Source organism: Bacillus cereus group sp. MYBK245-2, from assembly GCF_051916145.1.
GTDB lineage: Bacteria > Bacillota > Bacilli > Bacillales > Bacillaceae_G > Bacillus_A > Bacillus_A pacificus.
This window is the reverse complement of record NZ_JBQAGB010000016.1, coordinates 1-109,764: the sequence shown is the minus strand read 5'-3', so window position 1 is coordinate 109,764 and position 109,764 is coordinate 1. Positions and strand designations below refer to the sequence as shown.

Below are 109,764 nucleotides of genomic sequence, written 5' to 3'. Positions count from 1 at the left end.
TTAAATAATGTTCAACGGCATTTCTTTTTAATTCGAATTTATATTTTCTAGACATAATAAAACCGCACCTCCAATTGTTAGTTATTTGTCTAACAAATTGGGTGCGGTTCACAGACGCTTGCTGGCATTGAGGGTGGTTCTTTTCGTCTTTCGTCGCTTTTTTTGTATTTGCTTCCAAGACGTTGATAGGGATTTCCCTATACGTTTTGCCACAAACACAGCGACTTCTCTAGCAATAACTTTTACAATTTCAATTGCTATCGTGAAAAGAATGTCCATAGTGTCACCTCCTTTCTCCATAAAATAAAAGAGAAAGGAAAGCAACCGACCACCCTGAAATATTCAGTTACGTTATATTAATTATACCATATTTACGGTTGGGTTAATAGCTTAAAAGCCTTGATATGACAACGTTTTTAAGGGTTTTTAAGTTTTGGAATCAGAGATTTGAAATGGTAAAAATAATATTTTTTTTAGAAATGATTGACATAAAACTCTATATATCATAATATTGAAATTGTAATATTAAAGAAATCAAATCCAACATTTTCATATAGACTTTAGATTAGCTAAAAGGACACACCTAAGGCGCATTATGCCATAGGTGTGTCCTTTTTTTGCGTTTAAAGGCTACATAAGGAGGAATACAAACATTGAAGCCATCTAAGTTTCAAAAGAAGCAGATTGTTGCGGTAGGTCTAGCCGCTGCAACAGTAGCGGGTATCTATGGATACAATCATTTCGCAGTAGAAAATGCTGTAAAACCAACAAAAATTGTTGTAGCCGCAAAGGATATACCTGCACATACAGAAATTAAAGAAGACATGCTAGTGGAACGAACTTTACCTGGTGATGCGATTCCCCCAAATGCATTACGTGTAAATAAAAAAGAGGTTGTAGGTAAGTGGACAAATGATGGGCAACCCATTACAGAAAATAGCTATCTCTTTAAAAACAAAGTAGTAAAGAAAGAGGAGTTACCGGACTCTGCTATTTTAAATTTGAAAGATGGAGAAGTTGCTTTCCCGTTACTCGTTGATTTGGAAACAAGTTCAGGGAATAGTATTATCCCAAACACGTATGTGGACTTGTATTTCAAACAAGTTGTGAAAGAAGGAGACAATGAGAAGGTTGTCTTTGGTGGTCTGTTCCAACGTGTACGTGTGACGGCTGCAAAAGATAGCAATACAGAAGATGCATTTGTGCTAGAAAAGAAAGAATCAAAAGAGGAACAAGAAGGAAAACAAAAGCCTAAAGTAACGCGATTATACACACTGGCTGTTTCCCCTGAACAACTTCAATACTTAAATCGTGCAAAAACACTTGGAGATGTCATTCCTGTTGCAGTTGGACAAAAGGTGGAGCAAACAGGGAAAGAATTAGAACCAGCTGAAGGATTCTCACAAATATCTGATCAAAAGAACATTTTAGACTATGTAGAGAAGCATTCGACTAATCCAATTTCTAAAAATGTAAAAGAGTATGTAGCACAGTATCTGAATGAATCTAAGTAAGAAAGGGGTTATTAAGATGGAGCGGCAAGCAAGAATCATTGCCTTTTATGCAACAAACGAAAATGTAGGGAAAAGCACATTAAGTATTGCGATGGCAAATGAATTAGCTCATTTAGGGAAAAAGGTGCTTTATGTTGAAGCAGACCAAGTAAGACCTAGCTTTGCAGTTGGAACTGGTCTTAGCCACGATAGTAAAAACATCTTAGAACTTGTAAGAAAAGAAAATGAATCCAATCTCTCGCAGTATATTTGTACCAAGCAAGATTTATTAGAGAGAAAAGTGAATCCAAGGTTGATGCAAAAATTGCACGATAAGATGGGTTTTCTGGTGTTTCCATCAGGTTATAACTTAGCTCAATTCCCAGAGATTCAAAACAAAGAACTGTTTGTAACGACATTTATAGAATCACTTGTAGATACAGAATACGATTTTATCATTCTATCAGTACCAACTGAATTATCTGAGGTTCTGAGTTATCCAATCCTATACCAATCAGACCTTGTTGTTCATGTATTAAACGGCAACCCTCGTGGTGCAATAGCAATTAAAAGAGAATTACAACTACTAGAAGAAGCAAAGCTAACATTGCCTCGTATGATTCATGTTTTAAATATGGGAGATGAGGATTATGTAGAAGATATTGAAAAGCTTTCTTCCCAAAAAATTGCGGTGACAATTCCGTATGACAGGGATCGTACGAGTTATGAATGGGGGATGCAGTTTGGTTCCCCGCAAATTAATACAAAGGTCCATCACATTATGGAAGCAGCTGGTCTTGATATTCCAACCCAGCATACATCCTCTATGAAAAAGGGTCTCTTTGGTTTACGAAATTAAAAGGGAGGCAGTAGTATGTGGGGCTATTTACAGGGAAAACAAGTCGCCTTAAAGAGAAATCGAGTTGATTTATATCATTTTGGTTATATGATTCGTTCTAAATCAGCTCGAAAGTTAGGAACAACTACAGCTCAACAAATTAAAGATATAACAGATGAAATTCGTGCGTTTTTAGTTAAAGAACATCGTGATATCTTAAGTGAATCTTTTATGAATAAGGAAAAAAAAGCAGCTGTAGAGCAAATCATCAAAAGTTTCTTATTAAGTAATCAAGTCGTCATTTCAGAGGTACCTTCTGAACAGTTACTGAACATGGTGTGTGACGATATTGTGGGATTTGGAATTATTCAACCTCTGATTGATGATAAAGATGTAACAGATATTTATATCAATGGCATAAAAGAGATTATATACGAAAAAATTGGTGAGGGAGAATGCAAATACAAGTATCGATATGAAGCTGAAGAAGATGTAAAAGCCTTAGCTTATAAGATGGTAAACAGTACGTCAGAATCACTTAATACAGCAAAGCCATCTGTCGACTGCGTGTTCCCTTATATTCGTATCAATATCGCCTTAGATGAGATTGCTGGACTTGGTACAACAATTACTATTCGTAAGAATGCAGATCATCTTCGTGCCTCAGAAGAACGTATGTTATCCACAAATCAAGCATCGAAAGAGATGTTGGACTTTTTGGCGGCAGCTGTGAAAGCCAAAATGAATATTTTAATTGCTGGAGCAACAGGAACAGGGAAAACGGAGTTTATGAAGTACCTCGCTTCTCATATACCAAAGAATGAACGTACTCTTGTAGTGGAAGATAATCCTGAACTCTATTTACATCGCATATTTCCAGAGCATCATTTTGTTCCGATGCAATGTAGAGCATCCGAAGTTGAAGAAAATGCAATTGATTTTGATAGATTGTTAACGAATGCTTTACGTCAAGGACTAAAGAGATTACTTGTAGGGGAATCAAGGGGGGGAGAAGCCCTGAAAATGATTAACTTCTTCCAAACGGGACACTCGGGTTCTACCTCTGTCCATGCAAGAAGTGCAAAAGAAGCAGTAAGACGTTTAATGCTTATGTGTCTACAAAGTGGTGCGAATATTGGTGCTCAATATTTATATGAATTAATTTCACAGACATTTGATGTGATTGTCTTTTTCGAAAAGAAAGATGATGGGAATCGTTATATTACAGAGATGATTGAATTATTGGATTATCAAGGTGATATACAATTTAATCAACTTTCTCAGTTTATTCCGACATACGAGGAACATGATGAAATGAATGAAAGAGTAGGAAAGATTCATGGCCAGCATAAAATTACAGCAAGAATGTCAGCCGAAATGGAGAGGAAATTCCGTTCTTCTTCTGTAAACCCGGCTCTTTATGCACCATTCCTTTCACAACAGGAGGTGCAGTATGCATAGTTTGTTCGCCTATGGATGTATATTATTAATCTTTATTAGTATAGTATTACTTGTTTTACTTTTTGCAAAATCTAAAGGTTCTGCACTTTCCCAATTTGTACAAGAAAATGAGAAAGAAGAAAGGCGCTTAGAATTAAGGAATATTAAAGGCATACGAATGTATCTGCCACAATCTGTTATCCAAGAAGCCCAAAAGTACGAGTGGAAATTGACGAAAAGTATGTACTGGGTATATACGATTCTTTCGGGAATGAGTATAGCAGCAATATTCTACTTCTCCTTTGGAAGAGATCCTTTTACACTGATTTCTGCTTTATGTGGATTTTTAGTACCGAGATTTCTTCTCTATCGAAGAAAAAAACGTTACTACTTGGTTGTTATTGACCGTCTTTCTATTTATATGAAGGCAGTAGCGAATGCTCTTCAAATTAGTAATAACGCTAAACGCGTGTTAGTACAAGTAAAGCCAATGATGCATGAGAGCATTCAAGAAGAAATAGAAAAAGTTTCTCTTTTATTAGAAGGTGGAACTACAATGCACCGTGCATTTAAAGGATTCAATGAAACTTTTAATTTTAGAGAATTGGTTTTCTTCCATGAAATGTTGGAAGTATGTAGTCGAGAAGGCGGGGCGAATTCAGTACAAGTCTTATTAGATATTGCAGAAGATTTCGAAAAACAAAAGCTATATCTGGCAAGATTACGTTCTAGTTTGTCACAAGCACAACGTGCGTTTGTACAGAACTGCTTAATCGTGATTGCCATGCCGATTGTGATTATGTTGATGTCAAAAGAAGCATATGGATTTTTAGCAGGTTCTATGATGGGGAAAATTGCATTAGCGGTAAATATGTTCATTGTATTTTTCTTAGCAACCCGTGTAGAAAAGATTGCAAATTATAATCCAACAGAAAGAGGGGAATAAAGTGGCTACGATTTTAGCTTTAGTGGTATTCGTTGTCATGTACTGGGTATTCTCTACCTTTCTACAAAGTAAAAAAGATAGCGGTAGCCTACTTACAAACTATGTAGAAAATGCAAAACGAATTGAAAAAAAGAATTTAAATCAAATGATGCTCGCTCCCTTCCAGTCGTTATCACATAAGTATCTGACAGAAGAAAAGAAAGAGCTGATCCAGAAAAAATTAGAAGAAGCTGGTTTGGATACGAAACCAGAAGAATATTTGAAAATGAAGGTTGCGTATCCCATCATTTTCACTTCTGTTTTCTTGATATGTACAGTGTTTCATGATTACTACTTATTTAAAGTAGGCGTTTTGATTTCACCACTGCTTTATTTCTATCCTGATTATCTATTAAAGAGAAGAATCAAGCAGGCGATAGAAGCAAGGAAGTTCGAATTACCGGAGTATTTAATTCCTATGCTGCAGTTGTTAAAAACACATACAACATTAGAAGCAGTAAAAAAGGCGCAGATATATGCTGGAAGACATCTTCGACCGTATGTATCTACACTTACAGCGGAATTAGAAATGTATGCGGGTTCGGATCAACCATTTAGAAACTTTGCTGCAGCCTTAAATAGTCCAGAAGTAAATACCTTTACGATTGCATTGCAACAAGCACAAAAAACGGACAAGGTACAGAGTCTTCGTATTATGGATGCACAGATTAAAATGATGCGTGAGTTAAAACATGAGAACTATAACCGTCTCATTCAAAATAAGCCAATGGAAATGAATAAATTTAACGTAGCTGTTATTGGATGTATTGTAATTTATCCAATGGTTATTGTTATTCAATCCTTAATGCAAGGATTTGCAAGTATATAGAAAAACATTATTCAAAATGGAATAGGTAAAGGAGCAAAATATATGTTAACGAAAATGAAGAATTGGTTAAAAAATGAAGACTCACAATTATCGTCAGAAAACGGTATGTTAATCGCTTTGGCGGTAATTATCGTATTAGTAATTGGCCCGTTTGTATGGAAAGCAATCCAAGGTGGTTATGATACGATCCTGGCACGATTCACAAAAGCATCAAGCAATGCAGATGTGAATTCTTGGAACAAATAATAGAAGTTTTAAATCAAGGATGTTTATTACGTATAGCTCAAATAAATGGATAAGGGAGATTCAATCATGTTAGGAAAAGTGAAGAATTGGTTAAAAAATGAGGATTCACAGTTGTCATCAGAAAACGGAATGTTAATCGCTTTAGCGGTAATTATTGTATTAGTAATTGGACCGTTTGTATGGAAAGCAATCCAAGGTGGTTATGATACAATTCTAGCTCGATTCACAAAAGCATCAAGCAATGCAGATGTAGATTCTTGGAACAAAAAATAAGTTTTAGATTGAAAATAAGAGGGGGCGTGTTTCATATAGCTCCCTCCTTTTAAAACATAAGGAAGTAGGTAAAAGATCTGTTAATTCAATTCGGGTATGAATTAATCGAAAACCTATGTGATAGATATGGAACGACTATTGAGGTCATTGACCATACCGAAAAGACCGAGGAACAAGAATTAGTAGAAAGTTTAATTCAGATTGCCACTGTTCTCAGCAGTAGACTGCAAGGTAAAAGAGCCAATAAAGCCAAGAAGATGATTAAGGAGTTGATGGAAAATGATACTTGCAAGGAAAATAAGAATAAGACCGAATAAAGAACAAGAACATCAACTTTGGAAATCTGTCGGAACAGCCCGATGGGCTTATAACTGGACATTAGGTAAACAGGAAGAAAATCATAAGCACGGTGGTAAATTTTTATCTGACGGCATCCTTCGTAAAGAATTAACAGTTTTGAAGCAAACAGAAGAATATGCATGGCTATATGAGGTATCCAATAACATTACAAAGCAAGCGATTAAAGATGCTTGTCAAGCATATAAGCGATTCTTCAAGGGACTGACTGATAAACCACGTTTCAAAAGTAGAAGAAAATCAAAGCCGTCTTTTTATAATGATAATGTGAAATTGAAAGTCCGAAATAACGAGGTGTTGATTGAAAAAGTTGGATGGATGAAAATCTCAGAATCATTACCAATCGATGTGAAGTATACGAATCCACGTATTCATTTCGATGGGAAGTATTGGTATTTGTCCGTAGGTATTGAAGAAGAGAAAATGCAGCAAAAACTAACAATTGAGAGTTTAGGGATAGATGTAGGCATTAAAGAACTTGCAGTGTGTTCGAATGGAATGAAATTCAAAAACATTAATAAAACAAAGGTAGTTAAGCAGGCGGAGAAACGCCTTCGTAGGTTGCAACGTCAAGTTTCTCGTAAATATGAAATGAATAAGGAGGGGAGCCGTTTCGTCAAAACCATCAACATTATAAAACTTGAAAAGAAGATACAACTCTTACATAGGCGCTTGAAAAATGTCCGAGATAATCATATTCACCAAGTAACTACTGCAATCGTGAAAACCAAACCTTGCAGAGTTGTGATGGAAATGTTGAATATCAAAGGAATGATGAAGAATAAACACTTATCAAAAGCTATTGCACAACAAAATTTATATGATTTCAAAATGAAAATACAGTATAAGTGTGAGAAATATGGGATTGAGTATATGGAAGCTGATAAGTGGTTTCCTTCGTCTAAAATGTGTTCGACTTGCGGTGAAATCAAAAAAACTTTGCGTTTATCCGAAAGGATATACACCTGTGACTGTGGACATGAAATAGACAGAGATTTCAACGCATCTATTAATTTGTCGCGTTATCAATTAGCAACTTAACACATGAACGTTATTGCTAATATGTAGGATTCGTTGTATCCGAATTCACGCCCTCGGAGTGTTATATCAAACGAAAGTAGCTTCGGCAAAATCGGACACGTAGAACAGGGAAATAAACAAACTTTATATAGTTTTATAAGGTTTTTGCAACGGGAATCGAGTCTTATATCCTTATACAGTAATGGAGAGTTCAATTGCTGTTTTTAAGCGATTAAACGTACCTAATAATGCTTATATTTCAGCAATATGTGAGGCGAAATCACAAGGATTAGGAGAATTAGTTTCTATGATGATGGAAGCTGGGAAACAAGGAGAGAATTTGATTATTATGCGCTACTGTTTTAAAAGATGCTCCAAGCTGTTCAAAAGAATTAGAAATTAGTAATATCTCTTTGTTTCCAGAAAGAGAACCCGGTACCAATATACCGAGGGATAGAAGACATATAACTTCGGATATAAACAAAGATGTATATCAAGATTCACCCACGATTGATAAGGTAATACCTTACCAGGGTAGTTCTGGAAAGGGCAAGTTAATATCAAATAGTACTATTGTGACTCCAATGAAACAAGGGGATCGCCTAAAAATAAGAAAATGGGCTACACCGATCCAATTACCAAATAACCGTACAGTCACAAAGAATGATACGAACAAAGAAATAAATGGATGGTCTACATTTAGTATGAATACTCAAGTTGCAAATAATCCGTTTTATATTACCGAGCAACGAGGCGTAACTTTTTATATGCTTGCCTATTCTGAAGGAATTACATATGTAGATGAGTTGAAAGTGGGATACGCATCGGAAGCAGAAGTATACCAAGGGAATCAGCAAATATATAATGGTAGACTCTCTGACCATGTAGATAAAGAAGAAAAAGATCAGGCAGTGCCCACAACACCAGGAGGCCTCCAAATTGAAAATAGAGAACTGAAAAAAAATAAAGTAACGTTTGCCCCTGCGAAAGATGATGGGAGTACCTATCATTATAAAATCCGTGGAATTGGTAGGAATGACGTTTCGGACTTTTCTAAGGAAGTTCCTGCAACTGTAACAAGTGGCGTAAAAGGATATGAATATGTAGTGAATGATAAATCCGACACATCAATTGATAAAGTAAGTGGTGTTCAGTTTACAAATCAGACTAGCATTCAGTTTCCGACTGATTATGCGAAACCACAATATGTACATATCCGAACAGTAGATAAAGCTGGGAATAAAAGTGCGACGAAGCATATTTCTACCACACAAAAAGGACGAGTAGATATGCTTACTGTTCCTAAAAGTGTAGAGTTTACCCCAATTCAACTAAATGGAGAAAAGCAAAATTCATTTGGTACATTAGGTAAACTCATGATACATGATAGTCGAAATCAAGCGGATGGATGGAGATTGAATATGACAATTTCTCCATTTACAGAGTCGAACATTGCAAAACAATTGCCAAAGGGTTCTCTATCCATAAAGAATCAAGTGAGTGTAACAAAAGTAAAGGGTCCAGAGACAGGGAAACCTATTATACAGATTCCAAATACACCTATTGATAATGGGGCAGCACACACTATTATCCGGGCTTCGAAAGATGTAGCAATTGGAGAATATCAACTCGATTTTGGACAAAATGGATTACAACTGCAGATAGATCCAGGGACAACTTATGTAGGGAAGAATCGGCAAGTTACTTATACTTCTACGGTCACTTGGTCTCTAGTGAGTGGACCGTAATAATCCATCTAAACAGGAAAAAATAAGGAGGGAAAATTATGAATATATATGTAATAGGAATACTACTAGGATATATGACCCTGAATATATTTACTGACTTGAAATATAGAAAAACGAAAAATATATGGCATTTGCTATTCTTAATTGTAGGTATAGGAATCACGTATTTTGCTGGAATAAGAACAGGTAAAGAGATTGTGATTGTACTAGCCATGGCCTTAGCATGTGGTTTGTTGTTAGAGACATTTAAATTTTCTTCACCAGGTGATACAAAAATGCTTGTTGTGGTAGCTGTATATGTTAGTAATGTAGTAGAAGAAACAGCTATCCTTACCGCTATTACATTAACAGCTTTCCATTTACTATTCTTTTGGGTCGCTAGTGTGTATCGATTAATTAAAATTTTAGGGTTTGTAGGAGCGATTAAAGACCAATTGGAGCATGCTGCTTCTATATTTGGGGCAAAACTACCAAAGAAAGAAATACAGCTGATACAGAGCTTTCCGGGGGCTTGTTCTATTTTATTAGGAGCAATTGTGTATGTTGCTTTCACAATTTATCAAAACGGAGGTGTTTTAGCTTGAATAGTAGAATCATTCATCAAAGAGAAACGTATATTTATTTCACGATATTCGCATTAGTAGGGGTACTTATTACAAATATGTTTATTAATATGGTGTTTATACTAGCGTATCCGTTACTTATCGGATTAATTGTACAGGTTGTCCTGCTTCAGAGGATAAAAAAACCGTTTTATAGGAGTGGAAAAGAATTAACGGAACAGTTAAAACTAAAAAATATATTCTTAGTAGAATCAAATATTTTAGGAGATGAAGAAGGAACTGTCTATGAGGTGCATCAAAAGCCTTTTACATTCTCAAATGGACTAATTAATAAAGAGAAGAGTTATAAGGTAATAAAACAAGATTATAAAAAAAAAGTAAAAGAAGATTTAACGAAAATTGCAAAATGGCAAGTTACAACAAAAGCTAGACTTGTTACAACAACACATTTTCGTTTATATACAATTTGGCAGAAAAATAGTACAGGCTATCAGCTAAAAAAAATAGAGGATTGTATTGATCCATATGCCAAGATGAATCTTATACAATGGGTGATTGCTTCATTCTGTACAACTGGTCGTATTAAGTATGATAAGAAGCCGAAAGAGTGGGCAAGTTATGAATGGATTGCGTTAAGGTAAATAAAAAGATAGGGAAAAAAACCAAGTAGTTCAGTTACTGTAGGGAAACTTATTAGTATGCTGTTTGTATTTAGCCTATCTATTATTGATTTAAGGGGATTAATTATGCAGGATTTTTTGCTACAGAAGATAAAAAATCCATTTTATGAATTTAATAATATCGTGTTTATTGGCGATATTCTGCCTAAATAATAATATGAGTGCACTAAGCGATAAGTTTAAAATTCAACATCTATGCAGTTTAAACGTATTAAAAAAGCTTGTTACAAACCTATGTAATAGTTTAAAGAAATCTGAAATGGTTAGTGCTACAGGTCATAAAGGACAATTAATTTGGCTGATAGCAGATGATGCAGGTAAAGAGAAAAAAATACAATGGAATTACATCTGAATTTGAATAATTAAAAGAAAAAATGGTCTAGATTTAGACCATTTTTTTGTAGATGATTTTTATAGAAACGATATCAAAAATTGCCTTCTTCCGACTAGGAATACTTTAATTTTAATAATATGTATTGGACGCCAATCTAAATGTTATTTCATTTTGCTTTTAAGCTTTTTTCATACGCTTTAACTTCGTCAATAGTTTTAAATACTTTTAAATCAAATATCTTTTCTCCATCAATACATACAACTAATACTCCATCTTGAGCTTGAAGAACACTACCTACATTACCTTTTCCAAGTGAAATACTGAAGGGATTCTCTACATTTAATGTTTTCTTTTTAGCAAGATAATCTTTAAATGACATACCAATGGATAGCTCGTCTTTTAAGCCTTTAATAGTGTTACCAGAAGTAATTGTTGATCGATCCTTTTTCGTAGCCTCTTCTTGTTTGCGTTGTTCTTCAGCCTTTTTCTGTTCTTCTATTTTCTTTTGTTCATTTTCCTGTTTTTGCTCATCTAACTTCTTTTGTTCATCTTCTTTTTTAGTTTCTTGTTTTGGTTCTTCTGATGTACTTGCTTTATCATTTGAACCACAAGCAGCTAATCCCATAAGTAATGCGCTACAAGTTAGTGCTGTAAGTAATTTGCGTTTCATATATTTGTCCTCCACACATTCAATTTGTAAGATTTCTGAAACAAGCATAACAAATTCAGTCATAACTATTTTGTCATATTATGTCGAATGGGAATAAAAAAAGAGAGCCGAAGCTCTCTTTTTCAATTAATAGCAACTAAGGATGCCTCAATGATATATCGTTCCGGTGCATCTCCAATATAGTTAAATGGATAACATGTAGTTAATGTTAAAGTTGATTTATCTTTTGCGACAATTACAGTACGATCATTTGCATCTGTAATCCAATGTTTTTGAATTTGATAAATGTATACTCTTTTATCATACTCAACTAAAATATAGTCATTTTCTTGTAGATCTCCCAAATTAGTAAATACCGTATCACGATGTCCGCTTAAAACTGTATGTCCATTACCTGAAGGAGTAGTCGTAATATCGCTAACAAACATTCCTACTCCTTTTTTTAAAGTTTTAGCATCAGCACCCCAGTAAACTTGATATTTTTGTTTAATTTTGGGTATAACCATATAGGCGATTTTTTCTCCCATTTGATGCTGAGCTTGAGAAGCTGGAATCTGTTTTGGTGATCCTGGTAATGGTTCATTAGTGTTTGTAAGGTTAGTTTCTTGATTTGGTAGAGTATAACGGGATTGTTCTTTGTTTGATTCATCACTTGCATCTTTTCCATCATTAGTGGCAGATTGTATATTTTGATATTGTTGAATTTCATTACTTGTTAAGGCTTCAACAGTTTTTCTTGCATCATACCAATCTATAAAGTAATAAACAAAAGCAAAAGAGCCTATAGTAATTAATAAAACTCCCAACCAATCAAGTTTTTTCAAGTTTATCACTCCACATTAAAAACGACAGGAATATTCCTGCCGTCTTTAGGTATTAGTTTATGCATTCGTTTTTTTACGACGGAATATAAGAATTGAACCGGCTAATACTAAGCCAGCACTTGCAAGCATCATTGTAACACCGTTTGATGCTGTATTAGGCAACTTTTCACCTTGTTTTTTTGTTTCAGCCTTTACAGCTGTTTGCTTAGTTTGCTCTTGCTTATTGGTTGTTGCTTGGTTGTTTTGTTGTGTATTTTCTTGTTTTACAGGTTCTTGTTTAGTATTTTCCTGTTTAACTTGCTCTTGTGGTTTGTTTTCATCTTTTTTAGTAGGCTGTTTACTAGCTAAAAATTGATCGTAATCCCCTTTTTTTACTTCACAAGGTAAACCATCATTGTCACGATCTAAATCATGAGGATCGTTAGTCGCACTGTATCCATTGCTGTGCCAGAATTCCATAACCTCCTGTTTGTTTTTAAAGTGACTGCAATTCTTGTCATTTGGATTTTTTTCTGCAAATGCAGCAGAGCTGTATCCTACTGTTAATAGTGTGAACGCTGTTGCTGAAGCTAATAGTTTTTTCATGAATTTCTCCATCTCCCTAAATGGTATGTATTTACATAGAAATATTTTACATTCTAAAAATTAAAAATACAATAATAATTTGTTGATAAATGTAAGATTTCCACACAATGATAGCAAATCATTAATTCTTATATTGTTATATTTGTCGAACGAAAATAAAAAAGAGAGCCGCGGCGGCAACACCAAGCGATATAATCAAAAAGTTGAATACGACTATGGATTCTGAAGTTTGTGATACACATGGCATGAATAAGATGAAGTTCGGTGGGCAAGTTGTGTTTGCCCGCGTTACTTCCTTGAAAACGATAGTAAGAAGCCTCAGCAACAGGAGCAAGCGAAATACGATGCTGATAAAGCTCATGAGAAGAAATTGATGTTTTATCAACAAAGCATGATTACACATAGCAACATTAAGAAAGCAAACTTTGACAATTATGAACTCGCAAAGGTCATTGCGACGGATTATTGCAATAGAAATGTATTTAACACGATTAAGGCCGGGAATTGTGGGGCAGGGAAACACATTTCGCTTATGCTATCGTGGATCAGCTTGCAGGAGCAGGGAAATCAGTTGTCTTCATTACAGGCGGTGAATTGCTATGAAAGATAAAAAGTAAATTCAGTAAAGATTCTACATTAACTGAGGATGCTATTATTCGGAGCTTAGTAAAAGCAGAAGTATTGATAATCGATAATTTAGAAGCAGAATTAGGCGCGTTAGATGTCAATGCCAAAGCGAAAAACCTCATTAATAGGGTGTTATTCGATGTTTTCGATAGTAGGCAAGGTAAATTATCTTCAAGACAAACCTCACAGGAAAGCGTTTAGATGAGGCATACGATGAACGGATTGTATCGTGGATTCTAAATAACTTCAGAACGATCACTTTTAAAGAAAGGCATTGCCATTTTAAAAGGGGAATAACCGATGTGTGTATGTGAGAACGGGAGTAATTAAGAACAACATGGGGAATGGCTGCTATCAATTTGCACTGTGTATTTGCGAAGTAGGGAATCTCAGTCCTGAAGAAATGGGTAGAAGACGTTATGCTGTTATGGCGGAGTTAAAAGAAATTCATTAATTACAACTGGAGGGAGAATGGGATGTCATGACTTGGAACGGATTTGAAAAAGGAGAATTACACAATGGTGTTGCAGCAGTGAAAGTACATGAAGAAATCGCGTGGTAATTTATATATACCTTTATAAGAGTTGGGCTTAGTGTTTAATAAAAGTGAAGCGGTTCAATTACGAGAAATGTGGGATGAGGATAAAGATATTCTTGAAATAGCAAAAGAGTTAGGAAGACATCAACTAAAAATTGTCGTATTAATCATGGCTCAAGCGGATAAGAACAAAATTAAATCTCGCTCAATGGGGTAAGGGGCATGAAACAATTAACACTGGAGGATGTAGTCGGAAGTTTTGATTATACCGCAACAAGTACCGTAGACAAATTCTTGAAGTGTAATAGCGTTATGACGTACTCAGTAGAGTTTTACGATAAAGATGAGAAGTGGAAGCTTCGTTGGTTTGAGGCAAAGTCTGAAGGCAAAGCGATAGAAATGGCTAAAAAGAAATACGGAAAGATAAGAGGCCATCAAAAAGTGTTGTATTTGAAACACGTGACGTTTCATAAAGGGATTATAAAATTATTTATATATTACGTATAAATAATTTTCGGACGGAATGAATAAAAATATACAAAATCCTTATTTAAATATAGAAGCCCTAGGATTAGGGGGCTAGGGCTTCTAGTCATGGTATATCTCACACGACATTATAAAAAGAAAAGAACATACTGAAGATAACACATGAATGTTTCATAAATGTATCAAAAAAGTGAACAAAAAGTGATTTTGTAAATCAAGGTAGTCAGCACAATTAACTAACGTCTTGTTGAAAAAAGAAGCCCCGCAGAAAATGTTACAGGGCTTCATAAGATTGAGTTATGTCGTACTCACAAGAGATTTTAACATGGATTTAGCGGTGAATAAATTGGTAAATGTGTCCAACCAATCTAAAACTATTATCTTAAACAAAAACGTTAGTTTAACACAAAGGGAAATTGAAATTTATCAAGCTATACTTAAATAAGTCAAAGCAGTAAATCCGTAAACCAATAAGGTACAAGTAGCAAGGAATTTTATAATTTCATTTGTAGAAATAATAGTTACAAACAGTGCTACAGATGCTCCTATAAAGAATTGGTACTTCGTATGTATATTTGTAAGATTGATTATTACAAGTACAGTGAAGAAAAGTGAAACGAAGTTAAAATATCTCCTTATTGTCATATTTCCTTTCAATGTTTGATCTATATTTATCATACCGAATTGTACCAGTTATAACATACTTTGTAATGAATCTTTAAAAAATTCATTTGGTCATAAATAAAAAGGCGATCGTTTCCGCAACCACCTTTTTATAAAACAGAGCAACTTTTTCAGAAATAAAGTATGAATAATTTCTGAAAAGGTCATAGGATATAATCCCATTTTTATAACCTAAGTGACGAGCTTAATTTATAAGAAAGGAATGACTACATTATATGAAAACTTGTCTAATGAGGTTACATATAAAAGAACAGCTAGCAAAAGCTAACTGCTCAATACAAGGAGATACAGAGAAAACTAAATGGATTTTGGCATACAGCCTATCAACATTATGGACATAATATTGAGTTTTATTCGAAGGAATTCATGTTTTACAAATTAGATTATGATAGTTGATATTTTCCATATTGACCAAAAAAGAACCAAAAATTCTAGTGAAATTCCAAGTGTTCTTTTCCTAGTTTTTTGAAGTTCTTTTACTAAATAGCCAACAGCACTAATTGCTATAAGAATGAAAAGAATAAGTTCTAGTGTAACTGGCATTTGATTTGCTCCTAATCTCGTAATTTAATTTAGTATATAACGATTATAAGATGTTTTTGTGGTTAGTGGTGAAAAATTAAACAAAACAATCTCTATATGAAAAAAGGTCCTGTTGTCTCCAACAGAACCCCTTCTAAAATGGCAAAGAGTAACTCTTACCTTACTCTTTGTTTATATACTACAGGACTATTAATGGAAATCCAAGGCTCCTTATATTGAGAAATAAAGAAGAATCATTATAAAGAATTTTATCATTGTTATAAATAAAGGAGCAGTTAGCAAAAACTAACTGCTCCTCTCCAAGGGGGAACAAGGAGAAAAATCTAATGTCATCTATATTATTGACGGAATATTGAGTTTTATTCAAAGAGGCTGTACTAATTATGTAGGTTACATGAGAAGTCCTATTAACATCCAGGCTGCTCCGAGCAGAATTAAAGCTTCGAATGTAATCCAAAACTTTCTTTTTTCTGGTTTTTGAAATTCTTTAATTACGGAAAATACGGCACTTATTCCTACAAGAGTAAAAAGAGCAATTCGGATTGTATCAGTCATTTGCATCACCACCTAAGATTTGAATAGTTTAATTATATATTAATTACCATTTTATAGAAACTAAATGAAGTAATCCTTTTAATAGAAAGTGAGGAATAACAATGGGGCTAGGAAACCACGGAATGACATTTGAAATGCTTACCAATCTAGTAAATGAAATGTATCAACGAGGCGGAGTGGCGCTAATAAACAAGTGTCAGACTCCTGTAAAGGTGTCCGTATGCTGAGTGGGTTCTATGAAGCTTAAAAGTACAGTAGACTATGACGGCGTGTATAAGGGACGAGCTATAGAATTTGAAGCAAAGTCTACAGGGAATGTTACACGATTTTCCATTATTTAACCTCCCTTAGATATGATGTTGATTTATTTATAAATTCTACTGAGAAATTTAAGGGATTACAAATCTATGAATATACTTAATCTATTTGAAATTATTAAAAATATCGATAAATAGCTGATAAAATGATGAGGATAACTAGATGTTTAAATTGCCGTATCATTATCTTACAAGTTCATTAAATAGTCGAAGTATTGAGATGGTTTTACGGAGTATAAACGAGAAGGCTGAGATTAATCTTGAAATTGGAAGAGGAACTTCTTCCTTTTTTTATTTTTCTCTATTAGATAGGTTAACTGTGGGGGATTTTATAAAACATATTTTTTGAATTATTTAATACTAAAATATATAATTAAACGGATTTTAATATATTAACTAGTTAAAAATGGGGAAAGAAAAGTGAAGATTATATTTGATGTGGTTAAAGATGAAAATTTTGATTTTACTTTATTAGAAACAAAATTGCTAAAAACTTTTAAAGAAGTAGATAATGTAGCTATAGTTGAAAAGGTTGAAGATAAAATTTTTGAAAAACATGATGTGCCAACCCATTTAGCGGAGATTACTATTAATGTTACAGGAAAGAATATCGGATATAGATCAGTTTCAGCTAGTATATTTATTGTTCTAGAAAGTCTATCAATGAAGCTATTCAATATTAATATTAGTATACATTAAGCATCCAATACGGGTGCTTTTCCCTTGTTATATAAAAATTACATATTAAACATATATTTATACGATTTGTTCCTACACGTTAAGGAGTTAGTAATAAGTAATAAAAGATGATACCGATGAAACCGTATAAAAACCAAAAGAACCCTAATATGGGTAATGTTTTGAAAATTAAGCGTGGTAAACCTCCTTGGGTATATAGAAGATTTTAATATATTGTTGGTCTATTTAGAAGGAAAAACATAGATTGGTATATATTAAACGAGAATAAGAATAAAATAGACATTTTGTTTAAATGAGTATATAAATAGGGAGAATCTAATTATTTGATTCACATTTAAACCAAGGGGTACAAATTCGATGCGACGTGAAAAGGATTTGTTGAAACAATGGAAGGCGGATTTGCAAGCTATTCAGGAAGAGAAAAGGCTGAAGAAGAAGGCTAAGAAAAAGAATAAGAAATTTAGCATTCCGGGTAATACAGCTGACTTCATGAACGGCAAGAATACTTATCATAAAGAGAATGGGGTATGGAAGCAAAGAAATAAATAATGTGAGGGTAAATAAGTTTGATTAAGTTTATAGCAGTTATTGTAGGCGCTGCGCGATCTGGGCGGCGCCTTGTTTGTTGTTAAGGAGAGATAAGAGGGAGATAAAAAAAGAGAGCTAATGCCCTCTTTTTTGGATGTGGTAATTAATCACAGATTGGTATTCCAAGCACTCTTAGAGCTAAAGCTACTTGAAGAGAAATCTCTAATCTAGCAATTTCAATACCAGCTACTGAGAGAACTAAAAAAGGTTGTCCATTTACAAACACAACGCAACTATCCATGGTTACACCACCTTTCTAGCAATCTACTATAGTATATGTATAAAACACTAATGTGTAATATTTAAGTTAATGGATTTAATAAAATTAATAGATTAGCCCATTTAAACAAAACAAAAGAACACAACGATTGAAAATACAGAAGTGAGATAGGTTTACAAATTGAAATATTATTAGCCTAAAATACAAAATATAGACTAGCAAACAAACTATTTCTACCTTTTAATCATAGAATATGATGAATTCTATTTTTAGAGGAGGGAATCATATCTATGGGATGGAATAATAATTTTGGACATTCTCGAGATTGTAATAGCTTTTGGGATGATTTAGTATTTTGCGGATGCGGTCGTAGACGTAGAAGAAACGATTTTAACGAATGTCATTGTAGACGCGACTGTGATTGTGATGAGTGTCGTCGTAGACGTAATCATGACCGTGATCATAATCATGATGATCGTCGAGATTGGTAAAGTCTTTTGAAAGAGTGCATATCTTAATCGCACTCTTTTTTATTAGTACTTATTAACCCGAAGGATACAGTTTCAATTTCATTGAACATCTAATAAAACAAGTGAACAAAACGAACGAAAAGGGAATTATGTAGATTTTAAGGTAGCGAATCCGCTGCTTTTTTATTTTATAAAGAAGCATTTTAAACATTTCTTATAGCGTTGAATACTTATGTAAATATGGAAAATAGATTTGGCTCTTGGAATGAGGGATTGATGTGGATATAACACATATTATGGCGAGGATAGTGGTTAATGGGAAAGATCTTCCGTTTACTTCAGTTAGGACAACTGCATGGATTAATGGACCTGCGAATGATTTAATTGTTACGACTAAGCAAAGGGTGGGTGAGCTTTATCGGTTTATGTGGTCACGGGTGCCAGTTATGCTAACAATGTATTTCCTTCAGGGTGCTGACTTGATGAGATTTGCTAGAGTTGCAGGAATTGATGAAAGTATAACGGGAGAATATATATATCATTTTATTTGGTGATAAGACGAACTTTAAGTAGCCTAACAGCTGCTTTTTTATTTTATAAAGAAAAACCTCTGCCTAGGGGCTAGATGATTTTCTTCATGCCACAATGACGGCATTCTCTTAAAAAGATGAAATTTTTAATGGAACTTTTGAATGCAGAATTACCGCAATTGTCACAGCGACCACTGATCTTATCTGGATGTTCTTCGTATGTGTATATTTTGTTTAAATCGTATTTTGGTTCTTGTTCTTTATTTTCCATTCGTTTCACCTACATATCAATCTGATTTTAAATAACTGAATCACAATATCATGAAGTGATCACGTAGTGGATGCTTTTTATTTTGCAAAAAAGAACCTGCAAATCTGCAGATTCTCTTGATAATGATTTATGAAGTAAGACCCGAAAATATAATACAATAATTCGAAAATGAGTTCAAGAGTGTTTGGTGATTTAAGCCACTCTATAATCTTTGTTTTTAAGCTTTTTTTGAATATCCATAAATCCTATAATCATTATCGCCATGCATATTAATTTAAGCCAACGAATCTCCTGGTGGTACATTAGCCCAGAAAAGAATTCATAGGCATATAACAAACTGACAATTGGAAATAGCCCATCGCTATCAAGCTAAGCTCATAAAACGTCAATTATAGTAGAGAGTGTTTCTTTTTTCTAAAGGTTATGTGTAAGGAATTTAAAGATTTGCATACGAAATAAACCCTAACGGGTTTCATTTTTTTGAATTAAGCCGCTTGATTATCAGACATGGTACAATTGTAAACGACACCTAATATATCAAAGACTGTTTTCTTCTCATATCGATGAGATTTTCTCCCGTTTTGCTGTAGGAGGTTGAACAGGCGAAGTAGAACCTTTGATAGCTCTTGGGTGTCTTTCTGTATAGCTTGGAAAAGAAGAAGAAAGTAATCTTTAATGATATATATGGCCTTATACTCACTCAGTTCTCGTTGCTTTTTCATAAGAAGTAGTTGCCGCATTTGAAACATAGTAGAAGAACAGAGTAAAATGGCAATCAGTTGCCCATACAAATGGCATTCCAATTGTTCTCGTTTTATATTTTTACAATGATGAATATGAAAGAATGATTTCCAGGTTTTAAATAAAATCTCGATTTGCCAACGTAAAGAATACCAATCATGCACTTGTCCCATTGGGACAATATCTGTAGGTGTAGCTGTCATATATACGTTGATACCGCTAAGTCGTTTACTACGAGCAGAATACTTCATTCCTTTCTTCTTTTCTCTTACAGTTTGATCTTGCAATCGTTTTTGTTGCTGTTCTTTTGTTAGTCGATGAACAATCACACGAGTTGGGACTTTATCTGTCATTCCTACATAAGCGTTGGATATTTCACATGTTTGTCCTGGTTGAAGAGAGTTCATTAAATCCTCCATATCTATCTGGATATACTCTGTACCTTTCTTGATTCTGCCGTCTTGAAAATAATCAGGGTTAGGATTTTTTTGATAAATACGTGTATTTGATTTGATACGTGAAATATAATAAGCCTTTTTATCTTGTATATGTTGAAGATCTTTCAAATGAAAATAACCTAAATCTCGGATACATAAATCATTCGCTGTTATAGTTGGGACACACAGGGAACCATAGGTTCGATCATGTTGTTTCCCTGGACCTGTATGAATATGAAGGAACTGTCCACTTAATAAATCATACTCAAGCTGAATTTTCATTCCCGCGGTATGGCTGCATCCTCCTGCACCTGGATAAACGAATGAAAAAGGATCTGGAAGTTGAAATGACGTTGAATCTAGGATACGAATACGCTTGAAAATAGAAGTGTATGGAGAATAGAGCAGCTTAGTTGAAGATAACTTTTGGTTGAGAAGTTCGGCTAACACTTGTTGTAGAAATTGCACGGCTGTGGCATTAAATCGTTGATTCAGTCCTTCAGGACTGATAAGTACTTCTGTTGATACCTCTAAACAGCTACATAACTGAGTTAAAGGGGTTTCAGCAACATTTTGACTCATCCATACACATAAAGCGACTAAATCTTTTGGTTGGTATTTACTGGTTCGTTGTCCAAAACCAACATCTCTAGCAAGATCTCGTAAGATATTCGGAGATAAGAAGCTTTGAATTTCTCAAGCAAATAGGTTTAATTCATCAGATACAGAAATAGACATACAAAAACGCCATCCTTTCCTATAATGATACAGCAAGGATAACGCCTTTTTTTTATGGATAGTAAAAAAATTAGATTTAAACATCATAAATCTTTTTTTACAGCATATGTGATTGCATTTGTTTTTAATAAAACAGACTTTGCATTTTGAATAATTTTATATTCGAGAGGTTTTACTATGATACTCAATACTTCCTAACCTTATATTAATTTATTGTGATATAATAACAAATGTAAAATTGGTCTTTGAAATACATATCATAAATCTATTAGTTAGTAAAAAAGACTAAATCTTTCTACCTCATTTTCATTATATAAAAGACAGTACATATCTGCTTTTAAAAATGGTCTAAGCATAAAGAACTACCATAATAGGAAAAAAGATGGAAATTAATAAAATTGGTAAACAGCCTGTAGAAAGTAAATGGGAAGCTGAAGGACAACTAGAGAGACTTTAACACAAGGAGCGGAGCAAACAGAGATGAGTAAGCAGACATTAAAAGAATTCATAATCTTATTAGGGATTATAGTTGTTGTTTTAGGTGTCATCATCTACAACGGAATAAGAGAAGAAGAGCGCCATCCATATAAACCATTGCACCAGGAGCAAACAGAGCAGAATCAAACAGAGAAGGACAACCCTTATTTGAACGATAAGAAGCGCCAACAGATTAACGAATTGTACAATTCTAGGGATGAGATTGAAAGTAGAATGAAATAGTATAATTCGGTTATAAGGCTCTCACATCAATTGTGAGAGCTTTTTCTATTATAGGGGTACGGAAACGATTATCGGTATGAGGGGCCACTCTGGGATTTAATTACAAATCAAAAAAGAACTTTATTCAAGTTCTTTTAATCTATGATACAGAGCGTCCTGACTCACACCAGTAATTTGGCATATTTCTTTAACAGTTTTATTGGTATGCTTGCGCAATTCAATCGCATGATTTATACCTAGGTGCTTATCCGTATATTTCTTCAACCTTCCTCTATACAATCCTTTTTGTTTCGCTAACTTTATTTCCGTACGTTGCTTTTCTTTAATCATTTCTCGATCAAGTTCACTAAAGGCAGCCATGACAGTTAAAAAGAATTTTCCTGTTGGCGTTCTCGTATCTATTCCCAAATTTAAAATCGCAAAGTGAACATCCTTTTCCCGAAGTTGTTCTACTAATTGTAAAAGCTGAATGGTATTTCGACCTAAACAATCCATTCTAGTTACGACTAAAGTATTCCCAGTAGTTAGTTTTAAAAGTATAGAGTCTAACTCTGGCTTTTGTTTGGTTACTCCACTTATTTTTTCTTTAATAATTTCATCTATTCCATATTTCATGAGCTGTTCAATCTGTGTATCTAGATTTTGATCTTGTGCACTGACACGAGCATATCCATATATCATTTTTTCACCTTTATTCTCTTTAATTTTGATAAGTGCTATTGATAGTCTGCGAACCCTTTATTATCAAGGAGACAAGTTATTATCAATAGGGTACACTCTATCGAGAGGGAAAATATGCAATTATGCATATTTATATTTTTTTATTTTAATAGCAATGAAACTTAATATATAATTGAAAGGTTTTTTACGAATTGATAAGGAGATACGAGTATGAAGAAAATCATAGGACTTATATTATCATTATTTTAACTATTTTCTACCTATGCACCAATGTTTACAGAGGAAGTCGAAGTTTTAATTCAAATAGGTCGCGTCAAAAAGAAAGGAGACTGGTATTATTATGGATATTGTCAACATAATGCGAATTTTACAATAAGGGATTTTCAAATTGAAAAACTTGGTTTTACTGTATATTAAGAAGGTTCTATAAACGGACTACTAGATTTAAAAAATGAAACATCTTATGAATTAATTATTGTTTAGACAGAATGACTTAGGTTGTCCTTATGCGAAATATCAGTATGAATAGAAATTTGATAATTATATAAAATGCCGTAAATGAAGGATAAAATAAGTGCTGATTTTGCAATTATATTTTTAACAATTGAATAGGAGCTATTATGAATACAATTAAGAAATTATTTTTAAGTTTTATCGTATGTATTTTGTTATTCAGTACAGTAGGAACAGCGTATGCAGAACAAAATGGTCAAGTGAATTCATCATCTTTTATTGACGTTCCTAAAACTCACTGGGCGTATAAAGAAATGATGTATATGGTGGAGAATAAGATTATAACAGGATACGGAAATGGGTATTTCGGTGCAGCCGATCCTATTACTCGCGAACATCTCGCTGCTTTCTTGTATCGATATTTAAAACCGCAAGATAGTACAAATAATCCATTTGTTGATATTGGCGACAGCAATTTCAAAAAGGAAATTTTGGCACTAACAGCACGTGGCATTTTCAGTGTAAATGCTGAAAAAAAATTCAATCCAAAAAATAATATGACACGTGCCGAAATGGCAACTGTGCTTGTCAAAACATTTGATTTAAAACCGCAAGGAAATGTTGAATTTACGGATATGAAAGGTCACTGGGCCAACGAATATGTCAAAATATTAGCCGGTAACAACATAACAAGTGGTACAGGTGACGGGAATTTTAATCCAAATGGCATTGTTACTAGAGAGCAATTTTCTATGTTCTTATATAGGACGATTATGAAAGTAACAAATATGCAAAATGATGAATCAGTTGGCTGGGTGAAGGAGAACGAGAATTGGTACTATTACAACAAAGATGGTAGTAAGCAAAGGGATAACATTACGTTAGATGGAATAGAGTACGCCTTTTTTAAAGATGGAAGGCTATTCCAAGGGAGTAAGCAGGTAGGGAAAGATACTTTATATTATAGTGAACCTGGTAAACTAAAGACTGGATGGAGTTTCTCTGCAACTTCATGGAGCTATTTAAAAGATGGGAAGTATGTGACAGGAACATTTACTTATCAAGGAAAACCATTTGAAATTAATAAGTACGGGGATATGGAAAAGGGATGGATTACTCTACGTTCTGCTGTTAAAAGAATCTATCCAAAGCCCGAAACAAAGTTTCTATCGAAATCTAAGCCTGTAAAGGATGGAGATGTTTTAGAAGTCATATCCAAGCAAGGTTTATGGTATCAGGTAAAATACCAAGGAGAAATTGGATATGTCCGAGTACTAGAGTCTGTTGTAATTGGTGAATCACCAGTTCGTTCATGGGATGTAGCAAAAGAAGCAACGAATTTGTCTCATTTCATGATAACTGAGTATCATAAAGATCCCGAAAAATATTTTCCACCAAATATTCAAAAGAAATTTGATAAACAACTTGATAGTGATCTAAATGTTCTCGCGAATGGATTACAATGGATTGATCAATTAAAAGAAGTACTCTATTTAGATAATAAACAAGGGTGGGTACAAGAAGAAGGAAAATGGACGTATTATAAAAAAGATGGGCAAAGAGTAACAGGTTTCCAATCAATTGATGGGAAACGATATTATTTTGGTACCGATGGTTTTATGCAAACGGGCTGGTTACATACAGGTGGATATGATTATTATCTAGGAACCGATGGCGTGGTACAAACTGGAATCCAACATATCGATGGGAAAATCTATTACTTTGGTCCGTTGGGTCCTGTGCAATCGGGATTTACAAATGTTGATGGGAAACCGTATTATTTTGATGCTTCTCATGAATCAAGAAATGGTTGGATGAAGCAAGAGTTTAGTTGGTATTTACTACAGCCTTCAGGTGCATTACAAACAGGAGATTTTACATATAAAGACAAGAAGTTCTCCTTTAATCAAGACGGAGAAATGATTAAAGGGTGGGTTACATTAGAATCCCTTGTTAAAAAAGTATATCCTGAGCCAGATTTGAAAAAAGCATTACGTGCAAAAAGTGTGAACAAGGGTGAAGTGATAGAAGTAGTGGGGAAAGTCGGTTCTTGGTATGAGGTTAATTACCAAGGTGAAAAGGGATATGTACGCATTCATGATGCTATTATTTTTGATCAGGAGGCTAAAAGTCCACTTACTTTGCTTGATGGAAAAATAAAGATATTTGAAGGTGTATTAGATTACTTAAAAAGTGACGAAACATACATAAATAACACGATCAAAATTTTAGAAGAAGAAGAACAACGTTGGGTAGATGATGTAGAAAACTTAGAGAATCTTTCCAGAGACATTAATGATGCAAAGCAAGATGTACAGTATAAAAGGCAAGTCATCATAGAAGCACATGATAAGTTAGAAGAATTAGTAAATGCTATGAAAGGTGATATAAGAAATTTAACAGTTACCCAAAGGAAAGAACTTGCAAAATTGCTTGGAGCCGATGGAAAAGAGTTACTAGATTTTAGTGTGGAAACATATACTTTTATACTTCAACAATATGTATCCATGGCTCAAGCATATGGTGAAACTTACAAGGTATTAAGTATATATGCAGATAAAACAAGTGAATTTCTAGAAGATGTTAGCAAAGATATTCATCAAATCACATTGAATATGCAAGAGTTATCGAAGGGATTTTCTGGTGTAGTTAAAGATTTAGGTCCAGTTGTAAATAGTTCCATTCGTTTGAAGCATTCTATAGATGAAGCAAAACCTGGTATGGAGGAACTTGTACAGGTAACAAGAAAAAACGTTCCAGTCATTGCGCAAGATTTACAAGCGTTAGATGCGAAAGTACCAGGATTCTTCACAGATTTCAATATGGGAATAGATCTTGCAAATACATTTATGGACTCCGCTAATAAAATAGCAAGTCATAAGATTAATATTCCAGCTGCTACCATCAATGTGGGGAATATTGACTTGAGTAATGCACTACGTGATTTAGGTGGTGATCCATCTAGAGTATATGATCGTAAGAATGATGGAGATGTATCATTCATATTGGGTATTACACCTATAATTGGTACAGGAAAAGAAATTGGACAGCTTATCAAAGGTGAAGACTTAGTAACAGGTCAAAAATACGGTCCAGATGATTATGCATGGGGTACATTGGCTGTCGTATCTGGTGGCACAACACGGGTTATCGGTAAAGTTGTAGGGAAGGTTGGAGACCTTGAGAAGAAAGGTAAGGCTTTAGAAGCGGCAGCCAAAAATACAAAATTCACGAAATATCCTACAGGTTTTGATGAAGTCGCTCAGTATATAAAACAAAATAAGAAATTACCGGATAATTTCATCACAAAGCAACAAGCTGAAGCTTTAGGATGGGATAGAAAGAAAGGAAATCTCCACGAAGTAGCTCCAGGAAAAAGTATTGGTGGAAATGTTTACTATAATAATGAAAGGCTATTACCAAGTGCTCCAAATAGGACTTGGTATGAAGCGGATATTAATTATTCATCAGGGTATCGAGGTAATGATAGAATTCTTTATTCTAATGATGGATTAGTGTATAAAACTTCTGATCATTATAAAACGTTTACCGAAGTAAAATAGGGAATAGAGGGATTAAATTTATGGATATAATAAAATTAGATGGAAGAACATTTACTAGTAAAGAAGTATTGCACCAAATATTAAAAAAACAATTAGATTTCCCTAGTTTTTATGGGGAAAATGCAGATGCTTTGTGGGACTGTTTAACTGGATTTATAAGTCTTCCTATAACAATAGAATGGGAATTTTTCGAGAGTACTCAAAAAATGTTAGGACCTTATGCGGATTTAATTTTAAAAATATTTCAAGATGCACAAAATGAAATGCCAGGTAAGTTCTATATTGTTGTAAAATAATTAAAAGGATCTTAGGTAAAAATAAAAACCGTGGAAATATTTAATTTCTACGGTTTTTATTGTATCAATTAGGTTTTCTTTCATAGTGGCCCCTCATACCTCGAATCGTTTCCGTACCCCTTATAGATATAAACATACATTAGTAGAGTTATAGAAATGCTTATACTCATCAGGTATTTGCAATTTGGAGTATCGCCACATCACTATTTGGCTAAAATTTTATAGAATTTAAAACAGAAAAATTGTAGATTTTCAACTGTAGATGTTAATTTTCTGGTTTTGGGGTATTTGTTTTTATTAGCTTGATGAATGTGTGGAAATAGCCAAGTCATAAATTTCAAATCTTTTAGATGAAACTTATAATTATTAATCTTTTGCCACATATGTATCAACTCCTATTGTTATGAGGTTCTGTAGTTTTTCTTTTTGAAATCTCGCATGTTGAGGATAAGGAATAGAAGGAAGATAACAGCCCCGATGCCATTAATCCAGTAGTATGTGCGCCCTGTTGTGAATCCGTTATAGAATTCATAGGCATTCCAAATTACAAGAAGTACTGAACAGACAGTAGAGATTATTAATGAGCCAAAACTTCTCATGATTTTCACCTCAATTCACAATATTAGAACTTAATTATAATTTTACATTTAGATAAATAGATTTACAAGAAGAGGAATAAAAAAAGAACCCGTTGGAGTTCAGGTTCTTTCAGAAGTGATGATGTATTCTCGGCTAGGGAACTGAGAAAAACACAAAAATATAATACATCGAGATTTAGAGAATTTCAATCCTAAATTAAATATTATCGTGGAGGGAGTTATATCATTTGATGAAGAAACCAAGGTAGTGTTAAAACATATGAATTTAAAAAAATGAGCGGGACATCTTAAGGACAAATAAAATTATTGAAATTTTTGTATGAATTCATTAATATGGAATTATATTTATTGTTTAATTGATTCCGTTTATTCCCACACCTTATTGTGTTGTGGTTGAGTTGTAGAAGCAAGTTGCGTCTTGTTTCATTTATGAAAGGGCTTCTTTGAGCCGATTAGTGTATATAGCTTATTTTGCTATGCACATTTTTAATCGACTTGAAGAAGCCCTTTTTGTGTTGTTTTCAAGTCTGTTTGATTAGTAGAATCCATTATTACACTGGGCAAAAATTATTATTTAGGGGGATTTATTTATGCATATCAGTTATGAAGTATCTTTATTTTGTTCTGCACATCCAGATGAACTTATTCCAAGTTTACGTGCATTACGAATGAGAGTTACAAAAGAAGGAGCATTTTGGGAACGAGATTGTTATCAGTTTGCCATTAAACCATCAAACTTGTCACAGCGAGCAGCAAAACAAGCAGGGGAAATCTATTTGTATCATGTTCATTTTAATGGATGTGTACGGGATTTCCTTTTTTTATTGGAAAGATGTTTTAGAGGAACGAGTTTTCGCTTTACTGCTATACGTGGTTTTTTAGATGTAGAAGGTTATTCACTTAAGAAATGGAAACCAATTCTACGTAACCACCACATAAACTCTGCAGATGTAGATTGTATTTTCAAGAAAGATGATCTTGTAATGATTGTGCATCACCATGGAGGTTTAGAGGTGGTTAAGCGTGCGGAAAAAGGCGAACAATTAAAAAAAGTAAACTTCTTAGAGGTAGATAGCTGGTTACAAGCACTAAATCCGACAAAAGAGGATCTATTCTCTTTAACAGGTGTGAGTGTATCGTAATGAGTAATTTACATAACTATATGGAAGTGTACAGACAGAGGGAATGATAGAAATCCGTAGTGCAAAATGACTATGAATTTCTGTCTTTTATTTTATTCAGGAGGATTTTAGTATGAATTTATTTGAACTGTTTGGTTTAGAGGTTGGAGAAGACGTAATGGTACAAGATGTGAGAACAGATAAACAAGTTCGCAATCGATACAGTTATGATGTAGGTGAGAAATTAGTGGGAGCAAAGAAAGAGATACGAGCATTAAAAGAATCATTTTTAGTATCATTTTCTTTAGAAATTTTAGCTGAAATTGAAAAAGAATCTCCAGTAGAGGCGCTAAATGCATTGGATCGAAATACATTGATTCCATTCTCTTTTGAACATGAAAAAGAAAATGATGTCCCACCACATGTTGCAAAGTTAAAGCAGTTGCTAGTGGGCAGAATAAATAAGAAGCCAATTGTAGATACACCGACTGCAAGGAAACTATATGTTCAAGCATGTAGAAGAATATGGCATGATATACAGTCGGTACATACCTCAGAACAATGGGTAGATCTTGTGGTCTCTTATGGAATGGAAATGAACAATGGTTGGTCTACATTTAGAAAAAATAAGAATGTAACATTCACATTTAAAAGAATGGTAGAGGAATATTTTGATGAGTTTGTTGATGCAGATGGTATGGAGTTATTAATATTAGGAAAGAAATTCATATCACTTTGCACAAATTCTAAAAGTATTAATTCTACGTATCTTCGTGTATCACATGAACTAACATGGAATGATTTACTTACGAAAAAGGTTACGACTCGTAAGAAATCCGCAGCTGCTTGGAGTAGGAAACTGCCAGATACTCTGCAAAGAAAAGGACCAGGAGTAGAAATTGCTACCAAACCTGAAGACGTAGTGGCTATGTTTGGGTTGAAGGGGATGCAATTTGGTCATTATTGCACCGAACAATATGCAAAAGAACATATCGGGCATGTATCCGAAGCATTGCATGATTTAGCTCGTATATTAGGGATTTCACCTGAGTATATAGGGTTAGGAGGACGCTTAGGACTTGCGATTGGTGCGAGAGGAAGCGGCAATGCATTAGCACATTATGAACCTTCTACCAAAGTCATTAATTTAACTCGTGATAATGGAGTCGGGGCATTGTGTCATGAATGGGGACATGCATTGGATCATTTCTTATATGATTGTAGTCATGATTTTCAAAATGGTAGTCTTGCTTTCTTATCAAGCGGGAAGAGTATTGGGAATATCTTGCCTGCTATTATCAAGGAAAAGATGCAAGCTGTGTTAGATGCTTGTAAACAAGGAAAAGTGGCCAGAGTAATCAACGTGGAAAATGCCTACAGTAGAAAGTGGTATTTCTATGGTGGTGTTATCGATAGTTATGATGTGTTTAAAGGAAATCTTTCAAATATTTTAGAATCACATCATGCTAGTTTGTGTAGGAAGCTTGATACTTTATCAGGAGCAACAAAGACGCGTATGGAGCGTAAAATTGAAAAAGAATTTGAGAAAACCGCACAAATGTTAGCTGCATATCATTATAAAAAAACAGGCGAAAAACTTAGTGAAATACCCTATCAAGTGAAAGGGTCCATATATTTTGATACAGCCATTAAGTTAGATAAGAAGAGAACTAAAAAGTATTGGTCTACAAATCATGAGATGTTTGCTAGAGCATTTGAAGCATATGTAGAATCAGCTTTGCTAGATCAAGAACATAGAAACGATTATTTAGTATGTGATACATATTCTTTTGTATATCCGTTAGGAGAACAAAGAGAACATCTAAATAGAAGTATAAAGAGTTTAATGGAAGTAGCTATTCCATATATAATAAATAGTATACAAGGAGTGGGAAATGATGAATTATAACATACAAAAAGGACAATTTCGTTTAACAACTGCACATCCAAGAGGAAGTTGGTGGGAATTTTATCGTGTTCCATGCCCAATCTGTAATGCTATTGGAAACTGTATGCTGCATGTTTCACAAGAGAAAGTAGCATGTACCCGTGTGGAAAGTAAGTGGGTATACGGTAAAAATTCAAGTAATCCAAGTTATATCCATTATCTAAATGGTAAGAAGCAATACCAATTACCAGAGGTAGATGTAGTAAAGGGGCATAGTAAGCGAAGTAAGGAAGAATTAGATGTATTTAATCGTAATTTAATCGGATTTTTGCCGTTAGAGGAGAAGCATCATATACATTTACTGCAAGATAGAAAAATGACTGAAGAAGAAGTACAGGTACGTCAATATCGTTCGTTTTTAAAGCAACAAATTGTGTTGGAAGATGATAATACGTACACAACTATTTGGGAAAAGTTATTTAAACAAATTGGCAAAAAAGATTGTTGGAAGGGAATACCTGGATTTTATGAAATGAAGAAAGGACAAACTTCTCTTCGTTTAATGGCAGGTTTTCCAGGAATTATGATTCCATTCCGAAACCAATATAATCAAATTGTTGGTTGGCAAGTACGTGTAGATGAAGTAAAGAACTCTGTTCATGTGAAATCTGGACCTACAGGTATACAAGCCGAACTAGTCCAACAGCCTAATGTAGTGAAAATAACGAAAAACGAGGATTGTATCTATGAAGGAAAACTAGAAATAGGGAAAAATAAAGAATTATTAATCGACGGGGAAAAGGTTGTTGTAAAGATACATAAAGGTCAAAAATACTTATGGATCTCTTCAGCAAATAAAGATGAAGGAACCGGTGCGGGAGGTAGTGAAAATCCACTTCCTGTACATGTAGCGGTACCAAGCTCACATTTGAAACATTGGAAGTCTGGTATGCTGCACAAAACAAAATCAGTAATGATTACAGAAGGGCCGATGAAGGCGGATTTGATTGCCGATTTACTTCCTCAAAGACTAAATAAAGAAGAAATAGCTAAAGTAGGGACAACAGTTCTTGCGATTCCAGGTGTAAATGCATGGAGAATCGTTATGCCAGTATTAAAAGATATGGGAGTAGAAAATGTATACTTAGCATTTGATGCTGACTTAGTAGAGAATGAAAAAGTAAGAGCTGCCGTAATTGCTTTTGCGACAGAGTTAAAGAAAGAGGGCTATAACGTAATTATTGCGGCATGGAACCCAGCACAAGGGAAAGGTCTGGATGATGCAATGCAAGCTGCTTTCAAACCAGTTTTTCGCACAATATAAAAAATCATAATTGTGAAGTTAAAACAAAATTGTACACGTTAAAAGAAAGTCGTACATTTTACAACAAAGTAGAAGTATTAGTGTAAAACTTTCTTTTAACAAAACACTTAACAGTTTAGCTAGGGGACTTTATATAAAAGAAAGGTGTGTATTAAGTATTATGGATATTATGCAACAATTAATGGACGTAGATAAAAAAGCTAGGGAACAAGAAAGAATGGAACTCATTCAACGATTTTATAATGAGGGAGTTTCTATCACGACAATTGCAAATGCGACAAATATGTGTGAAGAGGATATTTCTTATATAGTAAGTAACTAGTAGCCATATTTGATGAGATGAATAGAGGAGAAAAAGATAGAATATAATTCTATCTTTTTTTATGCTCTTAAATACAATTTTAAAACGAGAAAGGTAGAGGGAAAACATGAGTGTATATGTAAAAAAGAATCTAGTAAATTTACGAGTTGATTATGCTTTTAAGCGTTTGTTTGGAGTAGAAGGAAATGAAGATATATTAATTGGGTTTCTTAACGCGGTACTACAATCATCTATTGATGAAGAAATTACATCTTTGCACTTAGATGATCCGCATCTTCCAAGAGAGCAGAAGGATGATAAATTGTCTATTTTAGATTTGCGAGCTACGCTAAATAGTGGTATAAAAATTAATATAGAGATTCAAGTTCGAGACAAAAAAGATATGATAGAACGTTCTTTGTTCTATTGGTCAGGTATGTATTATTCTCAAATGACTCAAGGGATGAAATATACAGAATTAAGACCAACCATTTGTATTAATATAGTGGATTTCATTCTATTTCCAGAAGAGCAGGAGTTTCATAGTATTAATACAGTGATGAACAAAAAATCTAAACGTATCATTACCGAAAATATGCAGTTGCATTTTCTTGAAATTCCAAAAGTGATTCAAGAATGGCAAGGAAAACGAATGGATCCGTGGGAAGATTCTTTAGCGCGTTGGTTACTATTATTTCCTGCGCATGAGGATGAGAGATTAACAACAATCCTGGAGGCGATAGCAATGGAAAAAGATCCAGTTTTGAAAAAAGCAATAGAGGATTGGGAGCGTTTAAGTAGCGATAAGGATTTTTTACGCTTATATGAGGCTAGAGAAAAAGCAATAAAAGATAGAATATCAGAAATAGAGACAGCAGAAGAAAGAGCTGCGAAAAAAGCTGCAGAAATAGCTACAGAAGAAACTAAAATTGCAACTAAGATAGAGATGATTGAAAATATGTTTAAAATAGGATTACCTATAGAAAAAATTGCAAAAGTTGCAGAATTAAGTGTTGAAGAGGTTAATGAAATTATAAGAAATAAAAGGTAGATATAAATGATAAAAAAACAGGTAATTGTGGGTACACACGATTACCTGTTTTTTTGATTTAATGAAAGTAAGTGAATAGATGTGAAGGAAGGGGGAATAGTTATGAAAGTAACAAGAGGAAATGCTATTTGAAGTGTGTAATTTTTACATACTCAATTATTCTGTTATTAAAAAAATATAAAGAATATAAGGGGAAGTTATTTGTATTATGAAAAAGAAAAAAGAAGCATATTATGTACATGTGTATACGCTTAGAGACAAAAGTATAAAATCTATAAAAATAGAACCATGGCGCTCATTGAAAGAGGAAATGAATGTTTTGGGTCTTAAGGACAGTGATATTTTTCAAATTCAAATGGTATGGTACGATCCAAACAAAGAGGATAAAAAGAAATGAAATAAAACGGAACACGAAAAGTCCAATTTTACTTTTTAGGCGTAAATAAGGCTTGTTTTTTTAAAATCGTATTGCTATAATATAAACGTAATAAGATTTAACAATAAAATAAAAAATTAATCAGTTCGCATATAAGAGAAGACCTCAATATGCGCCATGTCCTTAGGGGACGTGTGCGTGTATTGGGGTCTTTTTGCGTTTTGCGAGCAAAAACACCCGGAGGTGCAGGAATTATGTTGAATTGGTTGTCTGCAAAACTTATGACAACATCAGTAGGAGATTTTCTACTGGCAAAAAAAAGTTTTGAGGGGGGGCTTACTGGGCACACCAGTGGTGCAGATGCTACCACTGTACAAAAAAGCATGAATACCCTTGTAACAACACTAATTGGTTTTGGTGGTATTTGGGTAGCAGCTTGCGTTGTATTTGCAGCTATTAAACTATCTGGTGCACAAGGTAAAAACCCTGAAAACCGTACACAAGCCATGATTGGTTTAGCGTGTGCAGCAATTGGAGGCTTTGTCATGATCAAAGCATACGACATCGCTTCTTGGGTTACAAAAATTTAACATAAGAGTTTGTAAAAGCTCTCCTCTATTTGGGGAGAGCTTCTCTTATATAAGGGAGGAAACAAAATGAGAAAAGTAACCGTTCCTGTTGATATGACTTCGGAACAAAAAACACTGTTAGGTGTGCTGAGCAAACGCCAATTGATTTATCTATTGGGTGGCGGAGCATCCCTTTATTTATATGTGCCATTCTTATGGCGGTTATTTGCACCTTTTAATGCGGCGGTAGCATTTTTTATTTGCTTAATTTTAGCAATACCAACAGTAGTAGTTGTAATAACGTTTGCTTTTATTTATAAAGAAAAACAACACATGTATCTAGATAAATATTTACTTATCAAAATGCGTAGCCGTTCTGAAAAAGGCAAGTGGAGAAAAGGATACGAGCCAATTACATGGGTAAAGGAGAATTTATAGATGTTAGAAATGATATATTTTGCGTTGGTAGCCATTGTAGGGTTTTTCTTTTATCGGAAAATGAATGGAAAACCGATGTTTGGTTCTAAGAAAAAGGGGAAAAGCCAGGGCGGGTTAGAGAAACGTACTGCTGAAAAAAATGGAAAGAAAAATAAAAAGAATACGCCTGCTGAATCGGAAATTGATGAGGATAATGTTGATTTCTTTCGTGCTTTTATAGAAGACATTAAGGAAGTTGAAAATCATATGATTCGTTATCATGATGACACGTTTATCCTAATCGCGGAGGCACACCCAGTAAACTATTATTTACTTTCCAATGCGGAACAAGAAGCGATTGATATCAAAATTGAATCATGGTTAACCACATTAGAGTTTAATACGAAGGTATATATCCAAAGTAAGTTTGTAGATTTAACAGATCCTGTACGAAAAATGACAGAAACAATGAAAGGTGCGAAGGACCTTACACCAGAGACAGTACTTTATGGGCAAGAAGTTATCGACAACTTAGAGTACTGGCAACGTTCGCAGCCTCGATATGAACAAAAGCGATATTTAATTTATCCATACAAAGTGGATATTAGTACGATTACAGCTGATACAGAGGATGAATTGGAAGAAAAGATTGTAGATAAAGCGTTTAACGAATTATATCGTCGCTATAATGCTTCCCGAAATCTACTATCGAAAGCAAAAATTAGTGTAGAAATGTTAACAAAAGATAAATTAATAGAACTCCAATATGTAGCGTTTAACCGTCGTAAAGCGGTGAAAGCACGTTTCCAAGATTTAATTGAAAATGAGAACTTCTCTCTCTATTCAACCGGTGAAACAAATGAGAGAAAACTAGAGTTAATGAAGAAAGTGCTAGCGGAAGAAAAAGCTGAAAAATCAAATAATGGGGTGGCATAAGTATGAAATTGTTTGGAAAGAAGAAAAAAGAAAAAAAGAAGTTAGAAGCTGAAAAGAATGACGAATTGGAACTAGAGGAGGAAGCGTACGAACAAGAAGAAGTTCCGCCTCAATTAGAAAATCAAACAACTGTGTTTGATGTCATTGCCCCAGAAGGAATGAAAATTGATTCAGAAGACTATGGGGTAATTAAGCAGTCTTTGGGAAGTAATACTTTCTTCCGTCCATTTTATATTCCACGTGATGGATATCCTCGTATGATGCAGACCAATTGGCTGAACATGTTAACTTCAGCTGGAGAGGTTGATGTCATGATTGATATTCATAAAGAGCCAAAAGCAAAAGCGATGCGTTCGTTAGATATGCAGCTGACGATGTTACGTTCGAACCTTTCTTTCCAACGTACACGTGGAAATATTGACCAAGAAAAAGATTTAGATGCAAAAATTCAGGATACAAACAATTTAATGGATGAAATTCAATTTAATGAGAATGACTCTTATATGGTAAGTACCATGGCGGTTGCGTATGCTGACTCAAAGAAAGAATTAGATGTTTTATGTGAGTATATCGAAGATGAAATGCAAGCATCTCACTTTAAAATAGCGAGTACTTGGAATCGTGTGAAGAGTGGCTTGAAAGCAGTTATGCCACTAGGTGCACCAAATACTCTGCAAGATACATATCGCAATATCGATAGACGTGCTCTATGTACATTTGCTCCCTTTGTATCAGGTTCCGGAAGATTTAACGGTGGTATACCAATAGGAAAGAACAAAATTACTGGCCAAGTAGAATTTTTAAATTCATTTGGTAACGCAGATTATCGTCCACCAAACTATAACATTGGTGTGACAGGGATTTCAGGTTCCGGTAAAAGTTTACTCTTAAAAATGAAGCTAGCTCGTGAAACATCACTTGCAGATACACATGCGATGATAATAGATCCCGAGGGTGGTGCGACACGTTCCTAAGTGAAAAGCTTAGGCATTGTCGAACTTACAGTTCAACAGTGAACTGTCATTCCAAGAAGTCAAATGATAGGGTAACGCCTTGAAGGGCTTCCTTTAATACTCCGACATGCAGTGAAGTTAGCAAGAACTGAACTGTATGAAGCTCGGTGAAGTCGGTTGAGAGTTACCGTAATCCTATAGGATACGAAAGTCACTCAGAGGTGGGTGGTGTAACCTATAAACCGGAAGTCTATAAATTACCTATGGTTAGTATGCACTATGAACCAATAGAGTATGGTATGTGCGGACGAATCTCTGATGGTACGGGTCTATATCGGAAGTAAGTCGAAAGGCTTACTGACACAATTAGTGTCGCTACTGTGGATGAGTAAAACTCGCCTTTATGAAAGTCCATATATTGTTACAGGCAATATCAAGGTAGCAGGCTCATAGGAGAAACCTAACGGTATATGCACAGATAGGAATGACGGAACGTGGTAAGCTGTCAACACTGAGGGCTTGCTTCCGATGAAGTGGTTCTAGGGAAAACAATTGTAAATTGTATAACCTAGGTTTATGACAGTGAAAGTGGTGGCACAGTACCTATGAAACGTGTAATGAACGTGGAGGGATAGCCACTAGTCGATTGAAAACTGACTGTTACTTATGGTTGACATGGTTTCGAGTAAGACTAAAGAGATGTAAACCTCCAGTAAATAAGGGGAGGTTACAGCCCATGTTAAAGAAAACTAAACTAAGGCACAGTGAATATTACGACATGCAAAGAAAGTATGATGAGTTATATTCTAATAGCCTTAATGGTAACAATTTCTATAAATTAATTGATATTATCGGTTCGGAAGAAAATATTAGATTAGCATACCGCAACATCAAAACTAATAAGGGGAGTAACACGGCTGGAGTTGACAATTTAACCATTAAAGATATTTGGCACCTAAACGATACAAAGATTATTCATGAAGTTAGGAAACGATTAAATAACTATCAACCACAAGCAGTTAAAAGAGTCCTTATCCCAAAAGAGGGCAGTGATAAGAAGCGACCCCTGGGGATTCCAACAATTTGGGACAGATTAGTACAACAATCTATCCTCCAAGTATTGGAACCTATTTGTGAAGCTAAGTTTCATAACCATAGTTATGGATTTAGACCGAACAGAAGTACACACCATGCACTAAGTAGAGTTGTAAGTCTTATTAACATAGGTCACCAACACTACTGTGTTGATATTGACATTAAGGGGTTCTTTGATAATGTATGCCACAAAAAGCTATTAAGGCAAATGTGGACTCTGGGAATAAGAGACAAATCACTTCTATGTGTTATTTCAAAAATCCTTAAATCTGAGATAGAAGGAGAGGGTATTCCCAATAAGGGTACTCCGCAAGGAGGAATTATTTCTCCTTTACTTTCCAACATTGTTCTAAATGAACTTGATTGGTGGATAAGTAGCCAATGGGAAACCTACAAACCTCACAGAATCTCTACTCGGCATTTAGGGTTTCGACAATATGCTAGGAAGTACACGAATCTAAAATGTGGTTATGTAGTGAGATACGCGGATGACTTCAAAATAATGTGTCGGACTTATGATGAAGCACAACGCTTTTATCATGCGACAGTTGATTTTCTCAAATCCCGCTTGGGATTAGAAATTAACCCCAAAAAGTCCAAAGTGGTTAATCTCAAGAAAAACTCGTCAGTTTTCCTTGGATTCAAAATCAAAGTGGTTAAACAAGGTAAAGCTAAATTTGGATATATTGCAAAAACCAGTATGTCCGACAAAGCTATTACAAAAGCTAAAAGACAACTAAAAGAACGAATCAAAGGAATTCAAAAGGAGCCCACTTCAGAGAAAGTTACTCAATTTAATTCAACCCTTCTTGGTATACAAAATTACTTTAAATATGCGGTTACAATTTACATGGATTTAACGGAGGTAAATTACTCTCTGCGAAGAGTCATAAGAACCAGACTTAGAAACAATATGAAGCACATGAAGTTCTGTGAAACATCTGTGAATTTTAAAAGGAAGACCAAAGGAATACAACCTAACACTAAGATTTACGTTGTACAGAACACTCCACTCTTACCAGTTACAGGAATACATCATAAAAACCCGTGGAATTTTTCGCAGGTTATCTGTAACTATACGGAAACGGGGCGTAATAAAGTACATAGTAATCTTAAGGCAATACCTAAGGATGTTCTCAACCAAGTTATGAGGACTTATTCGAAGAATAAAAGTATTGAGTACAACGATAATAGGATATCAAAATACGTTGCTCAATATGGTAAGTGTTATGTAACTGGTGAGGAAATTGGTATTGAACGTGTTCATTGTCATCACATTGTTCCCATTAAACAAGGTGGGGATGACAAGTACAACAACTTGGTAATTGTAGATTGGTTTATACACAAACTGATTCACATGACGAATCTTAATAAGATTACACATTACCTTCGGTCTTTTAAACTTAACAAGAAACAAATGGATAAACTGAATGTGCTAAGAACTAAAGCTGGAAATGAACCGATAGTAACATAATTTGATTTTAAAGTCAGTTGGAAACGATGGAACGCCGTATGCTAGGAAACTAGCACGTACGGTGTGAGGTGGGGGAAAAGGTGGAGATTACATCAAAGCCTTACCTATCATCATAATTCGTAAAAATCACCAAACGATTAGGTGGTATTAACTTAAATATTTCACCAGAAAGTAATATCATTATTAATCCTTGTGCAATTGCAGTAACAGAACTTCAGATTACGGATAAAGATGAAGAGCTAGAAGCGCTTGAACAATATGACAAGAAAGAACTCGTAGAGCGTGATGGCGTGAAGTATGTAAGATTTGTGCCTATTTTAGAGAAAATCAATGAAATACTAGGATTCTTTGACATTATTATTCGCGGACAAGATTTTGATCAACCAGGATTAAATGTATTCCAGCGCACAATGTTAGAAGATGCAATTCGTGAAGTATTCGATAAACATGGTATTACTTCTCATCCCTCATCTTTATATACAGATGAAGTGAAGAAGGTGGATGGACAATTAATTCAGTCTCAAGTGAGAAAGCCGGAGCCAGAGTTAAAAGAAATTTATGATGTAATAGTAGAAAACCATGGAGACGATGTGAAAGCAGAAGAGTTAATTGCTGCGATTCGTCCGTTTTTACGTGATGGCTCAAAACCATTATTTGATGGACAAAGTAATTTTGGACGCGGTGTAGAAACACAGTTAAATGAATCACGTGTTGTTAACTTTAATATTAGTCATTTAGAAGAGGGTTTCTTAAAACCGATCGCCTTCCACGTTATCTTGAACTATATTTGGGAGCATTGGATTAAGAGTCCAGAACACGCTATCAAACGAAAAGTGTTATATGTGGATGAGATGTGGCAGTTTATCGATTATGAACAAACTGTTAACTTCTTAGAAAAAGTAGCACGTCGTTCACGTAAAAGAAATGCCGGTATGTGTTGGGCAAGTCAGGACTTTGTTCGTATTTTGGAAAATGTGAAAGCGCGTGGTATCTTGCAATCTACTTTCTCTTATTTCTTCTTAGAGCAAAATAAGATTGATAAGAAAAAAATCCAAGAGAACTTTAACTTAACTGCTGGGGAGCTCGACATTATTCTCAACAATCCAGGGAAAGGTGAAGGGATTTTCCGTATAGGAGATAGCTCGGTTTGGATTCAAACAGATCCATCAGATAAAGAAATGATGTTCATTGAATCTAATGAAGCGGTACTACAAGAGCTTTTAAATAACATGAAGAAAGTACAAGGGTACGCAGGATAATAGCGTACCTTTGAAAAGGAAGGTGAAATTATGCTTGATAAGATAATAGGATGGGTTGGCGGCTTAATTGTTTCTATGGTCAAGACCTTTCTTTCTCCAATCTATAAATTAATTGATACTATCCCCGATTTAATTTTTGGTGGGGATAGTGCAAAACTAAACTTTTTATTTAAAGACGACACAGCTGGGAATGTTTTAAATACGGGATTACCAGTCATGTTTAAATTTGCAGCCTTTTTAGTCTTAGTCAGTGCTGTAATTGCTGGTGCAAAGTATTCAGCTGCTGCCATTAATCCAACAAATCGAACATATATCATTGAATATGCGAAGGATTTAATGATCGTTTCTATTTGTATATGGCATTTAGATTTCTTCTATAACATAATATTTGATATTAATACTTGGGTAGCATCGGAGTTTAAAAGAGCAATAGGAGAACAATCGCTAGATGTTTTTAAACCAGGTCAGACAATTGCCGAATTGTCTATGGATAAAAATAAGGATGATTATTTATTTCAAATTTTTGCGATGTTGATTGAAGTTGGATTGTCACTTTGGGCAAACTTCTTCTATTTAATGCGAGCGGTATCTCTATATATTTTGATGTTAATGGGACCGATTATGGTTGGTATGTGGTTATTTCCTCAAAAGAAACAACAAACTCTATATTGGATGCGTGAATTTGTTGGTACAGTACTCATCCAAGGTATCCATGCGATTACTATATGGTTGATTTTTGTACTAGTAGGCAAATCAGATAATACCATTATTAAATTAATCTTATTTGCTATGTTTATTCCTATAGGTGAAATTGTAAAAGGGTTCATTGGTTTAAGTACAAATACGGCGGGAGCGGTAAATAGAGCAGGTACGATGCTTGGAATGGGAGCCTTAGCAAGTATGGCAGGTATCGTTAAAGGGATACGTGATGACCATCGTAGTAATAAAGAGAAGACAAAAGCTAGAAAAGAAGGCGAGGAAGATAAAAAAGAAGATGCTGATAACCCTAAAAACGCGTTGGGAGCCAATTTAGGGACAGATGTAGGTACAACATCTCGTGCAGCTCGTATGTTAAAAGCAGGTCAAATTGGAAGCATGGTTGGAAAAGCAACGGGCGGACTCGCGGGGTTAGCAATGGGTGCAGGACTTGGACCAGAAGGAATGGCAGTAGGAACATTTGCTGGAAGTAAAGCAGGTGGAGTTCCTGGTGCAGTAACAGGAAGAACATTGGCAGCTGGACTTGAAGGAGTTACTAGTGCTGGGAAGCATATTGGTTCTAGTGTGAAGAAAGGTCTAGATACGTATAAAGGGTTAAATGGAGAACAATATCCAGAGTTAACAGATGAAGATATTGCACAAGACTTAGCTACGAAAGATTTTGAAAATTGGAAAGCGGATAATCCTGATTCTGCAGTTGCGAGCCGTTTAAAACAAGCATTCCCTGGTGCATCTGATGCAGAGATTGCAAAAAAAGTAGCAAAAACAAATAGTGATCAAATGTCTCATTTCAAAAATCAGCGAAAACAAGATTTACAAAATATGAAGAAAAATGCTACACCATATGGAAATGCTAGAGATTTAGTTAACGCTGCAACTAACGCATTCCAAAAAGGATATGAGGCAGACCATAAAGATGCGTTTATGAGTCAATTACCAGAAAACATGTCAGCGGAAGAGAAAGAGAAAAAATGGAATGACCATCTAAACTCAAAAGTTCAAGGATTTAGAAATCATGCAGAACAAGCGGCAATAAAAGCTGGAGCAATGCCAGTTGATGCGAAAGATAAGCAAGGCAACAACCTGTTTGATAAGTCTTATGTAAATAAAGATGTCTTTGCTTCTCAACTTGCACTTGGAAAAGTTGGGAAAGCGGTTGAAGGAGTAAAGGGAGAAACACTAGAGAGTGGCCATCAAAATATGGGACAAGTAGACTCACTTGTGGGTGCGTCCACTGCTGCATTTAAAAAGGCATATACAGCAGATCATAAGGCTGGATTCATGAAGCAATTCCCTGCAGATGTACCACAACAAGAAAAAGAGGCTGCATGGAACAAACACTTGAGTCAAAAAGTGCAAGGATTTAAAAATCATGCACAGAAAGCTGCAGAACAAGCAGGGATTGTGCAACAAAAAGATGGGACTAGCTATGCTAATAAGGAAGCTTTTGCTTCTCAGCTATCGCAACAATTACAAAACAATCCAAATATAAATGCAATGGGTGTATCTAGTGTATCTGGCATTCAAAAAGCGGTAAATGGTGTAAAAACACATAGTTTAGCAAATGGATATGGAAACCAGAAACAAAAAGGTGTAAGTAATGTTGGGAATTTAGTACAAGCATCTACAGAATCCTTTAAACAAGGATATGCAGCAGAGAACAAAGCAAACTTTATGAAAAACTTGTCTCCAACTATGTCTCAAGCGCAAAAAGTAGAAGCTTGGCAGTCTCACTTGAATGATAAAGGGAATGAATTTAAAGCAGTCGCTCAGCAAGCAGCGGTACAAGCGGGTGCGATGCCCGTACAGGCAAAAGATACGAGTGGTAAGAGTCTACATAATCAATCATATATTAATAAAGATGCCTTTGCTTCGCAATTGACGAAAGGTTTACAAAGTCATGCTAGTCTTGGAACAGTGAGTCAACAAGTAGGTTCTGGAATTACTAGTGCGATTCAAAGTGTTCGTTCACACGGTGTTGCGACAGGTGGTGCAATCAATAAAGCTGTGTTTGCAGCTACGCAAACGCAAGCGAGTATGGCACGTGCTGGAAATCTGTCTGTTTCTGAAATTGAGCGCTCGTATGCGGATGCATCAGCTAGTGTAGCAAATATTTCGCAAAGTGCTGGGAAAATGACGATTCCAACTTCAGCAGTGGGACGTATGACACAGCAAAGTAAGATGATTGGTGTAAGTATGATGGAAGGTGCCAAACATCTCGTGCATACAAAAGGTATGGAAAATGTATCACAAGCATACTTTAATGCATCTAGTGCTGTTCAGCAGGCTGGTGGAAATGCAGTACAAAGAGTGATGAGTGGAACTGCAGCTGCCGTTCATACTTCATTAGGAGGTAATGCAGCAGAACGCCATTACAATGTGACAAAAGGATTAAGCTATGCAGCAGGTGTAATTGGTGGTGCAGGTGCTTACCAAGCTACTGCACGTATGGTAAGTAAACATAATCCTTATAATAAAGCAGTTCAAACAGAAGCAAAAGAAATTCAAGAGATTAAGGGAATGGTACCAACAATAACAGATGCGACTGGAAGACAATCAGTTGCTCAAGGTGCAGTACGTCTTGTTACGACAAATAATAAATCATGGATTGAAGCGAAAGATTCCAGTGGAATGACACAAGTTGTATCTCGTTATGGTAGTGGTGATAGTAGCATTCGTTCGGGACAAGTTGTATATCAAGACTTAAATATTTCGGATGGACAATTAACGCAGTACCGTAATGGTATGAAAGCAACACCAGCATATATTCAAGATTCTAGTGGTGGGAAAATTAGTATCAATCGTTCTATCAATATTAATCCAAACCAATTAATAGGAAATCAAAATCAAAGACCTTTACAACAGAAACCAGTATTTAGTGAACCGCCACTTACGGTAAGTCATAAGGTAGACAATGGTCACTTCTATATGTCTGATTTAGACCAGGGGGGATACCAGAATGTGCAAATGGTGGTAGAAAGAGATCGTAGTTATATGGTTGCGACAACTACAGACGGTACAGTGTCACGTATTTCTCCGTTCGGAAAAGGAGATACACGATTACAAGCAAACCAAAGAATTGAAAGGGTTTGTGAAGTGAAAGATAGCAGTATTAAACCGAGAGAAGAAATCCTAGTAACTCATACACAGGACGAAGTTGTACGTACAGAGACACATTTGAATTTATCAGAACATGACCCACAAAACCTGATTCCATTTGCGCCAAACCCTCGCTTAGCACAGCGAAGAAGTAGAAATAATGAAAATGGAAAGTATGGAGTGACAAGTCTATGAGTCAAAATCCTAACGATCCAAATAACCAGAAGAAAAGTAACCCTTTAAAAGATGCGACATCTCACTTTATTAAGAAAAAAGGGATGCAGGCAAGCGGGAAAATGGCAAAAATGGCAGGAAAAGCAGGAAGAGCGGCAGCGAAAGCTGCTGCCAAACTGCTAAGAGCTGGTATAGTGAAAATTGTCGGAGCTATCGTGGGAGCAGTAGGATTGCCTGTTGCTCTCATTATGGCTCTTATTATTACTGTATGTGTGATTCTAGCATCTTTTGTACCATTTACCGATGATGAGAGTAAAACAGAAGAGCAAGTCAAAAAGTATATGGAAATTTCAATGGCACTAAACGTAGACTGGAAAGAGGTCGTCGCTTTTGACATGGCTCGGTATGATAATGATTTGACTGGAAAAGATCCGCATGATGCTATATCATATTTCTTGGATATCCAATATGAAGAATATACGGAAAAAGAGGTATGTGAGGCAGGACCGAATGGTCCTTGTGAAAAAAAGAAAAAGGAGATGCAAAAAACCAAATCTGAAAGTTATTCCGGACCAGATGTAAAAAAGATATTGGGAGATACAGATTTTAAGAAAAAAATAGATGAAATTAATGCAAGTGGTAGTAAAAAAGTAACAGTTTCTTCTCATGGATTAGAAAAAGCGATGGAGCTTGCAAAGTTTAGTGAGAGTCAAAAAGATCGTGCGCGTGAGATACTAGCAGCAGGAATGTTAGAAGGAATGTATGGACATCTGGCACCTTCTAGTAATTTTGTTGGTGGTATGTGTGTAGGTAATGTGAGCCCTGGCGGAGAACCTGTTAACCTTAATGCCAAAGTTACAGGATACCTTCCTAAAATTAAAGAAATGGCAGAAAAACATGGTGTAGCTCAATATGTTGGTGTTTTGGCTGCCCAAATGATGCAGGAATCACAAGGAGAGGGAAGTGACCCGATGCAAGCTGCAGAAGGGTATTATGGAGACTTAAGTTCATATTGTATAGGTCTAAAAGGAAGTGCTCGTATAGGGTGTATTAAAGACCCCAATATTTCTATTGAAGCAGGCGTACAAGAATTTAAAGATGTTTTAGCAAAGGCAAATGGAGATATAGCACTTGCCTTACAGAGTTATAATTACGGTCCTGGATTCATTAGTTATGCATTAGCAAAAGGTGGATATTCAGAAGAAACAGCCATTGCGTTTTCTAGGGAGCATGCTGGTGAAAATCCAGCAGGTTGTTCTGATCCTAATAACTTCCGAACCAAAGTTGGAGCGTGTTATGGAGATTACACTTACGTTTCCAAAGTTTTGAAATATTATAAAGATTTAGGTTGTGTAGAATCTGGAGATGGAGAATGGATTTCCGATAAAGGTTGGAAATGGCCAACGAAATCAGGGCGTATTACAGATACATTTGATGCAGTTCGTGGTGGAAAGCAACATAATGCTGTAGATATTGGAGCTATGACCGCTGGAAAAGCTGGAGACCCCGTGTGGTCAATGGAAGCAGGTATTGTAGTCCAAGCAGGTAATGTAAATGGTGGAGGTCTAGGTGTTTATGTAGACCATGGAAATGGTATTGTATCTCGTTACTTACATTTGAGTAAAATATCAATTGCACAAGGAACCATGGTGACGAAAGGACAAATTATTGGAGAGATGGGTGGTTCTAACTATGATAAAAACACTGGTTTCCTTAATATGAATGGCTACGCTGTTCATTTAGATTTCCAAATTCGTATTAACGACCAACCAACGGATCCAATGAAATTCTTTAAGAAAAATGATGATCCAGGACTATCATCTGGTGGTTCTCCTATTATGACGAATGACAAACGACAAAAAGTATTAGCAGAAGCGAAAAAATGGCTTGGTCAAGGAAAAGTGAGATATGTCTTAGGGGATCGTAATCCGCCAGGAGGTACTTCAGATTGCTCAGGATTTACTCAGTATGTATTTAGAACAAGTATAGGTGTCCAACTTGGAGATTGGACTGGTGCTCAAGTCGGACAAGGAAAACAAGTGCCAGACATCAATCATGCGCAACCAGGGGATCTAATTTTCTATGAAAATCCAGGGCATGTTGCGATTTATATGGGGAATCAAAAAATGATTCATATTGGTGATAATAAGGGTGTACAAATTACAGGTCTAAACTATACGGCAAGAGGACAACATATGACACAAATCCGTAATGTTATAGACTGATAAGGGATGAGAGTAGATGCAGAAAATAATCAACATTTTATCTAATATGCCTCGTAAATACTTGGTCATATTGGGGATTATCGTACTAGTGGCAGGTGTTGCCACCTATAATACCATTCATGATTATATGCTGAAATCACAAGTGCAAGAGGAAGAGCAAGTAAATCAAGATGAAATCGAGATGCTTGGAGATAAACCAAAGAGATTTGATACAAAAGAAGAAGAATATATTGCAAAAACAAAAACAGTAGAGGATTTACTACGAAAAATTTCTAATAGTAGTTATGATGTTCCATATTTGTTTACAAAGGCTGGATTTGGTATTGAACCAATGAAAATGACAAGTAATGAACGTATGCTTGCTACAGAAGCTGTTCAAAGATATTTCCTAAATGGAGATAAGTTTTACAATGCACGTATTACCAAAATTGACCGCGGGAAAAAAGTAGATACATTTCATATAGAGGTTTTAATACAACAGGTAAACTTCTTGGAACCACGACAATTTAAAATTCAGGTAAATCAATATGCGCAAATTGTAACACCAATTGAACAAATACCGCATGGACAAGAAGAAGTTCCTGTGGATTAACTGAAAGATAAGGGTTGTGAATAAAAATCACAGCCCTTATTAAAAAATATAAAGAGTACCTAAAAATATTTATTGAATATTCTTAATTTTCTGATATAATAAAGTTATGGTTAAATGGAATTTGTATATATTAGTGAAATGATATAGATGTGGAGGTAAAAAGAATGAGATTATTATTTGGAACCGCAGCAAACTATTTTGCAGGATATTCTTCTGGAAGAGGCTCGGGACTTTTAGGGACAATATTTGGGTGGGCTTTATTAGTAGGTAGTGGATACCTGTTGATAACAAATTGGGATAGTATCACAGTTTGGATGCACAGTTTAGATATTGTAACAGGATTAGATGGTTATGAAGACATGAGCAATGGATTTATATTCATATGCTTGCTTGTAAGTGGTTTTATTTTCATGCTATTGTTACCAGTCTTTGCAATTGTATTAATAGTGGGTGTGGTATTCCTGAATATTGTCATTTGTACAATTGTATTATTAGTATCACCAAGTACATATAAAAAAAATAAAGATGTGGAGAGTGAATGGAAATGAGTACAATTCTAGTTTTAGGTGGTTCAAATGGTAGAACATTAGAGAAGTTAGCGAAAAAAAGAGATTGTCAGGTGATTTTTCACGACGGAAAAAATCATGGTGGTGTAAAGAAAACATTTCGTAGTGTTATAAAAAAATGTGATGTTATTGTAGTGCAGAAAGGTGCATGTGGTCATGTGTCTATTGATGTAGCAAAAGAGTACGCAAAGAAGTATGATGTCCCGCTTTTATTTAATCAGGGTTTTGGAGGAACAGGCGCGTTAGAGATTGGGTTAAAGCATTTGCAAGTAGCATAAGTTTAAGTGGTATAGGGATTTATTTAGATTGTATAATCATATAATCCTTATATAAAATTATAAAGTTAATATTGGAGGAATCGAAATGCTATCAATACCAGAACAAAGTGTTAAATGCTTTTTGAATGCTGATTTAAATGGACAATTAGAATTAGATACGAAAGAACCCCAAAGAGGAAATGGTTGCTAAATAATTTAATACAGATAACAAACATTTTTGAATGACTGCTGTAACAGGAGATCTGCTGAATCGAAATTACTGGATAACTAAAGAGTTAGTATCAGAAATAAAAACAGGTGGGAAGAATACCCAATCTACTTTGAAACAAAAAAAGTTAGCAATAGTGAAGGGGATCTTGTTAAGCATAAACCTACACGTATATATAAAATTCTTAAAGAAGAGTAGATAATACTATTTGGATTTGAAATTTAGATAATATATGGATGTAAATGAAAGGTGAATATAATAAAATGAATCATAGTAATATACATAAATCAGGTTATGTTATACTCATATATTTTATAATGACTCAATTTGTTGGGATTATAGGTGTACAATTGCTAGCAAAGACAGGTTGGTATGATATTAAGGGAAATCAACAGCAAGCAATTCAGCAACTACTTGTTCATTGGGAACTAATAGGTTTTTTGCTCATATTGACATTCGTTTTTCTTATATATAAGAAAGAAGCGATGCGCGATTCGAAGTTATCAATTAAATTTTCAAGAGTATCATTCGGTTGGATTTTAGTAGGAATAGTTGCAGTATTCTTGGCACAGACAATTGGTAGTATATTGGATAAAAGTATATTTCACTTAACTACACAATCAGTTAATACATCAAGTAATATTGAATCTGTAGCCATTTCTCCTCTTGCTCTTATATCAATTGTAATTCTTGCTCCGCTAGTTGAGGAGCTTGTATTTCGTTACGCGGCCATAAATATATTAAGCCGTAAATTTAATAAAAGTGGGTGTATATTAGTTAGTTCATTGTTTTTCTCTATTATGCATTTTGATTTTCCTTTTGTATTTGGATATTTTCTAATTGGACTTGTACTTGCGGCAATATATGTACGTACTAATAGGTTAATAGTATCGTTTGTCGTTCATGCTAGTATGAACTTAATTGTTGTTATGTTTCAGATTTCTTGATGAAATAATTCAATTTGCAAAGAACGAAAAAACTTTCCTTTTAATTTTGGATAAAGCACAAAGTATGACTACCACAGTGTAGATAAGACAAATAGCCAGGGCTAATAAGTAAATAAAGCTCAAATGAATAAAATTATTAAGCAAAAGTGGAATATAAAAACAACTTGGAGGAAATACATATGTCAGCATTTTTAAATTTAATTGCTTTAATATCATTAATTACTTCAATCGTATTTTTCGTGAAAGGGTTCAAGAATAAACCGAAATTCAAGAAAGCCACTTTATTCTTTTGTGCAACATGGGCTTTATGGTTCGTATCAGCTATGATTGACCCGGAACCAACAAAGGTAAATGGAAAGCAACAAAATAAACAGGAAGAAGCAGAAGAAAAGAAGAAACAGGAAGAAGCTAAGAAACAACAAGAAGTAGAGGAAAAGAAGAAACAGGAAGAAGCTAAGAAACAACAAGAAGTAGAGGAAAAGAAGAAACAGGAAGAAGCTAAGAAACAACAAGAAGTAGAAGAAAAAGAGAAAGAAGAAGAGACCAAGAAACAGCAAGAAGCAGAACAAGCGAAAGATAGCGGGTTAAATGAAGTGCAAGCACAAGAAAAAGCAGAACAATTGAAGCTGGCGCAAGGTCAGGGGGCGCGTAATAAAGATGTCAAGTTATCACAATTAGGAGTTCAAACAATAAAAGATGGAATCCAATATACGACACCAGTGCAAGATATCCACATTGAAGCGAAAGATAGTTTAACAAGAATTGTTGCCATTATGCCAGCCGGAACAACGAAAGAACAAGCAAAAGAAGTAGGCGATTCATTAGCACGACAAGTAGCAAGTTTTGGAACGATGGGATTATATGTTGATTTACACTCACCTAGCAAAGACTATTTAGGAGAATATTGGGAGAATTTTAGTGGTGATATTGGTATCTTTGACAGTAATGAAAAAAAGTTAGCACGTGGATACATTGATAAATTGAATCCAACTAAAATAAAATGGTAACTTTGACAGAAAATGAGTTATTTTTGAGGATGATTAGTTGCTGTTGTAGTTTGATGGCGATACTCCAAATTACAAATATCTTATGAGTATAAGCGTTTCTATAACTCTACTAGTGTAAGTTTGTACCTAATAATAGAAAAAGCTCTCACAATTGATGTGAGAGCCTTATAACTAAATTATACTATTTCATTCTGGGCTCCCATCACATCGCCATCAACTAAAAAAATGTTTGTTCCCCAAAAAACGAAACTCAGGAAGAAGCAAAAGAAGTTGTAAACGACATTACCTGGAAATCCAAACATACGGAACGATCATTCTTTCCCATGATGTTGGGGTATGGATAACTGGTAGCATTTTCGAGAAGCTAAATGTGTTTATAATAAAACTGATGAATCGGATAATATGTAGTCCATAAAAAATCCTGGCCATTTCCATAGGATGGCTAGGATTTTTTATATACAAAGGAAAAGACACCTTAAGGTGTCTTCCTCTGACTTGAACCACTTTAATTTTAATAACATCATTTTACAATCACAAATATATCTTTAATCTTTCATATAATATTTTATCATTTTTTTCGGTTAATTGCATGAAACTGGTGAAAAATAGGTTATTTTTTGTAAATTCCTTTTCTCCATATCCATTCAATGGGACCATAGCGGAAATATTTACTCCAAATTTTGCTGAATATAATTTGCGCAAAGATAATTAAAATCCCGAAGATACATAGTTGCCAGTAATATACCTGTGAGACATCTTTAAAGTACAACGAAAGAATGACAAGAGTTAGTATACTTTGGCTAATGTAATTCGTTAAAGCATACTTGCCTATGTTCATAAAGGGTTGCAGCCACTCTATATATTTTTTATTCTCACACACTCTAAGTAGGGTACAAATATAGAATATAGCTAGCGTTTTCCCTCCAAATAAAATCCATATTTGTATATCCTTAGAGTAATAGACATCCATTTTTATAAAATAGTAGATAATAGGACAAGAGAGAAGACATGAAATGCATAACGAACTCCACTGTAAAAATTTAATTTTCTTTATTACCCCCGGTATCCTTTTAAAAATATCTTTCTTACCAGCCCATAAGCCGATTAAAAATAAGCCTATATATTCAGGAATTCCTATTAGTAGTTGTTGGGGTTCCTCTATCATCAGAAAAAACAAACGTGCTTTTACTTGATATAAATAATGTGTAAATAGATTTACCGTGTGGTTGGTAGTGTTGCCTGTAAACATATATTGATAGTAAGTTGGCACTTCAAGAATAGAAGAACTTGCTTGTAAAAATACAATAATATGTAATACATAACTAACCGTTAGGAAACTACAACCAGCTATAAAAATAAGCTTAGTAGAGCGCTTATAAAAGAACAATAGAATAACTCCTGCTATAGCATACGCATGTAGAATATCTCCATACCATAGAAAGGTGAAGTGAAGTAAACCGAAGGCTAATAAAATACACAGTCTGCGAATAAACAACTTATACATGGGGTATCCTTTTGCTTCTGTATTTTTCATAAAGATATAAAACCCTACGCCAAATAAGAATGCGAAAATAGTATAGAACTTTGCTTGTATAAACAAATCTACTAAAAAACGAATCGCTTTATCTGTGCCGGAGTAACCTGCCTGATTAAAGGGATCTAGTCCCGTCATAGTAGGTAGATTCGCAAAAAGGATACAAAGTATGGCGATACCTCTTATTATGTCTAAAGATTGAATACGGGCGTTTTGTTGCACATTAATTCTCCTTTCGTACAAAGAAAAACGAGCACTATACTAGCTAGCACTCGAATTACGTCTTGCAAAGAATCCATCATAGGTAGCAGCTGACACAGCTCCTTCTAAACGTTCAACTTCTTCACCTCTGTTATAAGCTACAATAACTGGAGTACCTGGAATGTCGAACTCTTGAAAGGCACTTTGATTTTCTGGGGTAGAGATATCAATACGATAGATAGTTCTATCATGCTTTTTTGACATACGATTGATATCTGGTGCAGCCTTTTTACAATAATGACAGGTTGGTTGATAGTAATACGCAATGAACTCTTTATGGGATTGTATTTTTTGCTTTAATTCTTCTTTTGAAATATCTTTTATATTTTCAGGTGATCCTTTTACATCTGCAGCAGATACAATTGTTTTTTCAGGTGTTACTATTTCTGTTTTGACTGATTCATTTTTAGTTAAAGTAAAGATCGTGATACCAATAACACATAAAGTTGTTATAACTGCTCCGATTTTGTAGATTTTTTTCATAGTAAATTCCTCCTTAAAGTAAAAAAAGGACAAACCTCGCCCGAGTTAACAGGGCGTAAGGTTTGTCCTTCACGCTACGTACAATAGAGTATAAACATTGGAAACAAATTTTCTATCTTTATAATAACATAAGATTCATATAGAATGCTATAAGAATTTCAAAAGAAAAACTAAAGGATAACTTAATTGTAAAATTTCATGTACCAGATTATATATCAAAAACAATAAACACTACAACAAAGGTGGCTCTGTGGTGTATCCAACTGATTGGGACACTATCCTCCTCCAATAAGCATAAAATCATTCAACAAACACATCTCAAAAAGTGTATGTACTTATGCAGTGTGTCTTAAGTATATTTTGATACCTTTTGAAGTAGTTTAAGCTGCAAAGAATATACTATATCTAAAGGTGTACCTTTTGAAGTGTTTTTTTAAGATGTTCATATGTAAAAAGTAAAACTAAGTTTAGGTATTTATATAATTTGTAAAACACGCCGTTGAATATCCAAATAAAAGCGCAGTAATATCATGTATAGGTACCGATATTACTGGGCTTTATGAGTTTAACATTTTGTATGTTTTGTAAAACTCATTTTTTCTTTGTAATCTTTAAATGTGGATGTATTCTTGTAAGTAATTTTAAAATAGTTCTTTTTAAAATATTCTACCTTCTTCAATATTATTGCTAGAGTGCAAATAATTAGGGAAATACCTCTAATGTGTGATATTAGCTATATTTAAGGAACTACACAACTAGATTGAAATAATAAGATTAGAGGATAATCTCAGGTAACTAGTAGTTGCACAGGTTATATATGGTAAAATATATATGACGAATTATAGGAGGGGATTATATGAAAGAGGAGTTAGAAAGGTTTCTAAAGGATCAACAGACTAATTCTGGGGAAAATGAGACAACTAATTCAGGTGATGATACTGAAGAAATATTAGGCGATGAGGAAGTTTTAGTAGATGAAAATAAATCCTTATTGTATAAAAGCAGAATAAGAGAATTAATAAGGGATGTTGCTTTCTCAGATGGATTGGATTTACGAATATCTAAGGAAGGATTTCAAAGATATCATGATTCAGTAAAGTTTCTTTCTGTGATTTTGATGTATGAAATAAATAGTATCTTAAAAGAACAAAAGAAAAAAACTTTGAATGTAGCACACGTAGATGAGGCAATATCAAAAATGCTAGGTAGAGCTGATGCTTTAAATATTTCAATTCAGGAAATTGAAAAAGTGCTAGAAGTGCTTCAGAGTAAAAGTCATACTACGTCTATTACTAGAGCAATGGATTATTTAATTATGGAAAATGAAGGAACAGAATCTGAAGATGAAGGTAGTCTAGAAAAATGAATATAAGAGAACAAAAACTTTTCTTCACTCGAGATGGATTTAGTATTTGGGAGAAAATATGTGAACTATCTACAGAAATCACTTATGAAATTATTAATTGGTGCCTTAGTGAAAGATTAATAACTACATTACCCGCTAGCAAAGATGAATATGACTGGTTTTTATATAAAACATATCTTGACTTAAAAGAAGAGGAAAAAGAACAGGAGCTAGTAGCTAAGATTAGTCAATATTTCGAAATTATTTCTGTTCCCAAAAGTGACTTCAATGGACTACTTTATTATTTTCCAATAAATAAGATTGAAATTAATAATATATACAATTTATTAAAGGATTTAGATTTTGAAGGTATAGATCATGTTAATGTGAACCTATTTTCGCTCCTAACGACAAAAGAAGATATTATTAATATAAGATTGACTACTGATAAAATTACAACTTACATGAATCACAAAATATCACAAAAAACACATACTGAATTAAGAATTTACCCTCAAAGAGATATAATTCTGCAGACAAATTTCTCAGGATATACTCATACTGATGGTGAAAAAAATGAATTTATTGCAGAAATTCACAGAAGAATTGCAGCTAGCCAACAGGGGAGTCCAATTAAACCTTATAATTTTAGTGATCATACTTTAAGGCGATTACTAGTTATTAATAATGAAAGTATGCCTTCACGCTATAGATTTGATAATGGAATAATGAAGTTTAGTGTTGATGTTAAGCACCCAATGAGTTTCTTGGATGCTCTATGTCATGATGATATAAAGTATTTGTATGATAATTATCCCATTTCTGTGGTTAAACTAAATAGGGGTGAAGAGATTAGTTTAATTTTAGATGGATCTGAAGGTAAGATAATGTCTCGATTAAAAAACCTTCAAGTTATAGATATAGATAAATTTATAAGTGAAATCTCTGTATTACTCCGATACGATTATCTAAATCACACTTATGAAGAAGAAATGAAAAATCTTGCTCGAAGACGATTATCAGTTGGAACGATTCCTCAACGGGAAGCTGTAATTGCAACAGCAAAAAAAGAAATCGGAGAAGTGTTTGAAACAGCATTTAAAGATGAAACTCAAGTTATAGTAAAACTGTTACAAAATACTTTTTTTTACTGCTTACTTGAGAAGAAAATTATTCCTTTTGATGAAAATACTTATAAGTTAGATGAAAAAATCTTAGTTTATCTTAGCAAAATAAGTAGTCTTGCAAAGGAAGAAATAACTCAGATTTTAAATTTTCTTATTAAATTAGGTGCTGATAATGGGAATAATATTGAAAGTTTATTGGAAAGATTAGATACAGCAATACCAACAACGCAGGTGATTAATTATGCTAGTGGGCTATGAATACGAAATTCTTTCTCGTATAGCTTCTTCTTATAAGTTACAGAAAAATAGTAATAATATTGTTTTTTCTTTAACAGACTATAAATTGAAATTTCAGCAAGATGACAAAAATATCCAATATTTAGAAAAACTTGAATTACAAGGATTTATAACAATTAGAAATGAAATAGTAATCCTTAATATAACGAAATGGTGTAATTTCTTTGTAGAAATATTAAGTAGAAGGTTAGTGAGTCAAGGGTATAAATATGATATCTTATATGATGAGAAAAAGAACTTAATTATGGTATCTCAAGATGATGAAATAAACACTGAGTTACAGGTTAACTTTGATCCTAATTCTACTTTAGATAATGATGTTCAAACGATTCATTTTTGCTATCTTCCTACTTTAGAGTACTATTTACATTGGTTTATTTTAATTAACGATGATAATGCTTTAAATATTTTTTCATTTGTTATCTCCAATAAATTAAAAAAATTAAATATTGAGCGTCAAATAAGCTTTAACTTTTTTAGCGGTTTAGACCCTGAAGATATTAATCAGATATACTACGTTACCATAAAGGAATATTTTAAAGAGTTAAATCTAGACATACTAGAACATGTTTCAGATACTCAAATTCTTTATGAAACCGTTAAAACAGAAGAATTTGATGTGTATTTTGTAAAAAAAGGGCAATTTAGGATTGCTGTAATAAAGATAGAAAATAAAATAAAGTTTATAACATATGACCAAGAGAATATTTTGGTACATAACACTGATGTTGAGAATATCATCATTACTTTAAAGGAGAAGCTAATAGAAAAGGTTAATGAGTTTAATAATATACGTAATATTAATAAACTAAAGGTTATCGATAATTCTAGAAAAGTGGCACAATTACTTTCAATAATCTTGGTTCCAATCAATGGTTTAATCTTCTTGGCAAATTCTTTGAATATATCTTTCATTAAACAAATTACAGAAAATAAATTAGTTTTTTGGGGATTGGCCTTACTATATATAATCACCTTCATTTTAACTATTACTACTGTTGTAGTGCCTAGCGTAAGGATTAATACATTTAGTTGGAGCTTCTATAAAAAAACATTACTTAAGAAAATGTTTAATATCTAATTGGTATCCCGTAAAACAACACCGAATGCTAAATGTTTATTTTTTGTTTTGTTTTGTTTTGTTAGCTTGATAGCGATATCCCTATAAAAAAGAGTAGATGCTAGATATCTGCTCTTTTTATTCTAAGCACAGGGTTTTACAGAAACTTTTATTGCTACAGTAAAACTAATGATAGAATGTTATTAAAAGATAGAGATATATTGTAAAGTTGCTATTGGGTATTAGAAGTGTTTAAAAGAATTAGTTAGATAGGGTGTGTATTGGTGAGAAAGAGAATAAAAAGAAAAAATTATCAAATGGAAAAAGAAGATACGCAAATACAAAAGGATAGATCATCTTATTTACAAGATACTGCGTGGATTATCACAATTCTTACAGGAGCCATCTACTTTTTCTCTTATTCTTTTCAAAAGGGGATTAGAGATTACTATGGTATAGATGATATTAGTTTAAGTGATCTAGATGTATCTTTAATTGTTAGTTCTGTATATGATGTTTCTTCTTTGATACTCAGGATATGTATTTTATATTTTATTTCAAGAGTATTAATTTGGTGCGCAAGTTTTATAATAAACATACTGGATGCAAGGCAAAGCACTCCTAAAAAAGAAACTTTTATAAGAGTAAAATTAGAAAAATTTTATTCGAAAATAGGTGAGTTTTCAAGTTCAATTATTGAAACAGATTTAAATAAAGTTGGTAGTTTTAAGGAAGTGATAGGAACTATCTATGATAGGAAAGAGTTTGCTCCTATAAATGCAATTACAAATGGAATTTTTCTTATGCTAGTCCTTAGCTATCTACCATTTTTAGTATTAAAGGATTCATATAATTTTAATGTAGCTAATCTATTAAGTACTAGAGTATGGGCACTTTTTATCATTTTACTTGTAATGTTACTATTTTTATTTATTGTACTTTCCCTAAAAAAATTGAAGTCAGGAATAATTAAGAATGGACTTTTAAAGCTATGTTTAAGAGGGATTGTTGCTATTTATAGAAGAAACCCATTAGCTTATATTTGGAAGCAATGTAACTGGGGAATAAAAGGGATTATAATCATTATAATTGGTATAGGTTCATCATGGATTTTCTTTCAATATGGATATACAAAGGCTGAGAAAAAAGAAGATTATACAATTGTACAATATCACGGGAAAGAGTTTGTTATGTTAGATAAAGATAAAAATAGAATGCTCGCATCCCCTCTTACAATAAATAATAATCACTATATGATGTCAAAAAATGAATATCAATTAATTGAATTGAAACAAGGAAAAACAGATACTATTATATTTAAAGGGAAAAGTTTAGTTGGTGGTTTGCAGGTATCTCCTAATGAGAGGAAGGAAAGCTTGAAGGAACTAGATAAAACTATCCAGAGTATCCCTGTTTTAAGAAATTTGTTCCCAATTAATTTGTTAATTGATAAATAGCATGTGTTTAGAAAATCAACTAGTAGGATTAATAGATGTTTTTTCTAGTTAAGGGCCAAATGAGGGGACCTATCTTGGATTTTCATTGATTTGAATTTAAAAATAAAAAAAGGACTTGTAGAAATCACTACAAGTTCTTTTTGCTTTAAAGCGAATACACGGGACACATAAATTATCTCATTATTCATAACGGGGAAACCATATTGATTACAGCTTGATTCCATTATATAACAAATATTAACATCCTGGGTTTTAATGTTTGAAAATTATGTGAATTAATAAGTAAAGGTCCGCCCTTCCTCTAAAAATCTCATTTATTGATTTTATATAAACAGTTTTAAATCAAAGTTGATATTATAATAAATCAACAAAAGTGTATACATATGTAAATAGAGAAGAATGTAGGATTCTTATAGAAAAACATATAATAATATTCAAGAGTAATTAACTATAAGAAAATGAGTTCTATGTTATAACTAACTATAATTCTTGAATAGATGTAAATGTCTTATCTTTTTTCATTTATGCGATAATGAAATTAGGTATAGGGAAATTATACAAACGTTTGTTTTAAATATTTTAGCTTTGAATATGATAGTTACAGTATTCAATTGTGTGCTTAGTTAATTTCTCATTTATTATATAAATTTTATATAGCAAAGAAAGAAAGCATCCTCTATGGATGCTACAGTTTAATTAATCAACTCTAAATCAATACCTTTTTCGAGTAATACGTTTTTGTTTTTTTACTTTTTGTTATTGTGTGAGAAATTATTTTCCTTTTCGTACATTAGTTTAAATATAAATAATTTTTTTGTTACTTTAGTTATTCTCCTTTGGGTTGTCTTCTAGCAATTTTAGTAATTCAATGTTGATTTCGTGGCGTTTTTCCTCATCTTTTATATATGGTAAGAGTTCAAATATACATATGTTTGTCATTTTATCGTTAATGTATTCTGGTTTTTCATGTCCTCTTAAATAGATAAAGACTAACTTTTCGCAATGGTCTTTGTATTTGTTATGTGTGTTTGATGTAAAACATGTCCAATAGGATAATTTTGAATCTATCCATAATTTTTGATTAGGTGATGACTTAAATAAGTTGTGTAAGTTCATGTCCATTTTGGTTATTTTAAAGTCTGGTATAATCCAAACATCATCACTTATATGTGTTCTTTCTTGTGTTATATAGGTAACTGATAAACAATCAAAAACTTTTTCTATAATCTTTTCTAGTATTAGACCTTTGCTTCTTTCAAGTGGGTTGTCCATAATGATTGATGTATAATCTATACCAAATTCATTTAAAGCGTTATAGTATGAACCAAAATAATTCACACAAGATTTATATACTTCACTATGATTGTTAATTAAATACATAGGCGTTAAACTGATTCCTTCATTATGAAGGTCTAATAATTTATTTTTCACTTTTTCTTTAGACCATACTTTTCTTTTTGTAATATTGTAGTAGTCAATTCCAGCCTGTTTAACCGCTTCTTCATAAGAATTAAAATACCATTTACATGCGTGATGTAATTCATTGTATTTTTCGGAAACGTATTTGGAGGTTAAATCTTCACCTTTATCGTTTAGTGATTTAATTTCATTTAAAATTTTTTCTTTTGACCATGTTTTTGTTTTTCTAATATCATCATAGTTTAAATTTATTGATTCGATAGCAATTTTATAAGAACCAAAAACGCGTTGGCAACTTGCATGCAAATTTCTATATTTTTGTTGCATGTTTTGAGATGATATATCTTCACCCTTTTCGTATAGATTTCTTAACTCGTTTTGTATGTCTACGGGAGTGAGTTTTTTAACTTGTGATATATAGTTATAATTAATACCCAAATATTCAATTGTATTTTTATATGAACCGAAAATATTTACACATGCATGATACAAACTACTGTTTTTATTTATTATATTTGTAGAATTTAATTTTTCACCACTATCAATGAATTTTTTCATTTCTGTAATAACTTCTTCTTTAGTCCATTTTCTTTTTGTTCTTTTAATTCCTTCCCTTTTCACTACTGTTTTTATCCCTAATTGTTTTAATGTTTCTGTTAAGCCGTCCATGTTATTTCTAATGTGGCCATATTGTGTTTTGTAATTTTTAATTAGATAACGAGAAGTTATGTTTATTCCTTCTGAGTCTAATTTTTTTAATAGTGTATAAATTTCATTATCATTGTGTAATTTAGTTGATTTTTTCACATATCCAATTTCTTTTTTTACTTTTGTTAAACCTCCCATATATCTTGAAATGTAGTTCAAATAACTATGATATCCATTTTCTTGTAAGTATCTTTGAGTTATTTGTATATCTTTATCCATTAAATCTTTAAGGAATTTAATTGTTTCTTCATGTGTTAATTTTGTTCTAACTTCTGAATTTGTCATTATTTGTGCAGTCCCTTTACGATTTTTTATTGTGAACGTGATTTCGACGCTAATCTTTGTCCCTATTGACAAGAGATCAGTGATAGTTGAGTATCTTACATCTTCCAGGGCATTTAAGGGTAAGATGATTCTTTGTTATTGATTAATGATCCAAACGTGAGTGTAGTAATTGATTCTATTTTACATCTATTATATTAGAAAATTGCAGGTTTATCTTGTTATAAAAAGCATCTGTACATGTGATAGCGCTATGTTGCTGGTCGATACCAACAACATTCATATAGCTAGAGAGTAAATAACCATCTTCATAATATGTAATTAGTATTTCTTCTTCAGATAATAAGGAACATAATAATATGTTCTCGATCAGTTCTTTTTCTTCAGCGGTTAAGATCGGCCGAGTCACTTTGTTTTTCTCTTTAATGATTTCACGGATACCAGCAAATTGTTCAGGCATTGCTGCGAACGGAGACCATTTGACCATACCTCTTCCTTTTGGCATATTAGCGTTATTCACGATCTATGTCCCCCTATTAATGTGTTTCTATGTCTAGCTGTAGCGCTATGCGTGTAGGAAATCCCTCGTAAAATACTGTTCTTCCCAAATCTTGTGCGTATTTCATCCATTACTTTTGTTAACCTCACTTCTTGTTCTCTCTTTGGTACGTTATCGAAAAGAGAAATTTGTTCTTCTCCTTCTTGAAGTAAGTTTGTTAAGGATACGTTTATGCTGCGAATAGGTTCGCCAGTATATTGTTGATGCAAAAAGTATGTACAGATATTATAAATATCCATTGTTAGATTTGTTGGGCGGTTTAAAGTATGCGTTTTTCTAATGCCACCGGTATAACTTTTGCTATAACCGACAGAAAAATGAACGGTTTTAGCAAGCTTATTTTGTCTTCTAAGCCGATAACAAACTTCTTCTATATGTTCCAGTAGAATAATCGGAAATTCTTCTATTGTGTAGTCACGCATTAAAATTTGGCTTTTCCCAATAGAAGTTGTGGCAGGAACATATTTTTCTGAAATGCGACTAAAGTCGATTCCGTGGCTATGTAAGTGTAATTCTTCTCCAATCTTGCCGAAACTTTGTTTTAAGTATTTAAGGGGATAATTGGCTAAATCTCCAATAGAGTATATTCCCTTTCTATTTAACTTTTCTTCTGTTTTATATGATATGCCCCAAAATTTATTAAGGGGTCGTATGCTCCATAGTTTGGTAGGTATATCCTCGTACTGCCAAAAAGCAATTCCATCTTTGTTCTTCTTAGCTTCAATGTCTAGGGCAACCTTACTCATGAGTGGGTTAGGAGCAATTCCGATGGTGCATTCAATTCGTGTATGATCGTATATTTCACGCTTAAATTTCATTGCGAATTCATAAGGATTTTGGGCAAATAAATGAATACTGTCCGTAATATCCATGAAGAATTCATCAATGGAATATTGGTGGAAATCCTCAATAGGAACGTATTGCAAAGCTAATTTTGTTATGTAATTGGAGCATTTAATGTAAGTACTCATAATTGGATTTACAACAAGAATATCTTTTCTGCGAGGAATCTCGTATAATCTTGCCATCTTCTTTACACCTAATGCTTTTAATGGTGGGGTTGCAGCTAGAACGATTGAACCATTTCTATTCACATCACCTACTACAGCCAATTTTGTATGCATAGGATCTAATCCCATTTTGATGCAACTAACTGAAGCGTAAAAACTCCGTAGATCCACACATAAGATGATTCTATTCGGTAGGATTGAATAGTCATACACTGTGATTCCCCCCTCTTCATAAAAGAACGTCTGTTCTTATTATACACGAACCTACGTTCTTTTATGAAGAGGGATTTAAAATATAATAGAAAAGTTTATAATATAGAAAGGAATTTCACGATTAATTAATGGCTGTAACAAATTGCTAAACAAGGTATTGTATCCTGGGGAAATATCGAATCTTTAAGTTGAATTAACGTCATCTTGAAAGGTAATTTATATATGTTACCTATATACTTAACATATATAGTTTGTATTTGGTATGATGAAAACATATAATGTGATACTTAAATGAAATGAAAGGGGATTAGGAAGTAATGACAGTAATAATCGGAGGGATTTTTGAAAACTATGTGCAAATTTCTGCTGATCGTAGGAGAAGTATATTTAATGGAAAAGAATTTTCACATTCTATAGAGGAGTGGGCAAATAAAATCATTCAGCTTTCTGATCATATTGTTTTAGCTGCATTAGGTGATGTTGAAGCAACTGTGAAATCTAAAAAGAGACTGATGCAGGTGTTTCAACAAAATCCAAATATAAGTTTAGGAGAGTTGGTTGAAGAATCGCAGTCTATTTTCCGAGAAGAGCTTATGAACAGAAAAAAAGAATATGCGGAAGAACTTCACAAAAAGAAATCTTTCATTTGCAGGGTCTTTTCTAAAAAGAAACCATTAGAAGAAATTAAGGTAAATGCTGCATATTTAATTGGGGGCTTTGATCACGATAAAAATGAACCTTTTCTTTATGTATTTGGAAATATTAATAATTATAAATTAAAGGACTTGAAAGCTCCACATTTTGTCCCTTTAGGTGAGTGTATGGATGAAATAAGAAACCGATTAGAAGAAAGATTACATGTTAATATTTCATTAGGTATGTGTATGAAAGAATTTGGAGAAGAAATAAAATTTGCTGCTAGTAAGAAACAATCCGTTAATGAAAATGTATACCATTGTACAATCACTAAAAAAGGGATTACTTTCAGGGAAACTCCACCTAAGCCCGCAATATAGATGGTTATGAGCAAACTTCTTTCTAAAGTAGTGTATGACTATTAAAGGGAGTGGAAGATAAGTGGATAGTGAGTTTTTAATTAAGATACCTGGTAAGGGGCTTTCGTTGGAGGAGATAGCATCTTCATACCTAGAATTGATAGAAGATGATTTTAATATAACAATTGAAGAAATGGCTGATTATCTTAGTTGTAGTTATGACTATGTACAAAGGAACATAGCGCCATGCATCTATCATGTATATATTAACTCTGTAGCAAATAAGGCTTTATTTACACATTGTGAGGGTAGTAAATATGTGGAGCTGTTCACGAAACGTAAATTATTTTCGCGAAGTGAGTTTCAACAATTCTTGTTGAAAGAGTCAGTTTTGCTTGTTGATCGGCAACGGTATTACTTGGACGAGTTAAGCATCGCATCCAGGGAGAAAATGATGAGATTAGCTAAAAAACAAGAACAAAAAACTACTACTACAAAGATGTTTGAAACTATAGCGCTACAGCAGACAAGTCTTCTATATTCGAAAACAGATTTAATGAATAAAGTTGTTGAAGAGTTTCCGGTTAGCGAATTACCTATGGGATTATATAGTCTCAAAGACTTATTAGATGGTATAGATGATCTGAATTTAAAGTTTCGATATAAAGTATCGGTGTATCGATACCTGGAGAAACAAGGGATTCCAAAGGTGAAGATACAATCATTAATACGATATAGAAGAGAAGATTTAGAAAATACTGCTGTGTATTCGCTGCCTTTAATAGTAGATAAAAAAGAAATACTAGCAAGTATTGAAAAAATGCTAGGGACGGATGTGTAATTCACTGAGTTCTTAATACATGAGAATTGTATATTCAATGAAAGATAAAAAGTACGTGAGAAGAAATGAAAAAGAAATGAAAAAGAAATGAAAAAGAATAATTTATAAAAAGGACTCTTGTGTGTATTAGGAGTTCTTTTTATAAATCTTTTTATATATTACTGATAAAGGTAACATATAATATAATCTATTAATTTCCATTCTGACAAAATACAGCAAAGACCGTGCGAGCTTCGTCGATGGATTTTAAAAGGGATTATTCCTTCAATATGGAATTCCCCTTATAGGCCTCACGACACCATTTCGGGAAAATTGTACGCTAAGGACTACAGACCTTTGTCATTACAGTGTTTCTTTTAGATGAGTATATGTTCATAAAGATAAAATACAAAGTTTAATTGAACACTGATTTATATACACACTTTATGAACGCGATTATAGCTAGAAAGCATTGATATTATTGAGTTTTATCGTCTGTCCATAAACATAAGGTTTTCTGGACAGATGTCTCTTAACGTACAGGAAACGCTTAAAATGTGTCCAAATTGTGTTTAAACGTACAATTTTCCCGAAATGGTATGGTGAGGCCTATATGATAATCAAAAATTTTAGAGATATTAACGAATAAAATATGACTGATTTTAAATAATAAACTTTATAATAGATTAAAGAAACTCTTCTTAGTAATTTCCATAGGTGAGGTTGTGAACTATGTAATGGGAACAGATAAATTTAATAACATAAAAATTGATAAATATGAAAATTTAATCAATGTTTTAAAAACAGGAGATATTTTTTTATGTTCAGGTAACTATTTGGTGAGTAAATTAATTAAAAAGGTTTCTGAATCAATGTTTAGTCATACGGGGATTATTGTAAAATGGGGAGAACATACGCTTATTATGGAAAGTGTTGAGGACGATGGAGTCAGGATAGTCCCGCTAGAGCATTATATAAAAAACTATGAGAACTCTAACAACAGATATAATGGTTCATTATTTATTGCTCGTCATGAATTATTGCAAAATGTTAACGATGATAGTGAAATGATTAGAAACCTTATTAAAGTTGGCTTTAGTTTATTAAACAGTGGATACGATAAAAATGAAATTGCTCAAATTGTTGCTCGGATAGGGTTAGGAATAGGGAGACACGAAGACAATAATGAATATATATGTTCCGAGTTTGTAAATGAGTGTTTTAAAAAAATAGGTGTAGAGTTTCTTACTGACTCAGAGGGATTTATCTTCCCTGAGCATATTGCTGCTGATCATCATGTTCTTCCTATTGCGCAGATAGAATAACAAAAAAGACACTTACTTTATGGGAAGTAAGTGTCTTTTTTGTTATATTGGGTTATTAGAAAAAGCCCTAGCATGAGCTAGGGGACAATTTCCGTGTGGTAGTAAGAAAGAAAACAATGTTCATTGTACTTTATATTGCGATATCTATATTAAATGATTAAAGGTACCTATTTAGATGTTCTACTTGTTTCTATATATTCTAAAATGAAAAATATCAATCTAATTCATTTCATCTTAGAAGGATATTTCCAATCTTTTTCTTTTCGAGTATTTAGAGCAAGTTTAAATGAATTTGTAGAAAGTGTTTGTTTTTCTATTTTCTCTAATCTCTCATCTAATTTTTCAATAGCTTCTTTTGTTTCCTTCAGCTCTAATTTAATTTCTGTCAGCAAACGGAGTATTGAATCTCCTTTTGTCATTTTCAACAGTAATCGCTCCCTTACTTATATTAAAAGTGTTACTTTATATAGTTGAAATTTCAATTAAAATGGAAGTAGCTACATATAGTCATATTGAACATCCTTTTACTTATTTATAGATATATAATAGCAATACTATTGAATTTCTAGCCATTTAACTAAATAACAATAAACTTCATGAAGTTTATTGTTGTTCGTCTTTAACTCTAATTATATAATCAATATATAAGGTTATTTGTTGTTAGTGAAACATAAGTAAACAAGGGGCGCAAACACTAGCAATATCAAAGGAATAGTCCCTTTGGCTTCACTATTATTTCTATTTAGTGTTAAAAGGGGATAGTATAAAAAATAACCACCTGGTCCTATTTAAAAGGAGATAATTTATACATGTTAGAGACTATTGAAATGAGAAAAAAACAACACGAAATAAAAATACATAAATACAAAAATATACAAAAATACTATAATTCATTTTTGTTTGCAATCTCAATTATTTATTTTCTCTATTTCATTATTATTGATCATTCTCTTTCAGCACATCCATTACAATCTTTCATTATTGGTTTTACTCTTTGGAGTATAGGCCTAGCTATACATCTAAAACTTTTATATGAGAAAAAGGGAAAACGAAAAGTCATGAATATAGAAACAATAAACGAAATGAAAAAAAATAAATATATGAGTCCTGGAAGAAAAGAACGTTATATTAAAGATTATAATGCTTCCAAAAATGAACTAGAAAAAATAATGACTTACGCTAAATTTAGCTTAGAAGCTAAAGAAAGGGAAAATGAGATAAAAGGCGACAAAGGAATTTAGATATATAATTGTAGTATTACATGCAGATAGTAGCTAGAAATATAAAAAATAAAGGGGGGATTTAAACATGAAATCAACAGGTGTTACAAGAAAAGTAGATAAATTAGGGCGAATTGTTCTTCCGAAAGAGTTAAGAAAAACATTAGGAATTGCAGAAAAAGATCCTATAGAAATATTTGTAGAAGATGAAAAGATTATTTTACAAAAATATAAATCTTATGATGCTTGTGCAATAACTGGTGATATTTCAGAAAAAAATATATCATTAGCAAATAATAAAATTGTTCTTAGTCCAGAAGGGGCGGAACTTTTAATTAAGGAAATCCAACAGCAATTGGTTAAATAACAACATTCTTCTTAGTACATTACAAAGAAAAAGACATCTCTATAGATGTCTTTTTCTTTGTCTTAAACCAACATGATTCTAAAAACACTACTTTTATAATGGCAAATATATTAGCAATATTTCATATCACATTCATTTTAGCATAAATAATCACACATTCTATATATATGAATATAAATTCAAGAAAAATACATAATTTCTTTTAGAAAACGAACGTATTCTCATGAAACGACTTGATTATTTAAGTTAAGTGGGAATATAATAAGAACAAACGTTCTTGTTTTAGGGTTAATGCAGTGTATGGCTGTTTATTTTTCCGAGCAATACAAAATTAATTGTTAATATGAGCTATGCAGACAAAAGAAGAAATAGATCTTTGGCATTATAAATATGTAATTATACTATACAGGTTTGTTAGAATAATTAGTTTGATGCATTAAATAAGATATTAGTTGCTACTGATGGATTTCATTTTAATAATTCAGATTATTTAGATCGTTATGTAGAGTTTATCATTCACAAATATCAAAAAGGTATGGATAGATGATCCAAACACATACCTTTTCATGAATTTCAAACTTATTTTTTACCTTATGATAGAAAGTGCTTCTTAATGAAATATGTATAATTAATAAGAACATCCAGCGCTTCTTGTTGCTTTTCAGCAGGTATATCTGCTAACGCTACTTTAATAGATTCTAATTTACTTTCTAGAGGATTATTTCTTCCGAACAATTCATCTATGAAGATATTGTGTAGCTCTGCAATCCGCATTATCGAATCTGCATCAGGATCAGCTTTTCCATATTCCCAATTTGCATAAGTAGTACGGGCGATGTTTAGGCGATGTGATATATCGGCTTGCGTATATCCTCGTTTTTTTCGCAATTCAGCAAGTCGTTTGCTTAAATGGGACATATCTTTACCTATTCCTTTCTGATTTATAACGTTAGTGTAAATGTTATGATGAAAGAGAGATATTTAGAGTTCTATGAGCAGAAAAATAGGAAGAAAACGATACATCAATCGAGTTTCTTCCTATTATATATATACTTACTAAAATAACGAATTTCCGATATCTATTGTGGCCAAGTTTTGACGTCTTGTACGTTCTCTTAAATAACGTTCCGTCGTCATAATAGACTCATGTCCTAAATAGTCACGTATTTTCTTAAGTTCGACTCCTTTTCCCATTAAATGATTGGCGAAGAAGTGTCTACAGGTATGAGGAGTTATTCTATCTTTTCGGTAACGCAGAAATGGTAAATTAGTTTCTTCAATTTTTTCTGCTACATATTTTGATAAGTAGTCGGCCCTATAATGAGAACCATCCGCTTTAGGTAGAAAGGCAGATGAACTAGAGGCATCTAATTCACTCGTTTGTTTTCGTAATTGACGAAGACGACAGAGATCGTTAAGTACATCTTCAAAGATACGAACTTCTCTCGTTTTATTTCCTTTACCAACTACACGTAGGAGATAAACATTTAAAGAAGGGTGGAATGCAAGGTCAGCCCACTTTGCATTTGCAACTTCCTCAATCCGGAGTCCAGTAGTTGTAAGAAGGAAAAACAAGGAATACATAAAGAAATTCGTTTTCTTCAATGTATCTAGAATTTCGTTCACTTCTTCTGGAAAGAGATCACGATTGACTAGCTCTTCTTTTTTTACAGATACTTTTTTGAGACGACTACTAAAGTTGTCAGAGAGTCCATTGTTATCATACACATATTTTAAAAACTGCTGAACCACTGTTTTCTTTCGACGTAATGTGGTGGCCGCGTACTTCTTACTTAGTTGATAGAAGTAGATTTCCATATCATTATGGGATAGCTCCTGGATGGTTCCAATGGTTTCTTTTATGTAACGAAGAAAATGAGAAAGATCGTGCAGATACTGTTGTTTAGTTCGCTCACTTCTTTTTTTCGTTAAAGAAGGCTCATCATGTAAAAATAAATAAACTAATGATTCTTCACTTAATTGGGAGTAGTCAATATTACGGATACCCAAACCCATAATTTTTTCGAAATGACTGCTATCAAAAAAATCCGATTTAGATTTTACAAGTTGATTATTATGTTCGTAATTTATAATATTCAAATTTACACACACCTTTTAATAGAATGAAAAGATACACATATATTTTTATAAAATTTTATGATTCTAATTATACCACAATAAATACATAATTTATTGTGGTATAGAATGAAATGTTTAAATATATTTTTTACCTTATTATTTAACGTTTCTGTTTAGATAATGTATAATGGAAATATTTAATTGATTTTTTTGTACATTTCAATCCAAATGCGGTAGGAGGAGATTTTTTTGACTAGTCTTCGTCTGAAAATTTTACAAGAAATCCATAATTTAGAAGATACCCATTGTTCAATTTGCCCTCTGAACAACCTATCAGTGAATTGTACAGATGAGCAAGAACAGGCAAAACAGAGAAACTACAAACATTGTAAAGGTTGTCCATTTTCGATTCCATCCGAGAGAAAGGAGAGCAATTGAATTCTTTATCGAAAAAGAGTACATTTAATAAGGTACGAGAACGTTATATGGAGAATCCATTTAAGTATCTGCAGTATAAGGAGTACTCAATTACAGATGTAGTAAAAGAAACAGGTTTAACAAAGTATCAACTAAGAAAATTTAAACAACAGCTAGAATGAAAGTTTCGGACGAGGTGAGAAATGGACTATTTATCTTTAGAAGAGGTATGCGATAGGGTAGGTTTAACAAAAAATCAATTAGGCTATTTAATTAAGTATAAACAGATCGAACCTATCAATCTGGCTACCTGGAAAGCAGATGGCGGATATCGCTTTGAACAAGAAGATGTAAAAAAGTTAGAGGAATTATACAAAGACTCTTTAACATTAAAAGAAGCAGCTGAATTTCTAAATAAGTCTAAGACTTACGTTCATAATGCCGCTAAAGACGGGATATTGCCCTTTAAAGAGATTGCTAAAGGGAAATCTACTGAACGATTGTACTTAAAAAAGGATTTGGAAGTTTTCAAAGAAAAAATTGAAAACCGTTCAAAAGAGGAATCGAAAGAAAAAAAGCAGCATTTAAGTCTCTATCTTGATGAAAAAGTAGTAGAAGCAATAAAGAAAAAGGCTGCAAAGAAGGGGTATAATGGCTACAAGAAGTTTGCTGAAGACATTTTATCTGCAGAAGTAAAAGAAGAAATAGAAGAATAGAATCCCAGAAAGAATAGATCCCTAAAAAACGAAAAACGTTATAAGGGGTCTATTTTTGTTTTTAAGAAACTTTACAACTATCGAATCTTATTGTATTGCTGATATAACCAACGCTCTTTATAAACGAATTTGAGAGCCCCTTTTTTGAGTGTGCTCCAAAAAAATTCTCTTAAAATACAAAAAAAGTAACATATATACTATATATAGAGAATTTTGGAATTGGTGATGAGAAATTTAAGACGATTTTATTCAAGGTAAAAAAAGCACTCGAATTGAGTGCTTTTTTTATCATTTATCTGGTACATAACATGTGTTGTTATCCATATGGCATTTTTCTATCTTTGTTTTAGTATTTCCTTTTTTATCTCTGTAAAAAATTTTAACTGTCCCCTTGGCGCCATTATAATCAAATTCATATGCATTAGGGTATTTGTCTCTAACCCATATTAATCCTGAACCAGCACTTGCCGGCATTGCAGAAATAAGTAATGAAGATGTTAAACTTAGCGCCCCAACTATCTTTTTAATTTTTGACTTTGACATAAATAATCCCCCTTATTATTTTATTAACTTATTAGAATAATGTAACTAATAGGTTAATAAAATGGTAACATATACCACAGGTGTTTAAAATCTTTAAAACTTGATAAATAAATATTATAAAATTCAAAAAAATTACTATTTCTAATAAAATTTATGGTTAAGTGTGAAAACCTTCGAGTAAACATATTTTAATTATAGTAAACTAGATTATTCAAAAATGAATGTATCATTGTGGATTCTCTATTTAAATGAATAGGAATATGATAAAATAGGAGTATAACTGTATATCGTGTGAAGGTGGGCTTGTTATTATCCCTTCTTTCCATTTGGAAGGAAAGGGGGTGATATAACATGGAATTTTTGTTTGAACTTTTAAAAGAAATTGCAAGAGCAGTTGTGCGTGAGGTTTCAGCATACGCACTGAAAAAGCAATTCGAAAAAAAAGACAACAAAAAACCCGCGCTTCACCGACCAAAGTACAAGCGTGGGTCTAAAAGAAAAAGATAATGCATAATAACAGCCACCTTGACAGTAGCAGTTATGGGACGGGATGTTGACGCATCTCGTCTTTTTTAGTTTATGCAATTCAGTTAAGTACTATACTTAATATATATTGGATATGCATTCAATATATATCTAATCTACAGTAAACATACCATATTTTTATTTTTTGGTCAATAAATGAAGAAAATAGAACTAATAGAGGAATGAGAGGTTTCTATATTCTTTCATTAAGTGCATGTTATTTTTAAATTTAATGGGGGACTACATGATGAGCGAATTAGTACAGTTCGTAATGATTAATCTAAAGAATTCAGAATCAGATTTTGATTTCGAAAGTTATACGAAAAAACTTCTGGAGAACATCAAAAAAGATTTGAGGACAAATGATTTTAATTTTTTTTCGGCCAATACTAAAACTAGAAAATGCGCAATTGTGATAGATAATATAAATGAATTTATTATCTCATTTACCTATATCAGGTCAAATACAATTTCACAATTAAAAGTAGAAATATCTGGAGATTATTGGACGCATCTAGATCCGAATCTACATAATTTAAAAACCAAGTTAAAAGATTTAATGCTAGTTGAATGGGAAGAATGTCTGTGGCTACAAGATATACAAGCTGAAAGGTTTTCAGATATATTATACGGCGAGGTTCATAAAGTAGAGAACGCATTAAGAAGATTAATTAATACAATTCTATTCTATAATTTAGGTGGAAATTGGTGGGAAACATATATGCCTACCAAGCTCGTTCAAGGATATAAAGAAAGAGATGAACAATTTAAAGGGCGTTCACATAGTTTTAAAAATATACATACAAGTTTAATGTCTATAGATACCGGAGATTTAATAAGTATTTTGACCTTTAAAACACATAAAGTAAAAGAAGTTAACTTATTCGCTTCTCCAAATACAGACAATCCGGACATTCGAAAATTCCAATATATTATGACTGATTTATTAAATGGACAAAAATTAGATATGCATAAAAAAAAATTAACAGGTATTTTAGAGGATACATTGGAAGTAGATAAGGACTTTGGTAAAGAATTCTTTGAGCCATGGTTTTCTTGTGATTTAGATAGATTTATAGGCAAGTGGAAAGGCTTTTGTGAGGATAGAAATCACGTAGCCCATAACAAATTAATAGATATAAAGCTGTTTAAAAAATACAAAAAAATCATGGAAGAGTTATTAGGAATAATTACAGAAGCCGAAAAAAAATTCAATAATCATTTAGATTCGGAAATGGAAAAATATCTTGAAAAACTAGAAGAACAAGAAGTTATGCAAATGATGGGCGATAATGAAGCAGAACTTCATTATCGTAGAAGAATACGTGAAGAAGCAGCAGTAGAAATTCTAGATGAAGATGAAATCCTAGAAAAGTTTAAAGCGATAGTCTCTGAAGCGTTTGGTAATTTACAAGAAATGTTATATTATCGTAGTGACATCGAGTTAGAATTTGAAGAACAAAATTTATTAAATAATGAAAAAGCGTTCGAAATCACCCATAATTACTTTGATTGTACATTACACATGGCAACAGAAGTAGCACTTGATAGTTCTGAATGTGGTGAAAGTACAGTGAACTTTATATTATTTTATAACAACACTCCGCAAACTACCTTTAAAATCACGTTTACAAACGGGAGTTCATACTTTGATGATGATCAAGGAACATATATGCCAGACAATGAGGCAGAGCTTGATATTGACGACCTCGAAATAATTGAAACTGAAATTTCCTATTTTATGAAGAATTATATGCCTGAAATAGAAGAAGATGACATAGCATCCTTTCCTTGTGAACAATGTAATAAATATAGCATCAACTTATCAGAAGATAACGGATTTGAAATAGGTACTTGCCTATATTGCGAGCATCCTAATCATGTAGGGAAATGTATGAAATGTGGAAAAACATTGAATTCCCCTACGGATAAAGTATGTGATGAGTGTTGGGAAGAAATCAAGGAAGATTAATATTTCAGATAAAAGTTGCAACTATTGTTGTAACTTTTATCTTTTTTAGGAACGGATATTTTCAAATGATAACCATTAATGAAATAATGATATGTTATAATTTTCATAATATATATGCAAAGAAGGGATGGAATGAGCACACAAATTAAGGTAACACCGGAACAATTAGAACAAGCTGCTAAAACCGTAAGAAATACGAGGTCGTCATTAGAATATATACATAAAGATTTATACTCTCAAACTGAATATATAGCTTCTCAGTGGAGCGGAGCAAGCAGTGATCGTTTCTATCAGATGTTTAATGAAGCAAAGCCAATGATGTTTAACATCTTGCAAGAATTAGATAAAATCGCAGTAGAATTAGAACGTGCAGCTGTTAAATTCCGAGAAGCGGATGAATTGTATGGCGGAAATTTAGTTGACTCTGATATTCAAGAAGGAGCCATGTGCGGAAAACTCCCTCCAAAATCAGAAGAGTCTTTTTTCAATAAAAAAGATTTAAATGCTGCGTGGACTGGTATTTCTAATGGGTTTGTAGATGGTGCAGTGGATGCGTGGGAAGGACTGATATCCTTAGGTGATAAAGAAACCTGGCTTAATATGCGAGATGCGATTGTAAACTATAGGGAGACTATTCCTGCTGCATGGAATACTGTATCAGATACATTTATGAATAAATTTTGGAATGGGGATCTGGAAAGTAGAGAGCATTATGTAGCTTATGGTATAGCAACGTTAGGACTCGGGCTTCTGGGTGATAAAGGTCTTAGTAAAGCAGGACAAGTTGGAAAGGTAGCTGCTATTACAGGTTTTACTAAAGGAAAATCACTTGTAATTAATTCTCCGGCATATAGAAATGCACTACATATATTAAACAACTATGAATTCAAGGTTGGAAACCACCTTTCATATGCGGGAGTCGGTAGTATTAAACAGTACTTACAGAAAGCAGCTCCATATACTTATGAGGGTCCAAATGGTCCGAAAACAATAAGATTAAGATTGGGTGAGCTAGCGGGGGATAAACATCCAGTTACAGGCATTCCGTATGATTTAGATGGTTTTCCTATCTTTAAACCCGTTTCTGAAGTTAAATTAAAAGAAGCTGATTTTAAAAAGTCTAGACCAACACATGATAGAATATGTAGTAAAGCATTATACGAACAAATAATGAAAGACCCTAAATTAGCTGCAAAATTCACAGAAGAAGAAATAGAGTTATTTAAACTAGGTGAGGTACCAGAAAATTATACATGGCATCATCATCAAGAAGCAGGACGAATGCAACTTGTTGATTATGAAACACATAGGAAAACAGGCCACACTGGTGGATATAAAATTTGGGGAAAAGACAGCGATAAGTAAGGAGGATTATATATGAGCAACGTTACTTGGATTGGAGTAAATAAAAAAGAAATTACAGATGAAAACATCCAGAAAGTAGAACAATATTTTAACATAAAATTCCCTATGGATTTTGTGGAATGTGTAAAAAAATATGATAGTGGTTATCCAAGACCAAAAATATTTGATGTACCTGGACAGGATGAGAATGTATTTAGTAAGCTTTTAACTTTTGATTTAGAAAGTAGAAATTCAATCATTCAAGTTTATAATGATATAAAAGATAGATTAGCAAATAAAGTATATCCTTTTGGCAAGGATTCATTTGGGAATCATCTATGTTTTGATTACCGTAACAGTCCTGAATCACCAACAGTAGTATTTTGGGAGCATGAGGAGGATAACATAGAAGAAGCAATATATCCTGTTTGCTCAACATTCACAGAATTACTTGCTAGTCTACGTGATTTTGAAGAAGATTGAGGAAGTAAAAAAAACGGCCTAGAATTCTAGACCGTTTTTTTATGATTTACTAATTTTCCAACCATCATCCGTTTTCTCTAGTTCAATTACGATTACCTTTTTAGGATTATCTTTATATACAGCATCAACAGTTACTGTAGCAATTTCATTTTTCTCTTCGACTTTTCGAATTTTATAGCTTTTAAGATCCTTGCTAACTGATTTCATTAGGTCTGCATTTCCGCCCACAAAAGCAACGATTTTCTTCGCTTCAGGAGTGAATAACTCGCCAAAATCTTTAACATTTCCTTCTTTTGCATCTTCGAAATACGCTGTAGCAACTTCTTCAGGGTTACGATTATTTCCACATGCTGCAAGTGCTGAAATTGATACTATCATTACCAGCGTTAACATGATCATACGCACAAATTTGTTTTTCATTCAAACCACTCCTTATATATAACGTAATTTCAACTCTTATAAAGAGCTAAATCACTTGTATAAGTATATAATAATTAAAACCGTAAAACTATATATGTTTAAATATAATTTTTATGATGTTATTATTAAAAAGATGAGCAGCAGGGGAATCTACCTATTACTATAATATTGATTTCCGTTATATACATTAGTATAATAATGAAGTCAGCGTTATAGGGGTATAACAGACGACATTCATTTTTAAAATCATAAAATCGGATTCACTTATATGAAAGATAAAAGCTCTCCCATTCACAGGAGGGCTTTTATCTTTTTTGAACTATAAGCATATTCATAAAAATTAGAGTTAAGGCTTTCTTTATATAGATTACTTTTGTGAAAACTTCCCAAAAAATTTACAGTAACTCCATACAAAACACATATATCGTATATATAATATATTTGTAGATACTAACATTAAGAAAAAACGTTAAATGCAATTTTAGAGTGTACTATTTATCCATTTACAATGTAGTAAAAATTAAATGACTTAAGTAGAAGAGAGGATGATTAACAATGGGACAAGTGTTTATTGATGAAAAAGGACCACAAGAAACAATCAGAATTCCAAATACATACCGTGACGATAGAAGAATAAATCTAGGTGATGATTTAATGCGTTCTTATGTAGCCGATGTACTTTATATTCCAGAAGATTCCCTAGAAAATGTTAACAAAAAATACCTGGAACTGGTTGAAAACTATAGAAGCGGACAAAAAAATAAAGTTGAGAAAGAGCTAAAAGGAATTGATATTCTAAAAGGCAATTTCAATTTCGGCGTTGCAAGTATGAAAGAAGTAAATAGTAGTTTTTATTTAAATTTATTTAACATGCTACTAGATGCAAATGTCTCTAACTTACTATTTTCAGTAAATAAAATGTCGATGGTTATTGATGCTAGACTTACACAGTGGATTCTCCAACTGGAAGCAAAAAGATTTATCGACTCTGCTATTTTGTTTAAATACAGTCTCACAAAATATTGTGAATTAGAAGCATCTGAAGAGGTTATTAGAAATCTTTTTGATCCAGAAAAAACAATCAATGAAATACTATACTCTATTCAAAAAGATTTGAAAGAATTTGTGGCAAAACATAAGAATATTGCTAGAATGAGGAACCAAATAGCATATTACAAAAAAATGATAAAGGACATTGGGAATGGGAAGAAATTAGCTAATGATGTGGTATTTGAAAAAGTATCATTTGACTGGGAAAAGGTAAGCTCTGATGTTGATTTATGGTTAAGTGAGAATAAGTTACACGGTATATGGGAACCTGAGCAATCTACACTAATTCTTGATCAGGGAATACCTTCTAAGCCATTTGAGAATATTGGGTTTGGCAATATAATGGAAGAGAAGGATTCTAAAGAATTTGTTGGATTACAATTAGCAGATATGCTAGTGGTGATAACAGGAAGCTACATTTCTAAACTTGCATCTGCAGTTCGTTATGATAAATCAGAACCAGAAAAAACTAAGCACCTTGGTGCAGAATGGTTTGTACTAAAGGAGCATCAATTTGACCTAATATCGAAAATGACAGAGTTCCTTTTTGGAAATGATCATGTTTACAGTGTCATAGGAGATACTTATTTTGATGAAACTCACTTGTTTGAGATGTATTGTAGGTATATAAGTTCCTTTAGTAATTATGACAATTATGATAAAAAGAAGACTGAATTACATGTTAAAGATATGTTTATTTATCTTGCAGCTGCTACAAACGAAAAATGGGAATTAGGAGTACAAAACGAGCTTTTCGCAAGGAATATGTATGGAGATTATATGACTGGAATTAATGAGGGAGTAATACGGAAATTGTAAACTCTCGTAAAATGGATAATAAACCTGCCAGTAACTTAATGTTTCAATAGCAAAAAAGAACTTATAACCTTTATGTATTATGGTTTCTAAGTTCTTTTTTTGTTCTAAGGTAATTAAAATTCATTAGTATCCATTCTTATATAAAAGGTTCTTAATAGAATCTCAATACAAAAAAAGCTAGAATATAACAACCAGTCACACATGATTGACTAAAGACTTTTGTTTTACATAATAACCAATCTTTTTTTATGGCCATATAACGTCTAATTACCAATGCAAGCTGAAAAATAGAAGCAAGGCAACACATAAATAACAAAAACTCGATTAAAACTCTCATCATTGCACTCCTCCTTAGTAACTAAAAAAAGCAGGGTAGCTATGATTCCTGCAATATAAATAATAACACATATCCTTAAACTTTTTAATATATAAACATTAAAATAGTTAAATATAGATTCGGAAATTTATAATATCTACGTAATTCTAAAATTAGTAATAAACGGAAAACAACATAAAGTTTGCAATAAGCAAAGGAGCTTGGCAACTTAATTAGTTATGGTTTATGTAAAGTATTAATTCAAGTCTAATCTAATCTTACCTGTATACTTAATGACTTAAATATTATTACCTAATAATACTTTATTATTTTGTCCCGTCTAATAAATAGGCTACATTCAGACCATTACAAATTAAAACTTCATACAAACCACACATTAACTACACTACTAACACAAATTGATATTGTATAATTTAGTTATTATAATTCACAAAGAACATTCAAATATAATGATATTAGGTATTACAGAAGTTATATGACATTAGAAGAGAAGAGAACAAATAAGGGGAGAAGATACTATGACAAGTTTTGCGAATCAACACGTAGAAAATACGATTTTAGAAGAGGATGTAGAGCTTTTAAAGGTTATGGCACACCCAATGCGCTTAAAACTGATCAGTGAGCTTTCTAAACATAAAACACTAAATGTAACCCAAATGACCGAAATTTTAAACATTCCACAATCAACAGTTTCCCAACATTTATCTAAAATGAAAGGGAAGGTTATAAGAGGTAATCGTCAAGGATTAGAAATTTACTATAGCATTGAAAACCAAAAAGCCAAAGAAATTATGGGGTTATTAGGACCGTTACAATAAAATATTAGGACTACAATTTAAAAGTAAATTATTTAGAAAGCAAAACCCTCCTGATAATGGAGGGTTTTTATTTGTTAATTCATTAAAAAATAATCTCTTTATTCTAATGATATCAATAACTAAAATATGTCATAATGAACCTGTAAAAGAAAATGCCCCATCAACACTAATACGCCGCTGGAAGGGATATAGATGATAAAAAAAGTTATGATGATACAGCAAATAAAGTATACACATTGGGCTTATTTAAAAGAGGCACTAACGAATTTTTGGAATTACCGTTAATATACAAAAATGAAGAAAATTACAAATCGTTTCACTTACCATTAGCAGATCTGAATAAGATTTTATACAAAAAACTTTGTGAGTTCCTGGAAATTGATTATAATAAAAACGGTCCTTTTAAACCACTATATTTTTTCAAGGCTCTACATAACGCTATTCCAACAAAAGCTAATATTCTGCTTAAGGATAGATTGGCTTGTTCATATTCATATCCTACCAGTAAAGATAATGAACAAGACAAAATATATTTTCGCAGTTTCCTTAATAATGATTTAAATGGAAAAAAACGGAGTTTAGAAAATAAAGCGAAAACGGAAAAACTTTTACCCGATGCTCATAAGCTTATTGGTACAAGGAATATTTCCGTATGCTTCACGCGTACACCAAAAGATGAGCGAAAAGAAAAAGAAGAAATAAAGACTAAATTTAACAAACTCTAATCTCAAATATAACCCAAAAGAGCCTGGCACAAATGTCGGGTTCTTTATATATACCTACTACACACCCAATCACTAGTAGCTATAGACTAGCATATCTATCTTGTTTATTTTTTATATACTATATATTTAAACTTGTTACAGAGTAGAAAAGTAACCTACATTTAAACCTACACGTACCCATAAGATCACATGGATTTGCTTCTGTAATGTACAAAGACATGAATCTCTAAACTAAAATCTCATGAACAATCGTTGGAAAATAGTCCTTATCATAAACTTTGTAGGTACTTTCTTGTCTTAATAACGGGACATGAAAGTCTAAACTTTTTGTACTTAGGACAAGAAACTCTAAACTACTTAGCCAGCAATAATGCAATAAGAAGAAAGTTAATTTTCTCCTTATTGCATTATTACTATTAAAAAAGAACTTATAGGGGTCCCGTCAGGAAAATGCGGATTTACAACGCTAAGCCTATTTTCCTGACGATTCCCCCATTTTTACAACGTTAAGAAAGTTTTAATGGTCTTAAAGAATCTAACGAGACCACTTTCTCCGAATTAAAATGATATTCTCCTAGTAGATTAATATGTTCCCAACCTAGGGGTACGGCAACGATTCCTTCTTTTTGGAGCCACTCGCAAACGTAAAGCAAGAGGGGAAGTTATATAAATTGTCCCCGCTCTTGCTTAGATTAACCAGTTCCTTCAATTGGAATCGGTGATACAGGTATATCAAATTCAATATTTGGAGGGCGCCGATTAGAATCTAGTCGGTATTTCCCAAAGCGGTTTACATGAAATGTTAAATACGGACTCAGATCAGACAATACTTCCGCATCAATTTTATTTCCCTCTTGTATATATTCATGAAGAATCCGTGTAAGGTGAAATACATTGTAAAAAATTAAGCAATTAGCGATTAGATGATTGTATTTAATGATTTTTCTTTGACGCTCTCGATTATTTTCTGCAATGATTCCTTCACCACCAAAGAATAGCCATTTTGAAAACCCATTAAAAGATTCACTTTTATTTGTGGCTGCTTGAATTGTACTTCTCAATTTTTCATCTGATAGATACTTTAACAAAAATAAAGTGCGAATGGCACTACCTAACTCTCGAAAAGCTTGATATAACTTGTTCTTTTTACTATATGTATTTAACTTATTTAAAATCGTGGAAGGATGAATTCGTCCCATTTTAATCGACATTACTACACGTAACATATCTTTATAATGATTTCCAATCAAATTCCAATCAATTGAGTGTGAGAACAATCCATCAATATGTTGATAGGTAGACTCTTTACTTGGTCGCAAGAACTTTAAATCTTTCCAATTACGAATACGTGGCATAAGTTGAATCCCCAGTAAATAAGCTAACCCAAAAACAGGTGCATTTTGTCCTTGGGTATCAGCATGGAGAGTATCAGGTTGAATATCAGATTTATTTTTCATGAGAAGATCCAAAATATAAACACCTTCCCAGACACCACAAGGAATGAAGTGGCTAAATAAAGCGATATAAGTGTCGGAGACATGGTAATAACCAATTCCACCATATCCTCCATATCGAATATGATTTTCTGATAATAAATTTTTTTCATATAAATCCCACATTGTGCCATCAGCCGAAGCACTAGTTCCATTTCCCCAATATTTAGGTAATTTAAATCGATTATAGGCATTAATAATCCACTCAATGGCTTTTTGAATGTTTTCTTCTGTAATATGTCTTTCATTTATCCAAGATATATGTTTTCGATCTACACTTCCTAGAGAGCGTGCTGTTTGGGTGGGACCTAAATTACATCCATAACAAAAAGCAGTTGTCAAATAGCGTTCAGGTGGCTTTTCTAACTTTGCATCATGACCAGAAATCGGGCCGAAAAAACGAGTCCAGTTTAACCAATATTCTGTGTCTCCTAATAAATCTAATACATTAATGGGAACCAATTTTTCATCAATACGTTTTCGTACGGCTTTTAACAAAGGAGATACTCTTTTCTTTTTAGGTTTTGTGATAACTGGCTCACCATTACGTAGTGTGACAGCTTTGTTTTTTGGGAAAGAAACGTCTACACTTCTAGCCCTTTTTTCTAGTTTGTTGTAAACTTGCATTTTAAACTCTTGAGCAGTCGTAGGAAGTCCTGCTTGATTGCAAAAAGTAGCGACATTTTCTTGATATTCATCCCAAGAAATTAATTGTTTTCGATAATCTGCATATTTATCGCTTCCTTCTATATATAAGTCTCCAGACTTTAATTCCAACCAAATCTGAGAAAAAACACAGGCTTCAAAATGGCGCCGATGAATCTTTTCAGGAGGAGCGTTCCTTCTCTGATGTGGACGAATCCATCGCCACCATTTTTCAGGTATCCAGGAAAGGTCAACCACAGACGTTGTATGTGAATCAGCTTCATTATTTTTTTGATTAGTTAAGTCCATAATAGGAATCCATTCAGATTTCTTCATTTTATTTTTCACTAAAAATAAAATGGATTGTTCTAACCCTTTATTTTGGTTTGTTGATTTAAATTCTAACGTTTCTAATATTTTCATTAACTCTGCTCTACTGCTTTTTAAATGCTTCCATATAAATGAAAAGTAATTGTTTCCAGCATAAGCTAAATGATTTTCACAATCATCTAATACACGTTGACCAGAGGTTCCGCCAATTATATTTTCTAATTCTTGCACCTTTTCCTCTATCGATCCTTCGGACTGAAATGCAAGTACCGTATTATGTAGAATCGCAATTAAGTTATCAGTTTGTTTTTCTTTCTTTTTTTTCAATTCTTGAAGGGAACCTTCAGACTTTTTATGCGAACTAGCAATCCTCTTTATATACATTTCTCCAATATCATCAATAGTACTTGCAAATTGGACAGATAATAGTGAGACAGCTAATGTATATCTTTTATGCGCCTCCAATTCTTTCATTCGAGATGCATCTAATGTTTTAGCCTCAGCTGCTAATCTTTCAATTTTTGCAGGCGGAATGTGGAGACGTTGAAAAAAATCAGAACCTACATACCGTTCGTTGAGCCAGTTTTTTCGATGTATCCAGCGTCTTAATTGATATAAAGTGGGACGTCCAGGATCTTGTTTCACTACATTCCAATCAGAATAAGTAGAACCTTCCCTACTCTGAAACAATTGATCTATCTTTTGTTTTTCTTCAATTGTTAATGCATCTGAAATGGATTGATATAAAGTACGATATGCTTCAGCATGTACATGGTCTACAGCTTTTGTAAGTGTACTAAAAGCAGGAAGCTCATAGCTGTGTTTGACTAGCTCATCAATTGCAATATTAATGATATCGCTTTTTTCGTCCTTTTCCAATACAGATGTTTTCATAATATTAAACATGACTTGACGAGCTTGGTCATTAAACATTTTAGCTCGACGATATTCACGAATCATAGCGATTTGACGGATTCCTGTACCAGAACGATGATAAGAACTCCATTCTTCTCGCTCTGGTAGATTAAGCTTTGCTTTTCTCGCAATATGTTCAATAATAACTGGTGGAGTATCTCTGATTGGAAGAAAATAATTTAGACATTGGAATGTTTTTAGCATTGTTAATAGACCTAATTGCGAAAACGAGTTACGTGCTTTCTGTTTTGCCCATGAAATTTCACTTGAGCTGGGTGAAAAAAGTTTTTCTAATTCTGTAAAACTTGGACAACTCTTTAATCGGGGATAAGCTGTTTCTTGCATACTAACCATAACATATCTCCTTTATTAACTAGATGACATCTTATCAGCATACTGACAGGATAGCTGCTCTAGTCCGTAATGTTTTCCTGTTAAAAATATAATTTAATTTAAGTATCTTGCTCTTTTTTCAATTGTCGCTTAGCTCTTGTAAGTGTACTTTTCGAAATACCAGTCTTTTCTTCTACTTCTTTATAAGAATGATGATTGAGAAGAGATAAGGCGTGTTCGATTTGTTTTTTTTGATATTTTTTAGGTCGCCCTTCCCTAAAGTCCGCCCGTAATTTAGCAAGTGCTTTTCCCTCTTGCGTTCTTTCGACAATCATATCACGTTCAAATTCTGCAAATGCACTCATAATGTTAAAAATAAGTCTTCCAGTTGGAGTATTTTCAACTAAGCCCATATTTAAAATATGCACCTTTACTCCTTTTTCAAATAGATTCTTAATTGTATGAATCCCGTCTACTGTCGATCGTGCAAAACGATCCAATTTCGTAACAATTAAAGTATCTCCCTCTTTTAAGTTGGCCAATAACTTTTGAAATTCTGGCCGATCTGTTTTTGTTCCAGTATATTTTTCAGAATAAATAAAATCACAATTTTCTTTCTCTAATGTTGCTATTTGGTTTTCTAAATCTTGATTCAAAGTAGATACTCTTGCATAACCATACTTCACGAAAATGCACCTCTTTTTCATTTCACTTATGACTATAAGTTATGATACTAGTCAACACCCTTATTTTACTGATGTCAATTTAGGAGTTATTTTGCACCTATTTTAAGCGCTATTTTGCACTATGAGTAAATATAAAAAGCCCAATTTCTCATTAAAATTGAGAAATTAGGCTTTTTTCGTTGCTCCATTAAAGCGCCCTTTTCTGGAACAACAACATTTTCATTTAATGCTTTTTCATCCACTCTGATTTATTCAATATATAGTGATTATATAATTCATTTTCTATCGTTTGTTGACTCAGATAAGTAAATCCGCATTTTTCAATAACTTTATTTGATGAAACGTTGTTAATTAAAGCTACTGCGTTAATGACATCTAAATTTGTATTTGTAAACAAATAGTTAATCAATCCTTTAGACGCTTTAGTAGCGTATCCTTTCTTTTGAAATTCACTTGAAATGGCATACATAATTTCTCTATTCGGTGAAGGTAGCTCATCTTTAATGCCTGTACAGCACCAACCAATAAATTCATCTGTTTCCTTAATAAATACCCCTAGTTTTAAAAAATGACCATCTATGTTTGATGTATTTACAGCGGCATCAAGAAAGGCTTTATTTGCTGGTATTTCATAATTGGTAACCCAATCTACCCTTTGTTCTTTTGTTGATTTCCAGTCTGGCAAGAACTTAAATATTTCGGGTTGATTTGAAATTCTGTATATACTATCTGCATCTTTAATGGAAAACTCTTGGATATATATATATCCGCAATCTATTCTAAATAATCTTTCTGATGTTTTATGCTTCATAACTCTACCCCTTATAAGTCATATTTTCATTACTTCTTTTAGTGAGCAATCTTATTCCATTTAAACTCCCTTTTCCTTAATGATAATTATCTCAAAATTTAATTATTTATACAATCACTTATTCCAGAATATGGACCGATTGCGGAACAAAATTAAAAAAGCGCTTTTTATCAAAAAAGCAGCCTGCCAATATTTCTTAAACCCAATATTTGTTCCAAAACTCGTCCTTTTCTGAACACGCTTCTTTTTGATTTAAAAGAAGCGTGTTTTATTGTCTTATATGTAATAAAACTCTGTTCATTATTCTATGTTCAATAACCAATGTGTTTCTATCTTATGTTACAATGGTAATAGAGTAAAAATTAGAAAGAGTGATAATTGGTGTTAATTGGATATGCACGTGTATCTACAGGATTACAAAATTTAGATTTACAAACAGATGCACTAACTCAATATGGTTGTAAGAAGATTTTTCACGATAAAATGAGTGGAACAAAAAAACAACGTCCTGGTTTAGAGGAAGCAATTCATTATGCACGTGAAGGCGATACAATTGTAGTTTGGCGATTGGATCGTCTAGGACGCAACATGCAAGATTTGATCCAAATTGTGAATAACTTAAATAAACGTGGTATTGGTTTTCATAGTCTTCAAGAAAACCTAACAATGGATAAAAGTAATGCAACAGGACAATTGATGTTTCACTTATTCGCAGCTTTTGCTGAATTTGAACGTAATTTAATAGAAGAAAGATCGGCTGCCGGTCGAGTGGCAGCTAGAGCAAGAGGAAGGCTCGGTGGCAGACCAGAAAAGTTTGGATTGAAAGACATAGAAATGATGAAATCCCTAATTGAAAGTGGTACACCTATCAAAGATGTCGCAGAAAAATGGGGTGTATCTCGTACTACAATTTATCGCTATTTAGAAAGACAATAAATCGGAAAGGTGGTTATTAATGCAAAATGAACATCCTCCATTAACGGCTTATTCAGAAGAACAACGTCGAGAAGCAATGGTAAAGTATAAAATCATTGCGCCTTATCTTACCGATGAGAAAACATTAACTGTTATTATAAAAGAAACCGGTATTGCCAAAAGAACGCTGCAATACTGGATTCAGGACTATAAACAAAATGGATTAAAAGGTTTAATTCGAAAAACAAGAAGTGATGCCGGCAAAACACATTTAGAGCCAGAAGTTGTCGTGTCGATCGAACAATTGATATTGAAGTACAAAAGGAATTCATTAACGTCTATTCATCGGATGATTTGTGAGCAATGTCAGAAAAAAGGCTGGGAAAAACCAAGTTATTATCAAGTGCATAAGGTATCACAGTCCCTTTTGCCAAGCCTGAAGAAGTTAGCGCATGATGGCCAAAAAGCATACAACAATCAATATGATTTAATTCATCGAAGAGAGGCAAGCTACCCCAATGAAATTTGGCAAGCAGACCATACCCCATTAGACATTATAGTTTTAAATGAAAAAGGAAAACCAGAAAGACCTTGGCTAACAATCATTTTAGATGATTATAGCCGAGCAGTCGCTGGATATTTCTTAACTTTTGAAAATCCCTCTGCTATACATACATCTTTGGTCTTACACCAAGCAATATGGAAAAAAAGCAATCCCGATTGGAAAATATGTGGGATTCCTGAAATATTTTATACAGACCATGGGAGTGACTTTACATCCAACCATTTAGAGCAAGTAGCAGTTGATTTAAAAATTAATCTAGTTTTTTCTACAGTTGGTGTTCCAAGAGGGCGTGGGAAAATAGAGAGATTCTTTTTAACCATTAATCAATTGTTTCTGCAAGATTTACCCGGTTATTTGGGAAATCAGACTAGCACTTCACTTCTTACCATTAAAGAATTAGATGAAAAATTATCAAATTTCATTATAAGTAACTATCACCATAGGGTTCACAGTACAACAAAAAAAGAACCGATACAGGCGTGGAATAATTCTGGATTTCTTCCCAATATGCCTGAGAGTTTGGAAAGTCTTGATTTATTATTGCTAAATGTAGCGAAACCAAGGAAGGTTCATTCTGACGGGATTCACTTCCAAGGACTTAGATATATAGACACAAATCTAGCTGCATACATTGGAGAAACTGTCATTATTCGTTATAATCCAAGAGACATTGCGGAGATTCGAGTGTTTTATCAAGATAAATACTTATGTACGGCTATTTCCCCTGAAATCTCCGATTATACAGTAGATTTAAAAGAGATTGTTTCAGCACGAAATAAAATACGGAGAAGTCTAAAAAAGCAACTCGATTCTGGAAAAACTGTTGTAGAAGAAATTGCCTTGTCAAAGAAAAAGGATCTAGAGAACAAAATAAATGAACCTACCAAAAAGTCAAAGTCAAAGTTAAAGAGGTATTTCAATGAATAAAGGTCAAAAATTTATTGAAACAAAAGAATATAAGCGATTTGCCGAGTTTTGTGATGCATGTATCAAATATAAATATATAGGCATTTGTTATGGATTACCGGGTGTAGGAAAAACATTGTCCTCAAGGTATTATGCAAATTGGGATTCCATTGAAAAACAAATAGCTTATAAAACAGCAAATGAAATTGGCCAAGATGCAGATGAAAAAATACTTGAGGCTAGGACAATTTTTTATACAGCTCCAGCTGTACGAGCCACTAAAATGACTGACGAGATTCATACTATTGGAATTAGAATGAACATGGTAAGAACTATGTATAAAGTACTTACTAAGGGAGAAGAAGAAAAGTACTCCACTGACGCTTATGAAGATATCGACCTGATTATTGTTGATGAAATAGATCGCCTAAAAGTACAAAATTTAGAACAACTTAGGGATATCTACGATCGAAATGATATAGCGATGATATTAATTGGAATGCCTGGCATTGAAAAGCGATTAGCTCGATACCCTCAACTCTACTCTAGAATTGGATTTGCCCATGAATTTGATAAACTTAGTAAAGATGAAACCCATCATATTTTGGAATATAAATGGAGAGAGTTAGGACTTTCTATAAAGCTTGAGGACTTTTCCGATTATGAGGCAATAACTAGCATAATAAAGATTACTGGAGGGAACTTTAGGCTCATACAGAGACTGTTCACTCAAATTGAAAGAATACTCGAAATTAATAAGCTTGAAACAATAACAACAGAAGTTGTTGAAGCCGCACGAGATAGTTTAGTAATCGGAATCAAGTAAATAAAAACGCTATCGTTTTATATGATGATAGCGTTTTTATATTTACTTATAATGCAAAATATTACTTAAAACAAGCGCAAAATAACTCCAAAAGTGACATAGTAGACTGATAAAATCATAGTTAAGAGTGTCTCATAAGACTTATCTCAAAAATGAGGTGATATTTTGCGGAAAATTGGTTATATACGTGTCAGTTCGACTAACCAAAATCCTTCAAGGCAATTTCAGCAATTAAACGAAATCGGGATGGATATTATTTTTGAAGAAAAAGTTTCTGGTGCAACAAAGAATCGCGAGCAACTTCAAAAAATGTTGCAGGATTTACAGGAAGGCGACATTATTTATGTTACAGACTTAACTCGGATCACTCGGAGTACGCAGGATTTATTTGAATTGATTGATTTAATACGAAGGAAAAAGGCAAGCTTAAAATCACTCAAGGATACATGGCTAAATTTATCAGAGGATAATCCATACAGCCAATTCTTAATTACAGTAATGGCTGGTGTGAACCAATTAGAGCGCGACCTTATCCGTATGCGTCAACGTGAAGGGATTGAGTTAGCAAAGAAAGAAGGAAAGTTTAAGGGGCGTTTAAAGAAGTATCATAAAAATCACGCAGGGATGAATTATGCAGTAAAACTATATAAAGAAGGCGGCATGACTGTAAATCAAATTTGTGAAATTACTAATGTATCTAGGGCTTCATTATATAGAAATCTATCGGAAAGAAACAAATAGTTTGTCCTGATTCTATCAAAAGGTGTATTTTTTCACCAACATTTTTAGGCATGAAATGTCGGTAATTATTATCTATTTTGTTTTAAAGTAAATATTGAAAGGGAGTAAACTTATGGATTGGCTAGAAAGAATGAACAATGCGTTAAACTACATTGAAAATAGCCTGGATGAAGAAATAGACTACAAAGAGATTGCAAAAGCAGCTAACTGTTCTGAGTTTCATTTTTCAAGAATGTTCTCTTCAATCTCAGGTGTATCGCTATCAGAATATATTAGACGAAGACGGTTAACACTTGCAGCATTTGAAATTCAAAAAAGTGATATTCGGATCATCGATGTGGCAATTAAATATGGTTATATTTCTTCTGATACTTTCTCACGTGCTTTTCAAAAAATGCATGGGGTAACCCCTTCCAATGCTCGTAATAGAGGGGTACAGTTAAAAGCCTTTCCCAAAATTTCCTTTCAAATTTCTATTAAAGGAGATACCGAGATGGACTACAGAATTGAAAACCTTGATTTTGAATTAAGAATTGTCGGAAAAAGCAAGCCAGTAAAAACAAGCAGAGCATTTAAAACAATCCCTACGCTTTGGAACACTGCGAAAAAAGATGGATTTATGCAAGAACTAGTAGATATGTCATGGGAAAATCCAAAATGCACGCTTGAAAGCCTTCTGGGGGTTTGCGGAAAAGAAGCTGCCATCACAGATGAACAATTTTCCTATTTCATGGGCGTAAGATACGATGGGGAATCCCCAGAAAATATGGAGACGCTTATTATTCCCGCAAGTACATGGGCAGTTTTTCCGAACATAGTGGATGCATGGAAACGTTTATATTCCGAGTGGGTCCCTACCTCCGAGTATGAACTTGCAAATTTACCGTGTATAGAATGTTATTACGGTCCGAAGCATAAACCAAGACACGAACTCTGGGTCCCTGTTATCCCGAAGTAAATTACATATTCAGTAATAGAATGCTGTTTATGGAGTAACGAAAAAAGAGCCTAATTTCTCAATTTAGGTGATGGGAAATCAGGCTTTTTATATTGGAAATTCCTTATCGTTGTAAATCCGCATTTTCCTGACGCCACCCCGTTATGTACGCGTCAGTTCGACTAGCCAAAATCCTTCAAGACAATTTCGGCAATTGAACGAAATTGGAATGGATATTATTTATGAAGAAAAAACTTCAGGAGCCACAAAAGATCGTGAACAACTTCAAAAAATGTTAGAGGATTTACAGGAAGGTGACATTATTTATGTTACAGATTTAACTCGGATCACTCGAAGTACGCAAGATTTATTTGAATTGATTGATTTAATACGAAATAAAAAGGGAAGCTTAAAATCACTTAAGGATACATGGCTAGATTTATCAGAAGATAATCCATATAGCCAATTCTTAATTACGGTAATGGCTGGTGTTAACCAATTAGAGCGAGACCTTATTCGTATGCGTCAGCGTGAAGGAATTGAGCTCGCAAAGAAAGAAGGGAAGTTTAAAGGACGGTTAAAGAAATATCATAAAAATCACGCAGGAATGAATTATGCAGTAAAGCTATATAAAGAAGGAAATATGACTGTAAATCAAATTTGTGAAATTACAAATGTATCTAGAGCTTCTTTATATAGAAAGCTATCGGAAGGAAAAAAATAAGCATTCATTACTTATATTAAAAATTTCCGGGGATTGTGAAACAACGTACCTAACCAAGCAGGCTATTTCTATAAGGAAGTATCAATATTTGTTTATCTAACTAGGCACGATCATCAAAGGGTTCCGAGTACATTTTAACGGAGATATACGCTAAACTCAGATTTAAAGCAAGGCTGTATTTTCCGAGAACACTTTATAAAAAACAACCTTAGTCAATCACAAACGAAGGTTGTTTTTATAAAGTCATGGTCTAATTAAAACAATTGCTGTCCCAAGAGCATACTTGAGACTGAAAAGGCACCAGCAGGTGGTAAAACATTAGTATATATGGGAGGTCCCAAACGGGGTGTAAAGGTTGTAGCAATCCAATTTCCATATTCACCAGCCAGCAAAGAGGGAGGTTTCATTATAAACCGTCCACTTAAAACGAAATGCCGAATGCTTATAGCGGTCTCATCAAATATTGTCAAGTTGCCAAAAAAGGAGGCATATGGTGAATCGAAACTTATTTGTTTAGCGCTTTCGTCCCAATACCCATTAATCGGAATAGGTATACCACGAAAATTAACTGTACCTACTACTTTGTTGTCTACAATGGAATCAATGGTAAGTATACCTCTAATAATGGATCTCCCCGCAATAGAAGCATCAATCCCCCATACGGATGGAAAGGGGATACTAACTTTGGCTGTCTTTGGAATTTTCAAAATTAACCTCTCCTTGATTATTTTATGTATGGATTGAGTTGTATTTAATCATAATCCTGTAGTAATGATACAGTATATGCACAGAGAATCACTTAGGTGTTTTGTTAAGAAAGAAGCATCAATAATCAATCAGCCTACTGTCTAGATGAAAAGAGTTTGCCTGACCCACGAAAAATATGGAACATTAATTCCTGCTGCTCATACATATGGTCTCGCATTTGGAAAATTTCTTAGCTTTAAAATAAATCATCTGATTCAATGAAATGTAATGCCTATCATCACCTATTTTTATATGTACCTCAGACGAATTCCTATACCTCCGTTACTCTTCGATCATATTGTATTTGTACGAGGTGGTGTAAAATGTTTAAATTATATTTAGATCCTGGTCACGGGGGAGTGGACCCAGGAGCTATTGGCAATGGGATGCAGGAAAAAGAAATTACCTTAAATATTTCCCATAGCATCCGGAATCTCTTGGAAAACCATTATGAAGGCCTGCAAATTAAAATGAGTAGAACAGCAGATATTACGCGCAGCTTGAAAGAACGTACAGATGATGCGAATGCTTGGGGTGCAGATTATTTTCTATCCATCCACGTTAATGCATTTAACGGTTCAGCTCATGGGTATGAAGATTATATTCATAACAGTTTGTCTGATTCATCGAGAACAGCGTTAATTCGGGACATTATGCATGAAGAAATTGTCAAAGTAAATAACTTGCATAACCGTGGTAAAAAAAAGGCCGATTTCCATGTACTGCGAGAAACCAGAATGCCCGCTTTATTAACGGAGAACGGATTTATTGATCATGCAAGCGATGCCCAAAAATTAAGAGACCCGAATTGGCGGCAAGCGGTTGCCCAAGGGCATGTTAATGGGTTAGCACGCGCGTTTAATTTGAAGAGAAAATCGACTAATCTGAAAAGCAATATGGCTATTAAACGTGTAATTGTTGACGGTGTGCAAGTAGGTGCTTACGCAGAAGAAGAAAATGTGTTGAGAACTGTAAAACGCAACCTGAGAACAGCACAAAGGATTATTATTGAAAATGTGTAGTTTCGTTGGGAAAACGGTTGCTTGACTGCGAGCACCTTAAAGTTTTATCAAAATGGATAACTAGGCTGGATGAACAAAATATACGCTAAGCCTTTGATGTGACGGGCTTAGCATTTTTTTCTTGCTCTAAGTTAGTCCGGCCGATATAAGCCAGGACTAGCTTAATATCAGATGAATAGAACGAAGTTGTTGAGGGAATTATAGGGGTACAGCCAACATTTCGGAAGTTTTGTACGCTAAGCGAATTTTAACTAAAAAAAGTCGAATTCCTGTACGCTAAGGAACCGACTTTTTTTAACTGACTTGTTCAACTAAACAAGCTACCGTTTGAAATAGAACTTTATACTTCACTATTAATAAGGATTTCACAAGTTAAATTAAGTTAGAATCTTTCCATATTCTTATACAATTAACTAAGGTTTTTTTTTGGAAAGAAAGTTTATATATATCTGGCATAGCAAGCTTCTTCCAGAATTCAAAATCGTATTGTTCATCAAAATAATTCATCATTAGTACCATAATATTTCCATGTGTTCCTACAACAACATTTTTGCCTTCATATTTATCTAAAGCCATTTCAATGCCTTTAATTCCTCTTTGTTGGGCACTCTTGTTTGACTCTCCACCTTCCCAAGAAAAATCAGGGTTGTCCCAAACCTTTCTAATTGCTTGCTCAAAATCATTAACATCTTCCTTCGTTAGCTTTCTTTCTTTAAATTCATCTACAATTTGAATCTCCCTGCCCAGTGTTAATGCTATTCCTTCAACCGTTTGTATAGCCCTTAAATATGGACTTGAGATAACATGATCAATGTTTTCTTCTCTTAGTAACTCTTTGACTTTGTAAGCATCTTTTAGTCCTTTTTCTGATAAGGGTCTTTTTAATTCCTCTGGTGTGTAAGTAGAATGGGCATGTCTAACCAAATACAAATTTGTTAGCATTGGAACCTCCTAATAATATGTATAATTATTTATAAATCCTTTTTTGTGGAATCACTCCTCTAACACCACCTGTGGGGTCATTAATATCGTTAAAGTATCTTGGTATTAAGTGTATGTGACAATGAAAAATCGTTTGACCTGCTGTCTCCCCACAATTCACTCCAATGTTGTAACCTTCCGGTTTATACCTTGAATCCAATAATGATTTACTTCTCTGAAAACAACGGTGGTAAAATCCCTAATAACAACGGTGTGAAATTCCCCAATAATAACGGATAATTATCTCAAAAACAACTTGGAGTGTAGAGAGATAATGATCAAGGATGGGGAATTTTTTATGATTAAAGAGTATCACTCAAAAGGTTGGACTCAGATTGCTATAGCAGAATTAACAGGCTTTGATCCAAAAACAATACGAAAATACTTAAATCAAAATGAGTTACCAAAGAAAAAAAAACAACCTCACGGTAAATTGAAAACAAGCCTTTTAGATCCATATAAAGACTATTTATTAAGACGGTTAAAGGAAGGTACCACTAACTGCGAAGTGCTTCTTGAGGAAATTCAATCTATGGGTTATCCAGGAAAGATGACTATTTTAAGAGATTTCATCAGACCTTATCGCCAGAAACCAAAGAAACAATCGAGTATCCGTTTTGAAACACCTCCTGGAAAGCAAGCACAGATGGACTGGGCAGAGATTGGAGAACATGAGGTTGATGGGAAGAAACAAAAGCTTTATGTATTTATCATCGTTTTAGGTTACTCCCGTATGAAATACATGGAAATTACAAATACGATGAATATGGAGCAGCTAATGAAATGCCACATGAATGCATTTGCCTATTTTAACGGCGTTCCTGAACACATACTCTATGACAATATGAAAACGGTAGTCACCTTACATAGTCCAACACAAATACGTTTTAATCGAAAGTTCGAAGAATTCCTAGCTTACTATGGAGTTGTTCCGAAAGCGTGTAAACCAGCAAGACCACAAACCAAAGGGAAAGTAGAAAGTGCGGTTGGTTACCTTAAGAAGAATTTTCTGCAAAGAAAACAAAAGAATACACTTCATGAGATGAATGAGATGTTAAGTGGATGGCTGGACAAAGTGGCCAATAAAAAACCGAATCAAACGACGCTTGAGCCACCTCTACAGCGTTTTGAAGAGGAACAAAAACACTTATTACATTGGAATACGAGACCCTTATTCCCAATAAGTAAATGGAAGGTTACTTACGTAACGGAAAGCAGCATGATTTCTTATAATGATCGAAACTATTCGGTTCCTTATCGTTATAAAGGGATGGAAGTAAAGGTGAAGGAAACTCTTGATCATCATTTAGAGATCTATTTTGATCTAGAGTGCATCGCTACTCATCCGATTATTTCTGGGATCAATAAATCATTAACGGATATCAACCACATAAAGAACATAAAAAAAGAGCCAGATGTGACACAAAACGGTTTGGCGACCCGTCACATTCAGCCCTCTAATCATGAAGTGGAACAACGTTCACTTCACGTGTATGAAGAACAATTAAAAGCTGGTGATCACAAATGAACGCACAACTTATAACTGAACGTCTTAAGAAAGTTGGCTTGGTTTACATAGCCAATCAATTAGATGGCATCCTAGAAGATGCCTCTAAACATAATGTAACATATTCTGAATTTCTAAACACCCTTCTTCAACATGAAATTGAACACAAAGAAGGTGCAGCACTAGAAACTAGAATAAAGAAATCAAAGCTACCGTTTCACAAGACTATCGAAGACTTTGACTTCTCATTTCAACCAAGTGTTAGCGAACGGCGTGTAAAAGAAGTAATAACTGGTCGTTATATTGAGAATGGAGAAAATATCTTATTATTAGGACCGCCAGGTGTTGGTAAAACCCACTTGGCGATAGGTTTCGCTATCGAAGCACTTCGTCAAGGATACACAGCTTACTACACCCGGGCCGATGATTTCATTACTTCCTGCCGCAAGGCAGAACAAAGGGGAACCACTTCTCGCCTGGTCCGATCGTTAAGTAGGTGCGATGTACTCATAATTGATGAAATGGGATACTTTCCGTTTGATGAGTTAAGTGCAGATTTATTCTTTCGTATCATTTCAAAACGTTATGAAAAAGGGTCAATTATTTTAACCTCTAACAAATCGTATATTGAGTGGGGGAAAATATTTGGCGATGACGTCCTAGCAACAGCGGTTTTGGATAGATTGTTGCATTACTCCACAACTTTCAATATCAAAGGACAATCATTTAGACTTCGTGAAAAGCAAAAAGCCGGCATACAACCGGCCGTTAATTAGTAATAGGGAATTTTGGACCGCTGAAATTAGGGAAAATAGAACCGCTGTTGACATCTCAATACTAATTTATCTATTGAAAGTTTTTCTTCAATAGTTAAACCAAAATAATCCTCACAGTGTCTCTTCGGTACTATTAACATATGACCTTTATTTACTGGGAATTTATCATAAAAACATTTAGCTTTATCATTTTCAAATACAACACTTTCAATATGGCCTAGTCACAGGGTTGCTGCTCTAGTCCGTCAGATGATTTACATAAAATGTAATTTCTGCAACCGACTTACTGAGGCAACCCTATAGCGCCTTGTCTAAATACCTATACAGCGTGGTCTTACTGATACCAGTCGCCACTGTAATTTGCTTAATTGTATAGTCTTTACTCTTATACATCTTAACAGCCATTTCCACTTTATCTTCTTTCTTAGTAGGTCTCCCACCTTTCTTTCCTCTTGATCTTGCTGCTTGAAGACCAGACTTTGTTCGTTCAGGGGTCCCGCCAACCAAATGACATAAAACCCACGTTAAGACATTTTTTGGAATTCAAATCCTTGATTTAGGTACGCTAAGGGTTGTAACTAAAATGAATATTTTTGCTATAGACGGCAATATTAGGGTGAGTACCAGCGAAGCTGTCACCATTTGCAATAAGGATACGTTAAGATTACAATAAGTTGTTTAAGTTTAACACTTACAATACGCATATCCACCGTACTGTTTTAGATTGATAATATATATTTTCATACTTAGATTCCATTATTATGTATAATAAAGTTAAAAAAATAATGACGCCACTTATGGAGAGTGTATTATGTCAAAAAATGATTCTACCAATTTCGTTTTACATGCAAAAAGTGACCAATTTTACTGGGAAGGAATTGGCCAACTGTCCATAAAAACATTTTCAAATGGTAAAGCCCATTATAAGACTAATAAAGGCATGTTTGCTGTTGAAGAAAGTAGATACCTACTCCTTAATAAAGGTTCATACACAATTTCAATTGATGAAACGAAGGATGTGGAATCTTTTTGTATTTTCTTTAAAGATGGGTTTGAAGCCGAGGTCTTTAATTCATTAAAAGAAACAAACGATAATCTTCTAAACGATCCATTTATGGATACGAGTTCTATTGTTTTTTTTGATAAAACCTATCATAAAAATAATACTTTATCTTTTCAACTTGAAACTTTCAAACATATTTTACCTAGTCTCGAAATTAATTCTGTTGGTTATGAGGAACAATTTCATAAGTTAATGCAATATATTTTGAATGAACATTTTAATACATACAAGGAAGTTGAATCTTTAAGTGCAATAAGGACCTCTACACGTGAAGAATTATATAGAAGGATATGTATAGCCCATGATTACATAAGAGCTTATTATGACAAAACTATTAAATTAAATGACATTGCACGAATTTCTTGTCTATCTCCAAATCATTTATTAAGAACATACACACAAATATATGGTAAAACTCCTCATCAGCATATTTCAGAGTTTAGAGTAACAAAAGCAAAACAACTATTATCAGAATTAAGTAATAATATGACCGATATAACCTTTAAACTTGGATTTCAAAATCCTGTATCCTTTAGCAAAATGTTTAAGCAACATGTTGGCATATCTCCTAAAGAATATCGAAAAAAGGTGATATTGGATAAGAAAAATTAGGTAAAATAATTTATCCTTTTAATAATAAGATATTTTGAAGGGAGCAAATTTTTATGGAAACTAATATAATCCAAAAAATTGGACAAATTGGAGTACCTGTAAAAGATTTAAATAGAGCACTAGATTTTTATAAAGAAAAATTAGGTCTCTCACTTTTGTTTAACACTAATAGTATGGCATTCTTTGAATGCAACGGATTGCGTCTCATGTTAACACTTCCAGAAAAAGAGGAATTCGCTCTTTCAAGTTCAGTAATTTATTTTGAAGTAAATAATATTAAAGATACTTATGAACGCTTATTAGGTAAAGAAGTTACTTTTATCGACGAACCACATGTTGTAGCTAAAATGGGACAAACAGAAACATGGATGGGTGTTTTTGCCCATCCCCCCGAAAAGGTGGAATAAGGAGTACCTCACTGAAAGATTAGGGAAGTACTCCTTAAACATCGCTTACTCTGTTTCCGATATTACGTTTAATTGGGCTAATTCTTGAATAATTGCATCCAAATCAACAGACTCTTGTTGTATATTAAACTCGTATCTTCCATAGAAGTTAATATGTTGCCATGCAACTGGGGATATTTTTTTCATAACATCCGAATCTAGAGCCTTTGTTTCTCTGTAAGCCAACATATTAGATAAAATACTGGCATTGTAATAAATAATGCAATTGGAGAGTAAGCGACTGCATTCGCCCCAAATATGTTGATCATTTTCATTTTTGAAACGTAATTTTCCAAAATTGGCAAAGGATACTGCTTTGCGTAATTTATGATAACTTTCCCCTCGATTTAATGCCTTTTGAACATTCCGGCGTAAAGGGGGAGAATCAATATAATCCAAAAAATATAGACTTCTTATGATGTTATCGTACTCCCATAAAGCACGTTTGGTTTTGTTCTTCCGTGCATAAGCGCTTAGCTTACCAATAATAATGCTTTGTGTGGTTGTTTTAACTGCAAGGGATAACATAATTCGTTGAATATTTTCCCATTCCTCTATAATAAGATTCGTATTAATCTTTCGAACTGGCTTGATCAGGTTATCTCCATATTGGCTTGGATGTTTGAATCCGTAAAGAGATTTGTTGACCTTATCGTGAATATCCTTGTAGCGAGGCGCAAACTGATAACCAAAAAAGTTCAGGATAGCAAAATTCACTTCATTGGTTCCATGTGTATCCGTGGAATGCACATCAGGCTGAATATCAGTTGTGTTGTTAAATAAAATATCAAATACATAATGACTTTCATGCTCATTGGCCCCAATAATTCGAGCATTAACAGGGATATGGTTGGCTACCATTGTGTAGGAAACAATCCCTTTACCAAGACCAAAGTATTTAGGTGAATGACGGGAATTAATGGTATTGATTCGAGTCTCAACTTTCTGCCCGTCACTACTAGAATGAATCGTCTCCCCAATGTCATAATGTTTAAAGATTGGGAGTTTGGCTATTGCATTACTGATACAATCATTCGCTTCTTTTAAAGTCTCCAGACGAATAAAGTTATCAGATGTGGCAGCCAGTAACGGATAGCTAATATCAGAAATTTCCCCCATTCTCCCTAACCCCATGTTGGTTCCCCAAGCAATCAGACAGGCGACAAGAATTCGATTGTCTTTATTCTGTTTGGCATAACGTCCCAAGATGTGCTCAAATGAGTCAAGGAATTGACAGTGCTGTTGAACAAAATGCAAGACACTCCTAATGTCTATTTGCTTTAATGTATCGTAGAATGAGTGATTAATAGATTCTGTGTCACGAGTATAAGGTAATGTCCATCGGGTATGTGAACCCCGTTTTTTGATTTGAAGATGCTCATTTTTCCCAGATGAAATACTCTGGTTAACTTTAGTAATGCGATCTTCTAATCGCTTCTCAAGCTCCACTAAATGACTATGAATGGGTTGGTTGAAAATCGTCAGACCAGTGTCAGCGATCAACATTTCTTTCTGTTCCCATTGACGATCATTGATCAGGTCATCCTCAAAACTGCGAAATCGGATACTATCACGACAAAAAATATCTCCTGCTTCCAAACGGTTGCGTAGGAGGCGATAGACTAAAAATTCATATCGATCTGCTAAAATTGTTTTTTGTTCATAGATATAACGCTTCACACCATCGGATATGAAACCATTTGGCAAATCATCTGAGTGATATTGTCCTAACGCTTTATTCTTATTAAAAGCAGTTTTCATAAAATTCACTGCTTTAATTAATGGATCATTTGGTGAAGGAGCTACGAAATCAACCTGCAAAAATATAGGTCTTAAATAACGTTTAAATCGTCGTGCCTGCTGACCAATATGTTCCCATTGGAAGGCAGTTTCATCATATTTTATATTTGTAGTAATCTGTTTGGCTACGGATTCCAGTTTCTGACGTTCCAAAATAGTAAATGCACGGTCTTGAATATCCCTAAAGGGAGTATTGGCAGGAATATGATCATCAGTGAATATTTTAAGCAGTTCCCCTGCTTTTTTGATGTCTTGATTACTCTCTGTATAGCACTCGTAAACTCGTTCTTTTGCTGCTAATTTAGCTTCATCTGCATACCCCCTTACACTATATATGAGGGTATTGATCAGGTTGTCATGCATCCGTTGATAACGATGGGATACAAAACATAACAAATAGACATAAACAATCCATACATTCAGCCGTTTGAGCTTGTAGACAGAGTAGTAACTTACTAATGAAGCATAGTACTTGATGCTTTCGTTGGAAATACCTAACTTTGGTAACAGTTCTTGAGCAAGGTAATATAAATGCTGTATTTGTTTACCACGATTCATTTCAAGCTTTATTTCAGTGGCGCTAAAGTCTTTCGGTTCGTGTTTCAGTAGTGTTATTTCATACAGCCCTGAAGAATCTTCAAGTAATCGATCTAAGGATTCCATATCATTCTGTTTTAGATGATCCTGCATCAATGAAATTAATCGGTTTTGCTCATGGGTTATTGCCTGTCCTGTCATATCTTGCATAAAACTATAGCCAGGAACAACAATGCAGTTTTCAGACAAATAATTCATGATTTCTCGAAAGATGTAAATCGGCTTACCACAAAACGCCGCAGACTTTTGAGCTTTTTCCTCCATCTTACGCCGTTCTTCGGCACCGCAACTGTGGTAGTTAAATAATTTAAGAATCAATTGTTGTTGTTTTAACCTAGTGGACTTATCAATTGAACTCAAGTCATCAATTTGACTGTTGTTGAAATGTTCCTTCAGAATATATTGAAGATCCTCTTCTACCTCATGGAGGTCAAATGTAAAAAATAGTTGTCTGGCTTTGAAATAACCCAGTTGTAAAACGAAATAAGCCTTAGATTTGACAGAACGCAATGTGTGTAGCAGCTCTTTCTCTGGCTGTGAAAGAGAAAAATAAGAACAGCGATCTTCGTATGAGAAACCTGGTCTGTCATAAATGATCTTTACTTCATCTTCGCTAAGAATCCTCAACCGTTTTTGGGTAGTTGTATTATTCTCCATATTCATATTCCAATCTCAAATTCCCTGACTACTTTATAAAATGAGTTCTTTTTCAACCCAAGTAAACACATGAACTCAACGCCCGTGATCTCTTTATTTTTCCACTTCGGATAGTGAGAATCTAATAATTGGCGCTGTTCATGGGAAAGGGTCCGTAAATTAAGCTTTGGTCGTCCCAAATGTCTACCTTGAGATTTGGCGAGCGCTATGCCTTCGGCTTGGCGCTGTTTGATTTTTTTTCGTTCTTGTTCGGCCACATAAGAGAGAAGGTTTAGAAACTGATCTTCCATTAACTTTCCGATATCTCCCATCTCTCTATATTTACGACTATCAAATAACGTTTCGTTTTCCAACACGACAATATCTGCTTGAATGTTCCTTGTAATGTGTTTCCATTCATAGATAATCCCTTCGTAATCCCTCCCCAATCGATCTAGGGCATCCAGATAAAGGAGATCCCCTTTCCGCAGGATACGCTTCATCGTCTGGTAGCTGGGGCGATTAAAGTCTTTTCCACTTTGTTTATCAACAAAGATCATTCGCTCTTCGATGCCTAAAGCTAACATTTTTTTGATTTGACGTTCTTCATTCTGATCTGTAGATGAAACGCGAACATAACCGATCTTCACAATGAACTTCCTCCAGAAGATATATTTTCTTCTACTATTTTACTATATTTAGTTTCTAAAGGTATGACGATTTTAGTAAACGTTTATAAAAATATTTTCATAGATTTATAAACGCAAGAACCACCCTTTATTAGACAGGTTTTAAAAGTACACCTTTATAAACAAAAAAGAACCCAAAGAATTGAGTGTGGAATTTTTGCTCCACGTACGGACCATTTAGTTGAACAAGAGATAAATTAAATAGCTAAGGATTGTGAAGTATTTTATAATGATGAATGCTTTTTATTTTAGTCTAAAAATAAGAATAAAAGGGGTTGTTTAAAAAAAACAATAATATATTGCATATGGATAATGATTTATTGTAAAACGATAAATAAGTGAGGTGCATTTTTATGAAACGAGGAACAACTGTTTTTTTAAAGATAGCTGTTTTTCTTATTGGGATTACGGTACTCGCCTTGTGTATATTTTGGTTGCCTTGGTTAGCAAATGATACGGCAGAAATGTTTCCGGAGTTTGCTTTTTTGCAATATCCTGTATTAATCGGTTTGTATGTAACTGTGATACCATTTTTCCTTGCTCTGTATCAAGCTTTAAAACTTTTAAACTACATTGAAAATAACAATGCTTTTTCGGAATTGTCTGTAAAGGTTTTGAAATATATAAAATACTGTGCAATTACAATCAGTATCTTATATTTGATAGGGACCATCGTTCTTATGTCTCAAAACGCCTTACACCCAGGAATAGCAATTATCGGATTAACAATTATTTTTACTTCTGTTGTTATTGCAGTCTTCACTGCGGTTCTTCAGAAATTATTAAAAAACGTTTTAGATATAAAATCAGAAAATGATTTTACGGTCTGAGGTGAAACAGTGGCAATTATAATCAATATCGATGTGATGTTAGCTAAAAGAAAAATGAGTGTAACAGAACTATCTGAAAGAGTTGGAATCACAATGGCTAACCTTTCTATTTTGAAAAATGGAAAGGCTAAAGCGATTCGATTATCAACTTTAGAAGCTATTTGTAAGGCATTGGACTGTCAACCTGGGGATATTCTTGAATATCAAAGTGACATTGACAATCAAGAATCAACCATTTGATAGTTTAAACACATTAAGAAGGAATGTCATAAAATTGTTGAATTTTAACTAATGATAGTTGGCTAAAAGAGAGGAATGGACTAAATGGCTAAAGAAATGTTTGTGCAAATAAGTGATTGTAAACTATATGCTAAATTGATAGGGGAAAATAATGGAAAACCAACAATAATAATGGACGCTGGATATGGAGACTTTTCCAAGGCTTGGGATTCAGTAATTGGGGATATTTCAATGCTCTCTAATGTTCTAATTTATGATAGAGCAGGACTTGGGAAAAGTGAAACAAGTTCAAACCCCAGAACCAGCCGTGAGATGGTAAAAGAATTGAAGGAACTTCTTATTGAAGCCAATATTAAACCTCCGTACATATTAGTTGGTCACTCATTTGGTGGAGTTAATATGCGGATATATGCAACTGAATATCATAATGAAGTTTGCGGACTTGTCTTAGTTGACTCTACGCCTGAAGATTACAGAGAAAGATTTCTCCCAACGATGTCACAAGATTTTCAACAAGCATACAACAAGCAATTTGTTTATGAAGGCAATTATGATGAATTTATGGAAAGTCTAAAGCAATTAAAAGAAACCAGACTTAAATTAAATGTCCCATTAATTGTTCTTTCAGCTGGTAAGAAAGCTCATTATTCAAAGGAATCACAAGAGTTATGGAATGACATGCAGAGAGAGATTCTTGAAATATCCTCAGATGGTGAATTGGTGATTGCTGAAAACAGTGCTCATTTTATACAAAATGATGAACCAGAAGTAGTAGTTAGTGCGATAAAAAAGCTAATTGACATTTTTAAAAATTAAATTGTGGAGGATAATACTTAAACCTTAAACTCCCTCAGTTTAATACGATTTTCTCCCAACCCAAATACTCGCTATCGGGGTGCGTTAGTTTATTAAGTAATTTTATGGAAGAGGTCAGAATTTAGTTATTCCATTAAATGGCGCTATTCTTGCATAAGGAAGCGCCTTTTAACGGGGATTTGTTTTTAGGGAGATCCCTTAATCCACCTTTTCGAGGGGATGGGCAAAAACACCCAAGTTATTTTTATCTATATTGTGTTTATTGTAGCAGTAAATATTTTAGGGAAATCAGCTCTAGCCCAACTTACCCCTCATGATTTTGGAGCGATTCTTTTTTTATCTTAATCGAAAGTTAAAGGAAAGTAGATATCCTTTACCTGAGCTGTTGTCTAATTTAAGAACAACAGGATATCCGGATATTCACGATAATGAATATGCGATTTTGGAAGCAACAGGTGAAATTAGCATTTTTCCAAGAAAAGAATTAGTTCCTATTACTCCAAAAGATTTACATATGAAAGTGGAATACCGCGGATTACCCATAGCCGTTGTCATTGAAGGGAAAGTGCAAAAGCGTAAATTAAAATTTATCAACAAAAATGAAAAGTGGTTAAAGGAAGAACTAAAGGCAAAGGGATATCTTCAAATCAAAGATTTTTTTTATGCTGCTGTTAGAGATACCGATCATTCATTAACCATTAACAAAAAAGATGTTAACGACTAATTTTAAGACGATTTCCTCCCAATATAAATTAATGTTTTCTCTTATTTACTTCTTATTGCATTTACCACTTTCATTTTCCAAATTTATAAAAAATTATACCTATATTTAGGAATTTACCAGATGGTAATTTTCAAAATCACTAAGTCTCTAGTTAGGACAGTGCCCAGATCATTACGCCTTTCTTGATGTCAGAACTTTCCCAACCTTAATTCTCTTTTTTTCGTTCTTAATATCTTATACAAGTTCTTATAAAGGTAGTCCATAATATATAACAGACAATCCCTTCATATTCCATACGTATACTGGTTACATAGTTTGTACATGTTAAGAGTAACAGAAGGAGGGATTCCAGTTGGAGTGGATTTTTTATCTATACCTGTTAAATACGTTCTTTATCTTATTCATAGCAATTTGGGAAGTTCGTCGGCCTGCCAAGGCTTTGAATTGGATAATAATCGTCCTTTTTTTACCTGTCATTGGTTTCTGGCTATATCTTAGCATATCAAACCCTAAGTTTATTCATCGAAAAAGATTGACCTGTTCTAAAAATGAATCTAACAAATTACCTGAGACATTCGGTGCTTCAGCATCGGTAATTGCCAATGCTTTACGGCATTTCACTGTGAATGGGCTTCGAATGGGCCAAGTCCAAGTGTTTAACAATGGGATAGCAAAATATGATCAACTCCTTGTATCCCTGCAAAAAGCCCAAGAAACCATTGATCTGGAATATTTCATCTATCGGAACGACCAAATTGGTAATCGAATCACAGAACTGCTAATCGAAAAAGCATTAAATGGAGTGCAGGTTCGTTTTATGAGAGATAGCTTGGGGAGTTATAAATTCCCGCGTGAAAAAATCCGGCAGATGGTTGAAGCAGGGATAGAATGCAGGACAATATTTCCTCTGCGATTTCCCTGGATTTTGTCCAATTGGAATTATCGGGATCATTGTAAGATTGTGACGATTGACAGAAAGGAATCCTTTACTGGCGGTATGAACGTTGGGTATGAATATACAGGATTAAAGCCAGACGTAGGATTTTGGAGGGACACTCATTTGCAAATTATAGGGGAAGCAACAGGCGACTTGCAGACTGTTTTTGATGTTCATTGGGAAATCGCTGTGCCGGAAAGGATAAAATCAAAAACAAATTTGAAAACAAAATCAGAGGTAACGAAAATCAATTCAATCGGCAGAGCAGATCATTCCAAATGGTCAGCCGAATTGGGATCAGAGTTGAGCACCCTTGATGATAAAAAAATGGACATATCCGGAAAAACTAGGACATTGCATAAAGCGTATATCCATACGTTGGAAGGAAACCCTGGAATTCCTACCCCAGTCATTCGGCAAGCTTACTTTATATGTATAACACAGGCGACCAAGACTATTGATTTAACAACACCCTATTTTGTACCAGAAACGGATATTATCATGGCATTAAAGACAGCAGTAACTCGTGGTGTCCGTGTAAGATTGCTGGTTCCTCGCCACAATAATCAAAAAATCGTGGGTCTTGCAAGCCGTACTTATTACGGAGAACTTATAGAAGCTGGAGTTCAAATCTACCAGTACGACAAAGGAATGATACATGCGAAGGTGTTGACCATCGATGAGGAGATTGCTGCCGTAGGCTCAGCAAACTATGATATGAGAAGTTTTCGCCTGAATTATGAGGTGTGTCAAGTCGTGTACAGTGCTGATGTGACAAGGGAACTCACAGAGCAGTTCGAGAGGGATCTTACTGATTCTGTACCATTAAGAATTGAAGACTTGGTGCAACGATCCCTGACCGAGCGCATTGTTGAACAGGGTGCTCGCGTGCTTTCTCCATTATTATAAGTTGAAAAAACCGGTATTATTTATCTTTCTGATTTTAATTAGCTTACATGTTGTAATATAAATATTTTAAAACATGAGGATTTTTGAAATCGAGTGAAATATAAAATGGAGGAATAAATTTTGGGTGAAGTTTTTTTGGGTTTACTGGCAATCAAAGTCATAGTAGGTTTTGCAACTTTATTTTTTATCATTATCATAACAGGCAGAACATCCATCTATCAGTTAAACCCCGTTTCACTTAGTTTTTGTGTTAGTACTTGGAGATTTTTTAGGAAATAACATTTATGAAGATAAGGTAGGGATTTTTCATTTTTTATATGCCATCGGATTGTGGACGTTTCTTATGTTGGGAATAGAGTTTATGACTCTAAAAAATAAATCGACACGTTCTCTCTTATTAGGCAATCCTAACATCATCATTCGAGATGGTGTTATGGACAGAAAGTTACTTACAAAGAACAAATTGGATGTAAATCAAGTATTGAGTATACTCCGTCAAAATAATGTCTTTTCAGTTCGCGAAGTCAAATACGGTATATTGGAAGCTAATGGGCAAATAAGTTTATTATTAAAATCCAAGTATCAAAAACCAGATCTCAATCTTCCAGAAAGTCCAGTAGACCTCCCAACATCGTTAATTATAGATGGGGAAATTTTATGGGATAATTTACATGAACTCGGATTTGATCAACAGTGGTTAGATAACCAATTAACTACCAATGGATATGATAATGTAAAGCGTATACTTTACGCAGATTGGCGAGAGCGTGAAGGCATACATGTAAGTCCTAAATAAAATTTGTTAGGATAAGAGCACATCAATTTTCTTGGTGAATATAAACTTTAGTCTTCAACAATCAGGCGCTTTAATGAAGTAACTAAAGCCTAATTTTTCACTTATAACACCGAGAAATTAGACTTTTTATATTTTGGTTTCCTTAACGTTGTAAATCCGCATTTTCCTGACGCTACCCCGTTATGAAAAAAATATCCCCAGTTGCATGGCAACATATTAACTTCTATGGAAGATACGAGTTTAATATACAACAAGAGTCTGTTGATTTGGATGCAATTATTCAAGAATTAGCCCAATTAAACGTAATATCGGAAACAGAGTAAGCGATGTTTAAGGAGTACTTCCCTAATCTTTCAGTGAGGTACTCCTTATTCCACCTTTTCGGGGGGATGGGCAAAAACACCCAACTACTTCTCTTCGTCTTTTTACTACTCGTATACTTTTAGACATAATAAAAAAAGAGCCCCCTATCTGAAACGAATTTCAGACGGAAGCTCTCCGCATATGTACTATCATTATCTTCATTTGGTTACACGTAGCACCTTTTTACTATGCGACAATAATTCGCTAATGCCTACGTAGGACGTTTGCGGTTTGTTCCCGCTCAAGTTAAGCGTTAAAAACTCCGACAAACAGCTTTATACCGCACCCTAAAGCACATTTGGTTTCCTTTGTCATATAAGACGTGGTACCGGAAACCACCGCTCTATCCGACTGAGCTATGGGCGCATGATAATAGAAAACACTTCATTTTCTTCTCATAATAATAGCAATAAAATCCATCTAAATCAATAAAAATATCCCCGTAATCCTTTATGACGCTTAGTTATGAGTATATTAACAAAGCACCCCCCTAAATTTTCCAATCATAAATTCACCCCAACTCACAAATTATAATCTTTGAATTGATATTCCAAAGGGGGCTTCATTCAATGACTGTAATTACGAAATTAAAACAAACTGTTTCTGGATTAAAAAGTGCACAAGCTAGCTTAGAGGGATTCGCTCTTGATACGGATAACCAACAAGCTAAGCAACTTTTCCAAACAGCTGCACAGCAAACACAAACGATTATCGATTCTTTAAACCCACGCGTTGAAGAAGTCAAACAAGAAGAACCACAATACTCACAGCAATAACGAATCAGTCTTGCTGTGAAATAGAAAAAGGATGATATGCAGTCATCCTTTTTCTATCACATTACATATTGCAATAGAAATGGAATGATAAATATGCAAAAACTCGGACTCATAACCGTATTATTTGCCCTTCTATTTAGCTCTTTTACCGGATGTGATAATAGTCCTTTAGATAAAAAAGTGAAAGAAGAAGCAAAACGAACGGAGAAAGAGAAAGGTCCAAAGTTAACAAAAACGAGTATGGAATCCTTTAATCAATCTATATCACAAGGAGCCAAGAAAAGAGCTCTCACTATGGATGAAATTATAAAAAGTACAGCAGTAAATTCAAATTTAGATCTCTACATAGCAGTTACACCTGAGCATCACGAAAGATTTGGATTAAAACCTCTCCGTAAGAAGCTCCAAAAGCAGCTAAGTGATGAGCACCCCACTTTCGATGTTCGTGTAAGTACAGATAAAAAAATCTTTATGTTACTTGAAAAGCTTGAAAGAAAAATTAAGGAAAAGAAAGTATCTAAAGATGAAATTAATAAACAATTAAAATTCATTGGTAAAAAAATGGAGTCTAACACTTAACGCTTTTTAAAAGAAAAGGAAGGTTTGCAATGTCTAGTAAAGATAAAAACTTAACCCCTGTGCAACAGGAATATAAAAAATTCGAGCAAGAACGCGAACCGAAGCGTCCTGTCTTAAAAAACTGTATAAAAGCCTTTTTCGTTGGTGGTTTCATTTGCCTAATTGGGCAACTCATTTCTACTTTTTATATTACGTATTTCGATTTCACTGAACGCTCAGCAGGGAATCCAACAGTCGCAACTCTTATTTTCATCTCCATGTTATTAACTGGATTTGGTATATACGATCGGTTTGGTCAATTTGCCGGAGCAGGCACAGCTGTACCTGTCACTGGATTTGGTAACTCCGTTATTGCCGCATGTATCGAACACCGCACAGAAGGTTTTGTACTCGGCGTTGGTGGTAACATGTTTAAATTAGCTGGTTCTGTTATTTTATTTGGTGTATTTTCCGCTTTCGTCATCGCACTTATTAAAACGATTCTCGTTCAATGGGGAGGGCTATAAATGTTACAAGGACACCGAACGTGGGTATTTGAAAACAAACCAGTTATTATTTCGACGGGAGTCGTTGGCGGGCCGTTTGAAGCTAAAGGCAAAATTCCAGAAGACTTCGATACCCTCCATGAAGATTTATGGCTCGGACAAGATTCCTATGAAAAAGCACATAAAATTTTGTTCGAAGAAGCTTGTAGCCGCGCTACTGAAAAGGCAAAACTTCGTAAAGACGATATTCAATTTGTACTCGCAGGCGATTTAATTAATCAAATTACCCCTACAAGCTTTGCTTGCCGTACACTGGGCACTCCTTATCTCGGACTATTCGGCGCTTGTTCTACTTCTATGGAAGGTTTAGCACTTGGAGCAAGTATCGTAAATGCAAAAGGCGCAAAATATTTATTAACTGGTGCATCCAGTCATAATACAGCTGTAGAAAAACAGTTCCGCTATCCTACCGAATATGGTGGGCAAAAACCACCTACCGCGCAGTGGACAGTAACCGGAGCAGGAGCTGCTATTTTAAGCGATACTGGACACGGTCCTAGGGTAACATCTGCCACAATCGGACGAGTGGTTGATATGGGATTAACAGATCCATTTAATATGGGAGGTGCAATGGCTCCAGCTGCCGTTGATACAATTGAAGCCCATTTACGCGAACGACAAATTGATGCCTCTTACTACGATTTAATCGTAACGGGTGACCTCGGACATGTAGGACGCGAAATTGCTTATGACTTATTACATAAACACGGAACGAAAGTAACGAGCGAACAGTTTCAAGATTGCGGGCTGCTCATTTATAGAGAAGGGCAACCTGTCATCGCTGGCGCTAGTGGACCAGGGTGTTCCGCAACGGTCGTATACGGTCACTTATTAAACCGAATGAAAAGAGGAGAGTTTAATAAAATACTTGTCGTTGCGACAGGCGCTTTACTATCTCCACTTACATTCCAACAAGAAGAAACGATTCCGTGTATCGCTCATGCCGTTTCGATTGAATTTGGAGGTGCAACGCAATGATTTTTTTCTGGGCTTTCGTCATTGGCGGACTTATATGTGTAATCGGCCAACTTATGTTTGATGTTGGAAAGCTAACACCAGCTCATACAATGGCAACACTCGTTGTTGCTGGAGCTATATTAGATGGATTCAATTTGTATGAACCATTAATTGATTTCGCTGGAGCTGGGGCTGGGGCAACTGTACCTATTACAAGCTTTGGTAATGCCCTCGTTCACGGTGCAATGGAAGAAGCTGCAAAACATGGCATCGTTGGCGTTATTACCGGCATGTTTAAAGTAACAAGCGCCGGTGTATCCGCAGCTATTATTTTCGGCTTCATCGGAGCATTGCTATTCAAACCGAAAGGATAAGGTGTTCGTATGACAGTTATCGCTAGCGTCAAAACCTGCCTTGCTAGTGTAAGGGGCGCTCAAGCAAGTTTGAGCTCCCTTTCACTACATTCACAGGACGCAAAATCAAAACGTGTATTTCATGAATGTATGTTAGAAATGGAGAGCATCATCGCGGATTTACAAAATAGAGTTTCAGTATTAGAACGTGAAGAACCTCAATATAAAGGGTTTTAAGTAGACTGGAGGAAATGACTATGTCTCACCTGCCGGAATGGACACTTGTCA

Annotated in this window: 107 protein-coding genes and 12 pseudogenes; 86 read left to right on the top strand and 33 right to left on the bottom strand. The window is 33.9% G+C overall.

Translation table 11 applies throughout. From position 1 onward, the window contains the following. Nucleotides 1–108: 108 nt before the first annotated feature. Nucleotides 109–279, bottom strand: coding sequence for a hypothetical protein (locus ACTFRN_RS22570; RefSeq protein WP_000353182.1), 171 nt, complete (start codon nucleotides 277–279; stop codon nucleotides 109–111). Between the two features lie 374 nt (nucleotides 280–653). On the opposite strand from ACTFRN_RS22570, the gene cpaB reads away from it, so the two are divergent. The 12 genes and pseudogenes from cpaB (at nucleotide 654) to ACTFRN_RS22510 (ending at nucleotide 10,433) form a co-directional block, all read left to right on the top strand. Further along, the gene (gene cpaB / locus ACTFRN_RS22565) at nucleotides 654–1,514 is read left to right on the top strand and encodes a Flp pilus assembly protein CpaB (RefSeq protein ID WP_000804792.1); all 861 of its coding nucleotides are present in this window, start codon (nucleotides 654–656) and stop codon (nucleotides 1,512–1,514) included. A gap of 16 nt (nucleotides 1,515–1,530) precedes the next feature. Further along, complete coding sequence (locus tag ACTFRN_RS22560; protein ID WP_000441032.1) at nucleotides 1,531–2,352, top strand: AAA family ATPase; 822 nt, start codon at nucleotides 1,531–1,533, stop codon at nucleotides 2,350–2,352. A gap of 15 nt (nucleotides 2,353–2,367) precedes the next feature. Then, a complete protein-coding gene (locus tag ACTFRN_RS22555; protein ID WP_000264623.1) occupies nucleotides 2,368–3,792 on the top strand; it encodes a CpaF family protein in 1,425 nt (474 codons plus the stop codon). After that, nucleotides 3,785–4,717: a hypothetical protein gene (locus ACTFRN_RS22550; protein ID WP_000555801.1), complete on the top strand. Its 933-nt coding sequence runs from the start codon at nucleotides 3,785–3,787 to the stop codon at nucleotides 4,715–4,717. The genes ACTFRN_RS22555 and ACTFRN_RS22550 overlap by 8 nt, the downstream gene beginning before the upstream one ends. Nucleotide 4,718: 1 nt before the next feature. Continuing rightward, nucleotides 4,719–5,585: a hypothetical protein gene (locus ACTFRN_RS22545; RefSeq protein ID WP_000201161.1), complete on the top strand. Its 867-nt coding sequence runs from the start codon at nucleotides 4,719–4,721 to the stop codon at nucleotides 5,583–5,585. Between the two features lie 42 nt (nucleotides 5,586–5,627). Further along, on the top strand, nucleotides 5,628–5,831 hold the full coding sequence (locus ACTFRN_RS22540) for a hypothetical protein (protein WP_000956353.1): 204 nt from the start codon (nucleotides 5,628–5,630) through the stop codon (nucleotides 5,829–5,831). Between the two features lie 66 nt (nucleotides 5,832–5,897). Then, entirely contained in the window at nucleotides 5,898–6,104 is a 207-nt protein-coding gene (locus ACTFRN_RS22535; protein ID WP_061129650.1) for a hypothetical protein, read from the top strand. 71 nt (nucleotides 6,105–6,175) lie between these two features. Further along, a pseudogene (locus ACTFRN_RS22530) lies at nucleotides 6,176–6,421 on the top strand (IS607 family transposase); the annotation flags it as partial. Beyond that, the gene (locus ACTFRN_RS22525; protein ID WP_000599424.1) at nucleotides 6,384–7,502 is read left to right on the top strand and encodes an RNA-guided endonuclease InsQ/TnpB family protein; all 1,119 of its coding nucleotides are present in this window, start codon (nucleotides 6,384–6,386) and stop codon (nucleotides 7,500–7,502) included. The pseudogene ACTFRN_RS22530 and the gene ACTFRN_RS22525, both read left to right, overlap by 38 nt. A 151-nt stretch (nucleotides 7,503–7,653) precedes the next feature. Continuing rightward, nucleotides 7,654–9,229: pseudogene (locus tag ACTFRN_RS22520) on the top strand (WxL domain-containing protein); the annotation flags it as partial. Nucleotides 9,230–9,267: 38 nt separating this feature from the next. Further along, a complete protein-coding gene (locus tag ACTFRN_RS22515; protein ID WP_001029022.1) occupies nucleotides 9,268–9,813 on the top strand; it encodes a hypothetical protein in 546 nt (181 codons plus the stop codon). Beyond that, nucleotides 9,810–10,433 (top strand): hypothetical protein, encoded by a 624-nt coding sequence (locus ACTFRN_RS22510; RefSeq protein ID WP_001088474.1) that lies wholly within the window; start codon nucleotides 9,810–9,812, stop codon nucleotides 10,431–10,433. The genes ACTFRN_RS22515 and ACTFRN_RS22510 overlap by 4 nt, the downstream gene beginning before the upstream one ends. Nucleotides 10,434–10,972: 539 nt before the next feature. Here the strand turns inward: ACTFRN_RS22510 and ACTFRN_RS22505 are convergent. The 3 genes from ACTFRN_RS22505 to ACTFRN_RS22495 all read right to left on the bottom strand — a co-directional run bounded on the left by ACTFRN_RS22505 (nucleotide 10,973) and on the right by ACTFRN_RS22495 (nucleotide 12,885). Then, nucleotides 10,973–11,476, bottom strand: coding sequence for a hypothetical protein (locus ACTFRN_RS22505; protein ID WP_000823722.1), 504 nt, complete (start codon nucleotides 11,474–11,476; stop codon nucleotides 10,973–10,975). A 122-nt stretch (nucleotides 11,477–11,598) separates the two neighbouring features. Next, entirely contained in the window at nucleotides 11,599–12,300 is a 702-nt protein-coding gene (locus ACTFRN_RS22500; RefSeq protein ID WP_046647062.1) for a class D sortase, read from the bottom strand. 57 nt (nucleotides 12,301–12,357) lie between these two features. Next, complete coding sequence (locus ACTFRN_RS22495) at nucleotides 12,358–12,885, bottom strand: excalibur calcium-binding domain-containing protein (protein WP_000734522.1); 528 nt, start codon at nucleotides 12,883–12,885, stop codon at nucleotides 12,358–12,360. Between the two features lie 215 nt (nucleotides 12,886–13,100). Here ACTFRN_RS22495 and ACTFRN_RS22490 point away from each other — a divergent pair. The 4 genes and pseudogenes from ACTFRN_RS22490 to ACTFRN_RS22475 all read left to right on the top strand — a co-directional run bounded on the left by ACTFRN_RS22490 (nucleotide 13,101) and on the right by ACTFRN_RS22475 (nucleotide 14,557). Then, nucleotides 13,101–13,826, top strand: a pseudogene (locus ACTFRN_RS22490) (ATP-binding protein). Nucleotides 13,827–13,849: 23 nt separating this feature from the next. Continuing rightward, a pseudogene (locus ACTFRN_RS22485) lies at nucleotides 13,850–14,074 on the top strand (hypothetical protein). A gap of 31 nt (nucleotides 14,075–14,105) precedes the next feature. Further along, nucleotides 14,106–14,267 carry a hypothetical protein gene (locus ACTFRN_RS22480; protein WP_000482387.1) on the top strand — a complete coding sequence of 54 codons (162 nt, stop codon included), beginning with the start codon at nucleotides 14,106–14,108 and terminating at the stop codon, nucleotides 14,265–14,267. 5 nt (nucleotides 14,268–14,272) lie between these two features. After that, nucleotides 14,273–14,557 (top strand): hypothetical protein, encoded by a 285-nt coding sequence (locus tag ACTFRN_RS22475; RefSeq protein WP_000811978.1) that lies wholly within the window; start codon nucleotides 14,273–14,275, stop codon nucleotides 14,555–14,557. A 405-nt stretch (nucleotides 14,558–14,962) separates the two neighbouring features. Here ACTFRN_RS22475 and ACTFRN_RS22470 read toward each other — a convergent pair whose 3' ends face one another. From ACTFRN_RS22470 to ACTFRN_RS22460, 3 genes are all read right to left on the bottom strand, one after another. After that, nucleotides 14,963–15,181 (bottom strand): hypothetical protein, encoded by a 219-nt coding sequence (locus ACTFRN_RS22470; RefSeq protein ID WP_012614917.1) that lies wholly within the window; start codon nucleotides 15,179–15,181, stop codon nucleotides 14,963–14,965. Between the two features lie 417 nt (nucleotides 15,182–15,598). Beyond that, on the bottom strand, nucleotides 15,599–15,763 hold the full coding sequence (locus ACTFRN_RS22465) for a hypothetical protein (RefSeq protein WP_001145521.1): 165 nt from the start codon (nucleotides 15,761–15,763) through the stop codon (nucleotides 15,599–15,601). Nucleotides 15,764–16,153: 390 nt separating this feature from the next. Continuing rightward, complete coding sequence (locus tag ACTFRN_RS22460; protein ID WP_000132657.1) at nucleotides 16,154–16,318, bottom strand: hypothetical protein; 165 nt, start codon at nucleotides 16,316–16,318, stop codon at nucleotides 16,154–16,156. 101 nt (nucleotides 16,319–16,419) lie between these two features. On the opposite strand from ACTFRN_RS22460, the pseudogene ACTFRN_RS22455 reads away from it, so the two are divergent. The 3 genes and pseudogenes from ACTFRN_RS22455 to ACTFRN_RS22445 form a co-directional block, all read left to right on the top strand. Further along, nucleotides 16,420–16,653 (top strand): annotated as a pseudogene (locus tag ACTFRN_RS22455) (Holliday junction resolvase RecU); the annotation flags it as partial. Nucleotides 16,654–17,055: 402 nt separating this feature from the next. Next, a complete protein-coding gene (locus ACTFRN_RS22450) occupies nucleotides 17,056–17,334 on the top strand; it encodes a hypothetical protein (protein ID WP_000691220.1) in 279 nt (92 codons plus the stop codon). A 357-nt stretch (nucleotides 17,335–17,691) separates the two neighbouring features. Further along, on the top strand, nucleotides 17,692–17,883 hold the full coding sequence (locus tag ACTFRN_RS22445; protein WP_001250590.1) for a hypothetical protein: 192 nt from the start codon (nucleotides 17,692–17,694) through the stop codon (nucleotides 17,881–17,883). Between the two features lie 142 nt (nucleotides 17,884–18,025). On the opposite strand, the gene ACTFRN_RS22440 is transcribed toward ACTFRN_RS22445, so the two are convergent. After that, entirely contained in the window at nucleotides 18,026–18,163 is a 138-nt protein-coding gene (locus ACTFRN_RS22440) for a DUF3956 domain-containing protein (RefSeq protein WP_000376554.1), read from the bottom strand. A gap of 269 nt (nucleotides 18,164–18,432) precedes the next feature. Here ACTFRN_RS22440 and ACTFRN_RS22435 point away from each other — a divergent pair, with 269 nt between their 5' ends. Continuing rightward, the gene (locus ACTFRN_RS22435) at nucleotides 18,433–18,633 is read left to right on the top strand and encodes a hypothetical protein (protein ID WP_002163380.1); all 201 of its coding nucleotides are present in this window, start codon (nucleotides 18,433–18,435) and stop codon (nucleotides 18,631–18,633) included. A gap of 275 nt (nucleotides 18,634–18,908) precedes the next feature. Beyond that, nucleotides 18,909–19,166: a hypothetical protein gene (locus ACTFRN_RS22430; RefSeq protein WP_095209908.1), complete on the top strand. Its 258-nt coding sequence runs from the start codon at nucleotides 18,909–18,911 to the stop codon at nucleotides 19,164–19,166. Between the two features lie 67 nt (nucleotides 19,167–19,233). On the opposite strand, the gene ACTFRN_RS22425 is transcribed toward ACTFRN_RS22430, so the two are convergent. After that, nucleotides 19,234–19,413: a hypothetical protein gene (locus tag ACTFRN_RS22425; protein WP_000428143.1), complete on the bottom strand. Its 180-nt coding sequence runs from the start codon at nucleotides 19,411–19,413 to the stop codon at nucleotides 19,234–19,236. Between the two features lie 485 nt (nucleotides 19,414–19,898). Continuing rightward, a complete protein-coding gene (locus tag ACTFRN_RS22420; RefSeq protein ID WP_223290729.1) occupies nucleotides 19,899–21,284 on the bottom strand; it encodes an IS4 family transposase in 1,386 nt (461 codons plus the stop codon). A gap of 525 nt (nucleotides 21,285–21,809) precedes the next feature. On the opposite strand from ACTFRN_RS22420, the gene ACTFRN_RS22415 reads away from it, so the two are divergent. After that, a complete protein-coding gene (locus tag ACTFRN_RS22415) occupies nucleotides 21,810–22,049 on the top strand; it encodes a hypothetical protein (RefSeq protein ID WP_000043818.1) in 240 nt (79 codons plus the stop codon). A gap of 120 nt (nucleotides 22,050–22,169) precedes the next feature. Here ACTFRN_RS22415 and ACTFRN_RS22410 read toward each other — a convergent pair whose 3' ends face one another. Beyond that, on the bottom strand, nucleotides 22,170–22,730 hold the full coding sequence (locus tag ACTFRN_RS22410; RefSeq protein ID WP_000639134.1) for a recombinase family protein: 561 nt from the start codon (nucleotides 22,728–22,730) through the stop codon (nucleotides 22,170–22,172). A gap of 620 nt (nucleotides 22,731–23,350) precedes the next feature. Here ACTFRN_RS22410 and ACTFRN_RS22405 point away from each other — a divergent pair. Together ACTFRN_RS22405 and ACTFRN_RS22400 are read left to right on the top strand one after the other, a co-directional pair. Next, nucleotides 23,351–26,746: an S-layer homology domain-containing protein gene (locus tag ACTFRN_RS22405; protein ID WP_002029168.1), complete on the top strand. Its 3,396-nt coding sequence runs from the start codon at nucleotides 23,351–23,353 to the stop codon at nucleotides 26,744–26,746. 20 nt (nucleotides 26,747–26,766) lie between these two features. Then, a complete protein-coding gene (locus tag ACTFRN_RS22400; RefSeq protein WP_000351384.1) occupies nucleotides 26,767–27,042 on the top strand; it encodes a barstar family protein in 276 nt (91 codons plus the stop codon). A 203-nt stretch (nucleotides 27,043–27,245) separates the two neighbouring features. On the opposite strand, the gene ACTFRN_RS22395 is transcribed toward ACTFRN_RS22400, so the two are convergent. Together ACTFRN_RS22395 and ACTFRN_RS22390 are read right to left on the bottom strand one after the other, a co-directional pair. Beyond that, a complete protein-coding gene (locus ACTFRN_RS22395; RefSeq protein WP_000267727.1) occupies nucleotides 27,246–27,425 on the bottom strand; it encodes a hypothetical protein in 180 nt (59 codons plus the stop codon). Nucleotides 27,426–27,443: 18 nt separating this feature from the next. Next, the gene (locus tag ACTFRN_RS22390) at nucleotides 27,444–27,641 is read right to left on the bottom strand and encodes a hypothetical protein (protein WP_071713420.1); all 198 of its coding nucleotides are present in this window, start codon (nucleotides 27,639–27,641) and stop codon (nucleotides 27,444–27,446) included. Nucleotides 27,642–28,231: 590 nt separating this feature from the next. Here ACTFRN_RS22390 and ACTFRN_RS22385 point away from each other — a divergent pair. The 20 genes and pseudogenes from ACTFRN_RS22385 (at nucleotide 28,232) to ACTFRN_RS22290 (ending at nucleotide 50,218) form a co-directional block, all read left to right on the top strand. Beyond that, nucleotides 28,232–28,783, top strand: coding sequence for a hypothetical protein (locus ACTFRN_RS22385; RefSeq protein WP_000548269.1), 552 nt, complete (start codon nucleotides 28,232–28,234; stop codon nucleotides 28,781–28,783). A gap of 112 nt (nucleotides 28,784–28,895) precedes the next feature. After that, nucleotides 28,896–30,671, top strand: a complete 1,776-nt coding sequence (locus tag ACTFRN_RS22380) for an LPD1 domain-containing protein (protein WP_001048058.1) — start codon at nucleotides 28,896–28,898, stop codon at nucleotides 30,669–30,671. Next, a complete protein-coding gene (locus ACTFRN_RS22375) occupies nucleotides 30,661–31,974 on the top strand; it encodes a DUF3854 domain-containing protein (RefSeq protein ID WP_001108760.1) in 1,314 nt (437 codons plus the stop codon). Before ACTFRN_RS22380 ends, ACTFRN_RS22375 begins: the two co-directional genes overlap by 11 nt. 160 nt (nucleotides 31,975–32,134) lie before the next feature. Further along, on the top strand, nucleotides 32,135–32,296 hold the full coding sequence (locus ACTFRN_RS22370) for a hypothetical protein (protein ID WP_000353863.1): 162 nt from the start codon (nucleotides 32,135–32,137) through the stop codon (nucleotides 32,294–32,296). 106 nt (nucleotides 32,297–32,402) lie between these two features. Then, on the top strand, nucleotides 32,403–33,326 hold the full coding sequence (locus ACTFRN_RS22365) for an Rpn family recombination-promoting nuclease/putative transposase (RefSeq protein ID WP_000118205.1): 924 nt from the start codon (nucleotides 32,403–32,405) through the stop codon (nucleotides 33,324–33,326). A 208-nt stretch (nucleotides 33,327–33,534) separates the two neighbouring features. Further along, nucleotides 33,535–33,723, top strand: a complete 189-nt coding sequence (locus tag ACTFRN_RS22360) for a hypothetical protein (RefSeq protein ID WP_000727316.1) — start codon at nucleotides 33,535–33,537, stop codon at nucleotides 33,721–33,723. Between the two features lie 149 nt (nucleotides 33,724–33,872). Continuing rightward, a complete protein-coding gene (locus ACTFRN_RS22355) occupies nucleotides 33,873–34,292 on the top strand; it encodes a hypothetical protein (protein ID WP_001216648.1) in 420 nt (139 codons plus the stop codon). A 66-nt stretch (nucleotides 34,293–34,358) separates the two neighbouring features. Next, the gene (locus ACTFRN_RS22350) at nucleotides 34,359–34,709 is read left to right on the top strand and encodes a PrgI family protein (RefSeq protein ID WP_001233525.1); all 351 of its coding nucleotides are present in this window, start codon (nucleotides 34,359–34,361) and stop codon (nucleotides 34,707–34,709) included. Further along, complete coding sequence (locus ACTFRN_RS22345; protein ID WP_000892011.1) at nucleotides 34,710–35,624, top strand: hypothetical protein; 915 nt, start codon at nucleotides 34,710–34,712, stop codon at nucleotides 35,622–35,624. 2 nt (nucleotides 35,625–35,626) lie between these two features. Then, nucleotides 35,627–36,580 (top strand): annotated as a pseudogene (locus tag ACTFRN_RS22340) (VirB4 family type IV secretion system protein); the annotation flags it as partial. Nucleotides 36,581–37,313: 733 nt separating this feature from the next. Then, a complete protein-coding gene (gene ltrA / locus ACTFRN_RS22335) occupies nucleotides 37,314–39,146 on the top strand; it encodes a group II intron reverse transcriptase/maturase (protein ID WP_000914978.1) in 1,833 nt (610 codons plus the stop codon). A 116-nt stretch (nucleotides 39,147–39,262) separates the two neighbouring features. Further along, nucleotides 39,263–40,405: pseudogene (locus tag ACTFRN_RS22330) on the top strand (VirB4 family type IV secretion system protein); the annotation flags it as partial. Nucleotides 40,406–40,435: 30 nt separating this feature from the next. Continuing rightward, nucleotides 40,436–44,416: a hypothetical protein gene (locus ACTFRN_RS22325; protein WP_000884601.1), complete on the top strand. Its 3,981-nt coding sequence runs from the start codon at nucleotides 40,436–40,438 to the stop codon at nucleotides 44,414–44,416. Further along, nucleotides 44,413–46,620 (top strand): lysozyme family protein, encoded by a 2,208-nt coding sequence (locus ACTFRN_RS22320; protein ID WP_440038551.1) that lies wholly within the window; start codon nucleotides 44,413–44,415, stop codon nucleotides 46,618–46,620. The genes ACTFRN_RS22325 and ACTFRN_RS22320 overlap by 4 nt, the downstream gene beginning before the upstream one ends. Nucleotides 46,621–46,636: 16 nt before the next feature. Then, entirely contained in the window at nucleotides 46,637–47,212 is a 576-nt protein-coding gene (locus ACTFRN_RS22315) for a hypothetical protein (RefSeq protein ID WP_002163382.1), read from the top strand. A gap of 164 nt (nucleotides 47,213–47,376) precedes the next feature. Continuing rightward, entirely contained in the window at nucleotides 47,377–47,760 is a 384-nt protein-coding gene (locus tag ACTFRN_RS22310) for a hypothetical protein (RefSeq protein ID WP_001237722.1), read from the top strand. Continuing rightward, on the top strand, nucleotides 47,751–48,056 hold the full coding sequence (locus ACTFRN_RS22305; RefSeq protein WP_000426065.1) for a DUF2325 domain-containing protein: 306 nt from the start codon (nucleotides 47,751–47,753) through the stop codon (nucleotides 48,054–48,056). Before ACTFRN_RS22310 ends, ACTFRN_RS22305 begins: the two co-directional genes overlap by 10 nt. A gap of 158 nt (nucleotides 48,057–48,214) precedes the next feature. Beyond that, nucleotides 48,215–48,462, top strand: a pseudogene (locus ACTFRN_RS22300) (hypothetical protein); the annotation flags it as partial. Between the two features lie 44 nt (nucleotides 48,463–48,506). Further along, the gene (locus ACTFRN_RS22295) at nucleotides 48,507–49,211 is read left to right on the top strand and encodes a CPBP family intramembrane glutamic endopeptidase (protein ID WP_002163781.1); all 705 of its coding nucleotides are present in this window, start codon (nucleotides 48,507–48,509) and stop codon (nucleotides 49,209–49,211) included. Nucleotides 49,212–49,390: 179 nt separating this feature from the next. Beyond that, nucleotides 49,391–50,218: a multimodular transpeptidase-transglycosylase / penicillin-binding protein 1A/1B gene (locus ACTFRN_RS22290; RefSeq protein ID WP_088106201.1), complete on the top strand. Its 828-nt coding sequence runs from the start codon at nucleotides 49,391–49,393 to the stop codon at nucleotides 50,216–50,218. Nucleotides 50,219–50,828: 610 nt separating this feature from the next. Here ACTFRN_RS22290 and ACTFRN_RS22285 read toward each other — a convergent pair. Next, nucleotides 50,829–51,974, bottom strand: coding sequence for a DUF418 domain-containing protein (locus ACTFRN_RS22285; protein ID WP_001186861.1), 1,146 nt, complete (start codon nucleotides 51,972–51,974; stop codon nucleotides 50,829–50,831). A 39-nt stretch (nucleotides 51,975–52,013) separates the two neighbouring features. Then, nucleotides 52,014–52,496 carry a thioredoxin family protein gene (locus tag ACTFRN_RS22280; protein ID WP_000725580.1) on the bottom strand — a complete coding sequence of 161 codons (483 nt, stop codon included), beginning with the start codon at nucleotides 52,494–52,496 and terminating at the stop codon, nucleotides 52,014–52,016. An 856-nt stretch (nucleotides 52,497–53,352) separates the two neighbouring features. Between ACTFRN_RS22280 and ACTFRN_RS22275 the strand changes: the two genes are divergently transcribed. The 4 genes from ACTFRN_RS22275 (at nucleotide 53,353) to ACTFRN_RS22260 (ending at nucleotide 57,782) form a co-directional block, all read left to right on the top strand. Further along, nucleotides 53,353–53,862 carry a hypothetical protein gene (locus tag ACTFRN_RS22275; protein WP_000656864.1) on the top strand — a complete coding sequence of 170 codons (510 nt, stop codon included), beginning with the start codon at nucleotides 53,353–53,355 and terminating at the stop codon, nucleotides 53,860–53,862. Further along, the gene (locus tag ACTFRN_RS22270; protein ID WP_001026031.1) at nucleotides 53,859–55,226 is read left to right on the top strand and encodes a hypothetical protein; all 1,368 of its coding nucleotides are present in this window, start codon (nucleotides 53,859–53,861) and stop codon (nucleotides 55,224–55,226) included. The genes ACTFRN_RS22275 and ACTFRN_RS22270 overlap by 4 nt, the downstream gene beginning before the upstream one ends. Then, a complete protein-coding gene (locus ACTFRN_RS22265) occupies nucleotides 55,210–56,346 on the top strand; it encodes a hypothetical protein (protein WP_000960106.1) in 1,137 nt (378 codons plus the stop codon). The genes ACTFRN_RS22270 and ACTFRN_RS22265 overlap by 17 nt, the downstream gene beginning before the upstream one ends. A 263-nt stretch (nucleotides 56,347–56,609) precedes the next feature. After that, nucleotides 56,610–57,782 carry a hypothetical protein gene (locus ACTFRN_RS22260; RefSeq protein ID WP_001231516.1) on the top strand — a complete coding sequence of 391 codons (1,173 nt, stop codon included), beginning with the start codon at nucleotides 56,610–56,612 and terminating at the stop codon, nucleotides 57,780–57,782. 822 nt (nucleotides 57,783–58,604) lie between these two features. Here the strand turns inward: ACTFRN_RS22260 and ACTFRN_RS22255 are convergent. The 3 genes from ACTFRN_RS22255 to ACTFRN_RS22245 all read right to left on the bottom strand — a co-directional run bounded on the left by ACTFRN_RS22255 (nucleotide 58,605) and on the right by ACTFRN_RS22245 (nucleotide 61,973). Beyond that, on the bottom strand, nucleotides 58,605–60,194 hold the full coding sequence (locus ACTFRN_RS22255; RefSeq protein ID WP_000185060.1) for a hypothetical protein: 1,590 nt from the start codon (nucleotides 60,192–60,194) through the stop codon (nucleotides 58,605–58,607). Between the two features lie 175 nt (nucleotides 60,195–60,369). Then, complete coding sequence (locus ACTFRN_RS22250; protein ID WP_001057797.1) at nucleotides 60,370–60,711, bottom strand: YolD-like family protein; 342 nt, start codon at nucleotides 60,709–60,711, stop codon at nucleotides 60,370–60,372. Beyond that, nucleotides 60,708–61,973: a Y-family DNA polymerase gene (locus ACTFRN_RS22245; protein ID WP_000272570.1), complete on the bottom strand. Its 1,266-nt coding sequence runs from the start codon at nucleotides 61,971–61,973 to the stop codon at nucleotides 60,708–60,710. Before ACTFRN_RS22245 ends, ACTFRN_RS22250 begins: the two co-directional genes overlap by 4 nt. Before the next feature lie 317 nt (nucleotides 61,974–62,290). Between ACTFRN_RS22245 and ACTFRN_RS22240 the strand changes: the two genes are divergently transcribed. From ACTFRN_RS22240 to ACTFRN_RS22230, 3 genes are all read left to right on the top strand, one after another. Next, nucleotides 62,291–62,989, top strand: a complete 699-nt coding sequence (locus ACTFRN_RS22240; protein WP_000215994.1) for a hypothetical protein — start codon at nucleotides 62,291–62,293, stop codon at nucleotides 62,987–62,989. A gap of 61 nt (nucleotides 62,990–63,050) precedes the next feature. Beyond that, nucleotides 63,051–63,809: a hypothetical protein gene (locus ACTFRN_RS22235; protein WP_000376629.1), complete on the top strand. Its 759-nt coding sequence runs from the start codon at nucleotides 63,051–63,053 to the stop codon at nucleotides 63,807–63,809. Nucleotides 63,810–64,525: 716 nt separating this feature from the next. Beyond that, the gene (locus ACTFRN_RS22230) at nucleotides 64,526–65,113 is read left to right on the top strand and encodes a YiiX/YebB-like N1pC/P60 family cysteine hydrolase (protein WP_002163780.1); all 588 of its coding nucleotides are present in this window, start codon (nucleotides 64,526–64,528) and stop codon (nucleotides 65,111–65,113) included. A gap of 224 nt (nucleotides 65,114–65,337) precedes the next feature. On the opposite strand, the gene ACTFRN_RS22225 is transcribed toward ACTFRN_RS22230, so the two are convergent. Next, a complete protein-coding gene (locus ACTFRN_RS22225) occupies nucleotides 65,338–65,532 on the bottom strand; it encodes a hypothetical protein (protein WP_033672094.1) in 195 nt (64 codons plus the stop codon). Between the two features lie 390 nt (nucleotides 65,533–65,922). Here ACTFRN_RS22225 and ACTFRN_RS22220 point away from each other — a divergent pair, with 390 nt between their 5' ends. Together ACTFRN_RS22220 and ACTFRN_RS22215 are read left to right on the top strand one after the other, a co-directional pair. After that, nucleotides 65,923–66,354: a hypothetical protein gene (locus tag ACTFRN_RS22220; protein ID WP_000894389.1), complete on the top strand. Its 432-nt coding sequence runs from the start codon at nucleotides 65,923–65,925 to the stop codon at nucleotides 66,352–66,354. Between the two features lie 67 nt (nucleotides 66,355–66,421). Next, on the top strand, nucleotides 66,422–66,700 hold the full coding sequence (locus ACTFRN_RS22215; RefSeq protein WP_000843061.1) for an AbrB/MazE/SpoVT family DNA-binding domain-containing protein: 279 nt from the start codon (nucleotides 66,422–66,424) through the stop codon (nucleotides 66,698–66,700). A gap of 591 nt (nucleotides 66,701–67,291) precedes the next feature. Here ACTFRN_RS22215 and ACTFRN_RS22210 read toward each other — a convergent pair. Both ACTFRN_RS22210 and ACTFRN_RS22205 read right to left on the bottom strand, forming a co-directional pair. Then, nucleotides 67,292–67,618 (bottom strand): helix-turn-helix transcriptional regulator, encoded by a 327-nt coding sequence (locus ACTFRN_RS22210; RefSeq protein WP_000019024.1) that lies wholly within the window; start codon nucleotides 67,616–67,618, stop codon nucleotides 67,292–67,294. Between the two features lie 138 nt (nucleotides 67,619–67,756). Then, complete coding sequence (locus ACTFRN_RS22205; protein ID WP_001021543.1) at nucleotides 67,757–68,800, bottom strand: tyrosine-type recombinase/integrase; 1,044 nt, start codon at nucleotides 68,798–68,800, stop codon at nucleotides 67,757–67,759. Between the two features lie 228 nt (nucleotides 68,801–69,028). Here ACTFRN_RS22205 and ACTFRN_RS22200 point away from each other — a divergent pair. After that, nucleotides 69,029–69,378 (top strand): annotated as a pseudogene (locus ACTFRN_RS22200) (transposase). A gap of 21 nt (nucleotides 69,379–69,399) precedes the next feature. Further along, a complete protein-coding gene (locus ACTFRN_RS22195) occupies nucleotides 69,400–69,912 on the top strand; it encodes a helix-turn-helix domain-containing protein (RefSeq protein WP_000386116.1) in 513 nt (170 codons plus the stop codon). A gap of 288 nt (nucleotides 69,913–70,200) precedes the next feature. Here the strand turns inward: ACTFRN_RS22195 and ACTFRN_RS22190 are convergent, their stop codons facing one another. Beyond that, a complete protein-coding gene (locus tag ACTFRN_RS22190; RefSeq protein ID WP_000045596.1) occupies nucleotides 70,201–70,455 on the bottom strand; it encodes a hypothetical protein in 255 nt (84 codons plus the stop codon). Nucleotides 70,456–70,806: 351 nt separating this feature from the next. Here ACTFRN_RS22190 and ACTFRN_RS22185 point away from each other — a divergent pair, with 351 nt between their 5' ends. From ACTFRN_RS22185 to ACTFRN_RS22170, 4 genes are all read left to right on the top strand, one after another. Further along, a complete protein-coding gene (locus tag ACTFRN_RS22185; protein WP_000394773.1) occupies nucleotides 70,807–70,962 on the top strand; it encodes a hypothetical protein in 156 nt (51 codons plus the stop codon). 262 nt (nucleotides 70,963–71,224) lie between these two features. Continuing rightward, a complete protein-coding gene (locus ACTFRN_RS22180) occupies nucleotides 71,225–72,952 on the top strand; it encodes a hypothetical protein (protein ID WP_002163384.1) in 1,728 nt (575 codons plus the stop codon). Nucleotides 72,953–73,084: 132 nt separating this feature from the next. Further along, the gene (locus ACTFRN_RS22175; protein ID WP_000107157.1) at nucleotides 73,085–74,317 is read left to right on the top strand and encodes a WXG100 family type VII secretion target; all 1,233 of its coding nucleotides are present in this window, start codon (nucleotides 73,085–73,087) and stop codon (nucleotides 74,315–74,317) included. A 12-nt stretch (nucleotides 74,318–74,329) separates the two neighbouring features. After that, nucleotides 74,330–74,779, top strand: a complete 450-nt coding sequence (locus ACTFRN_RS22170) for an SMI1/KNR4 family protein (protein ID WP_000073371.1) — start codon at nucleotides 74,330–74,332, stop codon at nucleotides 74,777–74,779. Between the two features lie 39 nt (nucleotides 74,780–74,818). Here ACTFRN_RS22170 and ACTFRN_RS22165 read toward each other — a convergent pair whose 3' ends face one another. Then, on the bottom strand, nucleotides 74,819–75,199 hold the full coding sequence (locus ACTFRN_RS22165; RefSeq protein ID WP_000790845.1) for a DUF4878 domain-containing protein: 381 nt from the start codon (nucleotides 75,197–75,199) through the stop codon (nucleotides 74,819–74,821). 555 nt (nucleotides 75,200–75,754) lie between these two features. On the opposite strand from ACTFRN_RS22165, the gene ACTFRN_RS22160 reads away from it, so the two are divergent. From ACTFRN_RS22160 to ACTFRN_RS22150, 3 genes and pseudogenes are all read left to right on the top strand, one after another. Then, nucleotides 75,755–77,068 (top strand): hypothetical protein, encoded by a 1,314-nt coding sequence (locus tag ACTFRN_RS22160; RefSeq protein WP_000531859.1) that lies wholly within the window; start codon nucleotides 75,755–75,757, stop codon nucleotides 77,066–77,068. A gap of 855 nt (nucleotides 77,069–77,923) precedes the next feature. Next, on the top strand, nucleotides 77,924–78,223 hold the full coding sequence (locus tag ACTFRN_RS22155) for an ArsR/SmtB family transcription factor (protein WP_000200275.1): 300 nt from the start codon (nucleotides 77,924–77,926) through the stop codon (nucleotides 78,221–78,223). 182 nt (nucleotides 78,224–78,405) lie between these two features. Next, nucleotides 78,406–78,948: pseudogene (locus tag ACTFRN_RS22150) on the top strand (DUF6037 family protein); the annotation flags it as partial. 692 nt (nucleotides 78,949–79,640) lie between these two features. Here ACTFRN_RS22150 and ACTFRN_RS22145 read toward each other — a convergent pair. The 3 genes from ACTFRN_RS22145 to ACTFRN_RS22135 all read right to left on the bottom strand — a co-directional run bounded on the left by ACTFRN_RS22145 (nucleotide 79,641) and on the right by ACTFRN_RS22135 (nucleotide 84,161). Further along, complete coding sequence (locus ACTFRN_RS22145; RefSeq protein ID WP_046648580.1) at nucleotides 79,641–82,685, bottom strand: Tn3 family transposase; 3,045 nt, start codon at nucleotides 82,683–82,685, stop codon at nucleotides 79,641–79,643. Nucleotides 82,686–82,783: 98 nt separating this feature from the next. Continuing rightward, complete coding sequence (locus ACTFRN_RS22140) at nucleotides 82,784–83,350, bottom strand: recombinase family protein (RefSeq protein ID WP_046648578.1); 567 nt, start codon at nucleotides 83,348–83,350, stop codon at nucleotides 82,784–82,786. Nucleotides 83,351–83,573: 223 nt separating this feature from the next. After that, nucleotides 83,574–84,161 (bottom strand): GNAT family N-acetyltransferase, encoded by a 588-nt coding sequence (locus ACTFRN_RS22135; RefSeq protein ID WP_000681199.1) that lies wholly within the window; start codon nucleotides 84,159–84,161, stop codon nucleotides 83,574–83,576. 381 nt (nucleotides 84,162–84,542) lie between these two features. On the opposite strand from ACTFRN_RS22135, the gene ACTFRN_RS22130 reads away from it, so the two are divergent. The 6 genes from ACTFRN_RS22130 (at nucleotide 84,543) to ACTFRN_RS22105 (ending at nucleotide 89,775) form a co-directional block, all read left to right on the top strand. Then, nucleotides 84,543–85,097 (top strand): recombinase family protein, encoded by a 555-nt coding sequence (locus ACTFRN_RS22130; RefSeq protein ID WP_061114642.1) that lies wholly within the window; start codon nucleotides 84,543–84,545, stop codon nucleotides 85,095–85,097. Between the two features lie 19 nt (nucleotides 85,098–85,116). Next, nucleotides 85,117–86,568 carry a Mu transposase C-terminal domain-containing protein gene (locus ACTFRN_RS22125; RefSeq protein WP_001178744.1) on the top strand — a complete coding sequence of 484 codons (1,452 nt, stop codon included), beginning with the start codon at nucleotides 85,117–85,119 and terminating at the stop codon, nucleotides 86,566–86,568. Next, on the top strand, nucleotides 86,561–87,373 hold the full coding sequence (locus ACTFRN_RS22120; RefSeq protein ID WP_001032575.1) for an AAA family ATPase: 813 nt from the start codon (nucleotides 86,561–86,563) through the stop codon (nucleotides 87,371–87,373). Before ACTFRN_RS22125 ends, ACTFRN_RS22120 begins: the two co-directional genes overlap by 8 nt. A 165-nt stretch (nucleotides 87,374–87,538) precedes the next feature. Continuing rightward, the gene (locus ACTFRN_RS22115; RefSeq protein ID WP_001226074.1) at nucleotides 87,539–88,114 is read left to right on the top strand and encodes a recombinase family protein; all 576 of its coding nucleotides are present in this window, start codon (nucleotides 87,539–87,541) and stop codon (nucleotides 88,112–88,114) included. A 112-nt stretch (nucleotides 88,115–88,226) separates the two neighbouring features. Next, a complete protein-coding gene (locus ACTFRN_RS22110) occupies nucleotides 88,227–89,072 on the top strand; it encodes an AraC family transcriptional regulator (RefSeq protein WP_000383881.1) in 846 nt (281 codons plus the stop codon). Nucleotides 89,073–89,199: 127 nt separating this feature from the next. Beyond that, nucleotides 89,200–89,775, top strand: coding sequence for a recombinase family protein (locus ACTFRN_RS22105; protein ID WP_033656251.1), 576 nt, complete (start codon nucleotides 89,200–89,202; stop codon nucleotides 89,773–89,775). A gap of 254 nt (nucleotides 89,776–90,029) precedes the next feature. On the opposite strand, the gene ACTFRN_RS22100 is transcribed toward ACTFRN_RS22105, so the two are convergent. Continuing rightward, on the bottom strand, nucleotides 90,030–90,482 hold the full coding sequence (locus ACTFRN_RS22100; RefSeq protein ID WP_000701227.1) for a hypothetical protein: 453 nt from the start codon (nucleotides 90,480–90,482) through the stop codon (nucleotides 90,030–90,032). A 363-nt stretch (nucleotides 90,483–90,845) separates the two neighbouring features. On the opposite strand from ACTFRN_RS22100, the gene ACTFRN_RS22095 reads away from it, so the two are divergent. Next, entirely contained in the window at nucleotides 90,846–91,544 is a 699-nt protein-coding gene (locus ACTFRN_RS22095) for an N-acetylmuramoyl-L-alanine amidase family protein (protein ID WP_000475617.1), read from the top strand. Nucleotides 91,545–91,916: 372 nt separating this feature from the next. On the opposite strand, the gene ACTFRN_RS22090 is transcribed toward ACTFRN_RS22095, so the two are convergent. Beyond that, nucleotides 91,917–92,486, bottom strand: a complete 570-nt coding sequence (locus ACTFRN_RS22090) for a histidine phosphatase family protein (RefSeq protein WP_000957215.1) — start codon at nucleotides 92,484–92,486, stop codon at nucleotides 91,917–91,919. A gap of 25 nt (nucleotides 92,487–92,511) precedes the next feature. Then, nucleotides 92,512–92,685: an HIT family protein gene (locus ACTFRN_RS22085; protein ID WP_014315595.1), complete on the bottom strand. Its 174-nt coding sequence runs from the start codon at nucleotides 92,683–92,685 to the stop codon at nucleotides 92,512–92,514. 114 nt (nucleotides 92,686–92,799) lie between these two features. Between ACTFRN_RS22085 and istA the strand changes: the two genes are divergently transcribed. Both istA and istB read left to right on the top strand, forming a co-directional pair. Further along, a complete protein-coding gene (gene istA / locus ACTFRN_RS22080; protein ID WP_000588560.1) occupies nucleotides 92,800–94,053 on the top strand; it encodes an IS21-like element ISBce16 family transposase in 1,254 nt (417 codons plus the stop codon). Further along, on the top strand, nucleotides 94,050–94,808 hold the full coding sequence (gene istB / locus ACTFRN_RS22075) for an IS21-like element ISBce16 family helper ATPase IstB (protein WP_000993737.1): 759 nt from the start codon (nucleotides 94,050–94,052) through the stop codon (nucleotides 94,806–94,808). The genes istA and istB overlap by 4 nt, the downstream gene beginning before the upstream one ends. Before the next feature lie 26 nt (nucleotides 94,809–94,834). On the opposite strand, the gene ACTFRN_RS22070 is transcribed toward istB, so the two are convergent. Together ACTFRN_RS22070 and ACTFRN_RS22065 are read right to left on the bottom strand one after the other, a co-directional pair. Then, nucleotides 94,835–95,020 carry an HIT family protein gene (locus ACTFRN_RS22070; protein ID WP_078214948.1) on the bottom strand — a complete coding sequence of 62 codons (186 nt, stop codon included), beginning with the start codon at nucleotides 95,018–95,020 and terminating at the stop codon, nucleotides 94,835–94,837. 85 nt (nucleotides 95,021–95,105) lie between these two features. Continuing rightward, nucleotides 95,106–95,297: pseudogene (locus tag ACTFRN_RS22065) on the bottom strand (helix-turn-helix domain-containing protein); the annotation flags it as partial. A gap of 322 nt (nucleotides 95,298–95,619) precedes the next feature. On the opposite strand from ACTFRN_RS22065, the gene ACTFRN_RS22060 reads away from it, so the two are divergent. Together ACTFRN_RS22060 and ACTFRN_RS22055 are read left to right on the top strand one after the other, a co-directional pair. Beyond that, nucleotides 95,620–96,483: a helix-turn-helix domain-containing protein gene (locus ACTFRN_RS22060; protein ID WP_000041618.1), complete on the top strand. Its 864-nt coding sequence runs from the start codon at nucleotides 95,620–95,622 to the stop codon at nucleotides 96,481–96,483. A 53-nt stretch (nucleotides 96,484–96,536) separates the two neighbouring features. Beyond that, nucleotides 96,537–96,890 (top strand): VOC family protein, encoded by a 354-nt coding sequence (locus ACTFRN_RS22055; protein ID WP_000449611.1) that lies wholly within the window; start codon nucleotides 96,537–96,539, stop codon nucleotides 96,888–96,890. A gap of 45 nt (nucleotides 96,891–96,935) precedes the next feature. On the opposite strand, the gene ACTFRN_RS22050 is transcribed toward ACTFRN_RS22055, so the two are convergent. Beyond that, a complete protein-coding gene (locus ACTFRN_RS22050; protein WP_012477907.1) occupies nucleotides 96,936–99,983 on the bottom strand; it encodes a Tn3 family transposase in 3,048 nt (1,015 codons plus the stop codon). Nucleotides 99,984–99,985: 2 nt separating this feature from the next. Further along, nucleotides 99,986–100,612 carry a recombinase family protein gene (locus ACTFRN_RS22045; RefSeq protein ID WP_000690663.1) on the bottom strand — a complete coding sequence of 209 codons (627 nt, stop codon included), beginning with the start codon at nucleotides 100,610–100,612 and terminating at the stop codon, nucleotides 99,986–99,988. 392 nt (nucleotides 100,613–101,004) lie between these two features. On the opposite strand from ACTFRN_RS22045, the gene ACTFRN_RS22040 reads away from it, so the two are divergent. The 13 genes and pseudogenes from ACTFRN_RS22040 to ACTFRN_RS21980 all read left to right on the top strand — a co-directional run bounded on the left by ACTFRN_RS22040 (nucleotide 101,005) and on the right by ACTFRN_RS21980 (nucleotide 109,713). Continuing rightward, entirely contained in the window at nucleotides 101,005–101,481 is a 477-nt protein-coding gene (locus ACTFRN_RS22040) for a DUF2975 domain-containing protein (protein ID WP_000820334.1), read from the top strand. 9 nt (nucleotides 101,482–101,490) lie between these two features. Continuing rightward, a complete protein-coding gene (locus tag ACTFRN_RS22035; RefSeq protein ID WP_000974627.1) occupies nucleotides 101,491–101,721 on the top strand; it encodes a helix-turn-helix domain-containing protein in 231 nt (76 codons plus the stop codon). A gap of 84 nt (nucleotides 101,722–101,805) precedes the next feature. Continuing rightward, nucleotides 101,806–102,537 (top strand): alpha/beta fold hydrolase, encoded by a 732-nt coding sequence (locus ACTFRN_RS22030; RefSeq protein WP_001040756.1) that lies wholly within the window; start codon nucleotides 101,806–101,808, stop codon nucleotides 102,535–102,537. Nucleotides 102,538–102,756: 219 nt separating this feature from the next. After that, nucleotides 102,757–103,261 (top strand): annotated as a pseudogene (locus tag ACTFRN_RS22025) (DUF421 domain-containing protein). A gap of 352 nt (nucleotides 103,262–103,613) precedes the next feature. Further along, the gene (locus ACTFRN_RS22020; protein ID WP_000454745.1) at nucleotides 103,614–105,107 is read left to right on the top strand and encodes a phospholipase D-like domain-containing protein; all 1,494 of its coding nucleotides are present in this window, start codon (nucleotides 103,614–103,616) and stop codon (nucleotides 105,105–105,107) included. 247 nt (nucleotides 105,108–105,354) lie between these two features. Continuing rightward, nucleotides 105,355–105,903, top strand: coding sequence for a DUF421 domain-containing protein (locus tag ACTFRN_RS22015; protein ID WP_002029079.1), 549 nt, complete (start codon nucleotides 105,355–105,357; stop codon nucleotides 105,901–105,903). Between the two features lie 182 nt (nucleotides 105,904–106,085). Next, nucleotides 106,086–106,226: a hypothetical protein gene (locus ACTFRN_RS22010; protein WP_000724271.1), complete on the top strand. Its 141-nt coding sequence runs from the start codon at nucleotides 106,086–106,088 to the stop codon at nucleotides 106,224–106,226. Between the two features lie 609 nt (nucleotides 106,227–106,835). After that, a complete protein-coding gene (locus ACTFRN_RS22005) occupies nucleotides 106,836–107,042 on the top strand; it encodes a DUF1657 domain-containing protein (protein WP_000216164.1) in 207 nt (68 codons plus the stop codon). 93 nt (nucleotides 107,043–107,135) lie between these two features. Further along, nucleotides 107,136–107,621 (top strand): YhcN/YlaJ family sporulation lipoprotein, encoded by a 486-nt coding sequence (locus tag ACTFRN_RS22000; RefSeq protein WP_001170598.1) that lies wholly within the window; start codon nucleotides 107,136–107,138, stop codon nucleotides 107,619–107,621. Nucleotides 107,622–107,650: 29 nt separating this feature from the next. Then, the gene (gene spoVAC / locus ACTFRN_RS21995; RefSeq protein WP_000095403.1) at nucleotides 107,651–108,127 is read left to right on the top strand and encodes a stage V sporulation protein AC; all 477 of its coding nucleotides are present in this window, start codon (nucleotides 107,651–107,653) and stop codon (nucleotides 108,125–108,127) included. After that, nucleotides 108,128–109,144 carry a stage V sporulation protein AD gene (gene spoVAD / locus ACTFRN_RS21990; protein WP_000938965.1) on the top strand — a complete coding sequence of 339 codons (1,017 nt, stop codon included), beginning with the start codon at nucleotides 108,128–108,130 and terminating at the stop codon, nucleotides 109,142–109,144. After that, nucleotides 109,141–109,497 (top strand): stage V sporulation protein AE, encoded by a 357-nt coding sequence (gene spoVAE, locus ACTFRN_RS21985; protein WP_440038526.1) that lies wholly within the window; start codon nucleotides 109,141–109,143, stop codon nucleotides 109,495–109,497. The genes spoVAD and spoVAE overlap by 4 nt, the downstream gene beginning before the upstream one ends. A 9-nt stretch (nucleotides 109,498–109,506) precedes the next feature. Next, on the top strand, nucleotides 109,507–109,713 hold the full coding sequence (locus ACTFRN_RS21980; RefSeq protein WP_000215902.1) for a DUF1657 domain-containing protein: 207 nt from the start codon (nucleotides 109,507–109,509) through the stop codon (nucleotides 109,711–109,713). The last annotated feature ends 51 nt before the right edge of the window (nucleotides 109,714–109,764 follow it).

What these genes read in the sequence shown, in the direction of transcription:
- ACTFRN_RS22570 (WP_000353182.1), bottom strand. Translation starts at nt 279, where the DNA reads ATGGACATTCTTTTCACGATAGCAATTGAAATTGTAAAAGTTATTGCT.
- ACTFRN_RS22560 (WP_000441032.1), top strand. Translation starts at nt 1,531, where the DNA reads ATGGAGCGGCAAGCAAGAATCATTGCCTTTTATGCAACAAACGAAAAT.
- ACTFRN_RS22555 (WP_000264623.1), top strand. Translation starts at nt 2,368, where the DNA reads ATGTGGGGCTATTTACAGGGAAAACAAGTCGCCTTAAAGAGAAATCGA.
- ACTFRN_RS22550 (WP_000555801.1), top strand. Translation starts at nt 3,785, where the DNA reads ATGCATAGTTTGTTCGCCTATGGATGTATATTATTAATCTTTATTAGT.
- ACTFRN_RS22540 (WP_000956353.1), top strand. Translation starts at nt 5,628, where the DNA reads ATGTTAACGAAAATGAAGAATTGGTTAAAAAATGAAGACTCACAATTA.
- ACTFRN_RS22535 (WP_061129650.1), top strand. Translation starts at nt 5,898, where the DNA reads ATGTTAGGAAAAGTGAAGAATTGGTTAAAAAATGAGGATTCACAGTTG.
- ACTFRN_RS22525 (WP_000599424.1), top strand. Translation starts at nt 6,384, where the DNA reads ATGATACTTGCAAGGAAAATAAGAATAAGACCGAATAAAGAACAAGAA.
- ACTFRN_RS22515 (WP_001029022.1), top strand. Translation starts at nt 9,268, where the DNA reads ATGAATATATATGTAATAGGAATACTACTAGGATATATGACCCTGAAT.
- ACTFRN_RS22505 (WP_000823722.1), bottom strand. Translation starts at nt 11,476, where the DNA reads ATGAAACGCAAATTACTTACAGCACTAACTTGTAGCGCATTACTTATG.
- ACTFRN_RS22495 (WP_000734522.1), bottom strand. Translation starts at nt 12,885, where the DNA reads ATGAAAAAACTATTAGCTTCAGCAACAGCGTTCACACTATTAACAGTA.
- ACTFRN_RS22475 (WP_000811978.1), top strand. Translation starts at nt 14,273, where the DNA reads ATGAAACAATTAACACTGGAGGATGTAGTCGGAAGTTTTGATTATACC.
- ACTFRN_RS22470 (WP_012614917.1), bottom strand. Translation starts at nt 15,181, where the DNA reads ATGACAATAAGGAGATATTTTAACTTCGTTTCACTTTTCTTCACTGTA.
- ACTFRN_RS22465 (WP_001145521.1), bottom strand. Translation starts at nt 15,763, where the DNA reads ATGCCAGTTACACTAGAACTTATTCTTTTCATTCTTATAGCAATTAGT.
- ACTFRN_RS22460 (WP_000132657.1), bottom strand. Translation starts at nt 16,318, where the DNA reads ATGACTGATACAATCCGAATTGCTCTTTTTACTCTTGTAGGAATAAGT.
- ACTFRN_RS22445 (WP_001250590.1), top strand. Translation starts at nt 17,692, where the DNA reads ATGCGACGTGAAAAGGATTTGTTGAAACAATGGAAGGCGGATTTGCAA.
- ACTFRN_RS22440 (WP_000376554.1), bottom strand. Translation starts at nt 18,163, where the DNA reads ATGGATAGTTGCGTTGTGTTTGTAAATGGACAACCTTTTTTAGTTCTC.
- ACTFRN_RS22435 (WP_002163380.1), top strand. Translation starts at nt 18,433, where the DNA reads ATGGGATGGAATAATAATTTTGGACATTCTCGAGATTGTAATAGCTTT.
- ACTFRN_RS22430 (WP_095209908.1), top strand. Translation starts at nt 18,909, where the DNA reads ATGGCGAGGATAGTGGTTAATGGGAAAGATCTTCCGTTTACTTCAGTT.
- ACTFRN_RS22425 (WP_000428143.1), bottom strand. Translation starts at nt 19,413, where the DNA reads ATGGAAAATAAAGAACAAGAACCAAAATACGATTTAAACAAAATATAC.
- ACTFRN_RS22415 (WP_000043818.1), top strand. Translation starts at nt 21,810, where the DNA reads ATGAGTAAGCAGACATTAAAAGAATTCATAATCTTATTAGGGATTATA.
- ACTFRN_RS22410 (WP_000639134.1), bottom strand. Translation starts at nt 22,730, where the DNA reads ATGATATATGGATATGCTCGTGTCAGTGCACAAGATCAAAATCTAGAT.
- ACTFRN_RS22405 (WP_002029168.1), top strand. Translation starts at nt 23,351, where the DNA reads ATGAATACAATTAAGAAATTATTTTTAAGTTTTATCGTATGTATTTTG.
- ACTFRN_RS22400 (WP_000351384.1), top strand. Translation starts at nt 26,767, where the DNA reads ATGGATATAATAAAATTAGATGGAAGAACATTTACTAGTAAAGAAGTA.
- ACTFRN_RS22395 (WP_000267727.1), bottom strand. Translation starts at nt 27,425, where the DNA reads ATGTGGCAAAAGATTAATAATTATAAGTTTCATCTAAAAGATTTGAAA.
- ACTFRN_RS22390 (WP_071713420.1), bottom strand. Translation starts at nt 27,641, where the DNA reads ATGAGAAGTTTTGGCTCATTAATAATCTCTACTGTCTGTTCAGTACTT.
- ACTFRN_RS22385 (WP_000548269.1), top strand. Translation starts at nt 28,232, where the DNA reads ATGCATATCAGTTATGAAGTATCTTTATTTTGTTCTGCACATCCAGAT.
- ACTFRN_RS22380 (WP_001048058.1), top strand. Translation starts at nt 28,896, where the DNA reads ATGAATTTATTTGAACTGTTTGGTTTAGAGGTTGGAGAAGACGTAATG.
- ACTFRN_RS22375 (WP_001108760.1), top strand. Translation starts at nt 30,661, where the DNA reads ATGAATTATAACATACAAAAAGGACAATTTCGTTTAACAACTGCACAT.
- ACTFRN_RS22370 (WP_000353863.1), top strand. Translation starts at nt 32,135, where the DNA reads ATGGATATTATGCAACAATTAATGGACGTAGATAAAAAAGCTAGGGAA.
- ACTFRN_RS22365 (WP_000118205.1), top strand. Translation starts at nt 32,403, where the DNA reads ATGAGTGTATATGTAAAAAAGAATCTAGTAAATTTACGAGTTGATTAT.
- ACTFRN_RS22360 (WP_000727316.1), top strand. Translation starts at nt 33,535, where the DNA reads ATGAAAAAGAAAAAAGAAGCATATTATGTACATGTGTATACGCTTAGA.
- ACTFRN_RS22355 (WP_001216648.1), top strand. Translation starts at nt 33,873, where the DNA reads ATGCGCCATGTCCTTAGGGGACGTGTGCGTGTATTGGGGTCTTTTTGC.
- ACTFRN_RS22350 (WP_001233525.1), top strand. Translation starts at nt 34,359, where the DNA reads ATGAGAAAAGTAACCGTTCCTGTTGATATGACTTCGGAACAAAAAACA.
- ACTFRN_RS22345 (WP_000892011.1), top strand. Translation starts at nt 34,710, where the DNA reads ATGTTAGAAATGATATATTTTGCGTTGGTAGCCATTGTAGGGTTTTTC.
- ltrA (WP_000914978.1), top strand. Translation starts at nt 37,314, where the DNA reads ATGTTAAAGAAAACTAAACTAAGGCACAGTGAATATTACGACATGCAA.
- ACTFRN_RS22325 (WP_000884601.1), top strand. Translation starts at nt 40,436, where the DNA reads ATGCTTGATAAGATAATAGGATGGGTTGGCGGCTTAATTGTTTCTATG.
- ACTFRN_RS22320 (WP_440038551.1), top strand. Translation starts at nt 44,413, where the DNA reads ATGAGTCAAAATCCTAACGATCCAAATAACCAGAAGAAAAGTAACCCT.
- ACTFRN_RS22315 (WP_002163382.1), top strand. Translation starts at nt 46,637, where the DNA reads ATGCAGAAAATAATCAACATTTTATCTAATATGCCTCGTAAATACTTG.
- ACTFRN_RS22310 (WP_001237722.1), top strand. Translation starts at nt 47,377, where the DNA reads ATGAGATTATTATTTGGAACCGCAGCAAACTATTTTGCAGGATATTCT.
- ACTFRN_RS22305 (WP_000426065.1), top strand. Translation starts at nt 47,751, where the DNA reads ATGGAAATGAGTACAATTCTAGTTTTAGGTGGTTCAAATGGTAGAACA.
- ACTFRN_RS22295 (WP_002163781.1), top strand. Translation starts at nt 48,507, where the DNA reads ATGAAAGGTGAATATAATAAAATGAATCATAGTAATATACATAAATCA.
- ACTFRN_RS22290 (WP_088106201.1), top strand. Translation starts at nt 49,391, where the DNA reads ATGTCAGCATTTTTAAATTTAATTGCTTTAATATCATTAATTACTTCA.
- ACTFRN_RS22280 (WP_000725580.1), bottom strand. Translation starts at nt 52,496, where the DNA reads ATGAAAAAAATCTACAAAATCGGAGCAGTTATAACAACTTTATGTGTT.
- ACTFRN_RS22275 (WP_000656864.1), top strand. Translation starts at nt 53,353, where the DNA reads ATGAAAGAGGAGTTAGAAAGGTTTCTAAAGGATCAACAGACTAATTCT.
- ACTFRN_RS22270 (WP_001026031.1), top strand. Translation starts at nt 53,859, where the DNA reads ATGAATATAAGAGAACAAAAACTTTTCTTCACTCGAGATGGATTTAGT.
- ACTFRN_RS22265 (WP_000960106.1), top strand. Translation starts at nt 55,210, where the DNA reads ATGCTAGTGGGCTATGAATACGAAATTCTTTCTCGTATAGCTTCTTCT.
- ACTFRN_RS22255 (WP_000185060.1), bottom strand. Translation starts at nt 60,194, where the DNA reads ATGACAAATTCAGAAGTTAGAACAAAATTAACACATGAAGAAACAATT.
- ACTFRN_RS22240 (WP_000215994.1), top strand. Translation starts at nt 62,291, where the DNA reads ATGACAGTAATAATCGGAGGGATTTTTGAAAACTATGTGCAAATTTCT.
- ACTFRN_RS22230 (WP_002163780.1), top strand. Translation starts at nt 64,526, where the DNA reads ATGGGAACAGATAAATTTAATAACATAAAAATTGATAAATATGAAAAT.
- ACTFRN_RS22225 (WP_033672094.1), bottom strand. Translation starts at nt 65,532, where the DNA reads ATGACAAAAGGAGATTCAATACTCCGTTTGCTGACAGAAATTAAATTA.
- ACTFRN_RS22220 (WP_000894389.1), top strand. Translation starts at nt 65,923, where the DNA reads ATGTTAGAGACTATTGAAATGAGAAAAAAACAACACGAAATAAAAATA.
- ACTFRN_RS22215 (WP_000843061.1), top strand. Translation starts at nt 66,422, where the DNA reads ATGAAATCAACAGGTGTTACAAGAAAAGTAGATAAATTAGGGCGAATT.
- ACTFRN_RS22210 (WP_000019024.1), bottom strand. Translation starts at nt 67,618, where the DNA reads ATGTCCCATTTAAGCAAACGACTTGCTGAATTGCGAAAAAAACGAGGA.
- ACTFRN_RS22195 (WP_000386116.1), top strand. Translation starts at nt 69,400, where the DNA reads ATGGACTATTTATCTTTAGAAGAGGTATGCGATAGGGTAGGTTTAACA.
- ACTFRN_RS22190 (WP_000045596.1), bottom strand. Translation starts at nt 70,455, where the DNA reads ATGTCAAAGTCAAAAATTAAAAAGATAGTTGGGGCGCTAAGTTTAACA.
- ACTFRN_RS22185 (WP_000394773.1), top strand. Translation starts at nt 70,807, where the DNA reads ATGGAATTTTTGTTTGAACTTTTAAAAGAAATTGCAAGAGCAGTTGTG.
- ACTFRN_RS22180 (WP_002163384.1), top strand. Translation starts at nt 71,225, where the DNA reads ATGATGAGCGAATTAGTACAGTTCGTAATGATTAATCTAAAGAATTCA.
- ACTFRN_RS22175 (WP_000107157.1), top strand. Translation starts at nt 73,085, where the DNA reads ATGAGCACACAAATTAAGGTAACACCGGAACAATTAGAACAAGCTGCT.
- ACTFRN_RS22170 (WP_000073371.1), top strand. Translation starts at nt 74,330, where the DNA reads ATGAGCAACGTTACTTGGATTGGAGTAAATAAAAAAGAAATTACAGAT.
- ACTFRN_RS22165 (WP_000790845.1), bottom strand. Translation starts at nt 75,199, where the DNA reads ATGAAAAACAAATTTGTGCGTATGATCATGTTAACGCTGGTAATGATA.
- ACTFRN_RS22160 (WP_000531859.1), top strand. Translation starts at nt 75,755, where the DNA reads ATGGGACAAGTGTTTATTGATGAAAAAGGACCACAAGAAACAATCAGA.
- ACTFRN_RS22155 (WP_000200275.1), top strand. Translation starts at nt 77,924, where the DNA reads ATGACAAGTTTTGCGAATCAACACGTAGAAAATACGATTTTAGAAGAG.
- ACTFRN_RS22145 (WP_046648580.1), bottom strand. Translation starts at nt 82,685, where the DNA reads ATGGTTAGTATGCAAGAAACAGCTTATCCCCGATTAAAGAGTTGTCCA.
- ACTFRN_RS22135 (WP_000681199.1), bottom strand. Translation starts at nt 84,161, where the DNA reads ATGAAGCATAAAACATCAGAAAGATTATTTAGAATAGATTGCGGATAT.
- ACTFRN_RS22125 (WP_001178744.1), top strand. Translation starts at nt 85,117, where the DNA reads ATGCAAAATGAACATCCTCCATTAACGGCTTATTCAGAAGAACAACGT.
- ACTFRN_RS22120 (WP_001032575.1), top strand. Translation starts at nt 86,561, where the DNA reads ATGAATAAAGGTCAAAAATTTATTGAAACAAAAGAATATAAGCGATTT.
- ACTFRN_RS22110 (WP_000383881.1), top strand. Translation starts at nt 88,227, where the DNA reads ATGGATTGGCTAGAAAGAATGAACAATGCGTTAAACTACATTGAAAAT.
- ACTFRN_RS22095 (WP_000475617.1), top strand. Translation starts at nt 90,846, where the DNA reads ATGTTTAAATTATATTTAGATCCTGGTCACGGGGGAGTGGACCCAGGA.
- ACTFRN_RS22090 (WP_000957215.1), bottom strand. Translation starts at nt 92,486, where the DNA reads ATGCTAACAAATTTGTATTTGGTTAGACATGCCCATTCTACTTACACA.
- istA (WP_000588560.1), top strand. Translation starts at nt 92,800, where the DNA reads ATGATCAAGGATGGGGAATTTTTTATGATTAAAGAGTATCACTCAAAA.
- istB (WP_000993737.1), top strand. Translation starts at nt 94,050, where the DNA reads ATGAACGCACAACTTATAACTGAACGTCTTAAGAAAGTTGGCTTGGTT.
- ACTFRN_RS22060 (WP_000041618.1), top strand. Translation starts at nt 95,620, where the DNA reads ATGTCAAAAAATGATTCTACCAATTTCGTTTTACATGCAAAAAGTGAC.
- ACTFRN_RS22055 (WP_000449611.1), top strand. Translation starts at nt 96,537, where the DNA reads ATGGAAACTAATATAATCCAAAAAATTGGACAAATTGGAGTACCTGTA.
- ACTFRN_RS22050 (WP_012477907.1), bottom strand. Translation starts at nt 99,983, where the DNA reads ATGGAGAATAATACAACTACCCAAAAACGGTTGAGGATTCTTAGCGAA.
- ACTFRN_RS22040 (WP_000820334.1), top strand. Translation starts at nt 101,005, where the DNA reads ATGAAACGAGGAACAACTGTTTTTTTAAAGATAGCTGTTTTTCTTATT.
- ACTFRN_RS22030 (WP_001040756.1), top strand. Translation starts at nt 101,806, where the DNA reads ATGGCTAAAGAAATGTTTGTGCAAATAAGTGATTGTAAACTATATGCT.
- ACTFRN_RS22010 (WP_000724271.1), top strand. Translation starts at nt 106,086, where the DNA reads ATGAAAAAAATATCCCCAGTTGCATGGCAACATATTAACTTCTATGGA.
- ACTFRN_RS22005 (WP_000216164.1), top strand. Translation starts at nt 106,836, where the DNA reads ATGACTGTAATTACGAAATTAAAACAAACTGTTTCTGGATTAAAAAGT.
- ACTFRN_RS22000 (WP_001170598.1), top strand. Translation starts at nt 107,136, where the DNA reads ATGCAAAAACTCGGACTCATAACCGTATTATTTGCCCTTCTATTTAGC.
- spoVAC (WP_000095403.1), top strand. Translation starts at nt 107,651, where the DNA reads ATGTCTAGTAAAGATAAAAACTTAACCCCTGTGCAACAGGAATATAAA.
- spoVAD (WP_000938965.1), top strand. Translation starts at nt 108,128, where the DNA reads ATGTTACAAGGACACCGAACGTGGGTATTTGAAAACAAACCAGTTATT.
- spoVAE (WP_440038526.1), top strand. Translation starts at nt 109,141, where the DNA reads ATGATTTTTTTCTGGGCTTTCGTCATTGGCGGACTTATATGTGTAATC.
- ACTFRN_RS21980 (WP_000215902.1), top strand. Translation starts at nt 109,507, where the DNA reads ATGACAGTTATCGCTAGCGTCAAAACCTGCCTTGCTAGTGTAAGGGGC.